Source organism: Nonomuraea sp. NPDC049637, from assembly GCF_040675235.1.
Lineage (GTDB): Bacteria > Actinomycetota > Actinomycetes > Streptosporangiales > Streptosporangiaceae > Nonomuraea.
Window position 1 is genome coordinate 55031 of sequence record NZ_JBFAOM010000020.1, and the last position, 109810, is coordinate 164840.

Annotated in this window: 121 protein-coding genes, 4 tRNA genes, 1 pseudogene and 1 riboswitch (1 of these 127 only partly in view); of the genes and pseudogenes, 57 read left to right on the forward strand and 69 right to left on the reverse strand. The window is 70.2% G+C overall.

Annotated elements, in window-relative coordinates; translation table 11 throughout:
* Positions 1-3 precede the first annotated feature (3 nt).
* Positions 4-76 (forward strand) — tRNA-Arg (locus AB0J71_RS26380).
* Between the two features lie 84 nt (positions 77-160).
* Here AB0J71_RS26380 and AB0J71_RS26385 read toward each other — a convergent pair.
* The gene (locus tag AB0J71_RS26385) at positions 161-286 is read right to left on the reverse strand and encodes a hypothetical protein (RefSeq protein ID WP_352318177.1); all 126 of its coding nucleotides are present in this window, start codon (positions 284-286) and stop codon (positions 161-163) included.
* A 401-nt stretch (positions 287-687) separates the two neighbouring features.
* On the opposite strand from AB0J71_RS26385, the gene AB0J71_RS26390 reads away from it, so the two are divergent.
* The 6 genes from AB0J71_RS26390 (at position 688) to AB0J71_RS26415 (ending at position 5975) form a co-directional block, all read left to right on the forward strand.
* Positions 688-1155 carry an SRPBCC family protein gene (locus AB0J71_RS26390; RefSeq protein ID WP_364416500.1) on the forward strand — a complete coding sequence of 156 codons (468 nt, stop codon included), beginning with the start codon at positions 688-690 and terminating at the stop codon, positions 1153-1155.
* A gap of 631 nt (positions 1156-1786) precedes the next feature.
* Entirely contained in the window at positions 1787-2026 is a 240-nt protein-coding gene (locus tag AB0J71_RS26395; RefSeq protein WP_352318181.1) for a hypothetical protein, read from the forward strand.
* 4 nt (positions 2027-2030) lie between these two features.
* Entirely contained in the window at positions 2031-3182 is a 1152-nt protein-coding gene (locus tag AB0J71_RS26400; RefSeq protein ID WP_364416502.1) for a hypothetical protein, read from the forward strand.
* 2 nt (positions 3183-3184) lie between these two features.
* On the forward strand, positions 3185-3592 hold the full coding sequence (locus tag AB0J71_RS26405; protein ID WP_352318185.1) for a hypothetical protein: 408 nt from the start codon (positions 3185-3187) through the stop codon (positions 3590-3592).
* Between the two features lie 356 nt (positions 3593-3948).
* Entirely contained in the window at positions 3949-4650 is a 702-nt protein-coding gene (locus AB0J71_RS26410) for a DUF6461 domain-containing protein (RefSeq protein WP_352318187.1), read from the forward strand.
* 167 nt (positions 4651-4817) lie between these two features.
* Positions 4818-5975: a hypothetical protein gene (locus AB0J71_RS26415; protein ID WP_364416504.1), complete on the forward strand. Its 1158-nt coding sequence runs from the start codon at positions 4818-4820 to the stop codon at positions 5973-5975.
* Between the two features lie 432 nt (positions 5976-6407).
* Here the strand turns inward: AB0J71_RS26415 and AB0J71_RS26420 are convergent, their stop codons facing one another.
* Positions 6408-7064 carry a DUF6461 domain-containing protein gene (locus AB0J71_RS26420; RefSeq protein WP_364416506.1) on the reverse strand — a complete coding sequence of 219 codons (657 nt, stop codon included), beginning with the start codon at positions 7062-7064 and terminating at the stop codon, positions 6408-6410.
* Positions 7065-7258: 194 nt separating this feature from the next.
* Entirely contained in the window at positions 7259-7714 is a 456-nt protein-coding gene (locus AB0J71_RS26425; RefSeq protein WP_364416508.1) for a hypothetical protein, read from the reverse strand.
* A 257-nt stretch (positions 7715-7971) separates the two neighbouring features.
* On the opposite strand from AB0J71_RS26425, the gene AB0J71_RS26430 reads away from it, so the two are divergent.
* Both AB0J71_RS26430 and AB0J71_RS26435 read left to right on the forward strand, forming a co-directional pair.
* Positions 7972-8376 (forward strand): hypothetical protein, encoded by a 405-nt coding sequence (locus AB0J71_RS26430; RefSeq protein ID WP_352318194.1) that lies wholly within the window; start codon positions 7972-7974, stop codon positions 8374-8376.
* Positions 8377-8800: 424 nt separating this feature from the next.
* On the forward strand, positions 8801-9586 hold the full coding sequence (locus tag AB0J71_RS26435) for a hypothetical protein (protein ID WP_364416510.1): 786 nt from the start codon (positions 8801-8803) through the stop codon (positions 9584-9586).
* Between the two features lie 499 nt (positions 9587-10085).
* On the opposite strand, the gene AB0J71_RS26440 is transcribed toward AB0J71_RS26435, so the two are convergent.
* Positions 10086-10919, reverse strand: coding sequence for a TetR/AcrR family transcriptional regulator (locus AB0J71_RS26440; protein ID WP_364416512.1), 834 nt, complete (start codon positions 10917-10919; stop codon positions 10086-10088).
* Between the two features lie 70 nt (positions 10920-10989).
* Between AB0J71_RS26440 and AB0J71_RS26445 the strand changes: the two genes are divergently transcribed.
* From AB0J71_RS26445 to AB0J71_RS26455, 3 genes are all read left to right on the forward strand, one after another.
* Positions 10990-11700, forward strand: coding sequence for a hypothetical protein (locus AB0J71_RS26445; RefSeq protein WP_364416514.1), 711 nt, complete (start codon positions 10990-10992; stop codon positions 11698-11700).
* Between the two features lie 235 nt (positions 11701-11935).
* The gene (locus AB0J71_RS26450) at positions 11936-12508 is read left to right on the forward strand and encodes an RNA polymerase sigma factor (protein WP_352318202.1); all 573 of its coding nucleotides are present in this window, start codon (positions 11936-11938) and stop codon (positions 12506-12508) included.
* On the forward strand, positions 12505-13539 hold the full coding sequence (locus tag AB0J71_RS26455) for a CU044_5270 family protein (RefSeq protein WP_364416516.1): 1035 nt from the start codon (positions 12505-12507) through the stop codon (positions 13537-13539). The genes AB0J71_RS26450 and AB0J71_RS26455 overlap by 4 nt, the downstream gene beginning before the upstream one ends.
* An 81-nt stretch (positions 13540-13620) precedes the next feature.
* Here the strand turns inward: AB0J71_RS26455 and AB0J71_RS26460 are convergent, their stop codons facing one another.
* Complete coding sequence (locus AB0J71_RS26460; protein WP_364416518.1) at positions 13621-15219, reverse strand: FAD-dependent monooxygenase; 1599 nt, start codon at positions 15217-15219, stop codon at positions 13621-13623.
* Between the two features lie 359 nt (positions 15220-15578).
* Between AB0J71_RS26460 and AB0J71_RS26465 the strand changes: the two are divergent.
* Positions 15579-16817 (forward strand): annotated as a pseudogene (locus tag AB0J71_RS26465) (BTAD domain-containing putative transcriptional regulator); the annotation flags it as partial.
* A gap of 1680 nt (positions 16818-18497) precedes the next feature.
* On the opposite strand, the gene AB0J71_RS26470 reads toward AB0J71_RS26465, so the two are convergent.
* Positions 18498-19334 (reverse strand): ABC transporter permease, encoded by an 837-nt coding sequence (locus AB0J71_RS26470; RefSeq protein WP_364416520.1) that lies wholly within the window; start codon positions 19332-19334, stop codon positions 18498-18500.
* Positions 19331-20356: an ATP-binding cassette domain-containing protein gene (locus tag AB0J71_RS26475; protein ID WP_352318210.1), complete on the reverse strand. Its 1026-nt coding sequence runs from the start codon at positions 20354-20356 to the stop codon at positions 19331-19333. Before AB0J71_RS26475 ends, AB0J71_RS26470 begins: the two co-directional genes overlap by 4 nt.
* A gap of 74 nt (positions 20357-20430) precedes the next feature.
* Here AB0J71_RS26475 and AB0J71_RS26480 point away from each other — a divergent pair, with 74 nt between their 5' ends.
* The 3 genes from AB0J71_RS26480 to AB0J71_RS26490 all read left to right on the forward strand — a co-directional run bounded on the left by AB0J71_RS26480 (position 20431) and on the right by AB0J71_RS26490 (position 22225).
* The gene (locus tag AB0J71_RS26480) at positions 20431-20850 is read left to right on the forward strand and encodes a hypothetical protein (RefSeq protein ID WP_352318212.1); all 420 of its coding nucleotides are present in this window, start codon (positions 20431-20433) and stop codon (positions 20848-20850) included.
* Between the two features lie 225 nt (positions 20851-21075).
* Positions 21076-21783, forward strand: a complete 708-nt coding sequence (locus tag AB0J71_RS26485; RefSeq protein ID WP_352318300.1) for a PAS domain S-box protein — start codon at positions 21076-21078, stop codon at positions 21781-21783.
* Complete coding sequence (locus AB0J71_RS26490; RefSeq protein WP_364416522.1) at positions 21767-22225, forward strand: hypothetical protein; 459 nt, start codon at positions 21767-21769, stop codon at positions 22223-22225. Before AB0J71_RS26485 ends, AB0J71_RS26490 begins: the two co-directional genes overlap by 17 nt.
* On the opposite strand, the gene AB0J71_RS26495 is transcribed toward AB0J71_RS26490, so the two are convergent.
* From AB0J71_RS26495 to AB0J71_RS26505, 3 genes are all read right to left on the reverse strand, one after another.
* Positions 22222-23217, reverse strand: coding sequence for an LLM class flavin-dependent oxidoreductase (locus AB0J71_RS26495; protein WP_352318215.1), 996 nt, complete (start codon positions 23215-23217; stop codon positions 22222-22224). The genes AB0J71_RS26490 and AB0J71_RS26495 overlap by 4 nt on opposite strands.
* A gap of 104 nt (positions 23218-23321) precedes the next feature.
* A complete protein-coding gene (locus AB0J71_RS26500; RefSeq protein ID WP_364416525.1) occupies positions 23322-24668 on the reverse strand; it encodes a glycoside hydrolase family 6 protein in 1347 nt (448 codons plus the stop codon).
* Between the two features lie 144 nt (positions 24669-24812).
* Entirely contained in the window at positions 24813-25373 is a 561-nt protein-coding gene (locus AB0J71_RS26505; protein WP_364416527.1) for a TetR family transcriptional regulator, read from the reverse strand.
* 99 nt (positions 25374-25472) lie between these two features.
* Here AB0J71_RS26505 and AB0J71_RS26510 point away from each other — a divergent pair, with 99 nt between their 5' ends.
* From AB0J71_RS26510 to AB0J71_RS26535, 6 genes are read left to right on the forward strand one after another with little or no spacing between them, the layout of a single operon-like run.
* Positions 25473-27272 carry an MDR family MFS transporter gene (locus tag AB0J71_RS26510; protein ID WP_352318220.1) on the forward strand — a complete coding sequence of 600 codons (1800 nt, stop codon included), beginning with the start codon at positions 25473-25475 and terminating at the stop codon, positions 27270-27272.
* Positions 27269-27688, forward strand: a complete 420-nt coding sequence (locus tag AB0J71_RS26515; protein WP_352318221.1) for a hypothetical protein — start codon at positions 27269-27271, stop codon at positions 27686-27688. The genes AB0J71_RS26510 and AB0J71_RS26515 overlap by 4 nt, the downstream gene beginning before the upstream one ends.
* On the forward strand, positions 27685-27921 hold the full coding sequence (locus tag AB0J71_RS26520; RefSeq protein ID WP_352318223.1) for a hypothetical protein: 237 nt from the start codon (positions 27685-27687) through the stop codon (positions 27919-27921). Before AB0J71_RS26515 ends, AB0J71_RS26520 begins: the two co-directional genes overlap by 4 nt.
* Positions 27922-27934: 13 nt before the next feature.
* Complete coding sequence (locus AB0J71_RS26525; RefSeq protein WP_352318224.1) at positions 27935-28420, forward strand: universal stress protein; 486 nt, start codon at positions 27935-27937, stop codon at positions 28418-28420.
* Positions 28421-28449: 29 nt separating this feature from the next.
* Positions 28450-29187: a M15 family metallopeptidase gene (locus AB0J71_RS26530; RefSeq protein ID WP_364416529.1), complete on the forward strand. Its 738-nt coding sequence runs from the start codon at positions 28450-28452 to the stop codon at positions 29185-29187.
* 11 nt (positions 29188-29198) lie between these two features.
* Complete coding sequence (locus AB0J71_RS26535) at positions 29199-30044, forward strand: NUDIX domain-containing protein (protein WP_352318228.1); 846 nt, start codon at positions 29199-29201, stop codon at positions 30042-30044.
* Positions 30045-30057: 13 nt separating this feature from the next.
* Here AB0J71_RS26535 and AB0J71_RS26540 read toward each other — a convergent pair whose 3' ends face one another.
* Positions 30058-30393: an STAS domain-containing protein gene (locus tag AB0J71_RS26540; protein ID WP_364416531.1), complete on the reverse strand. Its 336-nt coding sequence runs from the start codon at positions 30391-30393 to the stop codon at positions 30058-30060.
* A gap of 36 nt (positions 30394-30429) precedes the next feature.
* Between AB0J71_RS26540 and AB0J71_RS26545 the strand changes: the two genes are divergently transcribed.
* Positions 30430-30516: transfer RNA gene (locus tag AB0J71_RS26545), tRNA-Ser, on the forward strand.
* A gap of 1 nt (position 30517) precedes the next feature.
* Here AB0J71_RS26545 and AB0J71_RS26550 read toward each other — a convergent pair.
* Complete coding sequence (locus AB0J71_RS26550; protein WP_364416533.1) at positions 30518-32704, reverse strand: AAA family ATPase; 2187 nt, start codon at positions 32702-32704, stop codon at positions 30518-30520.
* A 114-nt stretch (positions 32705-32818) separates the two neighbouring features.
* Here AB0J71_RS26550 and AB0J71_RS26555 point away from each other — a divergent pair, with 114 nt between their 5' ends.
* Both AB0J71_RS26555 and AB0J71_RS26560 read left to right on the forward strand, forming a co-directional pair.
* Positions 32819-33775, forward strand: a complete 957-nt coding sequence (locus tag AB0J71_RS26555; protein ID WP_352318234.1) for an NAD(P)H-quinone oxidoreductase — start codon at positions 32819-32821, stop codon at positions 33773-33775.
* 5 nt (positions 33776-33780) lie between these two features.
* The gene (locus AB0J71_RS26560) at positions 33781-34293 is read left to right on the forward strand and encodes a bacterial proteasome activator family protein (RefSeq protein ID WP_364416534.1); all 513 of its coding nucleotides are present in this window, start codon (positions 33781-33783) and stop codon (positions 34291-34293) included.
* On the opposite strand, the gene AB0J71_RS26565 is transcribed toward AB0J71_RS26560, so the two are convergent.
* Entirely contained in the window at positions 34284-35063 is a 780-nt protein-coding gene (locus AB0J71_RS26565) for an HAD family hydrolase (protein WP_364416536.1), read from the reverse strand. The genes AB0J71_RS26560 and AB0J71_RS26565 overlap by 10 nt on opposite strands.
* A gap of 250 nt (positions 35064-35313) precedes the next feature.
* Between AB0J71_RS26565 and AB0J71_RS26570 the strand changes: the two genes are divergently transcribed.
* On the forward strand, positions 35314-35517 hold the full coding sequence (locus tag AB0J71_RS26570) for a cold-shock protein (protein ID WP_080043977.1): 204 nt from the start codon (positions 35314-35316) through the stop codon (positions 35515-35517).
* Positions 35518-35853: 336 nt separating this feature from the next.
* Positions 35854-37221: a hypothetical protein gene (locus AB0J71_RS26575; RefSeq protein WP_364416538.1), complete on the forward strand. Its 1368-nt coding sequence runs from the start codon at positions 35854-35856 to the stop codon at positions 37219-37221.
* On the opposite strand, the gene serS is transcribed toward AB0J71_RS26575, so the two are convergent.
* The 4 genes from serS to AB0J71_RS26595 form a co-directional block, all read right to left on the reverse strand.
* Positions 37185-38447: a serine--tRNA ligase gene (serS, locus tag AB0J71_RS26580; RefSeq protein WP_352318241.1), complete on the reverse strand. Its 1263-nt coding sequence runs from the start codon at positions 38445-38447 to the stop codon at positions 37185-37187. The two genes, AB0J71_RS26575 and serS, sit on opposite strands and share 37 nt — an antisense overlap.
* A 164-nt stretch (positions 38448-38611) precedes the next feature.
* Positions 38612-39532, reverse strand: coding sequence for a prephenate dehydratase (gene pheA, locus AB0J71_RS26585; RefSeq protein ID WP_352318243.1), 921 nt, complete (start codon positions 39530-39532; stop codon positions 38612-38614).
* Between the two features lie 73 nt (positions 39533-39605).
* Positions 39606-40028 (reverse strand): DUF4446 family protein, encoded by a 423-nt coding sequence (locus AB0J71_RS26590; protein ID WP_364416540.1) that lies wholly within the window; start codon positions 40026-40028, stop codon positions 39606-39608.
* Between the two features lie 22 nt (positions 40029-40050).
* Entirely contained in the window at positions 40051-41241 is a 1191-nt protein-coding gene (locus AB0J71_RS26595; protein ID WP_352318247.1) for a glycosyltransferase 87 family protein, read from the reverse strand.
* 366 nt (positions 41242-41607) lie between these two features.
* Here AB0J71_RS26595 and AB0J71_RS26600 point away from each other — a divergent pair, with 366 nt between their 5' ends.
* The gene (locus AB0J71_RS26600; protein ID WP_364416542.1) at positions 41608-43833 is read left to right on the forward strand and encodes a hypothetical protein; all 2226 of its coding nucleotides are present in this window, start codon (positions 41608-41610) and stop codon (positions 43831-43833) included.
* Here AB0J71_RS26600 and mptB read toward each other — a convergent pair.
* The 3 genes from mptB to AB0J71_RS26615 form a co-directional block, all read right to left on the reverse strand.
* On the reverse strand, positions 43718-45334 hold the full coding sequence (gene mptB, locus AB0J71_RS26605; RefSeq protein ID WP_364416605.1) for a polyprenol phosphomannose-dependent alpha 1,6 mannosyltransferase MptB: 1617 nt from the start codon (positions 45332-45334) through the stop codon (positions 43718-43720). The genes AB0J71_RS26600 and mptB overlap by 116 nt on opposite strands.
* Positions 45335-45456: 122 nt before the next feature.
* Positions 45457-46188 carry a glycosyltransferase gene (locus AB0J71_RS26610; RefSeq protein WP_352318252.1) on the reverse strand — a complete coding sequence of 244 codons (732 nt, stop codon included), beginning with the start codon at positions 46186-46188 and terminating at the stop codon, positions 45457-45459.
* Positions 46185-46532: an STAS domain-containing protein gene (locus AB0J71_RS26615; RefSeq protein ID WP_352318253.1), complete on the reverse strand. Its 348-nt coding sequence runs from the start codon at positions 46530-46532 to the stop codon at positions 46185-46187. The genes AB0J71_RS26610 and AB0J71_RS26615 overlap by 4 nt, the downstream gene beginning before the upstream one ends.
* Positions 46533-46692: 160 nt before the next feature.
* Here AB0J71_RS26615 and AB0J71_RS26620 point away from each other — a divergent pair, with 160 nt between their 5' ends.
* Positions 46693-47118, forward strand: coding sequence for a hypothetical protein (locus tag AB0J71_RS26620; RefSeq protein ID WP_352318255.1), 426 nt, complete (start codon positions 46693-46695; stop codon positions 47116-47118).
* Positions 47119-47187: 69 nt separating this feature from the next.
* On the opposite strand, the gene AB0J71_RS26625 is transcribed toward AB0J71_RS26620, so the two are convergent.
* The gene (locus tag AB0J71_RS26625; protein WP_352318257.1) at positions 47188-48339 is read right to left on the reverse strand and encodes a HAMP domain-containing sensor histidine kinase; all 1152 of its coding nucleotides are present in this window, start codon (positions 48337-48339) and stop codon (positions 47188-47190) included.
* Positions 48336-49034: a response regulator transcription factor gene (locus AB0J71_RS26630; RefSeq protein WP_352318259.1), complete on the reverse strand. Its 699-nt coding sequence runs from the start codon at positions 49032-49034 to the stop codon at positions 48336-48338. Before AB0J71_RS26630 ends, AB0J71_RS26625 begins: the two co-directional genes overlap by 4 nt.
* 105 nt (positions 49035-49139) lie before the next feature.
* On the opposite strand from AB0J71_RS26630, the gene AB0J71_RS26635 reads away from it, so the two are divergent.
* From AB0J71_RS26635 to AB0J71_RS26645, 3 genes are read left to right on the forward strand one after another with little or no spacing between them, the layout of a single operon-like run.
* Entirely contained in the window at positions 49140-49313 is a 174-nt protein-coding gene (locus AB0J71_RS26635; protein ID WP_352318261.1) for a hypothetical protein, read from the forward strand.
* On the forward strand, positions 49310-49510 hold the full coding sequence (locus tag AB0J71_RS26640; RefSeq protein ID WP_352318263.1) for a DUF6412 domain-containing protein: 201 nt from the start codon (positions 49310-49312) through the stop codon (positions 49508-49510). Before AB0J71_RS26635 ends, AB0J71_RS26640 begins: the two co-directional genes overlap by 4 nt.
* A gap of 60 nt (positions 49511-49570) precedes the next feature.
* The gene (locus tag AB0J71_RS26645) at positions 49571-50227 is read left to right on the forward strand and encodes a YidC/Oxa1 family membrane protein insertase (protein WP_364416544.1); all 657 of its coding nucleotides are present in this window, start codon (positions 49571-49573) and stop codon (positions 50225-50227) included.
* Here AB0J71_RS26645 and AB0J71_RS26650 read toward each other — a convergent pair.
* Together AB0J71_RS26650 and AB0J71_RS26655 are read right to left on the reverse strand one after the other, a co-directional pair.
* The gene (locus AB0J71_RS26650) at positions 50224-50649 is read right to left on the reverse strand and encodes an ATP-binding protein (protein ID WP_352318266.1); all 426 of its coding nucleotides are present in this window, start codon (positions 50647-50649) and stop codon (positions 50224-50226) included. The genes AB0J71_RS26645 and AB0J71_RS26650 overlap by 4 nt on opposite strands.
* 151 nt (positions 50650-50800) lie before the next feature.
* Positions 50801-52669 (reverse strand): PAS domain-containing sensor histidine kinase, encoded by a 1869-nt coding sequence (locus AB0J71_RS26655; protein WP_352318268.1) that lies wholly within the window; start codon positions 52667-52669, stop codon positions 50801-50803.
* A 95-nt stretch (positions 52670-52764) separates the two neighbouring features.
* On the opposite strand from AB0J71_RS26655, the gene AB0J71_RS26660 reads away from it, so the two are divergent.
* Positions 52765-53337, forward strand: coding sequence for a methylated-DNA--[protein]-cysteine S-methyltransferase (locus tag AB0J71_RS26660; RefSeq protein ID WP_357982973.1), 573 nt, complete (start codon positions 52765-52767; stop codon positions 53335-53337).
* On the opposite strand, the gene AB0J71_RS26665 is transcribed toward AB0J71_RS26660, so the two are convergent.
* From AB0J71_RS26665 to AB0J71_RS26680, 4 genes are all read right to left on the reverse strand, one after another.
* On the reverse strand, positions 53323-54660 hold the full coding sequence (locus AB0J71_RS26665; RefSeq protein ID WP_364416546.1) for a cytosine permease: 1338 nt from the start codon (positions 54658-54660) through the stop codon (positions 53323-53325). The genes AB0J71_RS26660 and AB0J71_RS26665 overlap by 15 nt on opposite strands.
* A riboswitch (TPP riboswitch) is annotated at positions 54651-54764 on the reverse strand. It overlaps the preceding gene by 10 nt.
* 51 nt (positions 54765-54815) lie before the next feature.
* Complete coding sequence (locus tag AB0J71_RS26670; RefSeq protein ID WP_364416548.1) at positions 54816-55139, reverse strand: rhodanese-like domain-containing protein; 324 nt, start codon at positions 55137-55139, stop codon at positions 54816-54818.
* Between the two features lie 26 nt (positions 55140-55165).
* Complete coding sequence (locus tag AB0J71_RS26675; RefSeq protein WP_352318276.1) at positions 55166-56044, reverse strand: DNA-formamidopyrimidine glycosylase family protein; 879 nt, start codon at positions 56042-56044, stop codon at positions 55166-55168.
* A 37-nt stretch (positions 56045-56081) separates the two neighbouring features.
* On the reverse strand, positions 56082-56687 hold the full coding sequence (locus AB0J71_RS26680; RefSeq protein ID WP_364416551.1) for a TenA family protein: 606 nt from the start codon (positions 56685-56687) through the stop codon (positions 56082-56084).
* A gap of 22 nt (positions 56688-56709) precedes the next feature.
* On the opposite strand from AB0J71_RS26680, the gene AB0J71_RS26685 reads away from it, so the two are divergent.
* Entirely contained in the window at positions 56710-57360 is a 651-nt protein-coding gene (locus tag AB0J71_RS26685) for a GPP34 family phosphoprotein (RefSeq protein ID WP_364416553.1), read from the forward strand.
* 48 nt (positions 57361-57408) lie between these two features.
* On the opposite strand, the gene AB0J71_RS26690 is transcribed toward AB0J71_RS26685, so the two are convergent.
* Complete coding sequence (locus AB0J71_RS26690; protein ID WP_352318281.1) at positions 57409-58671, reverse strand: LCP family protein; 1263 nt, start codon at positions 58669-58671, stop codon at positions 57409-57411.
* A gap of 244 nt (positions 58672-58915) precedes the next feature.
* On the opposite strand from AB0J71_RS26690, the gene AB0J71_RS26695 reads away from it, so the two are divergent.
* Both AB0J71_RS26695 and AB0J71_RS26700 read left to right on the forward strand, forming a co-directional pair.
* Entirely contained in the window at positions 58916-60262 is a 1347-nt protein-coding gene (locus AB0J71_RS26695) for a hemolysin family protein (protein WP_352318283.1), read from the forward strand.
* Entirely contained in the window at positions 60259-61305 is a 1047-nt protein-coding gene (locus AB0J71_RS26700; RefSeq protein ID WP_364416555.1) for a hemolysin family protein, read from the forward strand. The genes AB0J71_RS26695 and AB0J71_RS26700 overlap by 4 nt, the downstream gene beginning before the upstream one ends.
* Here the strand turns inward: AB0J71_RS26700 and pdhA are convergent.
* Together pdhA and AB0J71_RS26710 are read right to left on the reverse strand one after the other, a co-directional pair.
* Positions 61275-62342, reverse strand: a complete 1068-nt coding sequence (gene pdhA / locus AB0J71_RS26705) for a pyruvate dehydrogenase (acetyl-transferring) E1 component subunit alpha (RefSeq protein ID WP_352318286.1) — start codon at positions 62340-62342, stop codon at positions 61275-61277. The genes AB0J71_RS26700 and pdhA overlap by 31 nt on opposite strands.
* A 428-nt stretch (positions 62343-62770) precedes the next feature.
* Positions 62771-62853: transfer RNA gene (locus AB0J71_RS26710), tRNA-Leu, on the reverse strand.
* Between the two features lie 198 nt (positions 62854-63051).
* On the opposite strand from AB0J71_RS26710, the gene AB0J71_RS26715 reads away from it, so the two are divergent.
* The 7 genes from AB0J71_RS26715 (at position 63052) to pknB (ending at position 71768) form a co-directional block, all read left to right on the forward strand.
* On the forward strand, positions 63052-63792 hold the full coding sequence (locus AB0J71_RS26715; protein WP_125640997.1) for a DUF3662 and FHA domain-containing protein: 741 nt from the start codon (positions 63052-63054) through the stop codon (positions 63790-63792).
* 17 nt (positions 63793-63809) lie between these two features.
* A complete protein-coding gene (locus AB0J71_RS26720; protein ID WP_357693136.1) occupies positions 63810-64280 on the forward strand; it encodes an FHA domain-containing protein in 471 nt (156 codons plus the stop codon).
* A complete protein-coding gene (locus tag AB0J71_RS26725; RefSeq protein ID WP_352318290.1) occupies positions 64277-65575 on the forward strand; it encodes a Stp1/IreP family PP2C-type Ser/Thr phosphatase in 1299 nt (432 codons plus the stop codon). Before AB0J71_RS26720 ends, AB0J71_RS26725 begins: the two co-directional genes overlap by 4 nt.
* A complete protein-coding gene (locus AB0J71_RS26730) occupies positions 65576-66994 on the forward strand; it encodes an FtsW/RodA/SpoVE family cell cycle protein (protein ID WP_352318292.1) in 1419 nt (472 codons plus the stop codon).
* Entirely contained in the window at positions 66991-68451 is a 1461-nt protein-coding gene (locus AB0J71_RS26735) for a penicillin-binding protein 2 (protein WP_352318294.1), read from the forward strand. Before AB0J71_RS26730 ends, AB0J71_RS26735 begins: the two co-directional genes overlap by 4 nt.
* Positions 68452-68472: 21 nt before the next feature.
* The gene (locus tag AB0J71_RS26740) at positions 68473-69843 is read left to right on the forward strand and encodes a protein kinase (RefSeq protein WP_364416557.1); all 1371 of its coding nucleotides are present in this window, start codon (positions 68473-68475) and stop codon (positions 69841-69843) included.
* Positions 69844-69926: 83 nt separating this feature from the next.
* Complete coding sequence (gene pknB / locus AB0J71_RS26745) at positions 69927-71768, forward strand: Stk1 family PASTA domain-containing Ser/Thr kinase (RefSeq protein WP_352318296.1); 1842 nt, start codon at positions 69927-69929, stop codon at positions 71766-71768.
* Between the two features lie 135 nt (positions 71769-71903).
* Here the strand turns inward: pknB and AB0J71_RS26750 are convergent, their stop codons facing one another.
* Genes AB0J71_RS26750 through AB0J71_RS26760 form a run of 3 tightly spaced genes read right to left on the reverse strand, consistent with a single transcriptional unit; the run spans position 71904 to position 73256 of the window.
* Positions 71904-72476 (reverse strand): gamma-glutamyl-gamma-aminobutyrate hydrolase family protein, encoded by a 573-nt coding sequence (locus AB0J71_RS26750; RefSeq protein ID WP_352330479.1) that lies wholly within the window; start codon positions 72474-72476, stop codon positions 71904-71906.
* Positions 72473-72631 carry a hypothetical protein gene (locus tag AB0J71_RS26755; RefSeq protein WP_352330478.1) on the reverse strand — a complete coding sequence of 53 codons (159 nt, stop codon included), beginning with the start codon at positions 72629-72631 and terminating at the stop codon, positions 72473-72475. The genes AB0J71_RS26750 and AB0J71_RS26755 overlap by 4 nt, the downstream gene beginning before the upstream one ends.
* A 1-nt stretch (position 72632) precedes the next feature.
* Complete coding sequence (locus AB0J71_RS26760) at positions 72633-73256, reverse strand: class E sortase (protein ID WP_352330476.1); 624 nt, start codon at positions 73254-73256, stop codon at positions 72633-72635.
* 144 nt (positions 73257-73400) lie between these two features.
* On the opposite strand from AB0J71_RS26760, the gene AB0J71_RS26765 reads away from it, so the two are divergent.
* The gene (locus AB0J71_RS26765) at positions 73401-73646 is read left to right on the forward strand and encodes a cell division protein CrgA (protein WP_125640971.1); all 246 of its coding nucleotides are present in this window, start codon (positions 73401-73403) and stop codon (positions 73644-73646) included.
* Between the two features lie 34 nt (positions 73647-73680).
* On the opposite strand, the gene AB0J71_RS26770 is transcribed toward AB0J71_RS26765, so the two are convergent.
* A complete protein-coding gene (locus AB0J71_RS26770; RefSeq protein ID WP_352330474.1) occupies positions 73681-74544 on the reverse strand; it encodes a rhomboid family intramembrane serine protease in 864 nt (287 codons plus the stop codon).
* A 112-nt stretch (positions 74545-74656) separates the two neighbouring features.
* Entirely contained in the window at positions 74657-75193 is a 537-nt protein-coding gene (locus AB0J71_RS26775; protein WP_352330472.1) for a peptidylprolyl isomerase, read from the reverse strand.
* A 219-nt stretch (positions 75194-75412) separates the two neighbouring features.
* On the opposite strand from AB0J71_RS26775, the gene AB0J71_RS26780 reads away from it, so the two are divergent.
* Positions 75413-75850: a hypothetical protein gene (locus AB0J71_RS26780; RefSeq protein ID WP_352330470.1), complete on the forward strand. Its 438-nt coding sequence runs from the start codon at positions 75413-75415 to the stop codon at positions 75848-75850.
* Between the two features lie 99 nt (positions 75851-75949).
* Positions 75950-77026: a hypothetical protein gene (locus AB0J71_RS26785; protein ID WP_364416559.1), complete on the forward strand. Its 1077-nt coding sequence runs from the start codon at positions 75950-75952 to the stop codon at positions 77024-77026.
* Between the two features lies 1 nt (position 77027).
* On the opposite strand, the gene AB0J71_RS26790 is transcribed toward AB0J71_RS26785, so the two are convergent.
* Positions 77028-77597, reverse strand: coding sequence for a hypothetical protein (locus AB0J71_RS26790; RefSeq protein WP_364416561.1), 570 nt, complete (start codon positions 77595-77597; stop codon positions 77028-77030).
* Between the two features lie 124 nt (positions 77598-77721).
* Here AB0J71_RS26790 and AB0J71_RS26795 point away from each other — a divergent pair, with 124 nt between their 5' ends.
* On the forward strand, positions 77722-78393 hold the full coding sequence (locus tag AB0J71_RS26795; RefSeq protein ID WP_352329836.1) for a response regulator transcription factor: 672 nt from the start codon (positions 77722-77724) through the stop codon (positions 78391-78393).
* A complete protein-coding gene (locus AB0J71_RS26800) occupies positions 78390-79739 on the forward strand; it encodes an ATP-binding protein (RefSeq protein ID WP_364416563.1) in 1350 nt (449 codons plus the stop codon). The genes AB0J71_RS26795 and AB0J71_RS26800 overlap by 4 nt, the downstream gene beginning before the upstream one ends.
* Here AB0J71_RS26800 and AB0J71_RS26805 read toward each other — a convergent pair.
* From AB0J71_RS26805 to AB0J71_RS26875, 15 genes are all read right to left on the reverse strand, one after another.
* Positions 79726-80691: a GNAT family N-acetyltransferase gene (locus tag AB0J71_RS26805; protein ID WP_352329840.1), complete on the reverse strand. Its 966-nt coding sequence runs from the start codon at positions 80689-80691 to the stop codon at positions 79726-79728. The genes AB0J71_RS26800 and AB0J71_RS26805 overlap by 14 nt on opposite strands.
* 10 nt (positions 80692-80701) lie before the next feature.
* On the reverse strand, positions 80702-81052 hold the full coding sequence (locus AB0J71_RS26810; RefSeq protein ID WP_364416565.1) for a hypothetical protein: 351 nt from the start codon (positions 81050-81052) through the stop codon (positions 80702-80704).
* Positions 81049-81426 (reverse strand): SgcJ/EcaC family oxidoreductase, encoded by a 378-nt coding sequence (locus tag AB0J71_RS26815; RefSeq protein ID WP_364416567.1) that lies wholly within the window; start codon positions 81424-81426, stop codon positions 81049-81051. The genes AB0J71_RS26810 and AB0J71_RS26815 overlap by 4 nt, the downstream gene beginning before the upstream one ends.
* Positions 81427-81540: 114 nt before the next feature.
* The gene (locus AB0J71_RS26820) at positions 81541-82113 is read right to left on the reverse strand and encodes a PadR family transcriptional regulator (RefSeq protein WP_364388691.1); all 573 of its coding nucleotides are present in this window, start codon (positions 82111-82113) and stop codon (positions 81541-81543) included.
* A 35-nt stretch (positions 82114-82148) separates the two neighbouring features.
* Positions 82149-82943: an MBL fold metallo-hydrolase gene (locus AB0J71_RS26825; RefSeq protein ID WP_352323818.1), complete on the reverse strand. Its 795-nt coding sequence runs from the start codon at positions 82941-82943 to the stop codon at positions 82149-82151.
* A 34-nt stretch (positions 82944-82977) separates the two neighbouring features.
* Positions 82978-83619, reverse strand: coding sequence for a response regulator transcription factor (locus AB0J71_RS26830; protein ID WP_352323819.1), 642 nt, complete (start codon positions 83617-83619; stop codon positions 82978-82980).
* Positions 83607-84767: a sensor histidine kinase gene (locus tag AB0J71_RS26835; protein ID WP_364416569.1), complete on the reverse strand. Its 1161-nt coding sequence runs from the start codon at positions 84765-84767 to the stop codon at positions 83607-83609. Before AB0J71_RS26835 ends, AB0J71_RS26830 begins: the two co-directional genes overlap by 13 nt.
* A gap of 61 nt (positions 84768-84828) precedes the next feature.
* The gene (locus AB0J71_RS26840; protein ID WP_352323821.1) at positions 84829-85245 is read right to left on the reverse strand and encodes a thioesterase family protein; all 417 of its coding nucleotides are present in this window, start codon (positions 85243-85245) and stop codon (positions 84829-84831) included.
* A complete protein-coding gene (locus AB0J71_RS26845) occupies positions 85242-85859 on the reverse strand; it encodes a TetR/AcrR family transcriptional regulator (RefSeq protein ID WP_352323822.1) in 618 nt (205 codons plus the stop codon). The genes AB0J71_RS26840 and AB0J71_RS26845 overlap by 4 nt, the downstream gene beginning before the upstream one ends.
* A gap of 43 nt (positions 85860-85902) precedes the next feature.
* On the reverse strand, positions 85903-86292 hold the full coding sequence (locus AB0J71_RS26850; RefSeq protein WP_352323823.1) for a hypothetical protein: 390 nt from the start codon (positions 86290-86292) through the stop codon (positions 85903-85905).
* 11 nt (positions 86293-86303) lie between these two features.
* Positions 86304-87023, reverse strand: coding sequence for a DUF6082 family protein (locus AB0J71_RS26855; RefSeq protein ID WP_364416571.1), 720 nt, complete (start codon positions 87021-87023; stop codon positions 86304-86306).
* A 4-nt stretch (positions 87024-87027) separates the two neighbouring features.
* On the reverse strand, positions 87028-87642 hold the full coding sequence (locus AB0J71_RS26860; protein ID WP_364416573.1) for a DUF6879 family protein: 615 nt from the start codon (positions 87640-87642) through the stop codon (positions 87028-87030).
* Positions 87635-87904, reverse strand: coding sequence for a hypothetical protein (locus AB0J71_RS26865; RefSeq protein WP_352323826.1), 270 nt, complete (start codon positions 87902-87904; stop codon positions 87635-87637). Before AB0J71_RS26865 ends, AB0J71_RS26860 begins: the two co-directional genes overlap by 8 nt.
* 128 nt (positions 87905-88032) lie before the next feature.
* Positions 88033-89832 (reverse strand): NAD(P)/FAD-dependent oxidoreductase, encoded by a 1800-nt coding sequence (locus tag AB0J71_RS26870; protein ID WP_364416575.1) that lies wholly within the window; start codon positions 89830-89832, stop codon positions 88033-88035.
* Positions 89833-89868: 36 nt separating this feature from the next.
* The gene (locus AB0J71_RS26875; RefSeq protein WP_352323828.1) at positions 89869-90294 is read right to left on the reverse strand and encodes a DUF6010 family protein; all 426 of its coding nucleotides are present in this window, start codon (positions 90292-90294) and stop codon (positions 89869-89871) included.
* 130 nt (positions 90295-90424) lie between these two features.
* On the opposite strand from AB0J71_RS26875, the gene AB0J71_RS26880 reads away from it, so the two are divergent.
* Positions 90425-91477 carry a helix-turn-helix domain-containing protein gene (locus AB0J71_RS26880; RefSeq protein ID WP_364416577.1) on the forward strand — a complete coding sequence of 351 codons (1053 nt, stop codon included), beginning with the start codon at positions 90425-90427 and terminating at the stop codon, positions 91475-91477.
* Here AB0J71_RS26880 and AB0J71_RS26885 read toward each other — a convergent pair.
* Together AB0J71_RS26885 and AB0J71_RS26890 are read right to left on the reverse strand one after the other, a co-directional pair.
* Positions 91458-91988 (reverse strand): flavoprotein, encoded by a 531-nt coding sequence (locus AB0J71_RS26885; RefSeq protein ID WP_364416579.1) that lies wholly within the window; start codon positions 91986-91988, stop codon positions 91458-91460. The genes AB0J71_RS26880 and AB0J71_RS26885 overlap by 20 nt on opposite strands.
* Positions 91985-92473: a MarR family transcriptional regulator gene (locus AB0J71_RS26890; RefSeq protein WP_352323831.1), complete on the reverse strand. Its 489-nt coding sequence runs from the start codon at positions 92471-92473 to the stop codon at positions 91985-91987. The genes AB0J71_RS26885 and AB0J71_RS26890 overlap by 4 nt, the downstream gene beginning before the upstream one ends.
* 68 nt (positions 92474-92541) lie before the next feature.
* Between AB0J71_RS26890 and AB0J71_RS26895 the strand changes: the two genes are divergently transcribed.
* The gene (locus AB0J71_RS26895) at positions 92542-93372 is read left to right on the forward strand and encodes an alpha/beta hydrolase (protein WP_364416581.1); all 831 of its coding nucleotides are present in this window, start codon (positions 92542-92544) and stop codon (positions 93370-93372) included.
* 69 nt (positions 93373-93441) lie between these two features.
* Here the strand turns inward: AB0J71_RS26895 and AB0J71_RS26900 are convergent, their stop codons facing one another.
* On the reverse strand, positions 93442-94113 hold the full coding sequence (locus tag AB0J71_RS26900) for an HNH endonuclease family protein (RefSeq protein WP_352323833.1): 672 nt from the start codon (positions 94111-94113) through the stop codon (positions 93442-93444).
* Positions 94114-94198: 85 nt separating this feature from the next.
* Here AB0J71_RS26900 and AB0J71_RS26905 point away from each other — a divergent pair, with 85 nt between their 5' ends.
* Together AB0J71_RS26905 and AB0J71_RS26910 are read left to right on the forward strand one after the other, a co-directional pair.
* Complete coding sequence (locus AB0J71_RS26905) at positions 94199-94786, forward strand: hypothetical protein (RefSeq protein WP_352323834.1); 588 nt, start codon at positions 94199-94201, stop codon at positions 94784-94786.
* Between the two features lie 68 nt (positions 94787-94854).
* Entirely contained in the window at positions 94855-95670 is an 816-nt protein-coding gene (locus tag AB0J71_RS26910; protein ID WP_364416583.1) for an AraC family transcriptional regulator, read from the forward strand.
* On the opposite strand, the gene AB0J71_RS26915 is transcribed toward AB0J71_RS26910, so the two are convergent.
* From AB0J71_RS26915 to AB0J71_RS26925, 3 genes are all read right to left on the reverse strand, one after another.
* A complete protein-coding gene (locus tag AB0J71_RS26915) occupies positions 95638-96291 on the reverse strand; it encodes a methyltransferase domain-containing protein (RefSeq protein ID WP_364416585.1) in 654 nt (217 codons plus the stop codon). The genes AB0J71_RS26910 and AB0J71_RS26915 overlap by 33 nt on opposite strands.
* 72 nt (positions 96292-96363) lie before the next feature.
* Complete coding sequence (locus AB0J71_RS26920) at positions 96364-97257, reverse strand: permease-like cell division protein FtsX (RefSeq protein WP_364416587.1); 894 nt, start codon at positions 97255-97257, stop codon at positions 96364-96366.
* A complete protein-coding gene (locus AB0J71_RS26925) occupies positions 97254-97748 on the reverse strand; it encodes a hypothetical protein (RefSeq protein WP_364416589.1) in 495 nt (164 codons plus the stop codon). Before AB0J71_RS26925 ends, AB0J71_RS26920 begins: the two co-directional genes overlap by 4 nt.
* Positions 97749-98010: 262 nt before the next feature.
* Between AB0J71_RS26925 and trpS the strand changes: the two genes are divergently transcribed.
* Complete coding sequence (trpS, locus tag AB0J71_RS26930) at positions 98011-98991, forward strand: tryptophan--tRNA ligase (protein WP_364416591.1); 981 nt, start codon at positions 98011-98013, stop codon at positions 98989-98991.
* Between the two features lie 60 nt (positions 98992-99051).
* Here the strand turns inward: trpS and AB0J71_RS26935 are convergent, their stop codons facing one another.
* From AB0J71_RS26935 to AB0J71_RS26970, 8 genes are all read right to left on the reverse strand, one after another.
* Positions 99052-99627 (reverse strand): hypothetical protein, encoded by a 576-nt coding sequence (locus AB0J71_RS26935; protein WP_364416593.1) that lies wholly within the window; start codon positions 99625-99627, stop codon positions 99052-99054.
* Between the two features lie 309 nt (positions 99628-99936).
* Positions 99937-100266 carry a hypothetical protein gene (locus AB0J71_RS26940; protein ID WP_352323842.1) on the reverse strand — a complete coding sequence of 110 codons (330 nt, stop codon included), beginning with the start codon at positions 100264-100266 and terminating at the stop codon, positions 99937-99939.
* Positions 100267-100458: 192 nt separating this feature from the next.
* Positions 100459-100581, reverse strand: coding sequence for a hypothetical protein (locus AB0J71_RS26945; protein WP_352323844.1), 123 nt, complete (start codon positions 100579-100581; stop codon positions 100459-100461).
* A gap of 248 nt (positions 100582-100829) precedes the next feature.
* Positions 100830-101390, reverse strand: a complete 561-nt coding sequence (locus AB0J71_RS26950; RefSeq protein ID WP_364416595.1) for a GrpB family protein — start codon at positions 101388-101390, stop codon at positions 100830-100832.
* A gap of 133 nt (positions 101391-101523) precedes the next feature.
* Entirely contained in the window at positions 101524-102324 is an 801-nt protein-coding gene (locus tag AB0J71_RS26955) for a hypothetical protein (RefSeq protein WP_352323846.1), read from the reverse strand.
* Positions 102321-102821: a SigE family RNA polymerase sigma factor gene (locus tag AB0J71_RS26960; protein ID WP_352323847.1), complete on the reverse strand. Its 501-nt coding sequence runs from the start codon at positions 102819-102821 to the stop codon at positions 102321-102323. The genes AB0J71_RS26955 and AB0J71_RS26960 overlap by 4 nt, the downstream gene beginning before the upstream one ends.
* A 491-nt stretch (positions 102822-103312) precedes the next feature.
* On the reverse strand, positions 103313-103726 hold the full coding sequence (locus AB0J71_RS26965; RefSeq protein ID WP_364416597.1) for a hypothetical protein: 414 nt from the start codon (positions 103724-103726) through the stop codon (positions 103313-103315).
* Between the two features lie 71 nt (positions 103727-103797).
* On the reverse strand, positions 103798-104244 hold the full coding sequence (locus AB0J71_RS26970) for an NUDIX domain-containing protein (protein ID WP_352323849.1): 447 nt from the start codon (positions 104242-104244) through the stop codon (positions 103798-103800).
* Between the two features lie 370 nt (positions 104245-104614).
* Between AB0J71_RS26970 and AB0J71_RS26975 the strand changes: the two genes are divergently transcribed.
* Positions 104615-105343 (forward strand): peptidase E, encoded by a 729-nt coding sequence (locus AB0J71_RS26975; RefSeq protein ID WP_364416599.1) that lies wholly within the window; start codon positions 104615-104617, stop codon positions 105341-105343.
* A gap of 302 nt (positions 105344-105645) precedes the next feature.
* On the opposite strand, the gene AB0J71_RS26980 is transcribed toward AB0J71_RS26975, so the two are convergent.
* The 3 genes from AB0J71_RS26980 to AB0J71_RS26990 form a co-directional block, all read right to left on the reverse strand.
* A tRNA-Ala gene (locus tag AB0J71_RS26980) sits at positions 105646-105721 on the reverse strand.
* 15 nt (positions 105722-105736) lie between these two features.
* Positions 105737-106465 (reverse strand): HAD-IA family hydrolase, encoded by a 729-nt coding sequence (locus tag AB0J71_RS26985; protein ID WP_352323851.1) that lies wholly within the window; start codon positions 106463-106465, stop codon positions 105737-105739.
* Between the two features lie 15 nt (positions 106466-106480).
* Positions 106481-106600 (reverse strand): DLW-39 family protein, encoded by a 120-nt coding sequence (locus AB0J71_RS26990; protein ID WP_013130296.1) that lies wholly within the window; start codon positions 106598-106600, stop codon positions 106481-106483.
* Between the two features lie 607 nt (positions 106601-107207).
* On the opposite strand from AB0J71_RS26990, the gene AB0J71_RS26995 reads away from it, so the two are divergent.
* The 3 genes from AB0J71_RS26995 to AB0J71_RS27005 form a co-directional block, all read left to right on the forward strand.
* Entirely contained in the window at positions 107208-107420 is a 213-nt protein-coding gene (locus tag AB0J71_RS26995) for a heavy-metal-associated domain-containing protein (RefSeq protein ID WP_352323852.1), read from the forward strand.
* Positions 107417-108400, forward strand: coding sequence for a hypothetical protein (locus AB0J71_RS27000; protein ID WP_364416601.1), 984 nt, complete (start codon positions 107417-107419; stop codon positions 108398-108400). Before AB0J71_RS26995 ends, AB0J71_RS27000 begins: the two co-directional genes overlap by 4 nt.
* A gap of 52 nt (positions 108401-108452) precedes the next feature.
* The coding region annotated (locus tag AB0J71_RS27005) for a heavy metal translocating P-type ATPase (protein ID WP_364416603.1) crosses the window boundary (this coding region is incomplete at its 3' end): on the forward strand, positions 108453-109810 show 1358 of its 1879 nt. Its footprint extends 521 nt past the window's final position.

Genomic DNA, 109810 nt, shown 5'->3' on the forward strand with positions numbered 1-109810 from the left:
CGAGCGGCCGTAGCTCAATGGATAGAGCATCTGACTACGGATCAGAAGGTTGGGGTTTCGAGTACCTCCGGCCGCACAGCAGGTCAAAGGCCCTCCGGGATCATCCCGGAGGGCCTTTTTCGTAGGCGTACAGCAGCGTTGTACAGCAACGCCGCCGAGCTTAACCGTCTGATTCGGCGGTCAGACGCTCATTCAGCCGGGCGAGCGCCTTGCGGGCCTCGGGACCCGGGATCTGCGTATAGACGTCCATGGTCATCGAGATCTGCGAGTGCCGCAGGATGCGCATCGCCACAGCGGGTGGACGTCGAGGGCGGCCAGGAGCGAGGCGCAGGTGTGCCGGGTGCGTGGACACGGATGCGTGGGACGTCCGCTCGGCGGCAGTGGTTCTCGAAGGCCCGATTGAAGTTGCGCGGCTCTATTGGCGTACCGGTACGGGTCGTGAACGTCAGGTCCGAGGTCTTCCATGCGTCGCCAGCCAATTTCCGCGCCTCCTCCTGGACGCGCTGCCGGTCCCTGAGTGCGGAAACGCACAGGCCACAGACTGGCAGCGAAGCGCGCTTGCTCCCTCAACAGCCGCATCTCGGGCGACACCTAAGGGGGGATCTATCCACGACGCCTTCAAAGGCGATGGTCTGGCTGCCGTTCGACGAGGATGGGCCTGGAGAGCTTCGGTCCTAGACTCGAGTCATGGCCAGGATTGACCGCGCCAGCCGACTGATCGCGGCACCACCGGCGACCGTATACGGCGCTCTCCTCGACCGGGAGTCGCTCGAAACCTGGTTGCCGCCGGACGGCATGCGCGGGCGGATCGAGCGGTGGGATGCCCGGCCTGGTGGGGGGTTCATGATGGTTCTCACGTACCTCGACCCCACCGACAACCCCGGCAAGACGTCAGACGCGACGGACGTCGTCAACGTCGCGTTCGTCGACCTGGTGCCACCAGAGCGCGTGGTGCAGCGGGCAGTGTTCGAAGCTGATGACCCGTCGTACGCGGGCACCATGACGATGACCTGGCACCTCGCTGCCGTCGGCGAAGGGACCGAAGTAACCGTCACCGCCACGGACGTACCGCCCGGCATCGACCAAGCGGTACACGAGGCCGGGATGGCCTCCTCGCTGGCCAACCTGGCGTCGCACGTCGAAGGGGCCGGATGACTCAGGTCGGCCTGCGACCGAGGGGCCAGCGCCATCGGATGAGGGGGTGGGCGGCCGGCCGGGGGGCTGTGTGCAGCAGTGGAATACAGCAACACCGCCTCACGTCATCACACTCCACTGGGCTGCATCTGCCATGTGACCAGGGCGAGGAGCCGTCTACTTTGTGACCGGCTCCCATCTGCAGGTGGGCGCTCACGTACCACTGCAGAGAGACACGATGTCGCCCAGTTGAGGCCGTGACGATCGCTCACTTCCCCCATCGCCGACCGTGGCTGGGGGGGATCGACGCCGAAGCCTCCTCCGTCAGGCACCGGCACCGGCACCGGCACCGAGTGACCATGGCGTAGGTGACAGCATCGCTGACTGCAACGTCCCCACGCATCAGCGCATCCGTGCCACCGTCCGCACGCCCTTGATCATTTTCTTGATCAGGCGAGCAGGGTAATTGCTCCGCTTGAGAAGCCAACAGTCCTCCTCGCAAGGGATCGGCCTCCTCTCCCAGAGCAGCACGTCGCATCGACTGACACTTCAGACCAATCCCGGCGATTCGGTTGCTGCGGTGAATGGAGCGCAGTCCAATGGCCTCACGCCTTGATCTCGAGCTTGGTCGTCGCACCCGAAGGAGTCACGTATGACCCGGGAGCAAGTGGAACAGGCCTTGCGCCGAGCCGAGCAACTCACGGATCAAGCCAAGCCCATTCTGGATCGGGCAATCTCGCTCATGGCACAGAACGTCTGGACCGGCCCAGCAGCTCGGCGCTTCGCCGACGAGCTGACCGCTCAGCGCCAAGCCCTGATCGGCGCGTGCACCGGTGCGGTAGACGAGCTGCGGGCGCTGTTAGCCCGTACGCCGGCAGACACTTCCGGCTAAGCCCATGGGTCAGCTGGAGGGCATGGTCCCCGAGGGAGTTCGCAGCCTGAAGGACACGCTGCACCAAGCTGAATCGTCGCTGGAAGCCATCGGCGAGGAGTTGTGGAACATCCTGCGCGGGTCCTGGCTGTCGACCGCCTCGGCCGACACGATCCGTCAGGTAGGGGCATGGGCCGGCGCACAGGGACCGGAGATCAACAAGCGGTTGGTGCTCCTGGAACGCATGGAGCTGGCCAAGCCCGAGATGTTCGGCGCTGGGAAGCCGGCGATCTCGGTCGACGGTTCGATGTTCGCCCCGGGAGCGGTCCTGCCCACGGCAGGCGGCTTCTGGGACCGTATCGGCCAGCAGATCCAGGACGCCTTCGACCCGAACCTGACCTCCGGCAACCAGATGACGGAAACGGCCAAGGGCACGGTGGAGAGCCTGGCCGGCTTGGGCAAGATGGCGATCGACTACTCTCCCACGCGGGCGGTCGTCGACTTCATGGGCTGGCAACGCAGCGTCAACGACCTGGGCCAAAGCCTGCTCTACGGCATTCAGGACCCGGTCGGGTTCGCCAAGTCCGTGCTGGACTGGGACACCTGGGCCGCCAATCCCGATCGGGCATTGGGCCGCCTCATCCCGGACATCGTGGCGGCCGTCACAACCGCCGGCTCAAGCGGCGCCGTCTCCGGCACCACCCGAGCCGTGGGAGCCCTGGGCAAGGCGGCCAAGAGCGTGATCAAACCCAAGCCAACGGCCACACTCTCACGCTTCGGGGAGCGCTTCGAACTCAAGGGAAAGGACGTGCCACCGCTGTTCCGGGGAGACGGCCGGACACTGGAGCGAATCTTCGAGAAGGGCATGACCGCTCGCGACCCGGACATGAGCGTCGAACAGCATCTCTCCGGTGAGAACGGTCTGATCGCCGCCTCGAAGAGCAAGAACGTGGCCCGAGGGTTCGCCGTCGGGCACAAGGGCTACATCTTTGAGATCGAGGACCGCGGGAACGGCATGGAGGTAAAGTACGGCCCCGGCTTCAGGCACCTCAGAGGCGAGCAGGAGGTCGTGTTCAAGCGGATCGATCCGTCGCAGATCAGAGGAGCCTGGAAGCCGGGCAAGTATGGAAGCGCTGACGACGTCTGGATTCCGAACCCCCACTACGTGCCGAGGTGAGCATGCACGACCTCGAATTGGTCAGCTTGGCGGACGAGTCCCTTCTGCCCTGCCAGGTGACAACGCAGACCGATGGCGAGACGTACGAGCTCCGACTGGATCGCGCAAGCGCTTCGCCGATCAGGGTTCACTCTTCGACCGACTTCGAAGACGCCCTGCGACAGCTGAGAGCAGAGCTGGAACAGCAGAACCTGCTGTTGCTCTGCAACAGGTACCGCCGCGATGCGTTCGTCTCCTCGATGTCACGTCAGATGAGCGAGGGCCTGTCGTGCTACGTAGTCGTCGCTGGGGAACCCGTGTCGCCGGAGTTGCTCGTCGAGAGCCTCGGACCTGCACCCAGAAGCGATGTCGTCACGGCTGAGGAGGCGTCGAAGTTCATCGATGAATGGATCGCCAGCTTCGACGATTGACGAGTCTCTTCGAACAGGCCCTCGGCTCCTGTGGCGCGCGGGCTGTCCAGCAGCACGTACAGCAACGCCATCTTACGCGATCACACCCGACCTTTCGTGTTTGTCAGGACAATCCCAGGCTCTTGCTAACACCTCTGCTAGCGGCGTGGCTCCCGCTGCTGCTTGATGTCCCTACAGAGGAAGCCGATCCGGCCGCCTGGCCCAGCATTCACCACGTGTCGCGAGAGCCGCTGCGCGGCGTCGATCATGGACTGTCGGGGTAGCCGCTTGAGTCGCCTCGGGAGCGAGCGTTGAACGAGCAGAGGGTAGGAATGCGGCGGTCTGAGCGTCTTTGGCATCTCGTCCGGTCCTACGACATGGGCGAGTGGTTCATGTCCGCGTGGGTCGAGGGTCTGGAGGTTTGGGAGGCCGCCCGTCGCCTGGGGGCATCGGTTGCGGAGGTGGATCACTCGACCCAGTGCACCTGGGCGAATGTCCTGCGTGGGCTGCCCGCTGATGATGACGCCGGGGTGGTCTGGGCAGGCCCGGTCACGGCGGATTGGACGCAGATCATTCAGGTGCGGGGGTTCGATTGCGACCAGGCTCTGCGAGATCTCTCCTACGGCGGACGGGCGCTGCAGGTGGGTTGGGACCTGAACGGGCCGCGTGATCTGGAGTACGCGATCAACGGCGAATACGTTACGGGCTTCAGCGTCACCGTCCCCGGAGAGCGCTGGGGTAGCGATCCTCAGGCGCTCGACCACCACGCTCAGGGGTTGCAGTTCGACCTCGACGACTCCAGTTGGCAGAGCGATCCCGACCTGCCGGCGGGCTGGCTGGAGTACTGCGCGTGGGAGGAGGCCCGGCTTGAGACAGGGCAGGACTACGGCGATGAAGACATCCCCGAGGAGTGGCAGGACTTCATTGCCCTGGCTCACAGCGGCTACAGCCCTCCGATGGCGACCTGCCTCACGTCAGCCCTGACGCTTGTTGGCAGAGTGACGGGCAGGGAGATTGACCGGGAGTGGATGAACGGGACTCACACCCGTTACGTGATCCGCGACAAGCACAACGGCTGAGCGCCGGTAACCCAGCTCAGTAGAAGGCCTCTGGACAGATCGCTTGATCAGGATCGGAAGGAGCAGCGGACTTCAGCGTTGGATTTCGCCTGGCTATTCTGCGGGCATCGTGGCGTTGGAAGCGGGGGGTACGTCGGGTGGGACGCTCTTGGGATCAGGCTCTGTTGATGCGTGTGGGGGTGGCGCTGTTATCTGTGATCACCTTGGCCCTGGTGTGGCTTCCTCGACACGCGGAGGAGGAGTCCAAACGGCCCACGCAGCTCCCCGTGTTGCCGCATATCGCACCGGTCAGCGAGGTCTGGCCAGAGGCTGTCAGCGTGGTGCCCGCTGAAAGAAAAGACGGTACGTGGCTATGGCCCATTGGATCACTCGGCCAAGATGAATTGCTCTTGATGAGCGATGAGCGTGCTCCGGAGTTCAGCAGCTTCAATACGCGGACCAAGAGGCAGCATGTCATGGCGCGAGCCCCCGAATGGGCGGAATGCGGTGGCTGCTTTGAGATCCAGAAAACGGCCCTCGGAACTACCCACGTGGCAATGATCATCAAGGGTTACGTGCCGGGCGCCTCTGCCGGTGGGCAACGCCACTACGAGGTATGGGCAATGCCGCGAGCAGGTGGATCCATGCGCATGGTGGCGCGTCTGCCGCTATCCGTGCAGGCTGAGGGCGCCCATATTGACGGCTTCCAAATCATCGGCGAGAACGTCGTGTGGTGGGGATACGACGGTGACATCTGGCGCGTCTCGCTCCATGGCGGGGAGCCTGAGCAGGTGCTTCCAGGTAGACGGCTTCGCGTGAGTTCGTGGCCATGGGCGTATGACAGATACGAGCGGATTGTGATCAATCTCGACACGGGCCAGGAGACCGAAGTAACCGAGGCTGAGGATTTCGAACATCGTCTTGCCTGCGGGCCCGCCTGGTGTGTCGGGGAAGACTGGCAGGAGCTGTGGAAGGTCACGCAGGCGACCGTGTTGCGCGTGGATGGTTCCGATCGCGTCACAGTGCCGGGAGATGCGCTCCTGATGAGGCCTCCGATCCGCGATCGGCTTGCTCTTCTCGGCGTCCCAACGGTCGCTGGGGACGACTCCATCCCTAACACCTGGGGGGCCGCAACCCTTGGGCATGTGATGCAGGTCTACGATCGCTGCACGCGTAAGGCCGCCATCCTCGGGTCCTATACCTTGACGAAGGCTGAGATGCCATGGGGAGAGATAAAGATCGGCGTGTGGCCGCAGGACGGTCCCGTCCTGTATTGGCGAACGACTCAGAATCGGCTGATGGTCGTCGACCTGGCACGCGTCGGTGTGTCTCCTTGCTCCGCATGAGCTGTCGAAGCGGACGACCTGGCTACGCGAGACATCAGGCTGGGGGGCGCGTCCATTGAGGTGGTGTACATCAGCCTCGTACGGCAACACCATCGCCCGCCGCCGGACCGTGTCTGCCACGTGAGCAGGGCATCGCACCACCATACGAGGCTGAGGGATCGGCTGTCGGCGGCCTTCTCCGTCGGGCCTTGCCAGTCGGATGACGCGCAGCTGGGGCAGCAACGTCTCCCTCCGCCGACACAGCTGTGGCAGCACCCACACGCTTCTGACCAAGGTCTTCACCAATCGAGCATGGTGGTTGCTCTGTCTGGGCAGCGGAAGGTCGGTTGGACCCGGCCGTGACCCAGACCTGCGTGGGTGCAACCCCGTGGCACTGCCAGGGTGGTCAGGTAGTACGCCGAGCAGCGAGTGTTGCTGGACGGCGCAGAACGATCATGCTCCGACGATGGGCCCCACAAGCATTGGGTGGTCGAGCATGTCCGGTCTGAACGGCACCCCGGTGACCTTGGCCGCCAGGGCGAAGCCCCTTGGCACGGCGGTGTCGTAGTTGTCCTCCCAAGCGGCGTCCCAGGCGGCCTCGTCCTCGGGCATGTCGAGCCGCATGCTCAGCTCCCGTATGAAGCCGTTGAGCCGGTCAGGGTCGGAGCCGTAACGCTCGTACGGGTGTCGCAGCTGGTAACCGGTGACAAAGGTGCCGTCAATCGCGTACGCGAAGCTGTGGTCGGCGTAGTCGTGCCGGGTGACCGCCACAACCTCACAGCCCTGCGACAGCTCGGTCACCACCGCGTGGGACGTCACCATCCAACCGTGGGGCTCGATGGCCACGCACCACTCGCCGGTTTTGAAGACGCCCACGTAGCCGCCGCCAAGCCCGCCGTCCGTCTCGAGGACGAACTCGTAGGCTTTGTCCTCGAGCCCGCGGAAGTCCGACTCCTGGCCGGAGCTGTCACCGCGGCTGAAGCGGCGCGTCACCTCCGCCGGGTCGAGCCCGCGGAAGAAGGCCACACTGAAGATCACACTCAACGCGCCGCCCGAGCCCTCGGGCAGGTTGAGCCACTGGAACGGGGCCAAGGGGTCGGATGTCGTCACGCGGGTCATGGTGGCAGGCCGTACCGACAATCAGTCGGGACTGGCGGCCATCTCGATGAACGCCCGCATTTGACGGGGTCCTGATCCATGCGGAGGAAGTGCTGTACAGCAACACCGCCTCACAGAGGCATTCTCCACCTGCTCGCATCTGCCTCTGAGGAAGGCCGTTGGCGAGGTGTCTACGGCTCAGGTGGTCAGGTGTCGTACAGGCCGTCCCATGGATCGTAGAAGCCGATGTTGTTCGGGTAGAACTCGGCGTGTTCTTCGCCTTCGAAGGTCTCTATGACGAGGCCGAACAGCACTCCGTCGAACGTGTGCTGGAAGGGCCGGATGGCGATGTCGTCGAAGCGGAGGCCCGTGAGCGTGTCGAGCCAGTGTTTCAGTCGCTCCTCGGCGCGGGCGACGGCCGAACGGTGGACGTCGTCGGCGCCGGTGTGCTCGATGCAGGAGCCGAGGTGGTGGCCGGCGGCGTCGAAGGTGTGCAGGACGGCGTACCAGCGCTTGCGCCTCGGCCAGTCGTCGGAGTGGATGTAGTCCTCCGGGAAGGCGGCTATGACGGAGCCGAAGAACTGGCCGCCGTCCCAATGGCCGATCGTGTCGGTGTGGTAGTTGGGTTCGTGAACGATGGGGATGATCTCGGGGACTGCCATGCGCTGGACAGTAGACGTCGGGACTGACAACACGTCTCTGCGGCTGAGGGCTCTGATGACCACGCGTTCTTGTCGGTGATGGATGGTGGTGGACGTCTTCGTTCCTGGTACGGATCAGACGGCCCTGGGCTTCGTGTACCGCATGCGAAAGACTCGCGGCCACTGGTCGCCATTCTCATTACCTGACGCGTAATCGCGGTACTTACGTGCCTGCTGCCATTGTTCAGGTGTCGAAACGAGCACTTGAAGGAGCCGAGATGACCGCCCTCACCATCACCGCTGACCGGACCAAGTTCCTGCGCTTCGCTCTTGTTGCGGACGCCGTCGTCACCGGCGTCAATGGGCTGGCGTACCTGGCGCTGGCCGGCCCCGCGAGTGACCTGCTCGGGCCCGGTGCGGGGCTGCTGCGCGAGATCGGGGTCTTCCTGCTCGTGTACGGCGCCGCCGTCGGCCTGGTGGCCGCGCGTCCCGCGATCAGCCAGAACGCCGTCAGGGCTGTCATCGCGTTGAACATCGTCTGGACCCTTGGCAGCGTGGCGGCCGTCGTGACCAGCGCCGTCGGGTTCAGCACGCTCGGGGCCGTCTGGGCCGTCGCGCAGGCCGTGGTCGTGGGGCTGTTCGCCGAGCTGCAGATCACCGGGCTGCGCAAAGCCCGTCGCTGAAGCCTGTTCGAAGGCATCGCCGGCGTGCGGGGTCGGCTGCTGATCCCGCCGTCGTTCGATGCCACGTGGTCGGGCCGGTCGCTTGCGATATGGAGATCGGTCCCGAAAGTGGGGCCTCCGGAGCGAGGTTCGTTCGTTTGTGGTCGGTGCGAGCGCCGGCCGGGATTTATTTCAGGCGCGATTCCGCCGTGCGTTCAATAAGGTGTCTCACATGCCAGGCCGGGGCGGGAGAAAGCGAAAGACAGATGTTGTGAGGCTGCGCCGTCACGCGGACTTGGCTTCGCCATCCAGGGGCGCGGAGATGGTGAGTACGGCGGCAGGGCCCGAGGGGGAACTCGTCGTTGTGTGGGCCTCGCAGGAGAACTCCGATGCGCCAACCGCACAGACTACGGCCCCCGGTGGGGCATCATTTCCTCATTCGCGTATGGCAGCGCCCGCCGCATTACAGGTCGCCACGTACCGTCCCCATCTGACGAGGTCGGTTCCCATCGCCCGGCGCTCACAGGTGCACAACCACGTCCAGCCGCTGCCGGACGGGGCCGTGCTGTTGGTGGGGGCGCGGTGCCGGTGGCGGGACGGAGCGGCCGAGTCCAACGCTGCCGTCTACGATGCCGACGGAAAACTCCTGCGAAAGGGCGTCCTGGGAGACGGAATCGCCGACGTGCAGACGACGCTTTCCGGCGACATATGGGTGAGCTATTACGACGAAGGCGTGTTCGGCAGCTCCGGATGGGGAGAGAAAGGCAGTCCTACCCCCATCGGCTCCCCCAGGCTGATCCGCTTCGGGGCTGACCTGGCTCCCGCGTGGCGATATCCGTACGACGGTGAGTTCGGCGCCATCTCCGACTGCTACGCGCTGAACGTGTCGGGAAATGAAGCGTGGGCCTACTACTACATCGACTTTCCCCTTGTGCGGGTACGAGCCGGCGCGGTTGCCGGCTGGTCCACGCAGGTGAGGGGCGCCCATGCGCTCGTTGTCGCCGGCGACCGGGTGGCGCTTGTCGGCGGATATGGAGAACATCGGCGCCGGGTGGTCACCGGGAGCATCAAGGGAGAAGGCTTGTCGGTGGATCGTCCCACCCGGCTGGTGATGCCCGACGGACGGCCGGTTCCCAGGACGGCGGCCGTGCTGGGGCGAGGCAGCGAGCTGCACGTCGTCGTGGGCACTACTTGGCTGAAGGTGGGGTTCGAGGACCTGGCGTCAGCCTGAGTGGTCGAACGGCACATGCGGAGTCTGTGTCAGTCGAGTGGCTGGCCAGTGTGACCCGGTCTGCGCCCGCCCCGTACAGCCGCCAGGCGTAGAGGCCGGTGGCGGCCAGGCTCAGCGGGCCCTCAATGGCGGCGGCGACCACGGGGACAGACTGATCGCAGCATCCTGCGTTCCATTTGTTCGTGGATTCATGCCGACCGAAGTCCTGACGCTGTTGGTACGTGATGGTGCCGCAGTCGGCCGTCGTGGTGGGCGCGCCCTTCGGGGTATGACGGGGCCCGGCGCTATGTGCTGTTTCCGGCAAAAGCGCCCTTGATCACCTGGACGCGGGCCCGCGACGACGCCTCGTCCGGCGCGAGCGGGTCAGCCTCGCCACGGAGGATGTGCCGGCGTTCCGTGGCGAGTTCGGGCTGGAGCTGCGTGCAGCCCGCCCGAGACCCTGCCAGCAAAGGCGCAATCGCCGACGGGAATGTGCGGCGTTCCCACTGTTGCGGTGTTCCTACTGCTGCGGCGTTCCTGCTGCCGCGGCGACGTACGCCTCGATGCCGTCGAGGATTCTGGCGAGGCCGAATTCGAAGCCGTCGAGCGGAGGTTCGTCGGCGAGGAACATGGGGTCCTGGATCGCGTCCGCGACGGCGTTCAGGTTGCGGGAGCGGAGCTGGCCGTCCAGGAACACGCGGACCGCGCGGACCGCGCGTTGCTGGTCGGGGTTGGCGCGGCGCAACGCGGCCGGTGTCGGAGTGTTGCGTCGCAGGTTGGCACCGTACCGGGCGTGGCTGTCGAGGAGGTACGCGCAGTTCAGCATCAGCTGCGCCTCCATGCCGGTCGGCCCGAGCGCGGTGATCAGGGCGTCCAGCCAGGCCGCGTTGTGCGGGGTCAGGGAGACGGTGGTCGGGACGTCCAGCAGCCATGGACGGGAGAGGAAACGCTCGAACAGCCGACGTGACCACAGCGCGGCCGCCTCTCGCCAATCGCCGTCGGGCAACTCGGGCGGGTCGCCCCAGGCGCGATCGGCCAGGAGCACGATGAGCTCGTCCTTGGAGCTGACGTAGCGATACAGCGCGTTGGCGGTCACGCCGATCCGGGCGGCCACCTTCGGCAGGGAGGCGGCGGCGATGCCCTCCTCGTCGGCCAGTTCCGTCGCCACCGCGATGATCTTCTCGACGCTGTGCGCCGGCTTGGGGCCGCGCCGCCCACCGGTGTCGACGACGCCCCAGGCCGCGGCCAGGCCCGGCGGCAGCGCATCGAGGTCGGCGTCGTCGGCGGGGCCGGGATCCGGCGCGGGCTCGCGGTCTCGCGTGAGGTCGCGTCCGGAGCTCTTGCGTGGGGTCATGGCCGGCATCCTCTCGAAGATCTGAAGGAAATAGTAGACGGCTTACACAGTTGTTGCTACTGTGCATGCCATGAACACTTCATTAATTACACAGATTCAGCTCCCGCCCACGGCCCGCCGCTGGATCGGCGTGGCCGGGATCCTCGGCGCCGTCTTCGCGATGGCCGAGCTCCCCCTCTACTTCGTCGTGCCGGCGTGTGACCCTCCGGCCTGCGGTGTCGAGACCGGCGCTCTCATGCCGGACTGGCTGATCCTCACCCGTACGCTCTTCAACTTCTGCGCGCTGACGCTGTTCTTGGTGTTCATGAGCGGCGTCCGGTCACTCATCACGCGGGCTGACGCCCGCTACGAGTGGTTCGGGGCGGTCGCCGGCACCGCCGGCGTGGCGTGGACGATCATCGACATGGTCGCCAAGGGGATCGAAGGCAGCAGCGCCATCAAGGCCGTCGAGGAGATCGACCCGACCCGTACCGTGCCCACCTACCTGCTCTACGGCTCCATGAGCCACCTGATGCTGGTCGTCTTCGGTGTCGCCTTCGGGTACGCGGTGCTGCGCACCGGCGCCCTCTCCCGGTGGGTCGGCTGGTCGTCGTTCGGCATCGCCGCGCTGCACCTGGCCGGGGTGCCGTCGATGTTCTTCGGCTTCAACTCCTCGGAGTTCTACGCCTCGAACGGCTGGGGCGCGGTCGCGATGTTCAACGGCATCGCCGCCATCTGGGTGGCGGCCGTCGGCGTCGCGGCGCTGAGGAAGAGGGTCATGCCGGCGCCGAGGTTGGTCTGACGACGGCGACGCACAGGCACGTACGCGTGGCGAGTTCGGCGGTCGCGTCCCACTGAAGCGGGTCGCATCCCGCTGAAGCAGGCCGGATCCTGCGGAAGCGGGTCGCATCCCCCCGAACTCGCCCGGGTGAACTCGCACGCGCCGAACTCGCACGGGGAACGATGGAACCGAAGGGCCGGTGCGGGTGAGTCAGTGGTGAAGGGTGCGAACGCGCCCTGTGGAAGGACTTCCCCCCATGAGAGGACTCACCCCGGTGGCGGCCGTCACGGACGCCGCCCTCATCGAGGAGTCGCTGGCCGACCCCGATCGGTTCGCGGGCCTCTTCGACAGGTACGCGGATGAGATCCACCGATATGCCACCAGACGCCTCGGCCAGGAGAACTCCTCCGCGGCCGACGACGTGACCGCGGAGACGTTCCTCGCGGCGTTCCGAAAACGGTCCCGCTACGACCTGTCCAGACCGGACGCCGCCCCCTGGTTGTACGGCATCGCCGCCAACCTGATCGCCAAGCACCGCCGTACCGAGGTGCGCAGGCTGCGAGCCCTGGCCAGGATGCCGGGTGACGACGACCACCCCTTCGAGCAGCGCAGCATCGACCGGATCGACGCCCAGCGGCTCGGTCCTCGCCTGGCCGACGCGCTGGCCAGGCTCTCTTCGGCCGAACGCGAGCTGCTCTTCCTGGTCACCTGGGCCGAACTGTCCTACGAGCAGGCGGCTCAGGCGTTCGACATCCCGGTGGGCACCGTCCGTTCCCGTCTGTCCCGGATCCGGGCCAAGATTCGCAACGTCCTGGAGGACCCCCGATGAACGAGTTCGACCTGATCAACGAGGTACGGCCGGAAGTGGCGCCCTACGACCCCGGCACCAAGGCCATGGCCAGGGATCGGCTGCTCAGGGCCGGCCGGCCCCGGTGGTCCTGGCGCAGGCCGTACACCTTCGCCCTCACCGGAGGGCTGGCGCTGGCCGTCGGCCTGGTCGCGGTGCAGGTCCCGTCCGCCTCGAACCCGTCTCACGAGATGAAGCTGCTGTCGGCCGCCGATGTGCTCAACCGCGCGGCGAGGGCCGCGGTCGACGAGATCGAGCCGCGCGACGACCAGTACATCGTGGTGAAGACCCTGCAGACGATGGACTACTCCCTGATGCCCTACGAGGAGTCCAAGGACCACTACTACCGGCGCTACAAGGACACCATCTGGCTGCGAGCGGGCGAGCGGCGGCCAGGGCAGTACGCCGACGGCGTGCGCAAGCAGACGCCCATCGAGCCCCTGGCCTATGCCGGCGAACCGATCCCGAAGTCCGCCTACAAGGACATGGGAACCAAGCTCCAGCCCATCGTCTACTGCAAGGACTCCAAGGGCGACTACCCGACGATCAAGAACCTGCCGACCGAGCCGGACGGCATGCGCGCCCACCTCAGCGCCAGGTGGAAGCCCAAGGCGGAGAAGCTGACGCCGTTCCTCGCCTTCCTCGCCGCACGTGAGCTGCTGTGGCAGACGTACCTGCCGGCCGCGCAGCGCAGCGCGTTGTACCAGGCCCTGAGCACGTTCCCCGGCATCACCCTCGACGAGGGGGTGCAGGACGCCGCGGGCCGCGAGGGCATCGGCGTGGGCTTCACGAGCCCGGACGGGCTGCGCTGGGAGCTGATCTTCGACAGGGACACCTACGCGCTGCTCGGCGACCGTCAGGTGGTGGTCGACGCCAAGGCGGCCAAGCCGCCGACCGGCACCCTGGTGGCCGCCACGGCGCAACTCGACATCTCGGTCGCGGACTCCGCGCCCGAGGTCGAGGTCGAGGTCGAGGAGAGGTTCAAGAGCGGACAGTGGTGCACCGGCAACTAGCCCCGAGGAGAGCGGCGGGGGTGTGGCTACCCGCACCGGTGGGCGCGGTGCTCGGATGACGGCACGGCCCGGCGCCGCTCGTCACGCGGGCGACGCGCGACGGACGGTCCCGGCGTCCTTGCCGGTCAACGTGGCGAGGGCGTCGAGGAGGGTGGAGGCGGCCAGGGGCGGGCCGGGCCAGCGGGCGGCGACGTGCCCGTCGGGACGGACCAGCAGCGCTCCCCGCGCGGTGATCCCGCAGAACGCCGCGTGTTCCGCGGGAAGGGACTCGACGCGCACCGGCCATGGCGTCGCCTGCCGTGCCCAGGCTGCGGGGTCCGGGGTGAGCACGGTGAACCACTCGCCGAACGTGTCCAGGGTCGAGCGGTCGCGGGCGAGCCAGAGGTGCGGCATCCGGCGACCCGGTTCCGCGCTGGGCACGTAGTCCGCGCCCAGCGGCTCCGGCGCGGGTCCTTCGCCCGCGAGGACGGCCCCGGAGCGGTACGTGACGCCCAGCACCAGGCCGAGCTGCGCGAAGTACCGCTCCGACCAGGGCAGCTCGACGTGCTCCGGCGCGGCCCGGCCGGGCTGGAGCTGGGCGCGGCGCCGGTTCTGCACGTCGAGCATGAGCCCGGTGTCGGCCACCGCCTGACGCAGTGTCCGGCAGGCGACGGGCCGCCGCTCCTCCTCGTACGTCTCCAGCAGGCCGGGACCGGCCCACCCCCGCGGGACGCCCGCCAGTTTCCAGCACAGGTTGTGCACGTCGGCGATACCGGTGTTCATGCCCAGCCCGCCGACGATGGGCATCGCGTGCGCGGCGTCGCCGGCCAGCAGGATCCGGCCGTGACGGAAACGCTCGGCGACGAACGCGTCCGTCTCCCAGTGCTGGATCCGTACGACGTCGGCCGGCACGCCGCCGCCGAGGGCGCGGTCGAGGAGGGCGGGCCAGTCGGCGCGCGGGCCGTCGGCCGGGGTGGGGACGAACCAGGCCCAGCCCCCTTCGGGATACAGCGGCGCGAACAGGCCGTGCGCGGTGAAGTAGACCCCGGCGGGCTGGTCGGCGCACCAGCGGCGCAGGTCGGCGTCGAACACGACGGTGGTGAAGCCGCCCATGCTCCCGGGGCCGGTGACGCCGATGCCCAGCAGGCGCCGGATGGTGGAGTTGGCGCCGTCGGCGGCCAGGACGTGACGGGCGCGGAGCCGGGTGCGCTCGCCATCCGGAGAGGCGCCGATCAGGGCGGCCACGACGCCGTCCGCCTCCTCGGTCAGGCCGGCGAGCTCGACGCCGAAACAGGCCGGCGACCTCGCCCCGGCGAGCAGGACGGGTTCCAGCCGGTCCTGCGAGGTGACCACGCCGGTCACGGGGCTCTCGGGCACCGGCGCGTCGATGCCGGTCATCGCCGCCGTGGCGAAGTCTTGGCCGCGCAGGGTGTCGCGGAAGCGGATGCGGCCGTACTCGGGGGCGAACGCGCGGGCGGTGATTTCGGCGGCGAGCCCGAGCCCGCGGAAGATCTCCATCGAACGCACGTTGACCAGCCGGGCCCGCGGGAAGGGCGACGGCTCGCGGTGCCGTTCGACCAGCAGAACCCGCACGCCCCAGCGTTCCAGCAGCGCCCGTGCGGTGAGCCCGACCGGCCCGCCGCCGACGATCAGCACCTCCACCTCGCCGCCCGCCATGGGGACGCTCCGCAGCCGATCCACGTCTCATCGTAAGCAGGGCCTGCCCGGCCGGGTCGTTGCGGCGGCGCGGGCGCGGGAAGCGGCGCGGGCGCGGGAAGCGGCGCGGGCGCGGGAAGCGGCGCGGGCCGGTGAATCGTCCGTAAGCTGAGGATGTGTCTCCCGCACTGGTCCTCCTCGACGGCGTCCGCTGGCACGGCGCGCGCGTCGTGGGCGACCGCGCGCACACCCTGCTGGCCGTGCTCGCCCTGCACGGGCGCGCGGGCGTCGGCGACGAGCGGCTGGTCGAGGAGTTGTGGCCCGACGGCGCGCCGGCCAACCCGACCAAGGCGCTGCAGGTGGTCGTCTCCCGGACCAGGGCCGCGACTGGCCCCGACGTCGTGGTGCGCGTCCCGCGTGGTTACCGGCTCGGGCTGCCCGCCGGCCAGGTCGACGTCCTGCTGCTCGGGACGCTGGTGGAGCAGGCGCGGGCCGCGCTGGGCCAGGACGACGCGGCGCTGGCGCGCCGGCGTGCCGAGGAGGCCCTGGACCTGGTCGTGGCGGGCGGCCCCGACGGCGCCATGGGCGCGCTGGCCGACCTGCGCGCCCTCGCCGCGCGCCAGGCGGCCGAGGCGCGACGGGTGGCGGCGATCGCGGCCGGCCGCGGCGGCGCGCACGAGGCCGCGCTGCCGCTGTTGGAGGAGGCCGCGGCCGAACGGCCGCAGGACGAGGAGCTGCTGGCCTGCCTGCTGCGCAGCGAGGCCGCCGTCCGCGGCGCCGCCGCCGCACTGGAGCGCTACGAACGCCACCGCTCGGGCCTGATCGCCCGGCTCGGCACCGAACCCGGCCCGGAGCTGGCCCGCGTGTACGCCGAACTCCTCGCCGCCGACCGGCCGGTGCGCGCCGGCCTCCAGTTCGACGGCTCCTCGCTGCTCGGCCGCGAGGACGACATCCGCGCCGTGCACGCCCTGTTGCAGACCAACCGGGTGGTCTCCGTCGTGGGCCCCGGCGGCCTGGGCAAGACGCGGCTGGCCCACGTGGCGGGCCGGAACGCCGCGCAGCCCGTCGTGCACTTCATCGAGCTGGTCGGCGTCTCCTCGCCGGAGGGCGTGGTGGGCGAGGTGGGCTCGGCGCTCGGGGTCCGCGACTCGGTCAGCGGGCGCCGGATCCTGACCGCCGGGCAGCGCGCCGACGTGCGCGCCCGCATCGCCCAGCATCTCGACCAGGCTCCGGCGCTGCTCATCCTGGACAACTGCGAGCACGTGATCGAGGCCGTCGCCGACCTGGTGGCGTTCCTCACCGTGACGACCCGCGACCTGCGGGTGCTGACCACCTCGCGGGCCCCGCTGTCGATCCCCGCCGAACGTGTCTACCTGCTCGGCGAGCTGCTCGCCGAGGACGCTGCGGAGCTGTTCCGGCAGCGTGCCACGGCCGCCCGCCCGGGGGTGCGGATCGGCGGGGAGGCGGTCGGGGAGGTCGTCGCCCGCCTCGACGGGCTGCCGCTGGCGATCGAGCTGGCCGCGGCCAAGGTGCGGGTGATGTCGGTCGAGGAGATCGCGCGGCGGCTGGCGGACCGGTTCGCCCTGCTGCGCGGCGGCAACCGGACGGCCCCCGACCGCCACCAGACGCTGCTCGCGGTGATCGACTGGTCGTGGAACCTGCTGGACGAGCCCGAACGGCGGGCCTGGCGCTGGTTGTCGCTGTTCGGCGACGGGTTCACGCTGACCGCCGCCGAACACGTACTGGGCCCGGACGCCCTGGCCGTCGTGGACGCGCTCACCGAGCAGTCCATCCTCGGCGTCCGCGAGACGGCGTACGGCCTGCGCTACCGGATGCTGGAGACCGTCAGGGAGTTCGGGCGGCTGCGGCTGAAGGAGGCCGGCGAGGAGGCGGCGGCCCGCGCGGCGCAGCGGGAGTGGGCGACGGCGTACGCCCTCGCACACGCCTACACGCTGTTCGGCCCGGGGCAGTACGAGTCGGTCGACGCGCTGCGCGCCGAGGAGGGCAACCTCGCCGACCTGCTCCGGCAGGCGCTCAGGGAGCCCGACCCGGCCGCGACGGTCCAGTTGCTGGCCGGCGTGGGCTCACTGTGGTCGATCCGCGGCGACCACACCCGGATCTTCGTCCACCGGGAGGCGATCGGCCAGGCGCTCAAGGGCTGGGTGCCGCCACCGCCGCTCGTCGAGGTGACCAGGGCCGCCCTGCTGATCACGCTGATGAACACCATCGCCGTGACCGACCGCGCCCACGATCCCCTGCGCCTGCTCCTGCAGGAGCTGCCGGAGACCGGCGAGATCGACCCCCGCCTGGGGGCCATGACCACGGTGGCGCTCGCCTGGGACCGGGACGACGCCCACCGCAAGCTCCTGGAGCTGCGCCGGAGCCCCGACCGCGACGTGGCGCTGGCCGCGGCGCAGGCGAGCATCCACGTCCTGGAGAACGTCGGGGAGGTGCACCAGGCGATCGAGGCCGCCGAGCAGGCCCTGTCGCTGCTCCGCGACAGTGAGGGCCCGTGGATCGGCGCGGTCGCGCATGCCGTGCTGGCCCAGCTGTTCATGCAGCTCGGCGACCGCGATCGGGCGGTCGGCCATGCGCGGACCGCGCTGCCGGTGGTGCGCCGACTCGGCGCCGCCGACGACGAGGCCCAGCTCCGCTCGGTCCTGCTGATCTCGGCGCTGGCCGACGGCGATCTCGACGCCGCCGAGGCCGAGCTGGCCGGCATCAACGGGATCAGCGAGGGCGACACCGTGCTCGGCGGCGCGGCGATCGACTCTCTGTGCGCGGCCGAGATCGCCCTCGCCCGCGGGGAGACGGCCGCGGCGCTGCTGCACTACCGCAGGGCGGTCGAGCGGGCGCGCGACCTGCGTCCGCCGGGGGTGCCGTTCGAGGGGGCCACGTCCTGGTCGGTCGTCGCGGAGTCGATCGCGCTGACGGCGTACGCGCACCACGCGGGGCCGCGGGAGGCCCGGTACGGCGCGGAGCTGTTCGCCGCCGCGCAGGGCTACGACCTGCTGATCGTGACGAACCCGGTCCTCGACTTCCCGGTGTGCGGCTCGATGTTGTTCGCGCTCGGGACGTGGGGGCTGCTGCGGCAGGCCATGGAGGCGCGCGACGCGATCAGGCTGCTGGTGCTGGCCGAACGGTTCGCCTACAACAGCACGATGCCGAGCATGCACTTCGAGCGGATCGAGCCGCACGCGGAACGGGCCGCGCCGGGCCTGCTCGCGGCCGTCCGGGCCGGGTACGGCGACCGGCGCGGCCCTGACCTGCTCGACGAGGCCCGGCGGCACGTCGAGCAGGTCTTCGGCCGTGACCGGCGGCGCTCACATGTGCCGCTTGTAGCTGCGCACCGACAGGGGCGCGAAGATCGCCATGACGACCGCGCACGCCAGCAGGGTCCAGGCCACCTCGCCGCTGACGAGGGCGTTGTTGGCGAGGTCCCGGGTGGCCGTGACCAGGTGTGAGACCGGATTGACCCGGACGAACGTGGCCAGCCACCCCGGCAGCGTCTCCACGGGGACGAACGCGTTGGACAGGAACGTCAGCGGGAACAGGATCATCATCGAGATGCCCTGCACGGCCTGGGCGCTGCGGGCGATCGTGCCGACCCAGGTGAAGATCCACGCCAGCGACCAGCCCGTGAAGATCGCGAGCAGGATGGCGGCCAGCACGCCGCCCACGCCGCCGCCCGGCCGGTAGCCCATCAGCACGCCCATGCCGAAGGTCAGCGTGGCCGCGATCGTGTAACGCAGCAGGTCGGCCACCATCGGGCCGGCCAGCGGGGCGATCCGGGCGATCGGCAACGACTTGAACCGGTCGAAGACGCCCTTCTCCATGTCCTCCCGCAGCTGCGTGCCCGTCGCCATGCACGTCGTCAGCACCGTCTGGGCGAGGATGCCGGGGATCATCAGCGGGAGGTAGTTCTGCACGTCGCCGGCGATGGCGCCGCCGAAGATGTAGGCGAACATCGCGGTGAACAGCAGGGGTTGCAGCGCCACGTCGAAGAACTGCTCCGGGTTGCGGCGCATCTTCTTCAACGCCCGCCAGGCCATCGACAGGGTCTGGCCGACGGTCTCCGCCAGGGTCACGCGCCGCCGGGCGGCCTCCACGCGGTCGGCGGCGCGTACCGTCTCGCGGGTGGGGGCGATCATGGTGCTCATCGGTTCTCCTCCGTGCCGGTCGCGGCGTCGTCGTCCGTGCCGTGGCCGGTCAGGACGAGGAACACCTCGTCCAGGCTGGGCTTGGCCACGCTCACCGACGCGATCGACACCCCGGCGGTGCGCAGGGCGATCAGCACCTCGGCGGCCAGGTCCGCCTGGTCGAGCGCGACGTTGAGGCGGCCCTGCTCCGGGCTGAGCACCGGGTCGGAGCCGAGCACGCGCCGCACGACCTCCACGGCGGCGGGCACCTCGCCCGGGTCGGCGAGCAGCAACTGCAGGGTCGAGTTGCCGACCGCGCTCTTCAGCTGGTCGGGCGTGCCCTCGGCGACCTTGCGGCCGTGGTCGATGACGGCGATGCGGTCGGCGAGCTGGTCGGCCTCGTCCAGGTACTGGGTGGTCAGCAGCACGGTGCAGCCGTCGGAGACCAGGTCGCGGATGGCGTCCCACATCTGGCCGCGGGTGCGGGGGTCGAGGCCGGTGGTGGGCTCGTCCAGGAAGATCAGCGGGGGTCTGGTGATCAGGCTCACCGCCAGGTCCAGACGCCTGCGCATGCCGCCGGAGAACTGCGAGATCGGCTTGTCGGCCGCGTCCTCCAGGCCGAACTGGCCCAGCAGCTCGGTGGCGATGCGCCGGGCGCGCGGCTTGGCGATGCCCTGGAGGCGGCTGAACAGCCAGAGGTTCTCGCGGGCGGTCAGGTTCTCGTCGACCGAGGCGTACTGGCCCGTGACGCCGACGAGCTGGCGGATCACGTGCGGGTTGGCGGCCACGTCCACCCCGAAGATCTCGGCCCGGCCTGCGTCGATCTTCAGGAGGGTGGCCAGCATCCGGAGGGTGGTGGTCTTGCCCGCGCCGTTGGGGCCGAGGACGCCGAAGATCTCGCCGGTGCGTACGTCGAGGTCGATCCCGTCCACGGCCCGGTGTGCGCCGAACGTCTTCACCAGCCCTTCGGCGTGTACGGCCGCCTCGGCGGCCGCTCTGGGGGGCGGGCCGACCCCGGCGTGCCCGAGTTCTGTGATGCTCATGTCTCCAGTGTCGGGGACGCCGGTTTCATGGCGCCCTCGACAAGGTTTCACCGGTTACCGAGGAGAATGTACGGATGCGTGCAGCGCCATGGATGATCCTCATCGGCCCCGCCGCAGCGGGCAAGAGCACCTTGGGCGCGGGCATGGCCGCGGCGACGGGCCGGAGCTTCGTCGACCTCGACGCGATCGGCGCCGGCTACAGCCACTACACGCGGCCGGAGCTGTTCGTGCGCGTCCGGGCCGCCCTCGCCGCGGTCGAGCACGTGGTGCTGGTGCTGCCCTGCGCCGACGAGGGCCGCTCCGTCGAAGTCCTGCGGGCGCGCAGCCTCGCCGCGAAGAACACCGACTGGATCAGCGCCGACGGCCACGACTTCCTCGCGGAGTGGGTCCGCGCCCCGGGCAACCGCACCCTGGCCACAACCGTCCTGCACACCGACGGCGAGCTCCCCGCCCAAACCCTCGCCCGCCTCCTGACCACATGCGGAACGAACTAGCGCTCGGAGCCGAAGCGGGTCCGGGAAGGGCATGCGGCCGGTCACGATGTTTCCCGGACGGTCGCCACGCCGGGCATACCAGCACGGTAATCTCATCGGACGATAACTAACTGCATTAATCTGACGACTGTGAGTAATGGACACGTTGTCGGTACGCCCCCGCTTCGCCGTACCCTCACCCGCGTCCTCCGCCGCGTCGGGAGGCGGGGCGCCTCCTTGGCGTTCGTGGGCCTGCTGAGCCTGGCCATCGCCGCCTCGCTGGCGTTCGTGCCGGGCAACCAGCGCGGCACGCCCGGCTACGCGTCGCTGGCCGTCATCGCGCCGCTGCCCGCCTGGGCGGCGGTCTGGTGCGCGCTCGGCATGCTGTGCCTGGCGCAGGCGTTCATGCGGTCCGACCGGGTGGCCTTCGCCGCCGCGACCGCGCTGCTCCTCACGTACGGGCTGATCTATCTGATCTCGACCTTCACCGGCGACAACCCGCGCGGCTGGGTCGGCGGGGCGGTCTGGCTGGCCTTCGGCGGCTGGATCGCGCTGATCGCCACCTGGCCCGAGGCGGTCGTGCTGGGCCGCCTGCCGGGCGGCCGCGCGGCGTCCTCGACGGCCGTCATCGTGGCCGACGCCTCGGGCACGATCCAGTCGTGGAACCCGCAGGCCGAGGCGCTGTTCGGCTGGGACACCGACGAGGCGGTCGGCAGGTCGCTGACGATCCTGATGCCGCCGCGCTTCCGCGACCGGCACACCGACGGGCTGGCCCGGGTGCTCTGCGACGGCCACTCCGACCTGGCCGGCCGGATCATCCCGCTGGTCGGCCTCCACCGCGACGGCGGCGAGTTCCCGATCGCGCTGACGGTCAACGCCTGGCACAGCGACGAAGGCGTCACCTACACAGGGGTGATCCGTCCATTGGGGGGCCGCCATGTCCGCTCTGAGTGACGTCCTGGTCCAGCTCGGCGTCGGCATCGTGCCGCTCGGCGTGGCCTACCTCGCCTTCCGGTCGGCGACGGACGCCAGCAAGAAGTCCCAGCAGAGCGCGTTGCTCCAGGTCGAGCACCAGGCCGAGGTCGAACGCTCGAAGGTCGACGCCGAAGCCTTCATCCGCGCCAAGACGATCTACGAGGACGCCCTGGCGCAGATGGAGAAGCAGATGACCCGGATGCAGGGCCAGGCCAGCCAGCTCGGCGCCGAGCTGGTCAACGAGCAGAGCAGCTCGGTGGTGATGCGCGACCAGATCCGCCGGTTGCAGGCCCAGATCCGGGCGCTGGAACGCACGGTTCTCGCGTTGCGCTCCCAGCTGGTGGACGCGGGCTTGTCACCGGCGCCGCCGTCCGACCTGACCGGGCCGCACCTGCTCCTGCCGCAGCGCTCGGCCGACTAGGAGGCGTCGCGGGCCAGGCCGTGGGCGGCGGCCAGCAGCTCGACCGAGCGCAGCCACGCCTTCCTGTCGGGCGCCGAGGAGACGACGATCAGCTCGTCGGCCTGCGCGTGCGCGGCGAAGCGGGTGAGATAGTCCTCCACCTCGGCGGGCGTGCCGACGGCCGAGTACTGCATCATCCGCAGGATCTGCTGCCCGGCCGGCGATTCGAGCACCATGTCGGCCTCCTCCGGCGTGAACGTGCGCCCGCGTCCGAGGAACCGGCTCACCCGGTACCGCTTGGCCGTCAGCAGCTGCTCCTGCGCCTCCTCGCGTGTGTCGGCGGCGATCACGTTCACCCCGGCGATCACGTACGGCTCGGCGAGCTGCTCGGACGGCTTGAACTCCCGCCGGTAGAGCGCCACGGCCTCCTCCAGCGCGTCGGGCGCGAAGTGCGAGGCGAACGCGTACGGCAGCCCGAGCGCGGCGGCGAGCTGGGCGCCGAACAACGACGAGCCGAGGATGTACAGCGGCACGTTGGTGCCCTTGCCAGGCGTGGCGTCCACACCGGGGATGCGCGACTCGCCGGTGAGGAATCCCTGCAGTTCGAGGACGTCCTGGGGGAAGGTGTCGGCGGCGCCGGGGGTGCGCCTCAGGGCGCGCATGGTCGGCTGGTCGCTGCCGGGGGCGCGGCCGAGGCCGAGGTCGATGCGGCCGGGGTGGAGGGTCTCCAGGGTGCCGAACTGTTCGGCGATGGTCAGCGGGGAGTGGTTGGGCAGCATGATGCCGCCCGCTCCGAGGCGGATCGTCCTGGTGTGAGCGGCTACGTGGGCGATGAGCACGCTGGTGGCCGAGGAGGCGATGCTCGGCATGTTGTGGTGCTCGGCGTACCAGATGCGGTGGTATCCCAGTTCTTCGGCCCGCTGGGCCAGGCCCACGCTGGCGGCCAGACTCTCGCTCGCCGTCTCTCCGTCGCCGATGTGCGCCAGATCAAGGATGGAGAGTGGAACAGTCATGGGGAACGAGCCCTTTCGCCTGGACGGTGGCCATCGGGCAGTGCAACCGTAATGGCTCTCCGCTTATTTCCCGGGCGCCCCCGCGCGGGGGCGCCCGGGAGGCGTCAGGACGCGGTGCAGGTGAGGGCGGGCGGGGTGCTGGTCGCGGCGTCGCCGTTGGCGAGGAAGCCGAACGTGGTGGTCGCGCCGGCGGCCAGGGCGCCGTTCCAGCTCAGGTTCGTCACGGTGGCGTTGCCGGACAGGGTGCCGTTCCAGAGCTGGCTGATCGTCTGGCCGCCGGGGAACGTCCATTGGACCTTCCAGCCGGCGGTCGGCGCCGTGCCGGTGTTCTTCACGGTGACCTCGCCCTGGAAGCCGCCCTGCCACTGGCTGGTCACCTTGTAGGCGGCCGAGCAGCCGGCCGGGCCGCTGGTCGGGGTCACGGTGGGGGTGACCGTCGGGGTCACTGTGGGGGTCACGGTCGGGGTCACGGTCGGGCTCGCCGTGGGTGAGGGCGCGGCCATGGCCAGGTCGTACGCCCGCTGCGGCACGAACTGCCCGGCCCCCGCGATGCAGCCGTCGGCCTCGCCCGGCGGCTTGACCCACAGGTAGGCGTCGATCGCGGCGTCACCCGTGTTCGTGGTGCTCCACAGGCCCGTGGCCCGGCCGGCGGGGTCGCACCACTCGCTGCCCGCCGGGCCGTTGCCGTTGCGGCTGGTGTCGATGACCGCCTTCAACCTGGACACGCCGGTCGCCGCGATGACGCTCTTGGCGTACGACACCAGTCCCGGCGTCGCGCGGTAGTTGGAGGTGTTGAGCGCGATGCCGTCGGCGCTGCCCCCGACGTCGGCGCCGTTGAGCCTGGACGCGGCCTCCGACGCCGGCAACCAGGCGTCGTGACCGATGTCGAAGTACACCTTGACCTGCGACGACGTCGCCTTGAATTTCTTGCCCGCGTACGCCATGGACGCCTTCACCTCGGCCTGCTGCGCGGCGTTCATGCAGTTCGTCATGATGGCGAGCGCGTCCGGTTCGAGGACGACGGTCGCCGCCCGCCCGCCCAGACCGGCCGCGATCTGGTCGATCCACGCCCGGTAGGACGCGTGGTCGGGCGCGCCGCCCGCGCTCGCACCGCCGCAGTCGCGGTTGGGCATGTCGTACACGACGACGATCGGGATCTTGCCCGCCGCAGCGGCGGCCCCCACGTAGGAGTCCACCTGGCTGCGCACGGTCGCGGGGTTGTAGCTGGCGAACCACCGGCCCTGGGGCACGGCGGCGATCCGGTCCCTGATCACCGGCGTGCGGCTGTCGCCCGGGTTGGCGGCGACCCATTTGGCGGCGTTCGTCTGGGGATCGACGTAGAAAGCGGAGTCGGCGGCCTGGGCGGTGGACGAGGCGAGGACGACTGCCCCCGCCGCGGCCACGGCGGTGGCGGCGAGGAGCGCCGCGAGCACGGGTCTTCTGCGAGACATGAGGTTACTCCGTCCGTAGAGTGGGAGTGGGAGCGCTCCCACGGCTCTCTCCGGATCGTAGGGAGCCCGCCCGGCCGCAGAAAGCCGTCCGACCGGTGCGCACCGGCTTTCCCCAGGCCACGGCCGGTCAGGGCGATGAAAGTTTCACTCCGCCAGGCACGCCTCGAACACCGCGGTCAACCGGTCGACGTCGGCCGCCGTGGGCTGCTCAGGCCCCAGCCGGCGGCGCATCGCGCCGATGCCCAGGAAGACCGCCGTCGCCATCCTGGCCCGCGCCTGGACGTCGGGCCCGTCGAGCTGCGCGGCCAGCGGATCGAGGATGGACGTGCGCAGGCGCTCGCGCACGACGTCCTGGATCTCCGGATGACCGGCCGAACGTTCAAGGGTGCGCAGCACCGGGCTCTCGGGGTCGTGGTGCATGCGCTCGGCCGCGTATTCGGCCAGGCGCCGCGGCAGGCTCGCGTGGTCGCCGGCCAGCAGGGCGACGAACGTGGGCTCGCCTTCGAGCACCGCGCCGAAGAGCCCGGCCTTGGAGCCGAAATAGCGGCCGACCAGGGCGATGTTGGCCTCCGCTGCCGCGGCGATCATGCGGACGGTGACCTGCTCGTATCCGTGCTCGCCGAACAGCACGCGGGCCGCGTCAAGGATGCGCTGCCGGGTGGCCTCGCGGCCGCGGGGCCGGGCGTCCGTCGTCGGGGCGTCCATGTCCCGAACTCTACTCAGGAATAAAGTCACTTGCCGCGCGGCTAGTAAACATGCGTATACTCAACATTGGATAAGTGCGTACGAAGGGGATGTGGTGTCTTGGTAGCCCAGGCACAGGCCGCGCCCCCCGCCCGAAGGCAGTACACCCACCGCGAGATCCTCGAAGTCATGTCCGGGCTCATGCTCGCCATGCTGACGTCGATGATCTCCACTTCCGTGGTGGGCACCGCGTTGCCGACGATCGTGGGGGAACTCGGCGGTCAGGACCAGTACTCATGGGTGGCCAGCGCCACCATGCTGACGATGACGGTCTCGACACCGTTGTGGGGCAAGCTGTCCGACCTGTTCGGACGGAAACTGCTCTTCCAGACCGCTCTCGGTCTGTTCGTGGCGGCTTCACTGGTGGCCGGTCTGTCCCAGAACATGGGACAGCTCATCGCGGCGCGTGCCGTGCAGGGCCTGGGCGTGGGTGGTTTGTCGGCACTTGCGCAGGTGATCCTGGGAGACATCGTCTCGCCGCGCGAGCGCGGCCGGTACTCCGGCTACATGGGGGCCGTCTTCGGGATCTCCACCGTCGCCGGGCCGCTGCTCGGCGGGTTCATCGTGGACACCGACTGGCTCGGCTGGCGCTGGTGCTTCTACGTCGTGGTGCCGTTCGCCATCGTCGCGTTCGCGGTGGTGCAGAAGGTGCTGCGGCTGCCCAAGGTCAGGCGGAACACCTCGATCGACATCTGGGGCGCGACCACCATCACGGCCAGTGCGGCCTCGCTGATGCTGCTGCTGACGCTGGGCGGCAACGAGTTCGAGTGGAACTCGTTCTGGACCTACTTCCTGGCCGCGTTCGCCCTGCTCATGCTGGCTCTGGCGGTGCTGGCCGAGCGTACGGCCCGCAACCCGATCCTGCCTCCGCGGCTGTTCAGGAACCGCACGTTCGTGCTCACCAGCGCGGCCTCGCTGTTCGTCGGCATGGCCATGTTCGGCGCGATGATCTACCTGCCGCAGTACCTGCAGATCGTCAAGGGCCTGAGCCCGACGAACTCGGGCCTGATGACGCTGCCCATGGTGGTGGCGCTGTTCCTGGCGGGCGTGATCTCCGGCAAGATCGTCACGAACACCGGCAAGTGGAAGATCTTCCCGGTCGCCGGTCTGGTGATCGTGGCCGTCGGCCTGTTCCTGCTCTCCCGGCTGCACGTCGACTCCAGCGAATGGCTCATCGGCTTCGACGTGGGCGTCCTCGGCATCGGCCTCGGCCTGTCCATGCAGATGCTCATCCTGGCCGCCCAGAACGGCTCCGAGCTGCGTGACATGGCCTCGACCACGGCCGGCGTCTCGTTCTTCCGCTCGCTCGGCGGCGCGATGGGCGTCGCGGGCTTCGGCGCGATCCTGACCAACCGGCAGGCGAGCGAGTTCGCCGACCTCGTGGCCCAGGCCCGTCTCCACCTGCCCAGCACCGGGCAGAAGCTGGGCAGCCCGGCCGCCATCCAGCACCTGCCCGAGCCGATCAAGGGCATCATCCTGGAGTCCTTCACCCGGGCCCTGGAGACGGTGTTCATGGTCGGCGTGCCGATCGCCCTGCTCGGGTTCGTCGCGGCGCTGTTCCTGAAGGAGCTGCCGCTGCGCGGCACCACGATGCCGGCCGGCCCCAAGCCACTCGGCAAGGACGACCTCGTCCTGGCCGGCCTGCTCCTGGAGCTCATCGCCCAGCGCGTCGAGCGGTCGAACGGCCAGCCGTCCGCGCTGCTCTCCGCGGTCGCCAGGATGGCGCCGCCCGACGGCCGCCCCGAGCGCGAACGCGCCTGGGCAGTCGCACAGAACGTGCTTCGGCCCACCTCGCGCGCCCTCATCGCGCAGGCCACGCCGGCGCAGCAAGACCTCGTATCCGGAGGAGTCTCACAATGATTCGCAAGTTCGTGGGCGCCGTAGCGGCGGCCCTGGCGGTCATGGCCGGCCTGTGGCTGATGATCGCCCCCTTCGCCCTCGGCACGCAGCCCGAGAACGCCGACTGGACCGACCCCACCACGACCGAGTTCTTCTCGGGCCTGGGCGTGACCGTCTTCGGTCTCGTGGGCGTCGTCGGCTTCGTCCTGGCCATCTACGAAGAGCTCGTGATCCGCGGGCTGGTGACCGTCAAGCAGCGCGTGGAGCCGGAGCCCGAGCCCGTGCCCGCCGCCCCGCAGGCGTCCTCGGCCGAGCTGGCGAGCCTGCTCGCCCCGCTGGTGGAGGCGCTGCGCGAGGACATGCACAACCCGAGCCGCGGCGGTGAGCACCGTCAGAACGGCAGGACCACCCTGGTGGGTCTGGAGGAGTCCCGATGAAGGCCAAGCTGGGCATTTCCGCCCTCGTGCTGCTGTTCCTGACCGGGCTGTGGCTGGTCGCCGCGCCGTTCGCGGTCGGCTATCAGCCCCGGGGCGCCGGGTACACGGACGCGACCGTCAACGACCTGTGGGTCGGCGGCGGGCTCGCCGCGGTCTCGTTCGCCGCCCTGGTGATCTACGCCGCCGACTCACTGCGCGAGCTGGCCCGCCGCGGCAAGCACGCGGACGTCTGACGCGAGTCGTGCCGTGTTCGGCGGTAACACAGACCCCGGCCGGGAGCCACTGGAAGGCCGGCTCCCGGCGGGGCAGTTCGAGATCGGCAAGGACGGCGCCGGGCTGCTGGTCGTCGGCTTCGACGGGTCGGACCCCAGCCGCAACGCACTCGCGTACGCGGCCGGGCTGGCCCGGCGGGACGCCGCCGCGCTGCTCGTCGCCTTCGTGGAGCCGATCAACAGCACCACGTTGTGGTTCTTCGCCGGCTCCCCGGTCATCCCCGACAGCGCGGCCGACCTCACCGACGACCTCCGGGACGAGCTGAGGGGCGCGGGCGTGCCCTGGCAGTTCGTCAGCGTCCGCGGGGACACCGCCCGCGAGCTGGAGGCGCTGGCCGGCTCCTACCGGGCCGACGCCATCGTGGTCGGCAGGTCGCGCTCCTCCTGGCACGCCCTGGGCGGCTCGGTGGCCGTCGGCCTGGCGAAACGGGCTCGCCGTACCGTGCTGATAGTCCCCTGACCTGGCACGACGTCGCATATGGTGGCCAGATGAAACGTACCGCCGCCATCGCGTTCGTGGTGCTCACGTCCGTTTCGTGCGCAGGGCAGGAGCCCGTCGCCTCCTCCGGCGCCACGCCCACGCCCACGCCCTCCGCGCCCGCGGCCGGGACGGCGTCGCCCACGACCTCGCCCACGAGCGAGCCGAGCCCGACGGCTCCGCCGCCGTTCACCTCGAAGGTCACGAAGGTGTCGCGCGAGCGGCTGCCGTACTCGTGGCGGCCGGGTTGCCCGGTGTCCTACCAGGACCTGCGGCTGGTCACCATGTCGTTCTGGGGTTTCGACGACAAGCCGCACACCGGCGAGCTGGTCGTCCGCAAGACGGTCACCGACGACATCGAGACCGTCTTCCGCAAGCTGTACGACTGGCGCTGGCCGATCCGGCAGATGAAGCTCGTCGACGTCTACAAAGGCGACGACTTCGCCTCCATCGAGGCCGACAACACCTCGGCATTCAACTGCCGTCGCGCGACCGGGTCCAGCAATTGGTCGAACCACGCGTACGGCCAAGCGATTGACATCAATCCGCGCGAGAACCCATATGTCACCGCAAGCGGTGGCACAGCGCACCAAAATGCCAAGAGGTACACCAAGCGCCCAATGAAGGGTAAAGGTGTGGTAAACCCTGGAGACAAGGTCGTAAGGGCCTTCGCCGACGTCGGCTGGGAGTGGGGCGGCTACTGGGCGGGCGCCAAGGACCTGCAACATTTCAGTAAGGGCGGAGGCTGAGACAATCCCTCATGGCGGCTAAGGACGGCGACGGCTGGGCCGAATGCGGGCTCGGACACAGACATTGGGGCATCCACGGAGCGTCGGGCCTGCTGCTCGTCCACCATGACCCGCTCGGCGTGCCCCACGTGCTCATGCAGGAGCGCTCCCTGTGGAGCCACCACGGCGGCACCTGGGGGCTGCTCGGCGGCGCCCGCGACAGCCACGAGGACGCCGTCACCAGCGCGCTGCGCGAGGCCCACGAGGAAGCCGCCCTCGGCGGCGACGGGTTCCGCGTCCAGGGCGTCTACCTCGACGACCACGGCGGCTGGACCTTCGAGACGGTGATCGCCGAGTCCGCCGAGCTGGTGCCGGCCAGGCCCGCCAACAGCGAGAGCACCGACCTGCGCTGGCTGCCGCTGCCCGAGGTGGCCGGCCGCAAGCTGCATCCCGGCTTCGCCGCGACCTGGGACCGCGTCCAGGCCGCCATCCGTCCCGAGACGATCGTGCTCGACGTCGCCAACATCATCGGCGCGCGGGCCGAGCGCGGCTGGTGGAACGACCGGCTGGGCGCGGCCACCCGGCTGCTCACCGACGTGGCGGAGCTCAGGCTGTTCCACCCGGTGTTGTCGCAGTGGTTCCCGCGGGTGGTCGCGGTCGTGGAGGGCGCGGCCAGGAGCACCCCCGAGATCCCCGGGCTGCAGGTCGTCGCGGCCACGGGCAGCGGCGACGACGCGATCGTCGCCGTCGTGGCCCAGGCCAAGCCGTGGGAGCGGGTGCTCGTCGTCACGGCCGACCGCGGGCTCCGGGAACGGGTCGCCGAACTGGGCGCCGAGACCGAGGGCCCCCGCTGGCTCCTGTCACAACTGAGCCGCTGAACGGGCGGCGCCCTCAAACAGGAACCACCTCGTCGAAGACGGCCGTCAGCCCGGTCACCTCGAGCACCCGTCGCAGCACGCCGTGCACGCCCAACAGGCGTAACGAGCCGCCGCGCCCGGCGACCGCGCGCTGGTGCTCCACCAGCGTCCACAGGCCGCTGGAGTCGCAGAAGTCGAGGTGGCGGGCGTCGATCGCGAGGGCGACGAGCCCTTCGGCGGACAGCTCGGCCAGCCGCCGCTTCAGCAGGGGCGCCGTGATCTTGTCGAGGTCTCCGGCAAGGCGCACCGTCGTGTCGCCAAGACCGCGCTCAACCTCGACGCCCAGATCCGCCACCTCCTGAACGTACACCCCTGCCACCACAGCCGCTATCGTGGTGTCCGCACAGGAGGGTTCGCATAGTGGACGAGTGCAGCCGCCTTGAAAGCGGCCAGGTCAGCGATGGCCTCGTGGGTTCGAATCCCACACCCTCCGCTCACTCGCGCACACCCGCGAACCCGTCGCCCACGCTGGCGGCGAGCTGCAGGTAGGCCTCCCTGGTCGCCTCCTGGAGCCGGTCGAGGTCGATCTCCGCGCCCTCCTCCAGGTGCGGGTCGTACGGCACCCTGATCACCGCGCGGCACCTGGCCGCGAAATGGGCCTCCAGCTTTCTGATGTCCACCGCCGACTTCGACCGCGGCCGGACGCTGCACAGCACCACGGTCGCGTTCTTCACCAGGTCGGCGTAGTGGTGGGCCTCCAGCCAGTCGAGGGTGGCCGAGGCGGCCCTGGCGCCGTCCACGGAAGGGCTGCTGACCAGCACGATCTGGTCGGCGAGCCCGAGCACGCCGCCCATGGCGGAGTGCAGCAGGCCGGTGCCGCAGTCGGTGATGCAGATGGAGTAGAAGTTCTCCAGCACCTGGGAGACGGCCTGGTAGTCGGCGCCGCTGAACGCCTCCGACACCGACGGGTCGCGGTCGGAGGCCAGCACCTCCAGCCGCGAGGGCGCCTGCGAGGTGAACGCCCTGATGTCGACGTACCGCTTGACCTGGTCGCGCTCGTTGAGCAGGTCCCGCACGGTGGCCGAGGTCTCCAGCACCAGCTTGTCGGACAGCGTGCCCCGGTCGGGGTTGGCGTCCACGGCGATGACGCGGTCGCCGCGCATCTGCGCGAGCGTCGCGCCGAGCCCGACCGTGGTCGTGGTCTTGCCCACGCCGCCCTTCAGGCTCAGCACCGCCACCCGGTGGTGGCCGGTGGTCACGGGGGTGCGCGCCCTGGTCACCAGCTCGCGGCGGCGGCGCACCTCCGGCGCCTCGCCCGGCTTGATCCAGCCGCCGGACGCCTTGTACACCAGACGCCGCCAGCCCTTCGAGGGCGCGTTGCGCCTGCCGCGCAGCAGCGACTCCGGGTCTAGGCTGTCGGCGGTCGGCCTGCCGGTGAGCGGCGGGCGCTGCGGCGCGGTGAACACCGGGATGGGCGCCGGACGCCGCCGGCGCTCGTGCGGCGGCGGGATCTCCCGCTCGGCCGGCCGCCATTCCTGGCGGTCGCTCCACTGCGGGCGCTCGTCCCGCGCGGTCTCCTGGGGTGCGGGGTCGCCGTGCGCGAGGTCGGGCCGCTGCGGGCGGCCCTCGCGGAAGGAGGCGTCGGACCACTGCGGCCGCTCGTCCCACCGGGGCCGCTCGTCGGCCGGCGCCTCCTCGACCGCCTCCGTCCGTACGGGCTCCGCGCGTACGGACTCCCTGCGTACGGGGTCCTCTGCGCGGCCGGGCTCCTCGAACCCGCGCGGCGGCTCGACCGGGGCAGGCTCGTCAAGCGTCCCGGGGGGCTCGGTACGGGCGGGCACGTCGAACGCCCTGGCCGACTCGGTGCGGGCCGGCACGTCGAAGGCCTTGGGAGGCTCGGTGCGGGACGGCACGTCGAAGGCCCTGGGAGGCTCGGTGCGGGACGGCACGTCGAACGCCTCGGGGAGCTCGGTGATCATCGGCTGCGTCTCGTTCGACTGCTCGGCGGGCCGCGACCAGTCGCCGAGCGACGGCCAGCCCGGCTCCTCGCTCTCGCCCGCCGGCTCCTCGCCCTGCCGCCGCCCCTGCTCCCGGACCGGCTCCTCGCCCTGCTCCCGGTCCTGCTCCCGGTCCTGCTCCCGGCTCGGCTCCGGGCCCTGCTCAGTGCTCTTCCCGCTGCTCTTCTCGGCGCTCTTCTCGGCGCTCTTCTCCCCGCTTCCCGCCCGCTCGGGCGGCGTGAACGTCAAGGAGTAGCTGTCGGTGTCGTCAGGACGCGGCAACGGCCTGAGCGGCGCCAGGAAGGGATCCTCCGACCGGCCGAGGCTCACCGGCGGCGCGGCCGGCTCGCTCTCCTGCGCACCGCCGCTCTCCTGCCCCCTGCCGCTCTCCTGCGTGGCGGCCCGGTCCAGCCACTCCCCGGCCTCGCTCTCGGCCTCGGGCAGATCCTCGGCCGCCGCGTGGCCGTAAACGGAGTCGACGGCGGCGCGGAACAGCGGCGGCGTCGGCGTGTCGTGCGGCGTGGGCACGAGCAGCCACGGGTCCTTGGGGTACGGCGAAGCGACGGGCTCGTCCGCCGACGCGGACGAGGCTCCGACGGAGACGGGCGTCTCCTCCGTCTCCTTGATCGCGTCCAGCCAGGCCAGCTGTTCCTCGAGAGATTCTTCTCGATCGTGTCTTGCCACCGTGTTCCCCCTCGGGTGGGTCTAAAGGGGCAGCAAATACTTTGCAGGTTAACGCCACGCGTTCCCGCGCAGCCCGGCAACCCACAACTTCTTTGCCCGGCTACCGTGGATCGCATGCGAGCCATTGAGATCACGGAGCCGGGCGGACCAGAGGTCCTGGAATGGCACGAGGTGCCCGATCCGCCCGTCGGACGCGGCGACGTGCTCATCGACGTGGTGGCCTCGGCGGTGAACCGCGCCGACGTCCACCAGCGGAGGGGCTTCTACGACCCGCCGCCCGGCGCGCCCCTGTACCCCGGGCTGGAGGTGTCGGGCGTGGTGGCCGCGGTGGGGGCGGACGTCGAGCAGTTCAAGGCCGGCGACGAGGTGTGCGCGCTGCTGGCCGGCGGCGGTTACGCCGAGCGCGTGGCGGTGCCCTGGCAGCAGGTCATGCCGGCGCCGCGGGGCGTGCCGCTGGCGGAGGCGGCGGGGCTGCCCGAGGTGGCGTGCACGGTGTGGTCGAACGTGTTCATGGTCGGCCGGCTGCGGCGCGGCGAGACGCTGCTGGTGCACGGCGGGGCCAGCGGCATCGGCACGTTCGCGGTGCAGCTCGCCAAGGCGCTCGGCTCACGGGTGGCGGCCACGGTCGGGTCCGCGGCGAAGGCCGAGCAGGTCAGGAAGCTGGGCGCGGACGAGGTCGTCAACTACCGCGAGGAGGACTTCGCCGACCGGGTGGAGGCCGACGTCATCCTCGACATCATGGGCGCCGAATACCTGGCGGCCAACGTGCGGGCGCTGCGCACCGGCGGCCGGCTGGTGATCATCGGCCTGCAGGGCGGCGGAAGGGCCGAGCTCGACCTGGGCGCGCTGCTGACCAAGCGGGCCTCCGTCCACGGCACCACGTTGCGCGCCCGTCCGGTGGATGAGAAGGGCGTCATTGTCCGGAGCGTCGTGGACAACGTCTGGCCCCTGGTGGAGGCGGGTGCCGTGCGTCCGGTGGTGCACGCGCGGGTGCCCATGGCGGAGGCGGCCGATGCACACCGAATGTTGGATTCGGGAGAGCACGTCGGCAAGATCCTGCTAGTACGGTGAGTGTTATGAATGCTGAGGACAACAACACCCCTCACATCGTGGTGGTGGGCCCCGACTTCCAAGGTCAGGGCGATAGCGGTGATGAAGAGCGCTCGGTCACCAACCTGGTCGAGCAGCCCGCCAAGGTGATGCGCATCGGCAGCATGATCAGGCAGCTCCTGGAGGAGGTGCGCGCCGCCCCCCTCGACGAGGCCAGCCGCAAGCGCCTGAAGGAGATCCACGAGTCCTCCATCAAGGAGCTTGAGGACGGTTTGGCGCCGGAGCTGGTCGACGAGCTGGAACGGCTGTCGCTCCCGTTCACCGACGACAACGGCACGCCCCCCAGCGAGGCCGAGCTGCGCATCGCGCACGCCCAGCTCGTGGGCTGGTTGGAGGGTTTGTTCCACGGTATCCAGACCACCCTGTTCGCCCAGCAGATGGCGGCCAGGGCCCAGTTGGAGCAGATGCGCAGGGCGCTGCCCGGCGTGCCGGGTGACGAGAGCCACCGGCCGCCGAGCGGGTCGGGCCCCTACCTGTAGAGCCGCTCCAGCACCTGAGCGACGCCGTCCTCGTCGTTGGACGCGGTCACGTGATCGACCGCCGCCAGCACGTCGGGGTGGGCGTTCGCGACGGCGTACGACGTACCTGCCCAGCTCAGCATGGGCAGGTCGTTCGGCATGTCGCCGAAGGCGACCACCTCGGCCGGCTTGATCTCGCGCCGCCCGGCGAGCGTGGCCAGCGCGGTCGCCTTCGTCACGCCCTGGGCGCTCATCTCGACCAGGCCGCCGTGGCTGGAGTGGGTCGCGGTCACCAGGTGGCCCACCAGGTCGTGCACGGTCGCGTGCAGCTCGTCGGCGTCCATCTCGGGATGGAGGGCGAGCAGCTTGGCGCAGGGCCGGGCAGTCAGTGCGTCACGGTCAATCCGGACAACTCCGACACCCTTGCGATCCAGGCCACCGAGCCGGAAATCGGACTCGTGCGCAAAACCGCCTTCATACTCGACCGAAAATACGAGATCGGACACGTTCGCTCGTAGCTGAGCGACGACTTCCCCGAGTACGGGGGCGTCGATGAGGTGAGATTCCACTATCCGTTCGGTATGGAGATCGTAGATCAGTGCACCGTTGGCGCATACGGCCAGGCCACGGTGCCGTACGGCGTCCGCGACCTCCCTCATCCACCGGGGCGGCCGTCCGGTCACGAAGACGAGCGCGGCCCCGGATTCCTCGACTTTCGCGAAGGCCGCAGCCGTCCGGGGAGACACGGTTCCGTCGGCGCGCAGGGCGGTGCCGTCGAGGTCGGTGGCCACTAGGCGCGGCGGTGCAAGGCTCTGCATAACAGGTTCCAGTTTGCCCGGTGATGCCGCCTGACAGAAATCTTCGTAGGGACGGGAACACCAACGCGCCAGAATGGTGTTAGATGTGATGGCGTTGTATTAGCTGTTCCCGTAGTGAAAACCAGCATGACTTTGTCTGAGCCACCCCGGGTGCCTGCTGTACGACACACCGGGATCCACGAGGTGTGGGTCCCATAGATTCACATCCTGAGGGAGAGCTTTTATGGCTCAGGGAACCGTCAAGTGGTTCAACGCTGAGAAGGGCTTCGGCTTCATCGCCCCGGACGGCGGTGCGCCGGACGTGTTCGTGCACTTCTCCGAGATCGTCGGCAACGGCTACCGCAGCCTTGAAGACGGCCAGCGGGTCGAGTTCGAGATCACGCAGGGACAGAAGGGGCCGCAGGCCTCCCAGGTCCGTGCCCTCTGACCTGTAGTTCGTAGTTCGCAACTAAGGCCGGGGTCCGCATTCCAGCGGACTCCGGTCTTTTTGCTTCTCGCCCCGGCACTTCGCCTGCCCCTTCGGCAGGGCCTGAGGACGCCGTTGCGGCCCTGACATGCGCTGGGCGGCCCCTCCCCATGTCCGGACATGTACTCGCGCGTCAGGGGCCGTCTGAAGCGCGACGGGAAGTTCCGTCCACAGGTGGAGGTCGTCCTGTGGACAAAGGGGAGTTTCACAAATCAGTCACGGCCTCGGGCGCGGCCCAACTTCCCGCCGTCTCCCGCCATCCACCCGTATATGAGGTACGCGTGGTTATGTCACCCCGTGACCATCACCGGGGTCATCCTGCTCCTGCTCAACGACCACCTCTTCAAGCCGCTCTGGCCCGGCCTCCTCACCGGCAAGCTCAGTGATGTGGCCGGACTCGTGGTCGCCCCCGCCCTGATGGCACTGCTCCTCGGGCGCCGCGCCGACCTGGCGGCCACCGTCCTGACCGGTCTGCTGTTCACGTTCATGAAGACCACGGAGACGGGCGCCGAGCTCGCCTCCCAGGGCTGGAGCCTCGTGGCCGGGCCCTCGCGCGTCCTGGCCGACCCCACGGACCTGATCGCCCTGCCCGCCCTCGCCCTGGCCTGGTGGGTACGGCTGCGCAGCGCCGACACCGACTCCCCGCGCCGGCGGATCATGGTCACCGTGCCGCTGGCCGTCCTGGCCGTGACCGCCACGGCCGGGCCCGTCCCGGCGTCGGCGGCCATGTCCGTCGACGTGACCGAATCGGGCAAGATCGTCGTCGGGACGACCGGCACGGAACAGAGCTCCCGCCTCTCCGACGACGGCGGCACGACCTGGACCGACGGAACCGTCCGCGCCTCGGCCCGGACGTCGATCAGCGCCCAGTGCGTGCCCGGCCAGGCGACCCGCTGCTACCGCGTCCGCCAGAACCACCTCGGCGTGGACCAGTCGGACGACGGCGGCCGCACCTGGCGGCCCTCCTGGCAACCCTCCCCCGACGCCCGCCTCCGGCTGACCAGGAAGTACGGCGCGGACGAGAACATGCTCATGTCCTACGACCTGGCGGTCCAGGCCAGGCCAGGAGGGCACGTCGTGGTCGTCGCCAACGGCGTGGACGGCATCCTGGTCAGGGACGTCTCAGGCGTCTGGCGGCGCCTCGGCTGGTCCTACACGCTCGACGCCGTACAGGCCGACGAGGTGGACCTCAGCCCCGAGCGGAACGTCGCGCTCTTCCTGGCGGCGTGCATGCTGCTGGGCGGCGTCGGCGCCAGGATGCGCAGGTATCAGGGGGTGTTCGCGGCATCAGGGGCGATCGGGGCGCTGGCCATGTTCGTCGCGCTGGACAGCGGGACGGACGAGACGGTGTTCGTCAACCTCACCGCCGTGTTCAGCTGGGCGGTGGCGCTGGCGGCCGGGCTGGCGTGCCTCGTGCTGGCCTGGGACGGGAAGCCGCATCCGGTGAGCGCGCTGACCGGCGTCGTGGCCGCGCCGCTGGTCTACGCGGCCGTCTACCTGCCCTTCCACGGCTGGGCAGGCGGCACGCCCGAGACCCACGGGGCCGCCGTCACGCTCGCGGCCCTGCTGACCGGCCTGATCGTGATCGCGGGCGTCGCCGTCATCGCGATCGACGCCCGCCGCCACTCCTACTTGGACGGCTCCAGCACGTCGAGCCCCACGTAGGGACGCAGCGCCTTGGGAACCACCACCGAGCCGTCGGCCTGCTGGTGGTTCTCCAGGATCGCCACGATCCACCGGGTGGTGGCCAGCGTGCCGTTGAGCGTGGCCAGATGCTGCGGCTTGCCGTCTTTGTCGCGATAACGGACGGCGAGCCTGCGCGACTGGAACTCGGTGCAGTTGGAGGTCGAGGTCAGCTCGCGGTAGCGGCCCTGGGTCGGGATCCACGCCTCGCAGTCGAACTTGCGCGCCGCCGACATGCCGAGATCGCCCGCCGCCGTGTCGATGATCCGGTAGGGGACCTCGATCTTGGCCAGCATCTCCTTCTCCCAGGCCAGCAGCCGCTGGTGCTCCTCGTGCGCCTCCTCGGGACGGACGTAGGAGAACATCTCCACCTTGTCGAACTGGTGGACCCTGATGATGCCCCGGGTGTCCTTGCCGTACGAGCCGGCCTCGCGGCGGAAGCACGACGACCAGCCCGCGTAGCGCAGCGGCAGCTCGTCGCCGCTCACGATCTCGTTGGCGTGGTAGCCGGCCAGCGCCACCTCGGAGGTGCCGACGAGGTAGAGGTCGTCCTCCGGCAGGCGGTAGATCTCCTTGTCGTGGGCCACGTGGAAGCCGGTGCCCTGCATGGTCTCCGGCTTGACCAGCACCGGAGTGATCATCGGCGTGAACCCGGCCTCGATCGCCTGCTGCATCGCCATGTTGAGCAGGCCGAGCTGCAGGCGCGCGCCGACGCCCTTGAGGAAGAAGAACCGCGAGCCGGACACCTTGGCGCCGCGCTCCATGTCGATCGCGCCCAGCGCCTCGCCGAGCTCCAGGTGGTCCTTCGGCTCGAAGTCGAACTGGCGCGGCTCCCCGAACGTCTCCAGGACGACATAGTCGTCCTCGCCGCCCGGAGGGGCGCCTTCCTCGACGATGTTCGGCACCGTCTGCATGAGCTGTTCGAGCTCGGCGGCCAGCTTCTCCGCCTCGGCCTCGGCGGCCTTGACCTGGCTCGCGAGGTCCTTGGCCCGCTGGAGCAGCGCGGCCTTCTCCTCGCCCTGCGCCTTGGAGACCGACTTGCCCATGCTCTTTTGCTCAGCGCGCATCGACTCGAACGAGGTCAGCGCGGATCGGTGGCGCTCGTCGAGGTCGAGCAGCGTTGCGACGACGGAGTCGTCCTCACCGCGGGCACGCTGCGACGCCCGTAGCCGGTCGGGATCCTCACGAAGGGTACGCAGGTCAATCACAAGGAAAGGCTACCGGCGCGCGCCCCCACCCCGCCCCCGGATTCCCCGGCACACTACTCGGGGCACGCCCGCGGCCCCTCGAAGGCGGCGACGGCCACCCGCAGGCAGCGCGACCTCGTGGGCCTACCCGGGAACGGTCGGGCCCGCGTCAACGCCCTGGGGTGTCAGAGCCGGCCGGATCTGACGCGGGCCAGCCAGTCGGCGGCCTCGGCGAACTGGGTGTCGGCCGTGCCTCTCTTGATCTGCGGCGCGACCCCGTCGGCGCGGGGGTAGCTGCCGAGGAAGCGCACCTCGCCGCAGATGCGGTGGAGCCCGGCGACGGCCTCGCCCACCCGCGCGTCGGCGATGTGCCCCTCGAAGTCGAAGTGGAAGAAATAGCGCCCGATGCCGTCGCCCGTCGGCCGGGACTCGATGCGGGTCAGGTTGACCCCGCGCACGGAGAACTCGGTCAGCATCTCCAGCAGCGCGCCCGGGTGGTCGTCGGCCAGGAAGACGACCAGCGTGGTGCGGTCGGAGCCGGTCGCCTCCGGCAGCGGCCCGGGACGGCTCACCTTGACGAACCTGGTCACCGTGTCGGACCGGTCGCCGATGTCGCCGGCCAGCGCGACCAGCCCGTAGTGCTCGCCGGCGATGCGCGCGGCGATGGCCGCGTCGTACGGCGAGCCGGGCAGCGAGACCTCCTGGGCCGCGGCCGCCGTGGACGGCGCGGCGACCACCACGGCGTCGGGCAGCTCGCGGGCGATGAAGGCGCGGCACTGCGTGATGGCCGCGGGATGGGTGTAGACCCGCTTGATGTGCGCGATCTCGGTGCCGGGCCTGGCCAGCAGCGAGAACTGGACCGGCAGCAGCAGTTCGGCCGTGATCACCAGCGGCTCGCCCCAGGCGAACTCGTCGAGCGTCGTGGTGATCGCGCCCTCGATGGAGTTCTCCAGCGGCACGACGGCGCCGTCGGCGTCACCGGAACGGGCGGCGTTGAGCGCCGCGCTCACCGTGGCGCAGGGCAGGCGCTCGGCGGCGGGGTCAAGGAGCCTCAGGGCCTCTTCGGTGAAGGTCCCTTCCGGTCCGAGATAGGCGAGTCTGGGCATGCATCCAGAGTATCCGCAGGTGGTCGCAGCATGCCGCTCTTTCGCCGACCGCGTACGGCACCCGTACGGGCACTCAGCGTGAACCTTTGAGGACCCGCGGCGGGACCAGCGGCCCCAGCCCGAGCCGGGCCGCCCGCACCGCCTGCTCCTCCTCCGGCGACAGCGGCTGCTGGCCCTTCCCGCCCACCACCGGACGCACGTACGTGCGTGTCTCGCTGGTGCCGTTGATCGAGGTCAGCACGATGCCGTCGCCCAGCCCGTTGATCATGGCCACCGAGAACGAGAGCCTGCCGCTCATCTCGGCGAGCGCGTCGTAGCGGCACACGGCCACGTCCCGGATCGCCTTGAGGTCGCCGGCGCCCTCGCTGGTCTGCCTGGCCACCCTGCGCAGGCAGTCGTCGACGGCGGCCCTGGCCTGCCTGAGGCCCATGTAGCCGATGAACACGCCACTCACCCCGGCCACCAGGCCCACGACTACCCAAGCGGTAACGAGCACGCCACAGAGGGTAATACTTCGGTCAAGCCAATTGCCGCCGTTTGGGCAACCAGGACGCCAGCAGCCAGACCAGAACCAGCGCCCCCAGCCCGAAACCGTCCTGCACGATCTTGCCGAGCACCAGGCTCACCCCCGGGATGCCGGCGGCGATCAGCGAGACCCCCCACCAGGGCACGGGCACCACGTAGAACAGCCAGACCCCCGCGGCCACCCGCAGCCTGACCGGATCGCGCCCGTCGCCGACGATCGCCCCGAGCACCACGACCACCCAGGCCAGATGGTGGATCCAGGCGACCGGCGAGAGCAGCACCGCCATCAGCGACGTCAGCGCCACCGCCGTCAGCTCGTCCTTCGCCTGGTACGCCGCCCGCGCAGCCCGGAACCCGTACCAGGCCACGGCCGCCACGATCACGGCCCAGATCGCGAACGTCAGCGACTCCGGCATGTACAGCCGCAGCAACATGCCCCGGATCGACTGGTTCGTCGTGGCGGTGTTCGCCCCCAGCCGCTCCGGATCGAGCAGCGCCGAGAACCAGAAGGCGGACGCGTCCTGCGGGATCACCACGAACGGCAGCACCGTCAGCACGGCCGCCACGAACGCCGCCATGAAGAACGTCCGCCACTGCCTGGTGACCAGGAAGTAGATCAGGAAGACGCCGGGGGTCAGCTTGACGGCCGTGGCCAGCCCGACCAGGAACCCCCGGGGCAGCCAGGGCCGCCGCGCCAGGCAGTCCACCAGGCACAGGGCCACCAGCAGGATGTCCACCTGCCCGAACCGCACCTGGTCCCGGATCGGCATCAGGTACGTGCAGGCCACCATGAGCAGCCCGAACACCCACGGCACGTAGGCCCGCAGCGCCTGGCGGAAGGCGAACCAGACGGTGACGGCCAGCGCCGCGAAGATGCCGGCCGTCCACACCCATTGGGCGGTGCCCCAGGACATCTCGGCCAGCGTCACGGCCAGCATCGCCGCGATGGGCGGATAGGTGAACGGCAGCAGCTGCGGCGCCGGGGTGAAGAAGTCGTACACCGGACGGCCGTCGAGCAGCATCTGGCCGCCGGTACGGTAGACGTCGAGGTCGACGAGCCGCTGGTCGTCCGGGTTGGTCAGCCACGTGTGCACAAGAGGCGCGGCCGCCGCCGCGACGACGAGCGCCACCACCACCCACGCCCACCACTGCCGCCGGATCACTCGCACCTCGCCTCTTGTCACGATGTGGCACGTTACCGTGGCTGTTGATCGAGGGCGCAGACACTGGGGGTTCCGTACATGCATCACGCCACGCCGGGGGGCGAGCACCAAGCGCGTCGCGCACGCCCCGCGGCCCCGAGCGCCCATGCCAAGCCCCTGCGGCACCTCGCCAAGCTCCTGCGGCACCTCGGTACAGCGGCGCCTCGGGCGCGCCGCCATCTCGTCACGGTCCTCCTCGGCCTCCTGCTCGCCGCCCTCCTCCTCCCCGGCACGGCCGTCGCCGTTTCCCGGAGCGGCAGCACAGCCGCGGGTTACGGCGCCTCGGGTGACGGCGTCTCCGGACAAAGCAGGCAAGGCGGGCAAGGCGGGCCGGCGGGGCGGCGGGTCGTGGTGGTCGGCGTTCCCGGTCTCCAGTGGAGTGACTTCAGCGAGTCGGGCACGCCCACCCTGTGGAAGCTCGCCGCCCAGGGCAGCTCGGCGTCACTGTCCACCCGTGCCGTCCCGCCCAAGGACAGTGGCGTCACCTGCCCCATGGCGGGCTGGCTGACCGTCTCCGCCGGCCAGCGCGCCGGCACCCCGGGGCAGGGCTGCCCCGCCGCGACGCCGCCTCAGCCCGCCGGGGAAGGCGCCACCGTCCCCGGGTGGCGGGAGCTGGTGGCCTTCCAGGCCGACACCGGCTACGCGGCGCAGATCGGCACGCTCGGCCAGTTGGTGACGGACGGCGGGGGCAAGGTGGCGGCGATCGGCCCCGGCGCCGCCCTCGCCGCCGCCGACAAGACCGGAAAAATCACTAAATACGCCCCCACCCTCGACGCCCTGACCGTCCTGACCCCCTACAACCTGATCGTCTTCGAAGCCGCCGACCTCACCACCGCCTGGGCCCGCGGCCCCCTCGGCGATCACGCAATCCCGGTCTCCCTCCCGGCCGCCGACCGTCGAGCCGCCGCGACCAAGGCGGACCAGCAGATCGCCGCCCTGCTCGGCAAGGTGCCCCCGAACACCACCGTCCTGCTCGCCGGCATCTCCGACCTCAGCCCGAACGCCCACCTCCACGCGGCCCTGGCCACGGGACCGTCCCCGAGCGGGCAGCCATACCCGCAGGGGGGCTACCTCACCGCCTCCTCCACCCGCCAGGACGGCCTGGTCACCATCACCGACCTCACCGCCACCGTCGTCCAGCTCCTGGGCCTGACGGCCCCCCGCGACGTGGTCGGCCGCGCCTGGCAGCCCGACGGCAACGCCCCCGCGCCGGCCGCCGCCGCGGTGACCCGCCTCGCCGACGGCGACCTGGCCAGCCAGGTGCTCCGGGAGGTACGCGGGCCGTTCTTCACCGTCCTGGTGAGCGTCCAGCTGCTCTTCTACGCCCTGGCCGCCCTGGCGCTGCGCCGCCGCCGCTCCTCCCGCGTCCGGCAGGCCGCACCCGCGTCCGACGTCGGCTCGTCCGCCGCCGCCGACCGCACGCCTCCGGCGACCGCCGCCGTGACGGGCGCTCCCGAGGCCGACGGCCGCCCCGCCCCGGCTGCGGGCGGCGACCCGGCCGGCGCCTCGAAACTGCTGGCCGCCATCCAGGTGGTGGCGACCGTCAGCGGCGCCATCGCCGTCTCGACGTTCCTGGCCCAGCTCGTGCCGTGGTGGAGCCTGCCGATGCCGATGGTCTCGGTGATCGTGACGATCCTGGCCATCGCCGCCCTGATCACCGGTCTCGCGTTCGCCGGCCCGTGGCGTGCGCACGTGCTGGGACCGCTCACCGTGGTCGCGGCCGTCACCTCGCTCGCCCTCCTCATCGACGTGATGACCGGCTCGGCCCTCCAGGTGAACGCCGTGACCGGCTACGAACCCGTCACCGGCGGACGTTTCTACGGCTTCAGCAACATCGCCTTCGCCGTCTACGCGACCGGCACGGTTCTCGGCCTGGCCGGGGTGGCGCATTGGCTGCTCGGCAGAGGCGTCTCCAGGACGGTGGTCGTGGCGCTGTGCGCCCTGTACGGCGCCTTCGCCGTCTTCGCGGACGGTTCGCCCTCGTGGGGCGCGGACTTCGGCGGTGTGCCGGCGTTCGTCATCGGGGTGGCGGTCTTCCTCATCCTGCTGTCCGGCAGGCGGGTGTCGGTGGTGAAACTCCTGCTCGTGGGGGTGGGCGCGGTCGCGCTGATCGCCGCCATCTCGGTCTTCGACTGGATGCGCCCGGCCGACAGGCGCACGCACCTCGGCGCGTTCGTGCAGCAGATCATCGACGGCCAGGCGTGGACCGTCGTCGGACGCAAGTTCGGGGCCATGATCGGCGTGACCGTGGGCAACTGGCCGCTGACCCTGCTCTCGCTGGTCGCGCTGGCGTTCCTGTTCCTGGTGCTGGCCCGCCCGTCGCACTGGGGCGCCTCGGCGCTGGGTCAGGCGTACACGCTGGCCCCGCCGCTCAGGGCCGGCCTGTTCGGGACGCTCACCTGCGCCTTCATCGGCTTCCTGATGAACGACTCGGGCATCGCCATCCCGGCCATGGCGCTCACGGTGGCGGTGCCGCTGACGCTCGCGGCCTGCGTACGGGCCCTCCAGCTCGCCACGCCCACACCACCAGCAGAACGGTCAACGCCAGCAGCGCCCACCCGATCTGAGGCCTGAGCACGCCGCTGAGCCATTCGACGCCCGGCGGCTGCCCGTCGACCCGGGCGGGCAGGTAGGCCAGGGACAGGACCAGCAGGTGGGCGACCATGAACCCGTCGACGGCCGAGGCGCCCACCAGGGCGAGCATGCCGAACGCCAGCCCGTCGTACCAGGGCAGGATGTACGGCGTGGCGAACAGGTAGGCCACGACGAGCGCCGCCGCCACGACCGGCGCCTCCAGCCCTGCGGAGGCCCCCGGCCCCTGGAGAGCGGCGGACCGCCGGGACGCCAGCCGGAGCAACGACCAGGCGACGAGCGCGAGCACTGCCAGCGCGCCGACCTGGATCTCGCCCCGGTACGCCCGCCCCGGGCCGACCAGGGCCCAGAGCCACCCCTGAACCAGCTTCCAGAACGAGGCGTGCGAGATCGCCTTGCTGGTGGTCGTCACCGGCGTGATCGCCTCGGGCCCGACGACCGCGTAGCCGACGACCACCACGGCCAGCGCGGCGGCCGCCATGACGGCGAGCCGCCCCGGACGGCGGCGCAGCTCCCACGCGGGGCCCAGCGCCACCAGCCCCGCGTTGAGCTTCGTCGCCACCCCGAGCCCGAGCAGCACCCCCGACGCGACCGGACGTGCCCTGGCCAGCAGCGCGGCCACCATGCAGGCGATGGCCAGGGTGTCGGCGTGCATGCCCGCGACCAGGTGGTAGAGCAGCAGCGGATTGACCGCCCACAGCAGGGCGGCGCGCAGCCGCCGGGCCGGGTCGTCCCTGGTGAAGCGGTCGATGAGCAGGGCCGTGACGACGAAGGCGGCGGCGTTGAACACCGCCAGCACGAAGATGGTCAACCGGAGCGAGTCGCCCCCGATCCAGCTCGCCAGCGCCTGGAGAGCGGTGGCGACGGGCCCGTAGACGCTGGGTTCCTCGCGCCACGGCCGCTCGACCGCGTCGGCGATGGGATCGCCCGGCAGGTCGACGGCGCCGTGCGTGTAGGGGTTCAGCCCCAGCGTGACCATCCGGCCGTACACGGCGTAGTTGAGATGGTCGCCGGAGCCCGAGGGAGGCAGGAACGCGAGCACCCCCGCGGCGAGACAGCCGAGCAGCACCAGCGGCCGAGCACGCAGCCCGGGACGCGCCCCGGCGGCCAGCGCCGCCAGCAGCCCGACCCCGCCGATGACCAGAGCCGCGGCGGCCAGGAGGAGCACCGCATAAGGATCAGGACGGGCAGCCAGCCAGTACGGCGGCTGCCACCCCGGCCCGCCCAGCGCGGGAACCATGGGAGAGGGCCCGAGCAACCCGATCGTGATCGTCAGGAGCACCGAGACCGCGATCATCACCAGCCCGGGAACCGCGAGCCGCGCTCGAGCGGCGTCGACGAACCGCCCCTGTCGAGGAGTCGCCGCCCGCCCACCGGCCGCGGAGGCCCGCGCGAACACCGGCCGCCCACCCCACGGGAGAACCCCGCCCGCCGAGAAGCGGCGCCGGTCGGCGGCGGACCACGGAAGCCGCAGCGATACCACCCACAAGGGTGGGGCTTGTGCCTGTTTGCGGCGTCTCTCCGAAGTCACCCGCAAATTCCAGCACACTCCTCACGGCCGCAGCCCCAGATCATCCACGCCTGTGGACAACCCGGAGGCCGACCTCACCGCTTGGGGAGAAGTTTGCCGAGATTTTCGACGACCACCGGCTCCCGGCTCGCCAGAGCCAGAGCGACGTCCCGCAACTGCCGGGCGCGGTGCAACTGGGCCCGCCAGTCGTTGCCGGTGGCCCGGTGGGACATCTCCACCTCGACCTCGACGACCCTGAACCCCTTGCGCAGCAGGTCGATCGTGAGCGCCGTCTCCACGCCGAACCCGTGCGCCAGCGGCCGGGCGGCCTCGAAGGCGGCTCTGGTCAGGCAACGCTGGCCGTTGAGCGGCTGGGCGGCCTCGAAGCCGGTGGCGCGGCGGATGCCGTCCTTGGACACGCGCACGACTAACCCATGGCCGCCGAGCTTCACCCGCGTGCCGAACAGCGCGATCGTCATGTCGGCCTTGCCCTCGCGCACGGGCTCCACCAGCGGCGCCGCGGCGCTGGCCGTGTCACCCAGGTCGGCGTCGAGGAAGAGCAGGTGGCGAGGGGTACGGCCGTCGTCGAGGAGGCGTACGGCCTCCGCGCCCGTCTCCATGGCCGCGGCCTTGCCGCGGTTGCGGCTGTGGCGGACCACCCGCGCGCCCGCCGCCCGCGCCACCTTGCCGGTGCGGTCCGTCGAGCCGTCGTCGACGACCACGACGAGATCGACGCCCGGCAGGCCGGCCGCCGCCGCGACGGTGGCGGCGATGCGGTCGCCCTCGTTCACCGCGGGAATGACGACAGCCGTGTCAGCCTGCGTCATGATCCCTCGGTGATGAGGAACTCCTGCGGCAGCTCGTCATGCACGGTGAACACCGAGACGAGCCCCGTCACCTGCAGGATCTTGCGGACGGCCGGACGCGGCGCGGCCACCTCCAGCACACCTCCCCGCTCTTTCATGCGCTTGAGCGCCGAGAGCAGCACGTTCATCCCCGTGGAGTCGCAGAAATCCACGGCGGACATGTCGATGACCACCCGGCTGGGCTCGTCCTGCAGCAGCCGAGTGAACTCGGCCTGCAGGTGAGGCGCCGTATAGAGGTCGATTTCTCCGGTGATGGCAACGAGTGCGCACCCGGCATGTGATCGAGTCGAGACCTTGAGCTCCACATGGGCAGGCTAGCGGCGCGGAGGCTTCCGGTCACGTTGTCACGCCGAGAGGGGAACGACAGGTTTTTGTCCTCCGTTTGGGCTCCATCAAAACGGAGAGTACGCGAAGCTTGACAGCGTGACACCGGAACCGGCAACGCTTCACGGAGAAGGAGGGGCTGTGGCCCGCCCCATGGGCCTCGTATCGATGAATGCAGAGAAACCTGAAGATCCACAGCGTCAGGGGCTCCGGGAACGTCTGGAGACCATCCTCATCCGCACAGAAAAGGCCACGTCATGGCATGACGAAGCAGCGCGCCTGCGCGGTCTGCTGAACCACGAGGGCTACGTCCCGATCCGCACCAGGCTGGCGAGCGAAGACCTCGACTTCCTGGCCGGCTCCCGCGCCGACCTGCTCAGGTTCGCCGAGCTCGGGCTGCGGCTGCTCGACCTGCACCAGCCGCGCGACGCGGGTGGCATCACGAGCGACACCGCCAACCCGATCCTGCGGTGCCGGAGCTGCATGTGGCGCTGGCCCTGCCCGACGTTCCGGGCGATGTCGGAGTCGTTCGGGCAACGCGACACCGCGCTCCCCGAACCCGCCTGACCCGGGCGACCCACGTTCGAGGAAGCGAGATCACAGCGGAAGATCGAGGCAGGACACCATGCGGGAACGTCAACTTCCGGACACCAGGGGCAACCGGATCTCGAACCGGCACCCCGGTCCTTCGTTGACCACCCCGATCATCCCATCATGCGCCTCGACGATCCCTTGGGCGATCGCCAGCCCGAGCCCGGCGCCGCCGTCGGCGGTGGGCGTACGCGCGGCCTCCCCCCGGAACGCCACCTCGAACACCCGAGGCAGATCCTCCTCGGGAATCCCCCCGCAACCGTCGGCCACCGAGAGGCAGGCCATCCCCTGCTCGTCCACCCCGACCCGCAGCACCACGGCCCGTTCCGACGGCGTGTGCCGGATGGCGTTGACGACCAGGTTCCGCAGGGCCCGGCCCAGCGCCGCCGCGTCGGCCTCCACGGGCACGGCCCCCGCCGCCTCCGCCGTGAGCACCACCCCCTTGGCCCTGGCCAGCGGCTCGACCCCGGCCAGCGTGTCCGCGACGAGGTCGGCGAGCCCGATCCTGGCCCGCGAGAGCCGCAACGCGCCCGCGTGGATGCGCGACAGCTCGAACAGGTCGTCCACCATGGCCGAGAGCCGTTCGACCTCCAGCTTGATCTGGCCGTGGTAGCGCGCGACCGTCTCGTGGTCGGCCACCACCCCGTCCTCCAGGGCCTCGGCCATGGCCCGCAGGCCGGCGAGCGGTGTGCGCAGGTCGTGGCTCACCCAGGCGACCAGTTCCCGGCGCGCGCCTTCGAGCGCGCGTTCCCGCGCGTACGCCTCCTCAAGGGTGCTCGCGATCTCCTGGAGCTCGGCCGGCAACCCCTGCGGCGCCCTGAACGGCACGTCGCGCACGGCCGCCACCAGCCGCCTGCTCTCCCCCACCACCCGCCTGGCCAGCACGAACGCGACCCCGAGCCCCACCAGCCCGCCCACCGCGACCACGCTGAGCACGAAGTCCTTGACCGCCCCCTCGATGATCATTTTCATGGTGATCGCGACCACGCCCGCCAGCGTCGCCGCCACGGCGACCACCACCACGACGGCCAGCATCACCCCGATCGACCTGGTCCGCAGCCGTCCCATGGCCCATACGCCGGCGGCGGCGACCAGCAGCCCCAGCCCCGCCGAGACGGCCACGACCATGGGCAGCTCGCTCACCGACACCATGGCCGGCGGGCACGTCCCGCCCAGGCAGGGCTCGGGAGGCGTCACCCCGCGCTCTCCAGCGGCTCGTACCGGTAGCCGACACCCCAGACCGTGACGATCCGCCGCGGCTCGGTCGGGTCCGCCTCGACCTTCTCCCGCAACCGCCGCACGTGCACGGTCACGGTCGAGGAGTCGCCGAACGACCACCCCCACACCTGGTCGAGCAGCGCCGACCGGCTGAACGCCTGGCGCGGGTTGCGCATGAGGTAGGCCAGCAGGTCGAACTCCCTGGCCGTCAGCAGCACCTGCGCGCCGCCGAGCCGCACCTCGTGGGCGCCGACGTCCACGACGAGGTCGCCGTCGCGCAGCACGCCGGTGCCGGCCGTGACGGACGCCCCCCGCGCCCGGCGCAGCACCGACTGCACGCGCAACGCCAGCTCCCGGGGGCTGAACGGCTTCGTCACGTAGTCGTCGGCCCCGGTCTCCAGGCCCACCACCCGGTCGATCTCCTCGCCGAGCGCGGTCAGCATGATCACCGGGACCGGCCACCGCTCCCTGAGCTTCCTGCACACCTGGAGCCCGTCGATCCTGGGCAGCATCAGGTCGAGCACCATGAGGTCGGGCGGGTCGGCCAGGGCCCTGCGCAGCGCCTCGGCGCCGTCGCCCACGCACTCCACCTCGTGCCCGTCGCGCTCCAGATAGCGCGCCACGACCTCGGACACGGTCGGATCGTCGTCGACCACCAGGATGCGGGTGTTCACCGTCTCACCGTACGGCCGGGCCCACGTGGCGGACATGGTGGCGGACGTGGACGTCACAGGTTCGTAAGCCTCGCGGATCATGCTCGGAGGACGTACGGTGGCCTCATGAGTAGAGTCGTGATGCTCGTTTTAGGGACCCTTCTCGGTCTCTTCGTGCTGTTCAACTTCCTCCTGCCCCTGCTGGCAGGTCTGTTCAAGCTGGTCCTGATCGTCGGGGTCGTCGCCCTGGTGGTCTTCATCGCGGTCACCGTCGTCGGTAAGTCCCGTTCGTCGCAGTGACCTCGCTTCTGTTCGATCCGTGGCTGGTGGGGATCACCATGATGGCGATCCTCCTGCTGGCCACGTGGGCGGCCACATTGCCGCCCGTCCTCGGCGGTGAGTCTCCCGGCTTCCCGCTGACCTACGCGCGCCGCACGGCCTTCCAGCGGCTGCGCGATCCCGACGCGGCTGGACGCCCGCGTCCACGAGCGCCTTAGGCGAGCCCCGCTTCCGTCAAAGCGGGGCTCATCGTCATGTGTGAGCCCTGATCCGTCGTCATGTCTGAAGGGCTCATGATCGATTCACTTGTCACGTTCGTCATCGGCGTGTCCGGGGGCCATGCCGCCCTCGCCATCGTGCTGTTCACGCTCGCCGTACGCCTGCTTCTGCTGCCGCTCAACGTCCGGCAGGCGCGGGCCGGCCAGGTCCGGCAGCGGCTCGCGCCCAAGCTGCAGGAGCTGCGCGAGCGCCACGGGCGCGATCCGGAGCGGTTGTCCAAGGAACTGACCGCTCTGTACGCCCGGGAGGGCACGTCACCGTTCGCGGGGATCTTGCCGATGCTGGCGCAATTGCCGTTCCTGTGGCTGATGTTCAGGGTGGCCACGCATCCGACGGCACTGGCCGGTCACACTCTGTTCGGGGCACCGCTGGGACAGCAGCTCGCGGGTGTGGTGGCCAATTTCGGTCTGATCAGTTGGCCGGTTTCGGTCTTTGTCGTCGTGATCGCGGGGCTCGTGCTGCTGGCATGGCTGTCGGCACGCTCGATCAAGGTGTCGGAGGAGCAGCCGGACTTGCTGCGCAAGGTCATGCCGCTGATGCCGTACGGCTCCGCGCTGGCCGTGCTCGTGCTCCCCCTGGCGGCCGGCCTGTACCTGCTGGTCTCCACGGCGTGGGCCGTCACCGAACGGGCCGTACTGGCGGCCAGGACCGCCTAACCGGCCTCCTTCAGGGCCGCGACCTGCCCGTTCACCGCCGCCCCGTGGGGTGCGGGCAGAATGGCCCACACCGTCGTCGTGTCACCGTCGTGACGAACCCCCCAGCTCTCAGCCACGTATTCGACGATCCCCAGCCCCCGGCCCCCGAGCGAAGACAGGGTCGGGCGGCCCGCCCGCGGCTCTGTCGCCGCACCCCCGTCGCTGACCGCCACCTCTATGTGATCGTCGCTACGCATCCAGGCGACCCTCACCATGCCTGAAGGCAGCGGATGCGCGTGCCGCAGCGCGTTGCTCAGCAACTCGCTCACCACCAGCACCGCATCGTCGATCGCGGCGGTGTAGACCCCACAGTCCTGCAGGTCAGTGCTCAGACGCTGGCGGGCGACGGCGACGCTGGACGGCGCGTACGGCAGCAGCACCACGCTTGACACACCCACCTCCCCGTTCCCTGTGCCCCCCGCGGGAACACTCCCCGGTACGACCGAAATGCCCCGTTAGCCAATCGCAGAAACCGCATCTCGATCACAGCTTGTACACATTGGACGATAGATCAGCTCAACTGTGACCACCTCGTTACCGCATCGGTGTGTCGGATCGGATAGGGGAAGCGCGCCTCAGGATCAACCGCATCCTCGTACCCCCTCCGGGCCTCGGTTGAGCACTCACTTCTCCCCCCTGTGCCCTGGCCAGACTGCGGACGATGTAGAGGCCGAGCCCCACTCCACCAAAGCGCCTCCGGTCCCCGCTGTCCACCTGGACGAAGCGCTCAAAGATCCGTTCGCGGTCAGGCGGTGCGATTCCGACCCCCTCGTCATCCACCACTACGACCACGCCGTCGTCTTCGGGCCAAGCTTCAACACAGATCAATCCACCCATTGGGGAATATTTAAACGCGTTCTCCAGCAATTGCCCCAAAACGATGTCGGTTGCCAGGGCGTCCCCCAGCACCGGTGGCAAGTCGTCCGGGATGCGCACTTCGACGCGGTGGCGGTCGGACAACACGGGGAGGCCGAGCGTGGCCGCGTGGATGCGGGCCGCGAGATCGAACGCCTCGATGCGGACGGCCAGCTCGTCCGCGCCCGCCCTGGCCCCCAGCAGCAGGTGGTCCATGAGCTGGCCCAGCGATCCGGCCCGCTCGGCGATCGTGTGCACGGCCGACCGGCGTTCCGCGTCGCTCATCTTGTCCCAGCGCGCGTCGAGCGTGCCGGCGAACCCGCGCACGATCGTGATCGGCGTGCGCAGCTCGTGGCTGGTCGTGGCCAGGAAGAGGTCCTTGGCCTCCTCCAGTTCCTTGGCCTGGGTGACGTCGCGGAAGTCGATGACGATCTCGCCGGTCTCCTCGATCCGCGCGCTCACCACGTCCAGCCAGCGGCCGTTCTCCATCTGGAAGGTGAGCTTCTCGCCGGGGCTGGGCAGCGGGAACGGCGGCGGGCCGCCGATCACCGCGTCGGCGGGGAAGGCGGTCAGCTCGGCCGCGGCGGGGTTCCAGCGCACGACCCGGCCGGCGCCGTCCAGCACGGCGATGCCGTCGGCGCTGGCGTCGAACACGGCCCGCTCGTGCGCCCGCTGCCGCACCGCCTCCTGGTAGGCCACCGCGTTGCCGACCGCGATGCCGGCGTGCCCGGCCAGCAGTTCGAGCAGCTCCAGCTCCAGGTGGCCGGGGGCGGGCCCGGCGAACAGCGCGTAGAGGGCGCCGTAGGGGCGGCCACCGACCGCGGCCAGGCCGAGCGCGATCGTGTGCAGCCCGTCGAGGCTGGCCCACACCAGGTCGCCGAGCCCCTGGGACTCCAGCATGACGGTCTTGCCCGTGCGTAAGAGTTTGTCCACCAGGCTCGTCCGCAGGCCGGTGGTGGTGCCCCTGAGCGTCTCCGGCAGCCGGTACGTGCTGACCAGCCGCAGCCGCTCCCCCTCGATCAGCACGAACCCGCCCGCGTCCGCGCCCGTGAGCTCGGTGAGGCTGGCCGAGATGCGGTCGAGCACGGCCGGCAGCTCCAGCTCCGAGTTGATGTCGCCGACCACGTCGGTGAGCCGGCGCACCAGCCTCGCCCGGCGTTCCATGCGCAGCCCGGCGACCTCGTCGGCCCGCGCGGGATGGTGGGCCAGCACGTAGCCGACCACGGAGTTGCCCATGCGCAGGGCGTTGATGTCCACGCGCAGATCGAGCGGCCTGCCGTCCTTGTGGACGCGCTTGGTGCGCAGCGACACCTGCCCCCCGGTGCGTACGCGCTCCAGCACCGCGTTGTGCTCGGCGGCCAGCTCGTCGGGGACGATCGGCGCCCGGCGACCCAGTATCTCGGCCGCCGTCCAGCCGAACAGGTGCTCGGCCGCCGCGTTCCAGACCAGCACGCTCTGGTCGCGGTCGAGCGCCACCACGGCGTTGGGGGACCCGGCGAGCACGGCGCGAGCGATCTCCTCGTCACTCCCGACCCATGCGTATCCCACACCTCCATAGTGCACGTGGCGTGGTGGGTCTGACGGGCGATCCGTCCGATACGCTGCGCTCACGAAGATTCCGGTGGCTGAAACGGGTGAGCGGCATGTCGAGCAGCGACCTCGATGCCCTGCTGAGAGTGACCTCCAGCACCTACAAGGGCGAAGGGCCCCCGGACATCGCGTTCGGCACCTACGACGGCGCGGTGGGCAGGCTGGTGCTCGCGGTGACCGGCAAGGGCATCGCGGCCTGCAGTTTCGAGGCCGAGAACACCGTGTTCGAGCGGGTGGCCAAGGAGGTCGGCACGTTCATCGGGCCCGACGCCCGCCGCCTCGACCCGGTGCGCCGGGAGCTCGACGCGTACTTCTCCGGCCGGCTGCGCACCTTCGCCACGCCGGTCGACCTCGCGCTGGCCACGCCGTTCGCCCGTACCGTGCTGCAGAAGACCATGGCCGTGCCCTACGGCACGACCACGACGTACGAGGAGATCGGCGCGAGCATCGGGCGGCCGCGCGCCCTGCGCGCGGTGGGCAACGCGGTCGGCGCCAACCCCGTGTGCGTGATCGTGCCCTGTCATCGGGTGGTCCGTGAGGACGGCGAGCTCGGCGACTACGCCGGAGGCGTGGCCGCCAAGCAGCACCTGCTCAACGTCGAACGCCGGGCCTCAGCGGGCCGCTGAGCGACGCCGGCCGAGCACGCCGATGACCAGCGTCACCACGGCCGCGACCAGCGCGCCGCCGAGCGCGCCGTTCATCCACGGCTCCCGCGTGAAGCCGACGGCGTCGCGGGCCGACGCCCAGAAGCCGTCCCAGCCCGCGACCGTGGGCGTCGAGGTGGTGAACCAGTAGGCGGCGAAGCCCAGCGCCCACGGCAGCAGCATCAGCCAGCGCGAGGGCGCGTCCTCGGCGGTGTTCCAGCGGGCGGCGCCGCCGAGCACGAAGTAGTCGACGGCCAGCACCGCGAACATCGGCACGAACACCGCGCCGATCACCCCGAGGAACGCGCCGTAGGAGGTGACGTCCACGACCAGGGCGATCGCGGTGGTGAGCACGCCGATCGCGGTGGAGACGATCCGGCGGTCGACCTTCGGCATCAGGTTCTGCAGCGAGACGGTGGTGGAGTAGACGTTGGCGAAGGACTGGTCGGTCTCGCGCAGCACCAGGATGCCGAAGAACAGCGCGCCCAGCGGCGCCGCGACGAACGGCTGGAAGACGACCATGCCGTCGGCCGCGACCGCCTGGGCGCCCGCGATGGCCACCGCGTACACGCCGAGGGCCAGGCAGGCCACCTGGGCGACGGTGTAGCCGCCGACGACCCCGGTGAAGGCGGCCCTGCTGGAACGCGAGTGCCTGGCGAAGTCGGCGGCCATCGGCACCCACGACACCGACAGGGCGATGACGTAGTCGACGGCCGGGGCGAAGGCCGTCCACGACCCGCCCGCGTACGTCGGCGCCTCGCCCAGGAACGACACGGTGAACCAGATCAGCGACACGATCACGCCGGCGGTCACGTACCGGCGCAGCAGCCTGATCGATCCGAGCGGCCAGACGGCGAGCGCGGTGGTCAGCACCCCCGCCACCACCACCCACACCTGGTACGGGACGCTCCCGAAGATCGCGTTCGCGGCCTTGGCGATCACCCAGAGCTCGAAGGCCCCCCAGCCGAGCATCTGCACGATGTTCAGCACGGACGGGACGTACGACATCTTCGCCCCGAACAGCCCGCGCAGCAGCACCATCGCCGGCCGCCCGGTCTGCGTGCCGGGGATGGCCGACAGGCCGACCATGGCCGTGCCGATGAGGCTGCCGACCACGGCGGCCGTGAGCGCGGCCACCAGGCTGAGCGGCGCGTTGCCCAGAGGGTCGATCAGGACGAGCGCGCCGGAGAAGCCGAGGAGGCTGACACCGAGGTTGGCCCAGAGCGCGCCCTGGTCGAGGACGCCGAGGGTCTTGGGGGGCGCGCCGTCAAGGGTCAGCGGAACTTCGTCGACGACATGCGTCATCGCACACTCCCTACGCCGGCATTACCCGGACAGGTTCAGGCGGTCGGCAGCGGCTGTGTTGCTGCCCTCTCAGCCCGGCACCCCGAGCTCCCGCGACTATGCAGTTGGCGCCCTCATCATGCCTCAATGGCGGCGGAACCGCCACAGTGGGGCATTCAGGCCACGAAAGGATCCTGCCCGGTCTCGCTGACCATCGGACGGCGCGCGAACTCCCACGACTGCATGCCGCCGCCCACGTTGACGGCGTCGCGCCCGAGCTGGTTGAGCCACGCCGTGACCTGCATCGACCGGCCGCCGACCCGGCACACCACGTAGACCGTGCGGTCGGCGGGCACCTCCTCGACCCGGCCCTGGATCTGCGACATCGGGATGTGCACGGCCTCGGGGGCGTGGCCGGCGAGCCATTCGTCCTGCTCGCGGACGTCGAGCAGGTAGGCGTTGTCGGGAACGGCGGTGACGTCGATCTCTGGAACGGTCATGCCTCCATCATCCCGCGCCTGGGACCCTACTTGAGCAGGCGCGACATCCGCCGGTCGGCCAGCGGCTTGCCGCCCGTCTGGCAGGTCGGGCAGTACTGGAGCGCGGAGTCGGCGAAGGACACCTCGCGGATGGTGTCGCCGCACACGTCGCACGGCTGGCCGGCCCGGTTGTGCACGCGCAGCCCGGACTTCTTCTCCGCCTTGAGGTCTTTGGCGGCCAGCCCGTGCGCCCGTTCGACGGCGTCGCGCAACGTCGTCACGATGGCCTCGTGCAGGTCGGCGATCTGCGCGTCGGTCAGCGTCGCGGCGATCTTGAACGGTGACATCCTCGCCGCGTGCAGCACCTCGTCGGAGTAGGCGTTGCCGATGCCCGCGATCACCTTCTGGTCGCGCAGCAGCCCCTTGATCTGGGTGCGGTTGCCGCCGACGATGCGCTTGAGCGCCTCGACGGTGAAGGCGTCGTCGAGCGGGTCGGGGCCCAGGGCGGCGACGCCGGGCACGTCCTCCGGTTTGTCGGTGACGTAGACGGCCAGCCGTTTCTGCGTGCCGGCCTCGGTCAGCTCGAACCCGGGGGCCAGGCCGTCGTCGTCGGGCGCCAGCCGTACGCGGACGGCCAGCGGCCCCTTGCCCGGCCGCACCGGCCGCGCGCCGGTCAGGTCGTCGCGCCAGCGCAGCCAGCCGGCGCGGGCCAGATGGATGATCAGGTGCAGGCCGTCGCAGTCGAGGTCGATGAACTTGCCGTGCCTCGACACGCCCGTGACGGTGAGCCCGCCGAGCGCGGTGACCGGCGGGTCGAACGTCTTGAGCGCCTGGAAGCCGACGACGTCTACGCCGGCGATCGAGCGGCCGACCGCCCGCTCGCGCAGGAAGTTGGTGAGCGACTCCACCTCGGGAAGTTCCGGCATGCCCCCAGGGTATGGCGCGTACCGGACCGGCACGCGACTACGGCACGTCCCAGAAGGCGAGCTCGTGTGCCATGCCCTCGGCAAACAGCGCCTCCGCCCGTACGGGGTCGGGGTCGGCCTCGTCGATCATCTGCCCGATCCGTACGGTCAGCGCCGCGAACGCCGGGTCGGCGTAGGTGTCCACCCAGGCCCGGTAGCGCGGCTCGGCGGGCGGGTTCTCGGCGAGGATCTTCCCAAGACTCGAATATCCCCACATACACGGATAAAGCGCCGCCAGCCCCTCCCCGTACGACCCCGCCGCCTTCAGCAGGAACGCCGTGTACGCCGCACACGCCGGCCCCTTCACCGCATTGTCCAGATCGGCCCCGAACTCCGCCGACAACGACCGATGCAGACGCAGTTCGTCGTGGTACGTCGAGTACGCCAGATCCACCAGGTCGCCCAGATGCCCGTCCGGCGCCTGCCAGGCCAGCCTGGAGAACACCCGCACGTAGTCGAGCAGGTACAGGTAGTCCTGCTCCAGCCAGGACCGGAAGACCGGCTCGGCCAGGTCGCCGCGCCCGATGCCGGCCACCGTGGGATGGTCGAGCTGCGCCTGGAGCAAGGGCCGGCCGATCGCGTGAAGTCTTTCCGAAATGCTCATGCTGGGAGGTTAGTGTCGGGACATGACCGTGACGATCGCTGAAGAACTCCTCCTCCTCGCCCACGACGAGGCAGAAGGCAAGCAGCTCATCGGGGGCGTGCAGCTCGACCCCGCGCTCGGCGGCGCGATCCTCGCCGAGCTGGCCGCCGCGGGCCGCGTCGAACTGGCCGACGACAAGGTGACGGTGACGGACCCCACCCCGCTGGGGGACGCCGAGCTCGACGCCGCCCTCGCCCGCATGGCCGAGGACGGCAAGACCAGGAAGCCCGCGTGGTGGGTGCAGCGGCTGCAGTCGGACAAGCTGCGCAGGCGCCTGCTCACCAGGCTCGCCGAGGCGGGCGTGCTGGCCGAGGAGCGCGGCCGGGTCCTGGGCGTCTTCCCGACCACGCGGTGGCCGGAGGCGGACCCTCAGGTGGAGGCCGACGTGCGCGAACGCGTCACGGCCGTCCTCGCGGGCGCCGACCCCGACGAGCGCACCGCCACGCTCATCGCGATCATGCACGCGGCGAAGCTCGACCGCAAAGCCTTCCCGGGCGCCGACCGCAAGCGCGTCAAGGAGATCGCCGAGGGCGAGTGGGCCGGCCAGGCGGTCGCCAAGACGATCACCGCCATCACCGCGGCCATCGCCGCCACCGCCTCCACCGCCGCGGTCGTCGCCGCCACCACGACCTGAGCCGGGCCCGGCTGCTCCCGCGAGGCTCGCGCCTACGCGGGAAGCGGGTCAACCGGCGTCGACGATCTCCTTCGGCACCGGCTTGTCGGCCTTCAGCGCGTCGAAGAGGGCCAGCGCCTTGAGCCGGTCCCACTTGACCGCCGCACCGCCGCCGGCGACGATCTCGTTCCCGCCGAACGGCACCACCGTCGTGACCGGGCTGTCGCCCATCGCCAGCCCCAGCGAGAGCATGTCGAACGCGCCCGTGCTGGAGTCGACCTCGACCGCGTCCGTGGCGCTCATGGCCAGCGGGATCGAGGTGAACGGGTTGATCAGTACGCCCGGGCTGGCGGCCTTCTTCACCACCGCGCCGAGGAACTGCCGCTGCCGCTTGGTGCGCTCGAAGTCCGGCAGCGCGCCGCCCTTGCGGGTGCGTACGTAGCCGAGGGCCTGGGCGCCGTTGAGCACCTGCTTGCCCTTCTTGAGCTTGAGCCCGGCCTTGGGGTCGTCGACGTCGGCCCGGACGTTGATCTCGACGCCGCCGATGGCGTCCACGATGTCCACGAAGCCGGCGAAGCCGATCTCCATGTAGTTGTCGACGTGCACGCCGGTGACCGTCTCGACCGTGCGGACCAGCAGCTTCGGCCCGCCGGACGCGTACGCCGCGTTGAGCTTGTCGCGCCCGCGCCCCGGAATGGTCACCGCCGAGTCGCGCGGAAGGCTGACCAGGGTGGGCTTGTCGCCGTTGTCGGAGATGTGCAGCAGCATCATCGAGTCGGTGCGCTGCCCGACCGCGCGCCCGGTGGCCAGCTTCTTGCGCTCGGCCGCGGTCAGGCCCTTGCGGCTGTCGGAGCCGACCAGCAGCCAGTTGGTGCCGGGTGTGTCGGCGGGCCGGCCCTCGTAGTCGTCGAGCACCCCGTCGATGCCGGCCAGCCGGGAGTCGATCCAGAAGAACAGGCCCACGGCCGCCACCAGGAGCAGCGCGACCAGGCCCGCGACGATCTTCAGGACGGTCCGGCCGCGCACCCGCGGCCCCCTGGGCCCGCGCGGCTCCTTCGGCGCGGGCTCGCCCGCCGCCCTGAGCGGTTTGACCGGGCTGCTCCCGGCGCGCTCGCGTCCGTAGACCTTGCCCGACCGGGAAGGCGGCGGAGGCGGCGGCGACTGCTGGTCCTCGGAGTAGGCGGGCAGCTTGGACGTGGCCGCGTTCGGCACGCCCGGCGGGACCCGGTGGGCGGGTGCGCCGCCGGAGCGCGGCCCGTCGCCGGGCCTCGGCGGCAGCGGGCGGCCGTCGCCCGGCGAGCGCATGGCCCGCGTACGGTCGTCCTCAGACACTTCGCCTTCTTCCCTTCGGTATGCCATAGACGCTACGTCCAACCCCCTGGCAGTGAAGACATCTCACCAAGTTTCTTCCACGGACAAGTACACACAACTGGCGGAGAGTCACTGCGGAAACATAGACGCGGACTGCGTCGTTAGCGTTATGGACGACCTCTATCGAAGGGATGATCGTGTCCGCTCCGGACTCGTGGAGTCTTGGCCCGTGCCTCGGCACGGGTTTCTCTGAGGGCTCACTCAGGTGAGCGCCTATCTCGGCCTGCTGGCCCTTTTCCTGCTCACCGCCGCCACCGGGTACTTCGTCGCCCAGGAGTTCGCCTTCGTCGCCGCCGACCGGGGCCTCCTGCGCGAGCAGGCCGCGGCCGGTGACACCCAGGCCGAAAAGGCACTGCAGGTGACCTCCCGGCTCTCGTTCATGCTCTCGGGCGCCCAGCTCGGCATCACCGTCACGGCCCTGCTCGTCGGCTTCCTGGCCGAGCCGGCCATCTCCGTCCTGGTACGGCCCTGGCTCGACGGCACGGGCCTGCCCGACGCGGCGATCACGGGGCTGTCCGTGGCCGCCGGCGTGTTCGTGGCGACCGTGGTCCAGATGGTGCTCGGCGAGCTGGCGCCGAAGAACCTCGGCATCGCCAGGCCCGAGCCGGTGGCCAAGTTCCTGGCCGGCTCCACGCTGGTCTACCTGGCGGTCGTGGGGCCGGTGGTCAAGCTGTTCGACTCGGCCGCCACCGGGCTGCTCCGCCGCGTCGGCATCGAGCCGGTCGAGGAGGTCGAGCACGGGGCCACCCCCGAGGAGCTCTCCCGGATCATCGAGGAGTCGACCCAGGCGGGCGAGCTGCCCCCGAGGTTGTCGGAGCTGCTGGAGCGCGCCCTGGAGTTCGGCGACCACAGCGCCGAGGAGATCATGGTGCCGCGCCCCCGCGTGGTGGCGCTGCGCGACTCCCAGCCCATCTCCGAGCTGCTGGAGGTCATGCGCGAACGCGGCCACTCCCGCTACCCCGTCGTCGGCGACGACGGCGACGTGGTGGGCGTGACGGGCGTGCGCGAGCTGCTGGAGTCCGGCCTGGACGAGGGCCTGGTCGCCAGCATCACCCGCCCCGCGCTGCTGGTGCCCGACTCGCTGCCGCTGCCGGCCGTCCTCGACCGGATGCGGGCGGCCAACGACGACATCGTCTGCGTCATCGACGAGTACGGCGGCCTGGCCGGTGTGCTCACCGTCGAGGACCTGGCCGAGGAGCTGGTCGGCGAGCTCGTCGACGAGAACGACCCCGAGCCCGCGGGCGCCGTGGAGCGGCCCGGCGGCGTCTGGGAGGTGCCCGGCTGGCTCAGGCTGGACGAGGTCGAGCGCGCGACCGGCGTCGCGCTGCCGGAGAGCGACGACTACGACACCCTCGCCGGCCTGGTGCTGGCCCGACTGGGCCGGATGCCCGACCCCGGCGACGTGGTGACCGTCCCGATCGAGGGGGACGCCGACCCGTTCGCCGACGACGCGGCCGAGCACCTGGCCGAGCTGACCGTCATGTCGCTCAACCGCCGGGTGCCCGAATGGGTGCGGCTCGCGCCCGTGCAGCACGCGGAGGCGTCCCGATGACGATGATCCTGGTCAGCCTCGCGCTGCTGTTCTTCAACGCGCTGTTCGTGGCCGCCGAGTTCGCGTTCGTCTCCTCCAGGCGGCACCGTCTGGAGGAGATGGCCTCGGGCGGCAACCGCCTGGTCCGGGTCGCGGCCAAGTCGGCCGTGGGCGGCGGGCGTCAGCTCTCGCTCATGCTGGCCGGCGCGCAGCTCGGCATCACGCTGTGCACGCTGGGCCTCGGCCAGGTCACCGAGCCGGCCATCGAGCACTTCCTGGAGCCGGTCTTCGCCGCCGTCGGCGTGCCGGAGTCGCTGCGCATGCCGATCGCGCTGACGATCGCGCTGACGCTGGTGACGTTCCTGCACATGGTGGTGGGCGAGATGGCCCCCAAGTCGTGGGCGCTGACGCACCCCGAGCGGGCGGCGCTGGTTCTGACGCTGCCGTTCCGCGGGTTCACCCAGCTCATGCGCCCGCTGCTGTCGTCGCTGAACGCGCTGACCAACCTCATCCTGCGCCTGTTCGGCGTCCAGCCGCGCGACGAGCTGGCCACCACCAGGACGCCCCGGCAGCTCGCCATGCTGGTGGGCGAGTCGGGCCGGATGGGCCTGCTCGACCGGGAGGAGCACGACCTGCTCACCCGCGCGCTGCGGCTGCAGGCCGAGGGCATCGAGCGGCTGATGGTGCCGATCGACCGGGCCGTGAAGGTGCCGCCGGCCGCCGGGTCGGCCCAGATCAGGGCCAGGGCGGCGGGCAGCGGCCACCTGCGGCTGCTGGTGGGCGGCCCGGCCGGCATCGAGGGCGTCCTGCACGCCCGTGACGCCCTCCTGCAGCCCACGCGTACGGCCGGTGAGCTCGCCAGGCCGCTGCCGAGGCTGGCGTGCGTCACGCAGGTCCCCGAGGCCGTGACGGCCCTTCAGGAGGCCCGCGCGCACCTGGCGCTGGTCACCGGCCAGGGCGGCGCGGTCATCGGCATGGTGAGCCTCACGGACCTCCTGGGCGAGCTCCTGGACACCAAGGCCGCCTCGCGCGCCTACTCCCCGGCGGCGAACCCGTCGAGGTAGGCGGCGTGCTGCGCCCGCTCGGCCTCGACGAGCGGGTGCGGCTCGGCGTAGACGTGTTCGAAGATCGCCGAAGGGGCGGGGTCGGGCAGTTCGAGGAGCCGCCTGCGCAGCTCGGCCCCGACCTTGGCGGCGTCGGCCTCGACCGCGCGGAAGAAGTCGTCGCCGGTGCCGGCCGCGGTCAGGTACGCCCTGACCCGCTCGATGGGGTCGCGCCGCCGCCACGCCTCGACGTCGTCCTTGGCCCGGTAGCGGGTGGGGTCGTCGGAGGTGGTGTGCGCCCCCATCCGGTACGTGAACGCCTCGACGAGCGTGGGCCCCTGCCCCGACCGGGCGTCGGCCAGCGCCTTGCGCGTGACCGCGAGACAGGCCAGCACGTCGTTCCCGTCGACCCGGACGCCGGGGAACCCGAAGCCCTCGGCCCGGCGGTACAGCGGGATCCGCGACTGGCGTTCCTGGGGCTCGGAGATCGCCCACTGGTTGTTCTGGCAGAAGAACACGATCGGCGCGTGACAGGCGCCGGCGAAGACGAACGCCTCGTTCACGTCGCCCTGGGAGGTGGCGCCGTCGCCGAAGTAGACGATGGTCGCCCCGGCCTTGTCGGTGCCGATGACGCCGTCGCGCTGCATGCCCATCGCGTAACCGGTGGCGTGCAGCGCCTGCGTCCCGATGACGATCGTGTACAGGAAGAAGTTGTGCCGGGACGGGTCCCAGCCGCCGTGGTTGACGCCGCGCCACATGGCGACCACGTCGAGGGGGTCCATCCCGCGGCAGTAGGCGACCCCGTGCTCCCGGTAGGAGGGGAAGACGGCGTCCAGATCGCCGACCGCGCGCCCGGAGCCGACCTGGGCGGCCTCCTGCCCGAGCAGGGACGTCCACAGCCCCAGCTCCCCCTGCCGCGCGAGCGCGACCGCCTCGGAGTCGATCTGCCGGACGGTCACGAGATCCCGATAGAGGTCCCGGATCTCGTCATCCGAGACGACCAGCGGATATTCCGGATGCTCCACGCGCTCACCTGAGGGCGTGAGCAGCTGAACCATCGAGTCATCCATGTGCGGCAACCCCCTGAACAGAAACCCAGCGGCCACAGTTTGCCGTAGCCCTCAGGATCACCCGAACTCGCCCACCACACCAATGTGACCTAAATCACGCAAGCCACCGGAAAGTTCCCTGCAAGCCGCCTGACCTAAAGTCCAAGAGCCACGTCACAAGAAAGAAATCCCAGGACCCTTGCGCAGCAAGACCCGGTACGAAACCGTGGGCCAGACCCAGAAACCAGGGGCCAAGCCCAAAAACCAGGGGCCAGGCCCAGGAGACGAGCAACCCTCATGGACGGGGGTCCGGGGGAGAATCCCCCGAACGCTTGTCCCCCTGGGGGTCCGGGGGTTATCCCCCGGGCAGATATGACGAGGGGACCCGAGGAAGCCGACCTGTAAGGCCGGCGACCAAGGATCCCCTAGTCACCGAGTGGGCGAGGAGGGATTTGAACCCTCACGTCCTTTCGGACACACGGACCTGAACCGTGCGCGTCTGCCGTTCCGCCACCCGCCCGTTTGTGGGTGCGGAGAAACAGTAGCACGGAACAGCCACTGGTACTGAACCCGGATACGATCGCAGAAGACACGGAAGCGGAGGAGCTGGGCGCGACTGGCAACGAGCGTCACGACGCCGCCACGTGGGACGAGCGGAAACCGGGCGCCGGAAGCGTCTGGGGCCGCGATCATATGCAGGGAAGAAGGGAGGTACCCGGTGGGAGTCCTTCAGCGCTTCGAGCGAAGGCTCGAAGGCTTGGTTGAGGGGGCCTTTGCGCGGGCGTTCAAATCTGACCTTCAGCCGGTCGAGGTCGCCAGCGCGGTTCAACGGGAGATGGACGAGCGGGCGGCGATCGTCGCACAGGGCCGGACGCTCGTGCCCAACGACTTCGTGGTGGAGCTGTCCACGACCGACAGCGAACGGCTTGAGGTCTACGCCGACAGCATCAGCCACGAGCTGGCCAACCTCGCCAGGGAGTACGCCAAGGAACAGGGCTACTCCTTCGTGGGACCGGTCCGGGTGCGCTTCGAGACCGCCGGAGACCTGGCTGTGGGCCTGTTCCGCATCCGGTCCGGCGTCATCCGCGGCGCGACGGTCGAGCAGGACGAGATCCGCCAGCCGGCGAGCGACCTGCCCCCGTCCAGGCCCGGGGCCTTCAACGGGCGGCCCAGGCTGCTCGTCTCCACCCAGGACGACCCGCAGGGCGACCGCTCCTACGAGCTCACCACGCCGGTGACCTTGCTGGGCAGGGGCACCGACTGCGATCTTCGTCTTGTCGATCCGGGAGTGTCGCGGCACCATGCGGAGCTGCGCGTCGAGGGGCAGCTCGTGGCCCTCGTCGATCTCGGTTCGACGAACGGTACCTTCGTCAACGGCCAGCCGGTACGCAGAATCGAGCTCCAGAACGGCACGCGAGTGACGCTGGGACGCACGACTCTGGTGTTCCGGCGCGATTAGGGGTAGACAGACGGTCCATGTCCGAGCTCACGCTGCTGCTGATCCGGCTCGCCTTCCTGGCGGTGCTGTGGTTTTTCGTCATTGCCGCAGTCGGCGTGATCCGGACTGACTTGTTCGGTTCACGCACGGCTCCCGCGGGCCCGCGCAAAGCCGTGAAGCCCGCCAAACCGGTGGCCAAGCCCAAGAGCAAGAAGGGCGAGCCACGCCAGCTCATCGTTACCGGTGGCCCATTGCAGGGCACCACCATTAACCTCACGGAGACGCCCATCACCATTGGCCGGGCGAACGACGCCACGCTGGTAGTCAGCGACGACTACGCATCCAGCCGGCATGCCCGGCTCTTCCCTCAGGACGGTCAATGGATCGTGGAAGATCTCGGTTCGACCAACGGCACGTATCTCGACCGCTCGAAAGTCACCCGTCCGACCCCGGTGCCGCTCGGTGTTCCGATCCGCGTCGGCAAGACAGTCATTGAATTGCGCAAATGACCATCGCACTCCGCTACGCCGCCCGCTCGGACGTCGGCCTCCTCCGCGAAGGGAACGAGGACTCGGCGTACGCTAGCGGCCGCCTGCTGGCCGTCGCCGACGGCATGGGCGGGCACGCACACGGCGAGGTGGCGAGCTCTGTCGCCATCGCCGCCATGGCCTCTCTGGAAGAGGCCCAACAGGGGGGTGACCTGCTCAACGCCATCGAGGCAGCGGTGCGCGACGCCAATCGCCGGCTGCACGAGATGGTCGGGCGGGATCCCAGCCTCAAAGGCATGGGCACGACGCTCACCGCCATGCTCTGGAACGGCACCCAGGTAGCCCTGGTGCACGTGGGCGACTCGCGCGCCTACCTCCTGAGACGCGGCGAGCTCTACCAGATCACCCATGACCACACCCTGGTGCAGCAGCTCGTCGACGACGGGCGCATCACGCCCGAAGAGGCGGCCACGCACCCCCAACGATCGATCCTGCTGCGCGCGCTCGACGGCAGCGGCGAGGTCGATCCCGACCTCACCCTGCGCGAGGCGCAGGTGGGCGACCGCTACCTGCTCTGTTCCGACGGCCTGTCGGGCGTGGTGAGCGCCGAGACGCTGCACGCCACGCTGACCAACATCGACGACCCCGAAGAGGTGGTCCGCCAGCTCATCGATCTGGCGAACCGGGGCGGTGGGCCCGACAACATCACGTGCGTGCTCGCCGACGTGCTGGAGATCAGCGACGGCCAGGAAGTCCCCGTGGAGGCGGCGGTCGTCGGCGCCGCGGGGATGACCAGGCTACGAGGAGGCGCCCCGGAGACCCAGCCGGGGCGATTGAGCGCGGTGACCGCACCCCAGCCGGCGATCACCGACGGTGACGACTTCGACGAGCCGGTCGCGCAGGCGACCCGGCGGTCGGGGCGGCGCCGTCGTGTGTGGCCCGTGCTGGTCACCGTGCTCGGGGTGGGCGCCGTCGCCTTGGGCGCCGGCGGTTACCTCGGATGGCAGTGGACCCAGGACCAGTTCTTCGTCGGTGCCAGGGGCGACGAAGTGGTCATCTTCCAGGGGATCAAGCAGGAGGTGGGGCCGATCGAGTTCTTCCACGTGGAGAAGCGCACCGGCCGTCCGCTCTCCAAGCTGTCCCCGGCGGATCAGGCCCTGATCAAGAGCGGCATACCCGTCACCGACGTCAACGAAGGCGTGACGAAGATAAACGGATTGAAGTTCTCCCAGGACGACAAGGGCGACACAGGCGACACGAGCTCCACCACGGCCACGTCCCCGACTCCCTCCGCCACCAAGACGAAATCGCAATAAATGGCAGAAATGCTCGCGACCCCCGTCCCGATGCCGGCCAAACGGCGGGTGGCCCAGCTGGTCCTGCTCGCCATGGCGGTGCTGATCATCATGGGCGCCTACGCCAACGTCGGCCTGGCCGTCGACGGCAAGGTGCCGGCCGGCATGCTGGCCTACGGCCTGGGCCTCGGCGGCCTGATGCTGGCGGCCTACCTGGTGCTGGCCAAGTTCGCGCCATGGGCCGATCCGCTGATCCTGCCGCTGGTGACCCTGATCAACGGCCTCGGGCTGGTGATGATCTACCGGCTGGAGTCGGCCGACATGAAGGGCGCCTCCGCGGCCAACCAGATCATGTGGACCGGCGTCGGCGTCGTGATGTTCTCGATCACGCTGATCGTGCTGCGCGACCACCGTATGCTGCAACGCCTCACGTACACGGCGGGCGCGGTGGGCCTGGTGCTGCTGGCGATCCCGGCGCTGCTGCCCGGCTCGCTCAGCGAGGTCCAGGGCGCCAAGATCTGGATCCGCGTCGGCGGCTTCTCCATCCAGCCGGGCGAGTTCGCCAAGCTGGCGCTGGTGGTCTTCTTCGCCGGTTACCTGGTGGCCAAGCGCGACGTGCTGGCGCTGGCCGGGCGGCGGCTGCTCTTCATCGACCTGCCGCGCGCCCGCGACCTCGGCCCGGTCCTGGTCACCTGGGGCCTCAGCCTGCTGGTGCTGGTCTTCGAGAAGGACCTCGGCACCTCGCTGCTGCTGTTCGGCACGTTCATCGCGATGCTCTACATCGCCACCCAGCGCACCTCGTGGGTGCTCATCGGCATCCTGCTGTTCGTCGGCGGCGCCTTCCTCGCCGGGCAGGTCTTCGACCACGTCGGCGCGCGTTTCGACGCCTGGCTCGACCCGAGCGACCCGGTCAACTTCGGCACCGCCCCCATCTGCCTGGAGGACCCGCCGGGCGACCCGATGTGCAGCAAGAGCTACCAGATCATGCAGGGGCTGTTCGGGTTCGGCGCGGGCGGCATCCTCGGCACCGGGCTCGGCCAGGGCCACCCCGATCTGATCCCGCTGAGCTTCTCCGACTTCATCTTCGCCGCGACCGGCGAGGAGCTCGGGCTGACCGGCCTGATGGCGCTGCTCATGCTCTACGCGCTGCTGGTCGAGCGCGGCCTGCGCACCTCGCTCGTGGCCCGCGACCCGTTCTCGAAGCTGCTGGCCGGCGGCCTGTCGTTCATCCTGGCCTGGCAGGTGTTCATCATCGTCGGCGGCGTGACGAACCTCATCCCGCTGACCGGCCTGGTCACCCCGTTCATGTCGCAGGGCGGCTCGGCGCTGCTGGCTAACTGGATCCTTATCGCGCTGCTGATACGCATGTCAGACGCGGCGCGACGGCCCCCGCCCCAGGCGATCCAGAACGAAGGACTCACCCAGGTGTTCCAGCGATGAACAGCACTCTGAAGCGTGCGGCCGTGGCCTGCCTGGTCATGTTCGCGCTCCTGATGATCAACGTGAACATCCTCCAGGCGGTCCGGGCCGACGACTACCGCTCCAACCCGAGCAACCGCCGCAACTACTACGAGCGCTACGCCGTCGAGCGCGGCCGCATCACCGCCGGCGGCAAGGTGATCGCCCAGTCGGTGGAGACCGACAGCAAGAACTTCAGGTTCGTCAGGAAGTACACCGACGGGAAGCTCTACGCGCACGTCACGGGCTACTTCTCGCCCGAGAGCGCGAGCGCGATCGAGGGGGCCGAGAACAAGCTGCTCGACGGCTCCAGCGCCGACCTGCTGCTGCGGCGCAGCATCGACCTGTTCACGGGCGAGCCGACCAGGGGCGCGAACGTCGACCTCACGATCAACCCCAAGGCGCAGAAGGCGGCCTACGACGCGCTGCGCGCCAGCGGCAAGCGCGGCGCGCTGGTGGCGCTCGACCCGCGGACGGGCGGGATCCTGGCGATGGTGTCGCTGCCCACCTTCGACCCGGCCGAGCTGTCGGGCACCGACAAGGGCACGGTGTTCACCCGGTACAACCAGCTGGACAAGGACAAGAGCCAGCCGCTGCTCAACCGGGCCATCGCCCAGACGTACCCGCCGGGGTCGACGTTCAAGGTGGTGACGGCGGCGGCGTACCTGGAGGACGACTCCTCGCGCGGCGGCGACACCACGGTGGACGCGCCGCAGCGGCTGCCGCTGCCCAACACGAACATCAGCCTGCCCAACTACGGCGGCGCGGCCTGCGGCGCCGGCCAGGTACCGCTCGTGTACGCGCTGGAGAAGTCCTGCAACACGCCGTTCGCCAAGATCGGCATGCAGCTGGGCTACGACAAGCTCAACGAGCAGACCGAGAAGTTCGGCATGGGCAAGCAGATCGGCGTGCCGATGTCGGTGGCCCAGAGCGACTTCGGCAGCAAGTACGACGACGCCGCGCTCGCGATGGCCTCGATCGGTCAGCGCGACAACCGGATGACGCCCCTGCAGATGGCCATGATCGCGGCCGGCATCGCCAACGACGGCAAGGTGATGAAGCCGTACCTGGTGAACAAGATCACCGACTCCAAGAACGACGTCATGGAGGAGGCCAAGCCCGAGGAGCTGACCGAGGCGGTCAGTTCCGAGACGGCGGCCAAGCTGCGCGACATGATGGTCAGCGTGGTCAAGAACGGCACGGCCAACCTCGCGCAGGTGCCGGGCGTCCAGGTGGGTGGCAAGACCGGCACCGCGGAGACCGCCGACGGCGCGCCGCCGCACGCCTGGTTCATCTCCTTCGCGCCCGCCGAGGACCCGAAGGTGGCGCTGGCGGTCATCGTCGAGTCGGGCGCGGCCAACGTCGGCGCGGAGGCCACGGGCGGTCACACCGCCGCCCCGATCGCAAAGGCTGTGCTGGAGGCGGTGCTGAACAAGTGAGTGACGGTAACGTGCTGGGTCATGCGGCTCCGTAACCGCTACCTCCTGCTCTCCCGCATCGCCACGGGCGGTATGGGAGAGGTGTGGCGCGCCCGTGACGAGCTCCTGGGCCGCGAGGTCGCGGTCAAGATCCTGCGCAGTCACATGCACGCCGACCCCACGTTCCGCGAGCGCTTCCGCAACGAGGCGCGGCTCACCGCCGCCCTGGCCGATCCCGGGGTGGCCCAGATCTTCGACTACGGCGAGCAGAGCGACCTGGCCTATCTCGTGATGGAGCTGGTGCACGGCGAGCCGCTGTCGGCGATCCTGGGGCGCAACGGCGCGCTCGGGCCCGAGGTGGCCCTCGACGTGGTGCACCAGACCGCCAAGGCGCTGCACGCGGCCCACTCCTCCGGGATCATCCACAGGGACGTCAAGCCCGGCAACCTGCTGGTCACCCGCGAGGGCACGATCAAGGTGACCGACTTCGGCATCGCCCGCGCCCTGGAGGCGGCGCCCGTCACGCAGACCGGCACCGTCCTCGGCACGGCCCAGTACGTCAGCCCCGAGCAGGCCCAGGGCTTCCCGCTCACGCCCGCGACCGACCTGTACTCGCTGGGCGTGGTGGCCTACGAGTGCCTGGCCGGCCACACGCCGTTCCGGGCCGACAGCCAGGTGGCGATCGCGCTGCTGCACCTCAACGAGCAGCCGCCGCCGCTCGGCGCGGACGTGCCCGTCCCGGTGCGCGACCTGGTCATGACGCTGCTGTCCAAGGAGCCGGGGATGCGTCCGGCCTCGGCGCTGGAGGCGGCCGACCGGGCGTACGTGCTGCGTCAGTCGCTGGTCGAGGGCGTCGAGCAGGGCGCCGACCTGAGCATGTACACCGATCCGGCGGGTTTCCGGGTGCGCGAGCCGGCCACGGAGGACCAGCGGGCGACCGAGAGCCTCGCCCCGGCCACGACGGTCCAGAGCCCGCCCGATCCGCCGGCCCGCGGCCGCCGCGGCGCGCGGACGCTGGCGCTGGTCGCGACGGCCGGCTGCGTGGCCGCGGTGGGGCTGAGCGCGATCACGTTCGCCAACCGCGATACGACGCCGCCGCCCCTGCCGGAGATCGCCGAGCCCAGCCACTCCCCGATGCAGTCGCCCGAGCTGCTCAGGCCCACGCGGGTGAAGAAGCACACGCGCCGACCCCCTGCGCTTCCGGTGAAGTCGACGCGGCCGGTACCCTCGCGGTCGGCTACGGTAAGCAAGTCGGCTACTCCCACGAAGAAGCCGACACCGAAGCCAACCCCGACCACCCGTACCCCGACTCCCACCCCCACCACCCCAACGCCCAGCAGGACACCGACAACTCCGACACCAACCGCTTCGCCGGACCCGGGTGGCACAAACCCGCCGAAGGAGGAGACGTGATGCGCTACGGGGTCGATGATGGACACCGGCGGCCCCCCGAGCAGGCCGGTACCCAAGATGAACGGTAAGGGACAGTGCAGGAAATGACTCAGCCTCGGCTACTCGGAGGTCGTTACGAGCTCGACGGTGTCGTCGGGCGCGGCGGCATGGCCGAGGTGTATCGCGCCCGAGACATCCGGCTGGACCGCATAGTCGCGATCAAGACCCTCCGCTCCGACCTGGCGCGCGATCACACCTTCCAGGCCCGCTTCCGCCGCGAGGCGCAGTCGGCGGCCTCACTGAACCACCCCGCCGTCGTCGCGGTCTACGACACCGGCGAAGACGTCACCGACGGCACCCCGGTGCCCTACATCGTGATGGAGTACGTCGACGGCCGGACGCTGCGCGACCTGCTGCGCCAGGACCGCCGGCTGCTGCCCGAGCGGGCGGCCGAGCTGGTCGACGGCATCCTGCGCGCGCTCGACTACAGCCACCGCGGCGGCATCGTCCACCGTGACATCAAGCCGGCCAACGTGATGATCACGCGCGCCGGCGACGTCAAGGTGATGGACTTCGGCATCGCGCGCGCGATGGCCGACTCGGCCGCCACCATGACCCAGACGGCGCAGGTGATAGGGACCGCCCAGTACCTGTCGCCCGAGCAGGCCCGCGGCGAGCGCGTCGACGCCCGCAGCGACATCTACTCCACCGGCTGCGTGCTGTACGAGCTGCTCACCGGCCAGCCGCCGTTCACCGGCGACTCCCCGGTGGCGATCGCCTACCAGCACGTCCGCGAAGAGCCGATCCCGCCCTCGCAGATCGACCGCGAGATCCCGGCGTGGGCCGACGCGATCGTGCTCAAGGCCATGGCCAAGGACCCGGCCCACCGCTACCAGAACGCCGGTGAGATGCGGGCCGACATCCAGCGAGCCATGTCCGGCATGCCGGTCGACGCCCAGACGATGGCGATGACCGGGAACTTCAACCAGGGCACCCGCATGATGACCGCCACCCAGGCGGCCCAGGGCCCGGCCACGCAGCGCACCGGCGCGGTCCCGCCGTACGAGTACGGCGACGGCGACGGCACCCGTGTGGGGCGGCGCAGGGCCTCCGGCGGCGGCGGCAACGCGGTCAAGACAGCGTTGTGGATCATCATCCCGCTGCTGATCATCGGCGCCTTCGTCACGGTCGGCTACCTGGTGTTCGGCACCAAGACCACGCCCACCGACGCCTCGGTCACCATCCCGGCCCTGGCCACGCAGAAGCTGGATCCCGCGCAGAAGGCGCTCGTCACCCTGGGACTGAAGCCCGAGGTGGTGCAGGAGGCCAGCGACGAGTTCGGCAAGGGCACGGTGATCCGCACCGAGCCGGCGGAGGGCGAGAAGGTCGAGAAGGGCGCCACGGTCAAGCTGGTCGTGTCCAAGGGCAAGGAGAAGGTCGCCGTCCCCGACGGGCTCATCGGCATGAGCACCCAGGACGCGATGAAGGCCCTCGACGACGTCGGCCTGAAGGGCGTGGTCAAGACCAAGCAGTCCGCCAAGCCCCAGGGCAAGGTCTTCGAGACCAAGCCGGCGGCCGGCACCGAGATCGAGAAGGACGCCAGCGTCACCCTCTACGTGCCGTTCGAGCTCACCGAGCTGCCCGACGTGACCGGCTACACCCAGAAGGACGCCATCGCCGCGCTCAAGGGCGCCGGTTTCAAGGTGAAGGTGTCGCCGCAGGCCGACAACCAGGCCGAGGGCACGGTCATCCAGCAGAACCCGGGCGCGGGCCAGAAGCTGCCGCCGAACACGACGATCACGATCGTGGTGTCCACCGGCCCCGAGACGGCTCCGCCGCCCACCAACGAGCAGCCCACCGACGAACCGACCGACGACCAGACGGACTTCCCGTCCGACGAGCCGACCGAGGACAACCCGATCGGCGACGACGGCCTCAACGGCTGACCGAGCACCCAGGGCCGCCCTCCCCACGCGGGAAGGGCGGCCCTTCGGCGTTCCCCAAGCACGAAAGAACGCCCCCGCCGCTCGGGGGCAACGGCGGGGGCGTTCCTTTGGTAGTCGCTCTGTGCGAGCCGGGCGTTACACGATCCCGCGCAGCCAGTTCCCGAGCAGCCGGTGGCCGTGCTCGGACAGCACCGACTCCGGGTGGAACTGGATGCCCTCGATGGGCGCCCGGCGGTGGCGCAGGCCCATGATGACCCCGTCGTCGGTGCGGGCGGTCACGTCGAGGACCTCGGGGACGGTCTCCGGCAGCACGGCGAGCGAGTGGTAGCGGGTCATCGGCACCGGCGACGGCAGGCCCTCGAAGACCCCCTTGCCGTCGTGGTGCACCGCGCTGGTGCGGCCGTGGACCAGCTCGGGCGCGCGGGCCACGGTGGCGCCGAAGGCGACCGCGATGGCCTGGTGGCCGAGACAGACGCCGAGCAGGGGCGTGCCGCGCTCGGCCGCGCGCAGCACCAGGGGCACGCTCACGCCGGCCGCCTCCGGGGTGCCCGGCCCGGGGCTGACGAGCACGCCGTCGAAGGCGTCGCCGTCGCGCACGCCCACGACGTCGCGGGGGCGCACGTCGCAGTCGGCGCCCAGCACGCGCAGGTACTGGACGATCGTGTGGACGAAGCTGTCGTGGTTGTCCACGACCAGCACGCGGGTCATCTTCTTACGGTCACCTCGTCGAGCGTCACCGCCGGCTCCAGGAGCGGAAACACGGCATACCAGAGTACGACCCCCACGACCGCGACCAGCACGGCGGCCACCAGCACCTTGCGACGGGTGTCGCCGGGCAGTCTGCGCCAGATCCAGCCGTACATGTCAGTCCTTTCTGAGCTCGGTCTTCTTGAGCACGCCGTACACGATGAGACGCTGGGCGGCGGAGTACTCGGGATGGCAGGTGGAGAGGGTGATGTAGGCGCGGATGGGACGGATGTCGGGCTTGCCGGGGACGGGGGCGAGCACCTCCACCTCCGTGGGCTCCACGACGTCCTGGGACGTGACGCGGTAGGTGTAGCGGGCCTCGCGGGCGTCCACGATGATCTCGTCGCCGCGTTCGAGCTCGTCGAGCTCCTTGAACGGGGCCGCGTACGTGGTCCGGTGGCCCGAGACCACGAAGTTGCCGACCTGGCCGGGCATGGCGCTGTCGGGGTAGTGTCCCGGGCCCTTCTTCAGGTGCTCGGCGTCCACGCCCTCGACGATGGCGTACCGGTAGTCGCGGCCGAGCCTCGGGATGCTCAGCATGGCGACGGCCTTGCCGAGCTCGATGTTGTCGATGCGGCCGCGGTCGCGCTCCGCCTTCTCGGCGGCCAGCTCGCGCTGGAGCAGCAACTGCTGGCTCTTGGTGTAGGCGCCGGTGCCCCAGAGCAGGTAGGCGCAGAACAACATGAGGACCAGGCCGGCGGTGATGCTCAGCTCCCCCACGGCCCGGAAGATGGACCGCATGTCGTCAGCGTATTCATGACATCTCCCGACGTGGGGGATCGCCATGTCGTGCGCGTGGCGACTATCCTGGGGCACGCTTCAACTACGCTTAACGAAGAGCCTGTGGACGATCCGGAAGCCCAGGCCCTCAGCAGGAGTTACCCAGTGCCCAAGTCCAAGGCTCGCAAGAAGGCGGTTTACACCCCGCCGCAGAAGTCCCAGCAGGTCAAGGTCAGCCCGCGCTGGCTGGCGCCCACCATGGTGGTGTCCTGGATCATCGGCATCCTGTGGATCGCGATCTACTACGTCGCCCCGCAGGCGCCCTTCTTCAGCGACCTCCAGAACTGGAACCTGCTGATCGGGTTTGTCTTCATCATCTTCGGTGTGGTTCTTTCCACCCGCTGGCGTTAGTTCTTTCCACAGTCTTTTCCACAGCCTGGGGAAGTCAGATCGAGCTCAGGATCGCCGAGGTCCGGGCCATCACGAGCACGGCTAGCACGGCCAGCGCTCCCGCGATCGCCAGCACCTGCCACAGGGTCCGGTTGTTCTTGGGGGCGTAGGCCATCGCTCCCGCCAGCACCGAGCCGGTGATCAGGCCGCCGACGTGCCCGGTCCAGCTGATGCCGGGGAACACGAAGGTGATCACCAGGTTGATCACGATGAGCATGGCGATGCCGCGTACGTCCATGTTGAGCTTTCGGCCCACCACGAAGACGGCGCCGAAGAGGCCGAAGATGGCGCCGGACGCGCCCACGGTCGGCTGGCCGAGCGGGTCGAGCCAGAGGCTGAGCACGCTGCCGCCGACGGCGCTGACGAGGTAGAGGGCCGTGTAGCGCACGTGACCGAAGGCGCGCTCCAGATAGGGCCCCACGACGTAGAGCGCCCAGCAGTTGAACAGGATGTGGAAGACGCCGGCGTGCACGAACGCGGCGCTGACCAGCCGGTAGTAGTCGCCGAAGACCGCCACTCCGGCCGGCCACATCTGCAGCGCCCCGGTGACGGCGGGCACGAGGTACTGGGCGCCGAAGACGAGGACGTTGAGGGCCAGGATGGCCCAGGTGACGTACGGCGTGCCGACGACCTGGCCGCCGAAGGTGGAGCGGGCCTGGCGGAAGCCCTGGTTGCCCTGGGCGACGCATTCGGGGCACTGGAAGCCCACGGCGGCGTCGCGCATGCAGTCGGGGCAGATGGGCCGGTCACAGCGCTGGCAGCGGACCCAGGTCTCCCTGCCGGGATGCCGGTAGCACGTGGGGACCGCCTCGGCGGGCTGCTCGGGCTGCGAGGGCGGGCTGGGCGGCTGGCTGGTCATGTCCAGAGCCTATGACGTACCGGACCCAGCTGTGTGCCGTCGATCAGGGCTGTGACATGCCTGCCCGAAGGGGGCGGGACCCGTGGGTGGCCCGCCCCCGTCAGGGACGGGCTCAGCCCTGTACGCGCTCGATGGTGACCGACTCCAGGACGACGTCCTGGACGGGACGGTCGCGCCGGTCGGTGTCGGTCTTGGCGATGGCGTCGACGACGTCCTGGCCCTCGACGACCTCACCGAAGATCGTGTGCTTGCCGTTGAGATGCGGCGTGGGCACGACCGTGATGAAGAACTGCGAGCCGTTGGTGCCCCTGCCGCCCCGGACGCCCGCGTTGGCCATGGCCAGCAGGTAGGGCCGGTTGAAGTAGAGGTCGGGGTGGATCTCGTCGTCGAACTCGTAGCCGGGGCCGCCGATGCCCTGGCCGAGCGGGTCGCCGCCCTGGATCATGAAACCGGAGATGACCCGGTGGAAGACGGTCCCGTCGTACAGCCGGGCCGTGCTCTTCTCGCCCGACTCCGGATGCGTCCACTCGCGGGTGCCCTCGGCGAGCTCCACGAAGTTGCGGACGGTCTTCGGCGCCTGGTTCGGGAAAAGCTCGACCTTGATATCGCCGCGATTGGTCTTCAGTTTTGCGATCAGCTTCTCAGCCACGAGACAGCTGCCCCCCTCTATGTACAGGGTTGTATGTGATGTTCTGCGGAATATGGCCGTTCGGCCTCCTGAGCCATCCTCCCATGGACCGCCATGATTGAGCCGCCTTGTCCAGGGAAGGTCAAGCGCGGGGCCCCAACGACAGGGGAGGTTGTCGTGTCCCTGACACTGAAGAGACGCCGCGTGGTAATAGAGGTACCCGCCACGTGGATGGGCCGCATGAAGGCCCAGGCCGTCAAGACCGGCCATCGCATGGCGCCAATGGCGGACCAGGCCAAGGTGGCCACCGCACAGCGCATCGAAGACGCCCGTTACTGGGCGGCGCCCAGGCTCGACGCCGCGGCGCACGGGTTCGAGGATCAGGTCGCCCCCAAGGTCAGCAGGATGCTGTCGGCGGCGGCCAGGAGAATCGATCCGAAACCGTCCCGGTCACGGCGGTGGCCGACGATGGTGCTGCTGACCGGTCTTGCGGTCGGCGCGATCGGCTACATGGCCTACCGCCGCAACGCCCAGCAGTGGACCGAGCACATGAAGGACTCTGCCTCCGATGCATCACGCTGGGTCGGTGAGAAGGCGGACAGGACCGCGCATTCGGCGGACCGGATGGCGTCCAACGTGCAGAACAAGACGGACCAGGCATCGCACAACATGCCCTGATCCGGACTGGAAGCGCGCCCCCGCTCTCGTGAGAGCGGGGGCGCGCTTTCGCGTTCTGGCCCGTTGACGTTTCACCAAGCGCTTGCTACAAACCCGGGCATGGCGCTGTCACCGCTCGACGATCACCCCGTGCACCAGACCGCCCAGGTCATGCGGCACGTCGCCACCTCCGACCGCAACTTCTACGACCGCTACTACTTCAACTGCCATGCCGGCACCGACGAGCTCATGCTGATCGTCGGCCTCGGCCAGTACCCCAACCTCGGCGTCACCGACGCCTTCGCCTGCGTACGGCACGGCGACCTGCACCGGGTCGTGCGGGCCTCGCGCGAGCTGGGCCCTGACCGGATGGACACCAGGATCGGCCCCTTCCGGGTCGAGGTGATCGAAGGGCTCAAGCGGCTCCGGGTGATCCTGGAGCCGACCGAGCATGGCCTGTCCTTCGAGCTCGACTGGGAGGGGACGATCCCGGCGACCCTCGAACCCCGCCATTTCCTGCGCCGGCAGGAACGGGTGATGTTCGACTCGGTGCGGCTCGCCCAGACCGGCCGCTGGTCCGGCAGCATCACCGTCGGCGACCAGGTGATCCCGGTCACCCCCGACCGCTGGCTCGGCACCAGGGACCGGTCATGGGGTGTGCGGCCGGTGGGCGAGCCCGAGCCGCCCGGCATCCAGGCCAACAGCCCCGGCACGTTCTACTGGCTGTACACGCCGATGAAGTTCGACGACCACGCCATCCTGTGCATCGTCCAGGAGGACCACCGTGGCCGGCGGCTGCTGGAGGAGGCCGTACGCGTCTGGACGGACGGGCGGGAGGAGGAGTACCTCGGCCGGCCGGACTACCGCCCGGTCTACGCCTCGGGCACCCGGGACGTCGTGGACGCCGTGATCGCCTTCTCGCCGCCCGGCGGCAGGCCGTTCGAGGTGCGCTGCACGCCGGTGCTGCCGGTGCACCTCATGGCCGGCACCGGATACGGGCTGGAGCCGGAGTGGCGGCACGGCATGTACCAGGGGCCGGGGACGGTCGTGCAGGGGGTGACGTACCGGCTGCCCGACGACGCCGCCAGGATGTGGGGCCTGGTCGACGCCGTCGGCCGCTTCGAGTACGACGGGCTCGTCGGCCACGGCCTGTTCGAGTACTGGGCGCTCGGCCCGCACCCGTCGTTCCCCGGGTGAACTACTTGACGGACTCGGCGGGGGCGCAGACGATGCGGACGACCTTGCTGGGGTCGTCCAGCTTCACGGCGCCCGGGGGAAGCTCGGTCGCGGGCAGCGCCGGGAGCACCCGCGCCGCCTCGCCTTCAGGAAGGGCGGCGGGCCCGGTCTCGGCATCGGTCAGGGGCGTCGCCGGGACGGCGGGCACGGCCTCGCCCTCGGGAAGGGTGGCGCTCGGCGTGGTGGGCGCGGCCTCGGTGCCGGACTGAGGGGCGGCCGGGGCGGAGGGGGTGGCCGGGGTGGCCTCGGTGCTGGTCCGGGGTGCGAGCTCGATCACGCGGCCCCGCTCGGCCTTGAGCTCCGGCGCGCCGTCCGCCCGCTCCCCCTTCTCGTCGCGCATGACGAACACGCGGGCCGCCGGGCCGTCGGCGAGCTTGACCTCCTTGCCGTCAGGCGTCCGGCAGGACACAGCCATAGTGGTGGTGGTGGTGGCGTCGGGGGCGGGGGTCCCGTCGGCCAGGGCGGAGCCGCCCAGGCCCGCGAGCGCGAGCACCCCCACCGTGCCGAGGACCGCGAGACGTCGCTTGAACATGCAATCTCCTCAGTGGGATCCATCCGAACGCCCCGAGCGTGCTCGCCCGCACCTGAAGCGTCCCTGAACGCGCCCTAAATGATCTTCAGGTTGGCTTTAGGTTCGCTCAGGCACTCTGGACGTCGTGCGAGTGCTGCTGGTGGAGGACGAGGAACGGCTGGCCGGCCTGATCAAGGGCGGGCTGGCGGGCGAGGGCTTCGCCGTGGACGTGGCCCACGACGGGCGCGACGGCCTGTGGATGGCGACCGAGAACTCCTACGACGTGATCGTCCTGGACGTGATGCTGCCCAGGATGAACGGCTACACGGTCTGCTCCCGGCTGCGCGAGGCGGGCGACTGGACCCCGATCATGATGCTCACCGCCAAGGACGGCGTCCACGACGAGGCCGAGTCGCTGGACAACGGCGCCGACGACTACCTGGCCAAGCCGTTCTCGTACGTGGTGCTGCTGGCCCGGCTGCGCGCCCTGGTGCGGCGCGGCGGGACCGAGCGGCCGGTCACGATCACGGTCGGCGACCTGGTGGTGGACCCGGCCGGCCTGCGCTGCCGCAGGGGCGGGGTGGAGGTCGGGCTGACGCCGAAGGAGTTCGCGGTGCTGCACGCGCTCGCCCGCCGCCCCGGCGAGGTGGTCTCCAAGAGCGAGCTGCTGGCCCAGGCGTGGGACTTCTCCTACGACGGCGACCCGAACATCGTCGAGGTCTACATCAGCGCACTGCGCAGGAAGATCGACCTGCCGTTCGGGCGGACGACGCTGGTGACCGTCCGGGGAGCGGGCTACCGGTTGGAGGCGGCATGAGGGCGCTGCTCGAACGGAGGCCGAGCTGGGCGCGGGTGCCGGGCGGGCTGTCGTCGGTGCGGGTGCGGGCCACCGTCGCGGCGACGCTGGTGGTGGCCCTGGCGCTCGGCGTCGCCGCCCTGGTGCTGGTCATGGCGTTGCGCGGCACGCTGGAGGGCAACGCGGGCGAGGAGGCGGCCAGGCGCGCCGCGGCGGCGATGCCGTACGCGGAGACGGTGCCGATCATGCCTGAGGGGGTGACGCCGGCGGCCACGACGACCGCCGCCCAGACGACCACGATCATGGCGGACGACCTGTCCGTGGTGCGGCTCGCCGATCCCGATCTCGTCCTGGCCGGCCGCGCCACCGGCTCGCCCGCCCTGTGGGCGCAGCCGGCCGAATACGCCGTCGCGGGGCTGCAGGTGAGCACGCCGACCGGCCCGGCCACGCTCTGGTCGCGGGTCTCCCTGGACGGCGTGCAGAAGGCCGTCCAGGCCCTGTACGGCGCGTTGTTGCCGGGCGTGCCCGCCCTGCTGCTCGTGGTGGCCGGGATGACCTGGTTCTCCGTGGGCCGCGCGCTGGCCCCCGTGGCCGCGATCAGGGTTAAGGTGGCCGACATCACGGCCCGCGACCTGCACCAGCGCGTCCCGGTGCCGGGTTCCAAGGACGAGATCGCGGCCCTGGCCACCACCGTGAACGGCACCCTCGACCGCCTGGAGACGGCCGTGGGCCGGCACAAGCGGTTCGTCGCCGATGCCGCCCACGAGCTGCGCAGCCCCATCGCCACCCTGCGGGCCCGGCTCGAACTGGCCGAGCAGAGCGAGCTCACCCGCGAGGCGCTGGCCGACGTCGAACGCCTGCAGTCGCTGGCCGCCGACCTGCTCATGCTGGCCAAGCTGGACGCCGGCGAGCCGCTGCGCACCGGCGAGCTGGACCTGGGTCAGGTGGCGGCCGAGGAGTCGCTGCGGGCCAGGCGGCGGCCGGAGATCAGGGTCGAGCTGGACATCGAGCCCGACGTGGTGCTGAACGGCTCCCGCGCGCACCTCGACCGGCTGGTCACCAACCTGGCCGACAACGCCGTCCGGCACGCCGCCTCGGCCGTACGCGTGCGGGTGCGCGCCGAGGAGGGCCAGGCCGTGCTGGAGGTGCACGACGACGGCCCGGGGATCCCGCCGGAGCACCGCGAGGCCGTCTTCGGCCGCTTCACCCGCCTGGACGAGGCGCGTGCGAGGGACGCCGGCGGCGCCGGGCTCGGCCTGCCCATCGCCAGGGACATCGCCCACCTGCACGGCGGCACGCTCACGTACACGGACGCCGGTTTCGTGGCCCGGTTCCCCCTCGCGGAGGGGGCGCTCAGCCCCGTTTGACGACCAGGGCGTAGTTCGTGCTGCGCTGGAAGATCTCGAAACCGGCGCGGGAGTAGACGCTGACGGCTCCCGTGGGGTTGTCGGCGTCGACGCCCAGCCCGGTCGTGTCGAACCCCTGTGCGCGGAAGGCGGCCAGGGCGTGCGCGATCAGCGCACCGGCCACGCCCTTGCCGCGCCACTCCCGGAGCGTGCCGACGATCTGGATCCAGGCCCGGCGCTCGCCGGCCAGCTCGTTGTAGCCCTCGAAGGTGTGGGTGATGAGCGTGCCCACCGCCCGGCCGTCGTGCAGGGCCACGAACGACGATTCCGGCAGGAAGTTCTGGGAGCCGACGATGTAGTCGCGCCAGCTCTCCGGGGTGTGCGGAACGCTGCCCCAGTGGTCGAGGAACGCCTCGTTGCGTACGCGGCGGGCGCCCTCGTCCAGCTCGGGCGACCAGGGGGCGACGGTCACCCCGGCGGGCGGCGCGAAGGCCGGCAGGTCGCCCGACAGCGAGCGTCCCATGTGGGCGAACCAGCGGTTGGCGACGAAACCGGCGCCCTCGGCCAGCGCCTTCAGCCCGACGTTGGTGTCGGGCACGTGGAGGTGGATCTCCGGCTGGACGCCGGGGAAGGCCCGCTCGCTCAACCCAGGCGCCACGGCCAGGCTCCAGTCGACGATCCGCCGGCCGAGCCCGCGCCTGCGGTGGGCGGGGTGCACGCCGCCCGACAGCCGCATGACGTGGCTGTCGGTGACGGACTGCCGGACCGGCAGGTAGCCGTAGGCGACGATCTCGCCGCCCTGCCTGGCCGCGAGCGTCCCCGCGGCCAGGTCGATCAGGCGGTGGCCGAGCTGCTCCCTGACGTCGTCGAGGTCGGGGACCTCGCCCGTGCGATCCTCGGCCTCGATCGCGGCCAGGAGGGCGGCGAGCGCCTCGGCGTCGTCAGGGGTCAGCGGTTCCCACACCAGGCTCATGGCCAGCAGCCTAGGACAGCCTGGCGAAACACCCCAGTTCTTTCCCTATGCGGGCGATGCCTTCGGCGAAGCCCTTCCTCGTCCGCTGCCCGAACCCGATGAAGAACCGGTTGGCCAGGGGCACGGCCCAGCGTCCCCGCTCGGCCACGTCGTAGACGCGGTGCTCCACGCGGGCGCCCTCCGGGTGCGGGAGCACGGCCCATTCGCCCCGGTACCACCAGCCGCCCTGGAAGGCGACGGTGTACCCGTCCTTCTCGACGGTCATCGGGTGTGTGGGCAGTGAGCGCATCAGGGCCTGCCACACCTGCTCGACCGGGGCGCCGACCACCCCGGCCACCTCGGTGATCAGCCGCTTCCTCACGGCTTGCGCACCCGGCTGTTCTGGAAGGAGGCGAACCGCCAGCCTTCCGGCGTGCGCAGCGCGGTCAGCGTGACGACGGACTGCCTGCTCGGGTCGGGCACGCCGGCCACCGACGAGCTGCCGCCGACGATCACCAGCGCGACGTCGTCGGTCAGCGGCCGGACGATCGGCGCGGGGCCGCCCTCGGCCAGCTTGATCGAGGTCTCGAACAGCGCGCGGTGGGTCTCCTCGATCGCCTTCCTGCCCCGCAGGTGCAGGCCGAAGAAGGTGATGTAGTCGGCGTCCTCGGTGAACAGACCGGCGTAGGCGGCGGAGTCGCCGGCGTTCCAGGTCTCCGTCATCCGCTCCACCAGGCGGATGATCTCTTCGGACATGGCACAGCTCCTTTCGTCGCGGCGCCTATCCTGGGAGTTGCGCGTCCGGGCAGGGCAGGCGCCGTGTTCGGATGTCGGCCGCCGGGGTGTTGGCGCACCCCGGCGGCCCTTCTCTCACCCCTCGGTCGTGCTCGTCCAGGCGAGCTCGCCCTGGTCGAGCCGGTCGAGAAGTCTTCTGATCCAGGCGAGCTCGGCGGCGTGCAGCGCCTGCTCGCACTCGACCTCCAGCATGAGGATCTCGGGCAGGCCGCTGTCGTGCATGGCCTTGATGTGCCCTTCCATCCCGGCGAGCGTGCCTTCGAGGGTCGCGGCGCGGGTGCGCAGCGCCCGCTGCGCCTCGGGCAGCGGCAGGCAGCCGATCAGCGAGATGGCCGCGACGAAGGCGCGCCGGTCGGGGTCGGGCTGCTCCAGCAGCCGCCGGAGCCGGGTGATCAGCTCTTCGCGGCCCTCGTCGGTGATCTCGTAGACCGTGCGCTCGGGACGGCGGCCCTCGCGGCCGGTCGCGGCGGGGACGATCAGCTCGTCCCTGGCCAGCCGCTCGACCGCGTGGTAGAGGCTGCGCGGCAGGCCGGTGATGTAGTCCTTGTGCGTGTCGATGATGAAGCGGTGGAGCTCGTAGGGGTGGCTCGGGTGCACCGTGAGCAGGGCGAGCACGGTCAGGTCGACCAGGCCCTTGCGTTGTGCCATGTTGCCTCCCCCTATATTGCAATTTGCAATATAGCTCACCTGTCGAGCTGGAGGAAGGCCCGCTCGATCGCCTGCCGCGACACCTCCTCCGGGTACGGGAACCGCGTGATCGAGTCCCGCAGCCCCTCCACGTGGGCCTTCGCGGCCAGCTCCGCCACCAGCGCCAGCTCGGCCTGCTGCTCCTGGACGAAGGCCCGGCCGACCACCGCGCCGTGCCCCGGCACGAACACCTGCTCGGGCAGCGCGTCGAGCATCGCGGCCGTCGTGTTGGGCCAGTCGAGCGGGTAGGAGTCGCCGAACGCCGGCGGCGCGCCCTCCTCGACCAGGTCGCCGGCGAACACCACGCCGGCGTCCGGCACGTGCACGACGATGTCGTTGCTGCTGTGGCCGAGCCCGAAGTGCCGCAGGTGCACCATGCGTCCGCCGATGTCGAGGCTGGCCGAGACGGTGAAGGTGTGGTCGGGCGGCGTGATGGCGATCTCCTCCATCTCCGCGCGGCGGTCGGGCCGCCGTTCCATGACGTCCGCGCGGTGCCGCTCGCCGTACACCTCGATCTCCTCGGCGCACCGGACGTGGCTCCAGATCTCGGCGGGACGGAAGAGCGCGTTGCCGAAGTAGTGGTCGAAATGCGAATGGCTGTTCACGACCGTCCACGGGTGGCCGGTGATCGTCCTGATCGCGTCGATCAGGTCGGCGGCCTCCCGGTGGGAGCTTCGGGTGTCGAGCACCAGACAGTGCCCGTCGCCCACGATGAGGCCCGTGTTCAGGTCGAAGGACTCATGGCGACGCACGTAGACCCGGTCGCCGACCTCCTGCCACTGCTCGTTCATGGCAACGAACCTTACTTTTCGGACTTCCCGCCGGTCATCCCCGGAGGTAGGCCAGCACGGCCAGGACCCGGCGGTGGCCGTCGGACTCCGGCGGCAGGTCGAGCTTGGTGAAGATGCCGGCGATGTGCTTGGCCACCGCGGCGTCGGTGACGACCAGCTCCCTGGCGATCGAGGCGTTCGCGCGGCCCTCGGCGATCAGGGCGAGCACCTGCTGCTCGCGCGGGGTGAGCCGGGCCAGCGGGTCGCGCCGGCGGCGCAGGAGCTGGCGCACCACCTCCGGGTCCACGACCGTGCCGCCCGCGGCCACCCGGTCGAGCGCGTCGACGAACTCGCGCACGTCGCCGATCCGGTCCTTCAGCAGGTAGCCGACGCCCGCGCCGGCGCCGGACTCCAGCAGCTCGGCCGCGTACGTCTGCTCGACGTACTGGCTGAGCACGAGGACGGCCAGCTCGGGGTGGCGGCGGCGCAGGCCGAGCGCGGCGCGCAGGCCCTCGTCGCTGAAGCCCGGGGGCATGCGCACGTCGGTCACCACGGCGTCGGGGCGGTGTTCGGCGACCGCCGCGACCAGGGCGCCGGCGTCGCCGACCGAGGCCGCCACGGTGTGGCCGAACCGTTCGAGCAGCCCCACCAGCCCCTCGCGGAGCAGCACGGCATCCTCGGCGATCACGACGCGCACGGGATCTCCACTCGTACCAGGGTCGGGCCGCCCGGCGGGCTGGACACCGACAATCGTCCCGCCACCACGGCCAGCCGGTCGGCCAGGCCGGTCAGCCCGGTGCCCCTGGCCGGGTCCGCGCCGCCGACGCCGTCGTCGCGCACCTCGACGGCCAGCGTGCCGGCCACCGTCCGGGCGGTGACCGCGGCCCTCGTGGCTCCGCTGTGCCTGGCCACGTTCGCCAGCGCCTCGGTGACCACGTAGTACGCGGTGACCTCGACGGGCGCGGGCAGCCGTCCGAGCTCGTCGGCGTCCACGTCCACGGGGACGGGCGAGCGTCCGGCCACGTCGCGGATCGCCGCGCCCAGCCCCCGGTCGGTGAGCACCTGCGAGTGCACGCCCCGGATCAGCTCGCGCAGCTCGGCCAGCGCCTGCCTGGCCTCGTCGTGCGCCACGTCGAGCAGCCGGGCCGTCGGCGAGCCGTCGGGCACGTCCAGCCGGGCCAGGCCGAGCGTCATCGACAGGGCGACCAGCCGCTGCTGCGCGCCGTCGTGCAGGTCCCGCTCGATCCGGCGGCGCTCGGTCTCGAACGCGTCCACCAGGCGCGCCCGCGACCGCATGACCTCGCTCAGCTCCGACCCGGCCGGCGCCAGCACCGCCCTGACCATCGCGCCGCGCGCCCCGCCCCACGCCGTGATCGTGTACGCCGCCACCGGCAGCAGCAGCACCCCCGCCACGCCCGCCACGGCGCCGAGCACCGGCCCGGCCTCCGGCTGGACCACGGGGGACAGGATCAGCAGCACCGGCCCCCCGACGGTGAACCCCAGCATGACCAGGTCGATCCACCACATCGCGAACACCGTCATGACCGCGACCCCGGCCGCCCGCCGGCGCCGGTCGGGCACCGACGGCAGCGGCACGGTGTCCACCAGGCGCAGCCGCACCCGTTCGAACCGGGCGGCCGGCGGCACGACCAGCGTGAGCAGCACCGGCACGAGCAGCAGGCCGACCGGCGGTCCGGCGAGCCCGACCGCGATGACCCCGAGCCCGACGGCCGCCCCCGGCAGCACGCTGCCCACCAGGTACGCCACGCACCGCCACGGCCAGGCCGACCGGAGGAAGGCGGCCGGCCGCTGCGTGAGCGCTTCGAGCGCGGTCCTGTTTCCCACCCGGCGACCGTATCCGGGGACGGGAACGGCCCGCAGTAGTGCAGGGTCTACCCTCGGCGGCTCAGCCCGCCATCAGCGGCTCGGCGGCGGTACGCAGCTCGGCGCTGAACGGCGTGGGCCGGAAGGTCTGCGGATCGAGGTTGACGTTGACGCGGTAGCCCTCGGCGTGCACGACCGAGCGGTCCTCGGACAGGACGCGGAAGCCGTACACGCCGCTGGTGCGGCCCATGCGGTCGATCCAGAAGTCGACCTGCACCTGGCCCGCGCCCATGACCGGCGCGTTGTAGGTGATCTTGAACTCGCGGACGGCCAGGTAGAGGTCCTTGAACTTGGAGATCGCCGGGTCGAAGCTCCAGCCCTGCTCGGCCCAGTAGGCGGAGATCGCGCGCTCGACCAGCAGGGCGTAACGCGAGTTGTGCAGCAGGCCCATCGCGTCGAGGTCGTCGAAGTGCACCTGGGCGGGTCGGGTCTGGGTCACGCGAGCTCCTTCAGTCGGTCGTGGACGGCGCGGCGGGCCCGCTCGTAGGCGGCCTCGCCCCTGCCGAGCAGGCGGGTGTGGGTGACCGCGGCCTCGCCGAGGGCGTCGATCTCGTACGCGAGCTGCGCCGGGTCGGTCTCCGGACGCAACTCCCCCAGCTCGACCGCCTCCCGGACCAGCCGCTCGACGAAGTGCAGCCAGTCGGCCATCGACTCGGCCACCCGGTCCCTGACCGGGCCGGGACGGTCGTCGAACTCCACCCGCGCCGTGTAGAAGAAGCACCCGCCGGGCAGGACGCCCCTCTCGTAGAAACGCAGGCGCGCCTCGTGCAGGGCCAGGACGCGGGCCACGCCGGGAGGGGCCTTGAGCGCGGGCTTGACGATCTCGTCGGTCCATTGGCGGACGGCCCACTCGATGGTGTCGAGCTGAAGTTGCTCTTTATCTCGCCAGTGAGCGAAAAATCCGGATTTGCTGACACCGGCGGCTTCGGCCAGCCGGCCCAGGGTCAGCCCGTCCAGACCGTGCACCGAGGCCAGCGACACGGCCTGTCCGAGGATCGCCTCACGGCTGCGCTGCCCGCGCGCCCGGCGACCGTCTTCCTTCACGTCGGCCATGCCGCCAGCATACATTAACGACCGATCGTTCAGATTGGTGGGGTCAGACCCTCCCGTAGCGCACCGCGACCGCGTCGAAGATCCGGACCGCCGCCGCCGCGTCCGCTTCCATGATCGGGCAGTCGAGCTGCGGGTCGTTGCCGTCGAGCCCCGACTCCCGCTCGACGATCCGCGCCACCTGGTACATCAGGTCCACGACCCGGCCCGCGGCCTCACCGTGCCACCAGTACGGCACGCTGATCCCCCAGCCGCCCGCCCAGTGGTCCACGGAGATGCCGGTGCCCTCGTGTTCGAGCTCCCAGTTGGGCGGGTCCTCGAAGACCGTCACGTCGCCGAGGAGCGCGCGGGCCTGGGTGACGACGTTGTTCCACGCCACCAGGTCCGGCGGGCGCGGCTCGTCGCTCTCCGAGCCGAAGTACAGGTCGTAGCTCATGGTGGACGAAACTAGCGCCCACTCCCGACGAAACCCCGCAGAATACGCCGAACGACAACGACCAGCGCGAGCGCCACCCCGACCCTCACCACCACGGAACTTCCCCCGCGGGGCGCCTGCGCGGCCACGGGCGCCGCCTCGCCGGCGGTGACCTCCGAGTAGACGTCGTCGATGATCAGATTGAACCGGCGTTCCCTGCGCGACCCGGCGCTCGTCGTCCGCAACGTCCGCACCTGACGCCAGAAGTCGCGACCGATCGGCCCGGCGAGCACGGTCGCGGCGATCTGCCGCAGGTGCGCCTCGGTGATCGAGCGCAGCTCCCACATCAGCAGCCAGTGGTTGAGGATCATGTTCACGTACAGGTGGGCCCGCTGCCCCTCCTCGTCGCCGGAGGCGAAGAACGCTCCCCAGCAGGCCCGGTAGAGCGGGTCGTCCATCGCCATCTTCATCAGGTCGCCATGCAGCGTGCGCAGCGCCTGCTCCCTGGCGGACTTGGCCTCTCTGGCCTGGAGCACGAGCGAGAACGCCACGCCGATGAGCGCGAGGACGGCCAGGATGGCCGAGGCCGCGCCGTACGTCTGGCCGATGTCGCCGAGCACCGACCAGTCGCCGCGGCTGCGCCCCAGGGCGGCCAGGAAGAAGGGCGAGGCGACGACCAGTCCGGCGGCGGCGACGACCGACAGCAGGAGCAGGATGGTCACCCAGTAGCGCCCGAACGACCGTCTGTTCACCGCGCTAGAACGTGGCGGAGTGGCGCAGGGGCGGGGGGAGGACGTCGCGTTCGGCGGTCATGTACGGGATGAGCTCCACTCCCTGACCGAAAAGCTTTTCCAGCTCGTCTCCGCAGCTCTCGATCAACGGCCGGTCGAGGATCTTGCGCGCTCCGGTCAGTGTGCCGTCCTCGCTGTAGAGCACCTCGTACATGACGGTCGAGTCGAGGACGACCAGCTCGGGCAGCGGCCCGGGGAAGCCGAGCGCGGGCAGGCGGTCGGCTTCGAGCACGCGGATGTGCTCACCGGCCAGCGCCCGCAGGCGGATGTAGTAGAGCTCCCACTGCAGGTAACGGCTGAAGGGCCGCTCGACCAGCCGCACGCGCCGCATCGCGAACTTCCCCGCCTCGCGCAGCGGCCGCTGGATCTCGTGGCGACGCTCGTCGATGAGCCGGATCGCCTCTCCCCAGTCGCCGGCGTCGAGGGCCAGCCAGCTCGGCTCGTCCGGCTCGCGGTAGCTCTGGCGGGTCTCCAGTTTCCAGAAGACACGTTCGAGCTCGCGGAAGTATGGCCAGAAGTCGGAGAAATACTCATCTGGAGTGAGCTGCTGGGACTGCGCCGCAGCGACGTTTCTAAGCATCAGGGATATCCGGCTTGGCGGCTACGAGCATCTTGCGGGGAATGACGACCAGGCGTTCGTCTCGGGCAATACTAACCCCCTCGGGCAGGCGGCCACGATAACTCTCCGTGAGGTCGCGTCCTATCACCGCGATATCGCCGTTGGATAGCTCCCAGATATCGGGACATGAGGGGCTTGCCGTGGTATCGCCCAGCTCAAGGGCCGACCTCCCCAGGCGTCGTCGCAGTTCGGCCGATGCGTCAGCTTCCCATGGACGCGCCACGGCAAAACCCCTTTTCCCTGGTGGCGTTACGCATGAGTGTGACATCGAATGCCATGACCGACAATGTCCCCGTCACGGAAGAGTGAATTCACTGCGGCGGCAGTAATGTTCCGGCGGGGAGCGCCGGATCATTCTCCCGCTGCGTGCTTGCGGAACTCCAGCCCCTCGAACGTCCCGGACGTGCGCCAGCCGTCGATGTAGGCGAAGTACGCCATCGCCCCCTGGGGATGGCCGATGTTCAGCCGGCCTTTCATGCCGGCGTCCTGGCCCTCGTTGTTGTAGTAGCCGGGTGTGCAGTCGGCGGAGGCGCCCAGGATGCTTCCCGGGCCCGACAGCAGCAGCTCGATCCAGGCGTCCTCGGCCTCCCGGGTCGCCTCGACCTCGTCGAAGCCCTGGCCGAGCGCATGGCTGACGATCGTGGCGATGGTCCGGCCAGCCTCGGTGAGGTTGTGCGGGATGTTGGAGATGAGGTTCGCGCCCTGCGTGGGCTGGACGACGAAGGCGTTGGGGAAGCCGTGCACGTGGATGCCGTGCAGGGTGCGCATGCCGTCCGCCCAGCGGTCGGTGAGCCGCAGGCCGTCGCGGCCGGTCAGCTCGTAGCCGGCGCGCCGGGTGTAGTCGGTGGTCACCTCGAAGCCCGAGGCGTAGATGACGCAGTCGACCTCGTACTCGACGCCCCCGGCCACCACCCCGCGCCGGGTGACGCGCTCGACGCCCTTGCCGTCGGTGTCCACCAGGTGGGTGCCCGGCACGTTGAAGGACTGCAGGTACTCGTCGTGGAAGCAGGGACGCTTGCAGAGCTGGCGGTACCAGGCCTTGAGTTTCGCGGCGGTCCGCGGGTCGGCGACGATCGAGTCGACGCGGGCCCGGATCTCCTCCATCTTCTCGAAGTCGGAGTCCTCGTACGCCTGCGCCATCTTCTCCGGGGTCAGGTCCTCGGGCGGCAGGGCCGCGATGCGGGCGCGGACGCGGCGGGCGATGTCGGTCCAGCCGTCCATCACCAGGTCCTCGTCGACCAGGCCGCCGGTCTGGTTGCCGGTGAAGTTCTCCAGCCAGCGCTGCTGCCAGCCCGGGGTGGCGATCCCGGCGAACCAGGCGGGGTCGGTGGGCCGGTTGTCGCGTACGTCCACCGAGGAGGGGGTGCGCTGGAACACGTACAGCTCGGCGCAGGCGCGGGCCAGGTGCGGCACGCACTGCACGGCCGTCGCGCCCGTGCCGATGACGGCGACGCGCTTGTCCGCCAGCCGGTCCATGGGCGCGCCGGTGGGGTCGCCGCCGGTGTAGTCGTAGTCCCAGCGGCTGGTGTGGAACGAATGCCCCCGGAAGTGGTCGATGCCCGGGATGCCGGGGAGTTTGGGCACGTGCAGCGGACCGATGCCCATGACCACGAACCGGGCGGTGAAGGCGTCGCCGCGGTTCGTGCGCACGGTCCAGCGCGACCGGGAGGCGTCCCACTCCAGGTCCTGGACCTCGGTGTGGAAGAGCGCGTCGTCGTACAGGCCGTAGTGCTTGCCGATGCGGCGGCAGTGTTCGAGGATCTCGGGGGCGTGCGCGTACTTCTCCGTCGGCATGTGGCCGGTCTCCTCCAGGAGCGGCATGTACACGAACGACGCGGTGTCGCACTGGGCTCCCGGGTAGCGGTTCCAGTACCAGGTGCCGCCGAAGTCGCCGCCCTTCTCGACGATCCGCACGTCGCCGACCCCCGCCTCCCTGAGCCGGGCGCCGGTGACGAGCCCGGCGAACCCGCCGCCGACGACGGCCACCGTCACGTGGTCGGTCTTCGGTTCGCGCTCGGTCCTCGGCGTGTACGGGTCGTCGAGGTAGTGGGCGAAGCGGCCGGTGAGGCGGACGTACTGGTCGTTGCCGTCCGGGCGGAGCCGCTTGTCGCGCTCTTCGAGGTATTTGCGGCGGAGGGCTTCTTTGTCCATACGTCCTCCGGGGACGAGGTTCCGAATTCCAGAATGTCATTCGCGAATCTCGTTCGACAAGGCCCGCGGCCGGGTGAAGCGGGCCCGCAGCCGGCCGAGGACCGGCGGACCGCCCGCGAAGCACCACAACGCGATCACCGGATCGCAGATGGCGCAGCCGAAGGAGGAGTCCGCGGCGAAGGGCAGCAGCGGGCTGCCCTGGAGGTGGTGCAGCACGTCCCAGGCGGTGTGCAGCAGCCAGCCGATGCCGATGAACGTCCAGCTCTCCAGCCCGCGGTAGGCGACGTAGGTCATCACGACGGGCAGCAGGAACTCCCAGTAGCCGAGCCCGCCGCCGCTGAGGTACGCGGCGCCCGCGCCGGCCACCAGCACGGCGTTGGCGCGGCGGCCGTGCGGCTCGGGGATCAGGGAGACGAGGGAGACGGCGACCAGGCCGATCAGGATCGGCATGAGGATGGACATGGGGCACTTCCTGCTGGATTCGGGGGAACGCAGCCAGGCTAGGCGGGCCGTCCGGACCCTCCCAGAGGGTGGCTCGACAAACTCCGACGAGTTCCCGCCAACCGCCCGCCGCCTGGCCTAGCGTGGCCGCATGCACACTGTGGCGGTCCTGGCCCTCGATCACGTGGTGGCGGCCGACCTGGCGATCCCGGTCGAGGTGTTCGGCCGCGCCCGGCTGGCCGACGGGAGCCGCCCGTACCGGGTCCAGGTGTGCGCGGCGACGCCGCAGGTGGCCGCCGACGCCTTCACGATCGTCGCGCCCCACGGCCTGGAGGCGCTGCGCACGGCCGACACGATCATGGTGCCCGGCTGCTCGGAGCAGGCCGCCCCGCCGGGCCCCGAGGTGCTCGCGGCGCTACGCGACGCGGCCGCCGCCGGCACCCGCATCGCCTCCATCTGCGCGGGGGCCTTCACGCTGGCCGCGGCCGGGCTGCTCGACGGGCTGGGCGCGACCACCCACTGGATGGCCGCCGACCGGCTGGCCGAGCTCTTCCCCGACGTCGACGTGCGGCCCGACGTGCTCTACGTCGACAACGGCCAGATCCTGACCTCGGCCGGCGCCGCCGCCGGGCTCGACCTGTGCCTGCACCTCGTCCGGCGCGACTTCGGCTCGGCGGTCGCCGCGGACTCGGCCCGCCTGTCGGTGACGCCCCTGGAGCGGGAGGGCGGCCAGGCCCAGTTCATGGCGCACACCCGGCCGCCGGTGCCCCAGGGCTCGTTGCTGGAGCCGGTGCTGGCGTGGATCGAGGACAACCTCGACGGCAAGGTGACCCTGGCCGCGATGGCCGCGCAGAGCGGGATGAGCGAGCGCACGTTCGGCCGCCGGTTCCGCGAGCAGACCGGCACCACGCCGCTGCAGTGGCTGCTGCGCGCCCGGGTGCGGCGGGCGCAGCTCCTCCTGGAGACCACCGACCACGGCGTGGAGCGGATCGCCACGCAGGCCGGGTTCGGCTCGGCGGTCGCCCTCCGCGAGCGGTTCAAGCGGGTGGTCGGCGTGCCGCCGCAGTCCTACCGCGCCTCTTTCCGGCCTCTCGTCACGGACGCGGCTCTCGTCACGGACGCGGCTCTCGTCACGGACGCGGCTCTCGTCACAGACGAGGCTCTCGTCACGCACGAGGCTCTCGTCACGGACGCAGCGCCGTGAGGGCGCTCTCCCAGACGTAGGTGTCGTTGCCGTCGCCCGCGCTCGGGGCGTGCGGCTCGAACTGCCCCGGCCCGATCAGGACGCGCACCCCCTCCGACCGCAGCTCCTCGACGCTGCGCCGGAAGGGCGCGCGGGCGGCGAGCGCGCGGTTGACGAACGGCAGGACGACCACGGGGATGCCGAGCCCCGGAGCCTCGGCCAGCAGCCCGAGCGCGTAGGTGTCGGCGACGCCCATGGCGAACTTGTTGATCGTGTTGTACGTGGCCGGGGCGACGATGATCGCGTCGGCCCTCGGCGGCCTGGGCTCGTGCGGACTGCGGTAGCGGCTGCGGACCGGGCGCCCGGTCAGGCGCTCCAGCTCCGGCACGTCGACGAAGCCGAGCGCCGAGGGTGTGGCGACGATCTGGACGTCCCAGCCCTCTTCTTGAGCCGGGACGACGAGCCTGGCCACGTCGCCGGCCGGGCCCGCCGCGCACACGATGACATGGAGACTGCGTGCCGGTGTCTTCACGGTTGAGATCGTAGGACGCCCGCCGCCCCCTCGGCATCGCGTACGCGGGCGGCGACCTCCGGCGTGAGGTGGCGGGCCAGCACCTCCAGGGCGGCGGTGACCTCGCCGACCGCCTCGGGGCCCGGATCGGGCAGGGCGGCGGCGAGGGCGTCGTCGATCGTGGCGGCCCTGACCTCGGCGACCCGGGCGGAGGGCGTCGCCGCGGGACGGATGAGCCGCCGCCGCCGGTCGGCCGGATCGGGCACGCCCTCGATCGACCCCGTGGACTCCAACCGGGCGACGGCCGTGGACACCTGGCTCTGCGGCAGGCCGGTCCGGGCCGCGATCTCGCTGACCGTCGTGCCGGAGTGGGCGACCACGTCGCCGAGGACGACGAGCACCGTGCGGACCGAGCCCCGCGGGCCGTCGCCCTTCGGCTGGGGCATCGCCTGCTCGCCGATCTTCATGAGGGTGCGGCCGAGCAGGAACAGTTCGACTCCGTTCATGAAGTCATGATACATCTAGATCGATGCATCGATTTAGATGCTTTTTTTCCCTAGCGGAGGAGACCCGCATGACCGCCCTTCCCGTCCCCGGCGCCACCCTCCACTTCCAGGTCGAGGGCAGCGGCCCGGTCCTGCTGTTGTCGCAGAGCGGCGAGGGCGACGCCGATCGCACCGCCGACCTCGTGCCGCTCCTGGCGGACACCTTCACCGTCGTCACCTACGACCGGCGCGGCCTGTCGCGCAGCACCCTCGACCCCGCCGCCCCGCCCGTCACCATGGCCGACCACGCCGACGACGTCGCGCGGCTGCTCGCCGAGGTCGCCGACGGGCCCGCCCTGATGGCCGGGTTCAGCATGGGAGGCGCGATCGGCCTGCGGGTCGCGGCCCGCCACCCCGGCGTGCTGCGCACGCTGATCGCGCACGAGCCCGTGCTGCCGAACCTGCTGCCCGCCGCCGGCCGCGCCGAGCACGTGGCCGAGCTGGCGGCCATCCAGCGGGCGTACGCGGACGGCGGGCTGGCCGCGGCCTTCCCCGCGATCACCCGGCACCTCGGCATCGACCCGGCCCACGACGAGACCGAGGACGGGCTCACCCCGCAGCCGCTCACGGCCAGGCGGCAGGCCAACTTCGGGTTCTTCATCGGGACGGAGTTCACGGCCGTCATGGAGGACGACCTCGCCCCGGCCGAGACGGCGGGCACCGGGACCCGGGTGATCCCGGCGATCGGCCTCGCCACCCGGCCGTCGGTGCACACCTACCGCTGCGCGCTCGCGCTGGCCGAGCTGCTCGGCGTCGAGCCGGTCACGCTGCCGGGCGGCCACAACGGCAACACGGCCTTCCCACGCGCGACGGCTCGTGCGCTCAAGAAGCTCCTCGCTCCCCGTCACGTCCAGGCGTGAACGTACGGGCGTGAACGTCCGGGCGGTCAGCGGCCGGGCGGTCAGCGCCGGGCGGTCAGCGCCGGGCGGTCAGCGGCCGCAGGTGCGGAGCATGTTGGACAGCGCCACACGCTCGCTGCGCGTCACGAACAGCCGGTAGTGGTGCTTGACGGTGATCCACGAGGTCGCGTAGCGGCACCAGTACGCACGGCGGCGCGGACGCCAGCTCTGCGGCCCCTGCCCGCCCTTGGCGATGTTGGCGGAATGGCTGACGGTGACCAGCTCGGGACGGGTGAGGTCGTTGGCGAAGGCCCGCCGCCGCGCCGGGCTCCACCTCTTGGCGCCCGAGCGCCAGGCGTAGGCCAGCGGGACGACGTGGTCGACGTCCACCAGGCGCTCGCTCTTCAGCCGCCTGCCGTCGTACGGGCTGTACCAGACGCCCTTCACCGGATGGCAGGCCGCGTTCCTGCGCACCCGCCGCCCGTCCCGGGCCAGGACGGTCTCGCGTACGTCACACCTTCCCTTGTGACGTCCCCACTTGGGCTGGAACCGGCGATGGGTGTAGCCGCGCAGCGATAAGGGCCTGGCGACCCGCAGCTGGGCCAGCATGCGGCGGGCCCGCGCCGCACTGGCCTGCGCGCCCGCATGGGCGCGTGCGCCGGACTGCGCCGCGGCCGGCTGCGGCGCGGCCACGACCTCGGTGATCGGGATGACCAGGAAGGCGAGGACGGCCATCAGTACGGCCCGTCTCAGGAAGATCATGCTTTACCCCATACCCACCCAGGACGGACCTCCTCCAAGTGGATGGCCAGCCCTCCGCAAGTGGGGGTGCGTACCTTCCCTAACCATGCGAAAGCTCCCTCTCCTCCTCGCCGCCCTGACCGCCGCCTCCGCCGTCGTGCTGCCCGCGACCACGTCCCTCGCGTCGGCCTCCGCCGCCGGGAAGACGCTCTCCTTCCGCGGCATGACGCTGCGGATCCCCGCCGACTGGAAGGTGCACCGGTCGGGTGACCACGTCGTGGTGGTGACCGGGTTGTTGTGCAAGAAGCCGGAGCCGTTCGCGCCCGACTGCGAGAGCTTCTGGATCTTCGGGCCGAAGGACTACACGAACGTGCCGGTCGGCGGCGGTTCCATGACGTACACGGGCAAGCAGCAGTTCCATCCGTTCAGCGGGGTGATCCCGTGCCCGTTCAACTCCAACCTGAGCTGGTATCCCGGCGAGAAGGCGTCCTACCGCGGGCTGCGGCCGGTGGGCGCCGGACACCAGGCGAAGTACACCACGTGGCCGAACCGCTGCGTGACGAACGACACCGGCCGCACCACCAGCAAGTGGAACGAGAAGGAGTGGTTCCTGCCGCAGTCCAGGATCCTGGTGGTGGACGCCTGGAACACCTACGGGCTGGCCGGCGTGCTCAAGCGCGCCACCTGGAGCTGATCCCGCACGTCCCGGCTTCCGGGTGGCGGCTGGCACGATGGGCGGTGGTCCGGGGATGGGGGTGAGGGGTGGCGAGCCGGTTCTTCATCGGTGAGGGGTACGCGTCGTACCAGGGGCCGTCGGCGGACAACTCGCTCCATCGTCACGCCGCTTACCAGGTGACGGCCGCCGTGGAGGGCGAGGTGGCGGTCGTCGACGAGCGGGGGACGTGTCATCGCGGGCCTGCGCTGATCATCCCGCCCATGGTCCGGCACCGCATGCCGGGGGCGCCGGACGTCCGCATCTGGTTCGTCGAGCCGCAGTGCTCGTACGCGTCCGTCCTGCGCGACCGCTGCACCCGGATCCCCGACACCTCGCCCATCGGCTCCGGCCTGCCGCCCGACGACGGCTCCCCTACCGGCTCCGGCCTGCCGCCCGACGACGGCTCCCCTACCGGCTCCGGCCTGCCGCCCGGCGGTGGGGTGATCACCGCGGCTGCCGATCTGCATGCCCTCCGTGAGGAGGACTTCCGTCGGGTCGTGGAACCTCGGCCGTCCCGGGCGCTCGATCCGCGCCTGGTGGTGGCGATGGAGGCGTTGACGTCGCGGAACCTCCTGGTCGCCGACGCGGCCGCGCAGGCCGGGCTCTCCCCCCAGCGCCTTCGCACCCTGGCCCGGCTGCAACTCGGCATGCCGCTCGCCCGGTGGCGCATCTGGCGGCGGCTCACCCGCGCGGCCCGCGCCCTGGCCGGCGGCGGTTCGATCGCCGAGGCCGCGCTCGACGGCGGCTTCGCCGACCAGGCCCACTTCCACCGGCAGTTACGCGACATGCTGGGGCTCACGCCGGCGACCGTGCTGCCGCTGCTGCGCCGGTCAGCCGCGAGCGGCCACGTAGACGGAGATTGAGCCGGTCACCGTCCGCACGACCTCCGCCTCGCGGACGTCCGCGAACCCCGCGTCGGTCATCAGCGCCGGCAGCACGCCGTCGGCGTTGGGCTGCGTGTCCCGCACCCCGTCGGCCAGTTGCACCACCCGGAACGCCAGCCGCATCGACGCCGTCCGCTGCCAACCGTAGTCGGCGATCACCAGCTTGCCGCCCGGCCGCAGCACGGCGTGCATGGAGGCGAGGATCGCGCGTTTCATCGCGAGCGGACACTGGTGCAGGACCAGGCTCGACACCGCCGTGTCGGCCGAACCCGGCCCCAGCAGGCCGGTCAGCGCGTCCCCCATGCCGAGCCGCCATTCCGGGGCCGTACCGCTCGCCCTGCTCTTGCGCCGCGCCTGGGCCAGCGTCTCCGGATCGGGGTCGACACCGACGATCCTGGCCCGCGGTTCGAGGCGGTGGAGCAGCATGGCCTGCGAACCGGTGCCGCAGCCGACGTCCACGATCGTCTCGTCCGGCCTGGGGGCGACGTGCATGGCCACCAGGCTGCGCCACAGCCGTTCCCGCGTCAGCGCGACCACCGGGTCGTACAGGCGGGTGAACTTCAGACGTCCGAGCGCGGGGGTGAAGGTCTGTTCAGACATGGACGCAGTCTCAGCCGCCCGCCGCATCCCGGTCTTGAACGAAACGCTCGCACGACGCCTGCGTGACCGCCGCTACTCGCATGCCCGGGTTCGGGCTCCGACCTTCTTCAGCCCGTACTCCGACCTGAGCCGTACCTCTTGCACGAAGCACTCGTAGTCGAACACCTCCATGACCCCCGGCATCCTCGCGAGCCGGCGGCGCCAGGGGCCGCGGTTCACGTCCGACCGAATCGACAGCCGGTACGACTCAGGCATGTCCGACACCCTGGTGGCCGCGATCAGCGCCTCCCTGTCCGCGTACGCTTCGGCGAAGTTGCGATAAGCCGTCCGCTGGTCCTCGTATTCGTACGATTCGAGGCCGGGAATCCGCTCGATGACGGCGACGATCGCCTTCTTCTCCTTGGCGGTGGCCGACTTTCGGTTCGCCGGTCCCCGCCCGTGCCGACATCCGGACATGACGGTACCGCTCGTGCAGAGGAACACGGAGAGTTCCGCCTCCCAACGCGACCGGGTGGCCCTACGGACCTCCAACTGGTCGACGACCCGCGCCACGCCAGGGCGCAAACCCGCCGCCGACGCGATGCGAGCCCGGTCGGCCGTCTGGGAAACCCGTATCCAGAACGACTCCGGCAGGTCCTTGGCCCGTACCTCGGCCAGCATCTTCGTCTCGCCGTCGAACTCCCGGCGGAACTCCCCGTACGCCGCCGCCCGGCTCACGAACCGCACCTCGGTCACCCCGGGCGCGGATGTCAGGAAAGCCTCGACGTCCCGCCGCTGTTTCGCCGTCACGGGCCGTTCGTGGCAGCCGCGGGCGGACGGCGTACAGAGGAACACCGCGATTTCCCCGTCGTCGACGGCGGCGACATCCGCGGGACCGGGCCCTGTTTCGGCCGACGCGGCCTGCCCGGACATTCCCGACAATGCCACGGCAGCCGCGACCACCACCCGCGAGAACCAGCGCTTCACCGAACTCCTTGTTTCCACGAATCAGTCCCCCTGCGGGGGCGTCGCTGACGTACCGGCGCGGTCGCGGACTCGTAGCCGGACCATCGCACCATCAAGATGCACAGGCCGACGACCGTCGTCATCGCACCGGAGAAGAGGCCCAAAAACGCCAGGACGCTTTCGCCGTCCGGATCGCCTATCCCGGACGGGTCAGTCTCGACCCATTCGCCCATGGCCCATGCCTGAGTGGCGACCAGCAGCCCGAAAAGCGTCGTGACCGTTCCCAGCAGATAACCAGGAGTCCGCGCCCATACCCCTTTCACGGCGAGCACGAGCCCCACGACCAGCGCGATCGGCACGGTGACGAACTGCCCTATCTCCAGGGCCATCAGCGTCGAGAGCCGCGCATGCTGAAAATCGTCCGCACGTAGCGGCGGCCACAGGACCAGGCACAGCGCGGCACCGGCAAGAAGACCTGTCGCCAACAACCGGAGCATCGCCACGAGCAGCATGATCCCGGACCAACCCACCCAACCGCCAGACGTTTCCCACAGTCATCAACCGGCGCCCCGCCCGCTGCAAACCGGGTGGTACGGTATGCGTCATGCGGATGATCCACTCATTTCTCGGCTGGTGGCGCCCCTGACCGGGCGGCACTGCTCATCCGCGCAGACCTGACAAAGCGGCCGCCCAGTCCCGGGCGGCCCGTCGGTGTCCTCATTCCTCGGCCGATCCAGGACGACGGGCGGCTCCCGACCTGAGGGAGCTCCACCGATGCCACGACGTCTCACGGGTTTCACGCCGTCCGGCGACCTGCACCTCGGCAACTACTTCGGCGCCATCGCCCCGATCATCGCCGGTCAGACCACCACGGACACCGTCGTCTTCATCTCCGACCTGCACGCGCTCACCCTGGACCACGACCCGACCCAGGTGCGCCGGCGCACCCTGGAATTCGCCACCCTGCTGCTGGCCGCCGGCACCGACCCCGAGTCCTGCCTGTTCCTCGTCCAGTCGCACGTCCCGGAACACACCGAACTGCACTACCTGCTCGAATGCACCACGGGCTACGGCGAGGCCCAGCGGATGATCCAGTTCAAGGAGAAGTCCGGCCGCCAGCAGCAGGTCCGCATGTCGCTGCTGACGTACCCGATCCTCATGGCCGCCGACATCCTGCTGTACGACACCGACGAGGTCCCCGTCGGCGAGGACCAGCGCCAGCACGTCGAGCTGGCCCGAACCGTCGCCCAGCGGTTCAACACCCGGTACGCCCCCGTCTTCACCGTGCCCACGACGGTCAACCCGCCGGTGGCCGCCCGTCTCATGGACCTGACCTCCCCCGCCGACAAGATGAGCAAGTCGGCCGCCACGCCGGGCGGCACCCTGCGCCTGCTCGACGAGCCCGACGTGCTGCGGCGCAAGGTGATGCGCGCGGTCACCGACGCGGACAACACGGTCGCCTACGATCCCGACCGCAAACCCGGCGTCTCGAACCTCCTGGCCATCCTGGCCGCCTGCACCGGCGAGGCCCCCGAGGACCTGGCGTCCCGGTTCGACCGCTACGGCGAGCTCAAGGCGGCGGTGACCGACGCGGTGGTCGCCACTCTGACACCCATCCGCGACCGCTACCTGCACCTGTCGGAAGACCCCGGCCACGTCCAGAAGGCTCTGCGGTCCGGCGCCGAACGAGCCCGCGACCTGGCCGGCGCCAAGATCCGCCAGACCAAGGCAGCCATCGGCCTGCTCCCCGCCTGACTGCGACTCCCCCACCCGCACCACACCCGCCTCCGGCCCCGCACCGGAGGCGGGCCCACGTCACCCGCCGATCAGGACCTGGGCCCCGTCAGAGCCCTCACGCATCCGGCCGAGCACCCGCAGAAATCGGCGACCATGCGGATACAGGACGTTCCGGGGAAGCCAACCGGTGGTGCGGCTGATACCGGCCTCTTGCAGATCCTGACGGACGCGCCGGCCGAGCAGGCCGCTGACCGCCTGCCCATGGCGGGTGCGGGTGATCGTGAACTCGGTGAGCTCGCACGTGTCCGGTGACGGCTGCTGCAACTGGATCTCCACCGTGCCGAGCACTTCTCCGGCCACCGGCTCGCCCGGCGGCCGCTTCTCGTAGGACCAGCGGCGAAGGTCCCACACGCGTGGCTCGTCGTGGGGTTGCGCCTCTCGTACGTGCGTCTGGCCGTCGTCCCCCACTACGGCGACGTACCGGAGCCGGTTGTCGGAGCACGGAGTGAGGTACAGGTGGTCACCGGAGCAGAGCGGATCCCAGTGGTAGGCGAACCAGATCAGCGACGAGGCGAGCTCAGGGTGGGCGCCGGCCCATCGATCGTCGAAGAAGAACCACTGCTCGTACGTCCCATTGCCGCCGTGGACGAACATCTGGGCCACGTGTTCACCCGTCCGGACGACGGTCCCGTCGCGATCGGCCTCAAGAAGCCGTAGCGCCTCGGCATGCGAGTAGGGCAGGACATGCTTTTCGCCAGAAACGGCAGATCGTCCAACTGGCCGCGCATAGGTCGTCCGACAAGGACATCGCCGTCCAGCTTTCCTGAGTCCCCGCACGGTGGATCACCACCTGGCCAAGGCCTACCCGGAGCTGGGCGTCACCTCCTGCGGCGAACTCGCCGCGCTCACCGCTGACCTTGGCTGAGCACCTTCCCCTCCGCCGACTACCCCCTGGTCCAGGCGTCAGAGCAGCGCCAGGCAGACCGCGAACGGCAGCGGGATGAGCACTGCCGTGCCGAGCCGTGCCGCAAGCCCCAGCCCGCGCCGGACCGGGAGAATCACGTCGACCACCACCACCGACGCCAGGATGACGACGCCGGTAACCGCCAGGAGGAACATGACGATGCTCGCGTGATCGAGCGTCGTGTAGTTGCAGTTGACGAGGACGGGTTTGGCGAGGTCTTCCGTGCTCCCGCAGTCCATCGGCAGGTACTCGGTCAGCAGCCAGTGCGCCAGAGCGAGCGGCAGGGTCGCGGGCACGCCGAGCGCGAGGTTGACCAGGGCGGAGCCCAAAAGCCCGCTCGTCGCTCGTCCCTCACGCCGAGAAGGCGGATCCGCCCTGCACACAGCCATCGAAACGCCCTCTGCTCTTTGGTGACCCACCAGGGGCATCATGGCCTACGACGCCCGGCTGACCACGATCGACCGTTATCGGTGACCTGTTCCCCATGCGACGCCTACGGGCAGTTGGAGCGGGCCAGCCCATCAATCGCGCAGGCGAATCGCGGCTTCAATGCGGAGCCCGACACCGATCCCGGCGAAAATGAGCGTCCCGAGGAGAGCATTGGTGGAGAGCTCGTGCTGGAGAATGAGCCCGAAAGCGGTCACGACCGCTGCAAGTATGAAAGCAGCGTTCCCCAGGGACCTCACGGTCAGGGCGTCACTCGCTGCGTCTGTTTGAGGGGTGGCATCATCCGATTCATTCACACGGCAAAGCATCGCAGAAGAGTTCGTAGCAGCACAGGCAGCAAATGCGCTGCGCTAATTCGTGGACGCGTGGTCTGCCGGGGAGCCAGATGAGCGGAGGCGGTCGGCGAATGCCTCGGCAGTGCCCAGGGGAAGCCGTGCATACACGGTCATCTCGGAATCTCGTCGTGGGACGGCACCTGGTTGTCGTTTATCGAGGCTCGTTCAGCGTCAGTCAGGCCGGCCGCCGCGAGGATGGCCTGCACCGTCGCGTTCTTCCCTCGGCCGTAGTCGTCGATGTCGGCGGCGTTGCCGGCAAGGCGCTTCTTCACCATGGCGTACTCGTCGCGAAGTCTCGCGTTGGTTCGCAGGATGTCCCTGACCGCGAGGTGATTGCGGAGGGACAGCGACCCCTCAACAATGACGTAGGCATGGGTCCCGGCGAGTCGTGCGGGTTCCCTGAAGGCCCATCTCTGAGGGATCCCCAGCTCGCCGCGCGGCGAGAATCCCAGGCCGATCAGGACGTCCGTGGCGGCTGCGACATCTTGCTCCGCCACCACGATGTCGCAGTCGATGATCGGCTTGGCTGCCAGCCCGGGGACTGACGTGCTGCCGACATGTTCGATGGAAATCACTGCGACTTCGGCGGCTGCCAATGCCTCGGCGTACTCCCTGCGCAGCGCCTCGAACCTATCCGGCCAGGTGGGGTCGTAGTCGACTACCTCGATCACATCCGGAGCCTAGTGGGCAGGCCAGGATTCGTGAGTGGCGCGCGGGAAGTTCGGCCGCCGTCAGCGCGTACTCACCTCACCGAACGCGGCGATCAGCTGAGCACGGACGCCGACCGGCCGCGCCGGATCCCGCTCACCGTCCGGGACCGGCGGTGGGATCGGACGTCGCGGTGGGGCCTGCGGTCGGGCGATCGTAGACGCCGATCGCCCACTCGCCGGGCTGCTCGCCGACCTCCGCGGAGAGACGTTCGAGCACGTCCGGGCGAGACAGCGCGACGCCGGCCGCCCGCTCGTCGCACGTCGCCCCCTTCGGGAACGGCTCGCAGCGGCCGAGTGCTTGGACGACCTTGACGACGGGGGCGTCCGACGGGAAGACCCATACCTGGATCGCCTGCCGGTTCTTGAGCCATCTGGCCGGTGCCGACAGCCGGTCGTGGTGGCCGCCGACCCCGGCTCCGCACCGCCCGGACGTGCCGCCCGCTTCACCGCTCTTGAGCAGGACGGAGACGACGACCCAGGCCCGGGGATCAGCACAGACCACCTTGTAACCGGTGGAGACGCTCGTGGGCGTGAACGTCACGGCCTGGCGGACCCCTGTCGTGCCGAAGCGCTCGGAGTGGACGAGGGGAAGGGTGAACCTTTCGGCTCCCAGCACCACGGGGAACGTCTCGGGCGGCTGCGGGGGCGTCTGGATCCGCGCCGAGCTGGGCGGCTGGGCGACCGCGGCCTGGTCGCTACGGTCGGGGCTCGTCAGCATCACGGCGGCGGTGGCGGCGACTGCCAGCGCCGCACCGACGTTCAGCGAACGTCGTGCCCACCGCATCCGGCGGCCTCGGCGGACGATCGCGTCAAGGTGCGGGACCGGTTCCCTACCGGTCGCGTCGTGAGCGTACGTGTCCAGGAGCGTGCGCAGGTTGCTCTCCGTGTGCCTCATCGCTGGAGCTCCTCCAGGTTCATGGTGCGGATGTCGGGATCGACGCGCAGACGGGTCAGGGCCCTGCCGAGCTGACTCTTGACCGCGCCCAGCGAGCAGCCGATGATGTCGGCGATCTGGGTGAGCGTGCGTCCCTCGAAATAGTGCAGGACGATCACCGCCCGCTGGCGGGGCGACAGGGCGGCGATGGCCTTCCACAGCGCCGCCTGGTCCCCCACGGCGGTCGCGTGGTCCTGCGGGTCGGCCGTCTCGGGCAGGGTCTCGACCGGCACCTCGCCGCGCCACAGCCGGCGCCACCAGGTGGCGTGGGTGTTGACGATGATGCGATAGACGTACGGATCGGGGTTGCCCTCGATCCGCCGCCAGGCCACCCACGCCTTGGCCAACGCCGTCTGCACCAGGTCCTCGGCGGTGCCCCAGTCCCGGGTGAGGAGGTACGCCATCCGGCACAGCCGCAGATGGCGATGCGCCACGTACTTGGCGAACCCGTCGTCCATCAGTCATCTCCGTCTCGTCGTCTCCGGCGATGACTACAACCCGGAGGGCCCGTACGGATGACAGGCACCGCGCTGAGCGCTCTCGCCGAGGCCCGGCAGGCGGAGATCATCAACAGCCAGTGGCGCCGACGTCCTGCGAAAACCCTGATCGCGTCTCCCCTGTCCCCTGTCCCCTGTCCCCTCTCCCTTCCCGTCCCATCGGGCACGCGACGGTGTTCTCGCCGAAAGGTCTCCGGCATCGCGCCGCGCTTCCCCGCATGGGTACGGCCTGCCGTAGGCGATCGGCACAGCGCCGAGGACGCCGGACAGCACCGGAGACCGTCACCACCCTCAGCGCCGCCAGTGCGACCTGGGACCCTGCGGATCAGCCCGGAAGAGACCCGGCCTGGCCCCTCTGGGAGGCCAGGGACCTGTTCGACGGTAGTGCGTCACCAAGCGACGGTCGCTCATGTACGGATAACGTGGCTCAGGAAGGCACGAGTGGTCGTTGCTCAATCCGCGTAGTACTCCGCGTACCAATGCGACCTGGACTCGGGAGAGAAGCCCTCGAAGTCGCCGGCTCCCTCACACGACAGAAGGTAGTCCAACGCCACCAACGCCTCGGGTGAGTTCATCGCGGCGAGGTGCGCCTTGGTTCCCTCAAGTCCGGCGCCGCAGAGCAACTGAACGTCGATGGAAGCACCGGCATCCCAGCTCGACCGCTTGGCATCCCAGATCGTCAGCACATCGTCCAGATAGCCGGCGTTGAACAGCTGCACACAGCACAGCTTCATCAACTCGGTATCGCCTTCACCCTGCGCGCTTCGCTCCAACACCGCTTGGGTTCTCAACGTCTCTCGAATCTCGTTCAGATCATCGCCAGACGGTCGAATCCCGTAACGTCGCAGACTCTCACCCTCGTCCACTACCCCCTCCCTTCAAGACACGGAAAAGCGATGCTTATTCATCTAGCTAACCGTAGGCGTCCGAAAAGCCGTTACGCAGTCACATCACTGCGGCCATCCGGTGGGGAAAGCCGGAACAGATCAAGACCAACCTCGAGAAGTTCCGTACGGCGTCGCTCCGGCAGCTCTGCCACCGAGACCCACGCCGCCTGGTCAGAGCTGCCACCAATCTCGTTTCGAAGGAACCCTCCTACCACGGCCACTTCGTACAACAGATTCGTCGCGTGGATTTCAGCTTCCGGGCTGCGCCATACGTTGGAGTGAACTCCGAGCAGCCGGACGACTTTCACCCGGTATCCAGTCTCCTCATGCACTTCCCGAACAACCGCATCAGCGGGATGCTCGCCGTGCTCCACGCCACCACCCGGCGGACCCCAGCGACAGTCCGGTTCTGCGAACCGGGACAGAAGTATGGCTTCTTCGTCGATGCATATCGCGTAGGCTCCGACCCGCTGAATCGCATCAAGATTGTCCGCCATCTGGAAATGGTGACACATCGCGCCTCGCTGGCAGCAATCCATTTTCGTCGCTGTGCCCCCGAAACGCATGCGCTCGCATGGTGTCGCTTTGCCTGATTGAAGGTGAGCCACGCCGCTCAGTGATCCAGGGTAGGAAGACTCGCTCAAGCTCGCCATCAGGAGCCGGATGGGGAGATGGCCTTGGTCTGCTCGGCTTGTCCCGGGTCGGCGGTGGGCGGGATGGTCAGGCTTCCACCTCAACCAGCTACGGACATCTGCTCGTGCTCATGCGCTCATCCCGGAACTGAGGCCCCCGCCGGCGGCATGAAACGGGTGAGGGCTACGAAGGGCTCATTGCGTGCAACCCGTCCCAGGTGGAAGATGCGTGTTCATGATCAGAGAGTCGCAGATCCTGGCCTGTTCCGGGGTGCTGTATCCGCCTGACGGGTTTCGGCACGTCGGCGTTCAGATATGGCAGGCGAGGCAGTTAGCTGGTATGCGTAAGCCGCGGATGTGCCTCATCGCGACGGCGGTCGGTGACTCGCGGGAATTCATCGACGGCTGGTGCGCGAGGGCTGCGTCGTTCGGCGACACGGACTTGTCCCATCTCCAGTTGTTCACGCAGCCGAATGTGAGCGACGTGCGGGCGCATCTCCTCGCCCAGGATGTGATCTTCGTGTCCGGCGGGAGCGTGGTGAATCTGCTGGCGGTGTGGCGGGCGCACCACCTTGATGAAATCCTGCGGGAGTGCTGGGAGAAGGGCGTCGTGCTGGCAGGTCAGAGCGCGGGCAGCCTGTGCTGGCACATGGGCGGTGTGACCGACTCCTTTGGCGATGATCTCGATGCTCTCAAAGACGGCTTGGGATTCCTGCCGTTCAGCAATGGCGTCCATGACGACTTGGGCGATCAGCCCCGGCGGGCTCGGTTCCGCGCAGCTGTGGGCAACGGGACGCTGCCAGCGGGATACGCCACGGAAGACGGTGTCGCCCTCCGCTACGTGGGCACCGAGCTGCACGAGGTCGTGAGCGTCCTTCCCGACCGGAACGCATGGTTCGTCGAGCCAGACGGCGATGGCGGGTACAGAGAGAAGGCGCTTCCGGCTCGCTGCTGGGTGCCTTGAAACGTTGTGCTTGAGCTTGCCGCGCGGCGGCTGGACCTGCACTTCCACGATCTTCCCCACACAGGCAACACGCTGGCCGCACAGTCAGGGGCGAGCCTGGCTGACCTCAAAGCGCGGATGGGCCACGACAGCGATCGAGCCGCGCTCATCTACCAGCACGCGACCAAGGACGCCGACCAACGGATCGCCGACGCTCTCAGCGCGCGAGTGGAGGTGGATATGAGGGATCGCCGCCCTAGCGGCTAATGGCCCGTTAATGGCCTGAACACCCCGTCACAAGATCAGTGGCGGGGTGTTTTCCCTGGTGGAGCCTAGGAGATTCGAACTCCTGACATCCTGCTTGCAAAGCAGGCGCTCTGCCAACTGAGCTAAGGCCCCTTCGACGAAGATAGCTTACCGGGCCGGGGAAGCCACCCGCGTCGTCCCGAGGTCGTCGCTCAGCACCAGGTCCGGGAAGTCCGCGAGGGAGTCCAGGATGTGCGTGGCGCCGCCCTTGAGCAACCGTTCCCTGCTGTGCACGCCGGTCATCACCCCCGCCACCACGGAGGCTCCGGCCCGGCGTCCGCAGAGCATGTCGCTCTCCGAGTCGCCGACGACCGCCACGTGCCGTACGTCCGTCACGCCGAGTCGGAGCACGGCGTGCAGGACCATGTCCGGCCAGGGACGGCCGCGGCCGCCCGCGTCCTCCGGGGAGATGGCCAGGTCGATCTTGTCGTGCCAGCCGAGGACGCCGAGCACGCGGCTGAGCGTCGTACGGCTGAACCCGGTGATCAGGGCGAGCTTGACCCCGGTGCCGCGGAGTTTGTCGAGCACCTCCAGGACGCCGGGCACGGGCTCCAGCCCGGCACGTTCCAGCGCACCCTCGTAGGAGCGCTCGAACGTCAGGTTCGCCGCCTGGGCCTGGGCCTCGTTGCCGGGGAAGATGCCACGGAAGACATCGATCTTGGGACAGCCCCGGGACCGGTGCACGTGAACCATGGCACGCGCGTACGCTCCGGTCCCGGGCACTATGCCCTGGGTGGCGATCGCCTCGGCGAAGGCGCGCTCGACCATGGCGATGTCACCGACTGTGGTGCCTGCCAGGTCCAGGCACGCCAGCTCGATGGGGACGACGTCACTCATCGCCTCGCCGGTCGGTTAGTTCTCGCTGCCGGTCGCCTCGGTCCAGAGATCGAGCTCGGCGCGGTCAGCCTGCACCTTACGCCAGATCAGCAATCCCCCAAGGGCGACCAGCGCCAGAACGAGCAGCTTCTTCACGGTGTGACCCCACTTCTTCGACGGTCTCACCTGCCGGGGTGAGACCCAACGGTTGACATGCAGCCTAGCAAGGGATGGCTGCGCTCCTTGTGTTGCGCACGAACCTGATGTGCGGCTTGTGCGTAGAACGAGCCCTCAGCTGGGCCTGGATCACCCCTTCGACCCCGGCCTGTCTCCATCCCGTCCTGGGCACACCTGCCAATCACTTCGGACAACATCCCGATCATGCCAAATATCCGGACGTCCCGCGCGCGCGGTATACCCCCACAGGTATGTTACATGCCCACCGCCGCCCAGTTCATGGCGATCAGGGACGTGTCCGTCATGGACATCGCATTGCCGGCCTGGTCGACGCGCGACCGGCAGGTCTCCGGCGTGCATTCTCGCAAGGCATGGCCAGGTGGCGTCCGGTGGAGGCTGGTCCTCTGACGGTTTTCGGGCCGCCTTCCCGGGCAACGCGGTGGTGGCCGTCAGGGATGCGGCGCGTCGAGGCGCGGGCCGTCCGTACGCGGAACCGTGAGCTGAATCTCACGCCCTCGGGAATACCCTGGGGGGGTACCGTGTTAGAGTATTCGGCAGGAACCGGAACTATGTTGAGGAGACCGTAATGAGCACCGCCACCTACACCGTCAAGGGCATGACCTGCGGCCACTGCGTGAGCTCGGTGAAGGAGGAGGTCGGCGGCGTGGCCGGCGTCACCGGCGTCGAGGTCGACCTGGCCAGCGGCCGGCTCACCGTGACCAGCGAGAGCCAGGTCGAGGAGTCCCAGATCGCCTCCGCGGTCGAGGAAGCCGGCTACGAGCTGGTCGGACAGTCATGAACACTGCCGCCAAACTCGGCGCCTACGCCCTGGGGCTCGCCGTCGTCTTCGGCGGGGCCCTGGGCGTGGGCCGGGCGGTCGGCCCGGTGGCCGGGCCCGCGCCGACACAGAGCCACGCCGCCATGACGAAGGCCCAGCAGGCCCAGGAGGGCCAACAGGGCCAAGAGGGCCCAGAAGGCCACGAGGGCCAGAAGAGCGAGAAGAGCCAGGAGCACGGGACGCCGGAGCAGGCGTCCGGTGACACCCCCGGGGGGCTGCAAATGTCGCAGAACGGATACACCCTCAACCCGCTGACCCCGATCGAGACCGGCAAGGCCACCGACTTCCGCTTCGCGGTGACCGGCCCGGACGGCCGCCCGGTGACCGAATACCAAGTGGAGCACGACAAGAAGCTGCACTTCATCGTGGTCTCCCGCGACCTGGCGACCTTCCTCCACCTGCATCCGGAGATGACGCCCGACGGCATCTGGTCGGTCGGGCTGACGCTGCCGGCAGCGGGGGCGTACCGGGCTTTCGCCGACTTCGCCCCGATCGGCGGCGAGAAGCTGACGCTCGGCGCCGACCTGCAGGCCGCCGGCGACTACCGGCCGAAGCCGCTGCCCGAGGCGAGCCGCTCCTCGAAGGTCGGCGACTACACTGTGAGCCTCGACGGAGACCTGGTCCCCGGGCGGGCGAGCAAGCTCACCCTCTCGGTCAGCAAGAACGGCGAGCCGGTCACCGACCTGCAGCCCTACCTGGGCGCGTACGGCCATCTGGTCGCCCTTCGCGCCGGTGACCTGGCCTACCTGCACGTGCACCCCGAGCAGGGCGAGAAGGCCGGTCCGCAGATCACCTTCTACGCCGAGGTGCCGAGCATTGGCGACTACCGGCTGTTCCTCGACTTCAAGCACGGGGACGAGGTTCGTACCGCGGACTTCACTGTGCGCGCCACGCAGGGCGACGCGACCGCTGCGGAACCGTCGGCCCCCCACGGCCACTGAAAACACACTGAAAACACACTGAAAAGACTCTGAGACCGGGAAAGGAGAGGTGATGTCTTCCCTCACCGAGGAAAAGGCCGTCGAACTCGCGATCGGCGGAATGACGTGCGCGTCCTGCGCCAATCGCATCGAGCGCAAGCTGAACAAGCTTGAGGGCGTGACCGCGACGGTCAACTACGCGACGGAGAAGGCGAAGGTCACCTTTCCCGACGGGCTCGACCCCCAGGCGCTGATCAGCGAGGTGGAGAAGGCCGGGTACACCGCCGCGCTCCCGGCCCCCAAAGAGCAGGAGGAGCAGGCCGAGCCCGCCGACGAGTTGCGTCCGCTGCGCGACCGGCTGATCGCCGCCGTCACGCTGAGCGTGCCGGTGATCGCGATGGCGATGGTCCCGGCGCTGCAGTTCACGAACTGGCAGTGGTTGTCGCTGGTGCTGGCCGCGCCGGTCGTGGTCTACGCGGGCTGGCCGTTCCACAAGGCCGCCTGGACGAACCTGCGCCACGGCGCCGCCACCATGGACACGCTGATCTCCATCGGCACGCTGGCCGCGCTCGGCTGGTCGCTGTGGGCGCTGTTCTTCGGCACGGCGGGCACGCCGGGCATGACGCACCCGTTCGAGCTGACCATCGAGCGCACCGACGGCTCAGGCAACATCTACCTGGAGGCCGCGGCGGGGGTGACCGCGTTCATCCTGGCCGGACGCTACTTCGAGTCGCGTTCCAAGCGGCGGGCGGGGGCCGCGCTGCGGGCCCTGATGGAGCTGGGCGCCAAGGACGTCGAGCTGGCCGACGGGCGGCGGGTGCCGGTCGAGCAGCTCAAGGCGGGCGACACGTTCGTCGTGCGGCCGGGTGAGAAGATCGCCACGGACGGCGTGATCGAGGAGGGCACCTCCGCGGTCGACGCCTCGATGCTGACCGGCGAGTCGGTGCCCGTCGAGGTGCGTCCGGGCGACGCCGTCACCGGGGCGACGGTGAACGCGGGCGGCCGGCTGGTGGTGCGGGCCACCCGGGTCGGGGCCGACACGCAGCTCGCCCAGATGGCCAAGCTGGTCGAGGACGCCCAGACGGGCAAGGCCGAGGTGCAGCGGCTGGCCGACCGCGTGTCGGGCATCTTCGTGCCGATCGTGATCGCGCTGGCCCTGGGCACGCTGGGCTTCTGGCTCGGCACCGGCAATGGCGCGGGGGCGGCGTTCACCGCCGCGGTGGCCGTGCTGATCATCGCCTGCCCGTGCGCGCTCGGCCTGGCCACGCCCACGGCGCTGCTGGTCGGCACCGGCAGGGGCGCGCAGCTCGGCATCCTGATCAAGGGGCCGGAGGTGCTGGAGTCCACCCGCCGCATCGACACCATCGTCCTGGACAAGACCGGCACGGTCACCGAGGGCAGGATGACGCTGGTCGGCGTGCACCTGGCCGA

Bases quoted from the DNA above. Each gene is read 5' to 3' on its own strand.
- AB0J71_RS26820 (WP_364388691.1), bottom strand. From the start codon at position 82,113: ATGGCACAACGCAAGGGCCTGGTCGACCTGACCGTGCTCGCCCTGCTC.
- AB0J71_RS26995 (WP_352323852.1), top strand. From the start codon at position 107,208: ATGAGCACCGCCACCTACACCGTCAAGGGCATGACCTGCGGCCACTGC.
- AB0J71_RS26740 (WP_364416557.1), top strand. From the start codon at position 68,473: ATGCGGCTCCGTAACCGCTACCTCCTGCTCTCCCGCATCGCCACGGGC.
- pdhA (WP_352318286.1), bottom strand. From the start codon at position 62,342: ATGGTTCAGCTGCTCACGCCCTCAGGTGAGCGCGTGGAGCATCCGGAA.
- AB0J71_RS26515 (WP_352318221.1), top strand. From the start codon at position 27,269: ATGATTCGCAAGTTCGTGGGCGCCGTAGCGGCGGCCCTGGCGGTCATG.
- AB0J71_RS26500 (WP_364416525.1), bottom strand. From the start codon at position 24,668: ATGTCTCGCAGAAGACCCGTGCTCGCGGCGCTCCTCGCCGCCACCGCC.
- AB0J71_RS26850 (WP_352323823.1), bottom strand. From the start codon at position 86,292: ATGAGCTACGACCTGTACTTCGGCTCGGAGAGCGACGAGCCGCGCCCG.
- AB0J71_RS26700 (WP_364416555.1), top strand. From the start codon at position 60,259: ATGACGATGATCCTGGTCAGCCTCGCGCTGCTGTTCTTCAACGCGCTG.
- AB0J71_RS26685 (WP_364416553.1), top strand. From the start codon at position 56,710: ATGACCGTGACGATCGCTGAAGAACTCCTCCTCCTCGCCCACGACGAG.
- AB0J71_RS26735 (WP_352318294.1), top strand. From the start codon at position 66,991: ATGAACAGCACTCTGAAGCGTGCGGCCGTGGCCTGCCTGGTCATGTTC.
- AB0J71_RS26880 (WP_364416577.1), top strand. From the start codon at position 90,425: ATGCACACTGTGGCGGTCCTGGCCCTCGATCACGTGGTGGCGGCCGAC.
- AB0J71_RS26970 (WP_352323849.1), bottom strand. From the start codon at position 104,244: ATGGCGGACAATCTTGATGCGATTCAGCGGGTCGGAGCCTACGCGATA.
- AB0J71_RS26900 (WP_352323833.1), bottom strand. From the start codon at position 94,113: ATGATCTTCCTGAGACGGGCCGTACTGATGGCCGTCCTCGCCTTCCTG.
- AB0J71_RS26610 (WP_352318252.1), bottom strand. From the start codon at position 46,188: ATGACGCAGGCTGACACGGCTGTCGTCATTCCCGCGGTGAACGAGGGC.
- AB0J71_RS26975 (WP_364416599.1), top strand. From the start codon at position 104,615: ATGATCAGAGAGTCGCAGATCCTGGCCTGTTCCGGGGTGCTGTATCCG.
- AB0J71_RS26480 (WP_352318212.1), top strand. From the start codon at position 20,431: ATGCGTGCAGCGCCATGGATGATCCTCATCGGCCCCGCCGCAGCGGGC.
- AB0J71_RS26665 (WP_364416546.1), bottom strand. From the start codon at position 54,660: ATGACGCATGTCGTCGACGAAGTTCCGCTGACCCTTGACGGCGCGCCC.
- AB0J71_RS26870 (WP_364416575.1), bottom strand. From the start codon at position 89,832: ATGGACAAAGAAGCCCTCCGCCGCAAATACCTCGAAGAGCGCGACAAG.
- AB0J71_RS26440 (WP_364416512.1), bottom strand. From the start codon at position 10,919: ATGACCCCACGCAAGAGCTCCGGACGCGACCTCACGCGAGACCGCGAG.
- AB0J71_RS26570 (WP_080043977.1), top strand. From the start codon at position 35,314: ATGGCTCAGGGAACCGTCAAGTGGTTCAACGCTGAGAAGGGCTTCGGC.
- AB0J71_RS26780 (WP_352330470.1), top strand. From the start codon at position 75,413: ATGAAGGCCCAGGCCGTCAAGACCGGCCATCGCATGGCGCCAATGGCG.
- AB0J71_RS26435 (WP_364416510.1), top strand. From the start codon at position 8,801: ATGGCAGCGCCCGCCGCATTACAGGTCGCCACGTACCGTCCCCATCTG.
- AB0J71_RS26535 (WP_352318228.1), top strand. From the start codon at position 29,199: ATGGCGGCTAAGGACGGCGACGGCTGGGCCGAATGCGGGCTCGGACAC.
- AB0J71_RS26825 (WP_352323818.1), bottom strand. From the start codon at position 82,943: ATGAACGAGCAGTGGCAGGAGGTCGGCGACCGGGTCTACGTGCGTCGC.
- trpS (WP_364416591.1), top strand. From the start codon at position 98,011: ATGCCACGACGTCTCACGGGTTTCACGCCGTCCGGCGACCTGCACCTC.
- AB0J71_RS26985 (WP_352323851.1), bottom strand. From the start codon at position 106,465: ATGAGTGACGTCGTCCCCATCGAGCTGGCGTGCCTGGACCTGGCAGGC.
- AB0J71_RS26530 (WP_364416529.1), top strand. From the start codon at position 28,450: ATGAAACGTACCGCCGCCATCGCGTTCGTGGTGCTCACGTCCGTTTCG.
- AB0J71_RS26895 (WP_364416581.1), top strand. From the start codon at position 92,542: ATGACCGCCCTTCCCGTCCCCGGCGCCACCCTCCACTTCCAGGTCGAG.
- AB0J71_RS26400 (WP_364416502.1), top strand. From the start codon at position 2,031: ATGGGTCAGCTGGAGGGCATGGTCCCCGAGGGAGTTCGCAGCCTGAAG.
- AB0J71_RS26815 (WP_364416567.1), bottom strand. From the start codon at position 81,426: ATGTCCGAAGAGATCATCCGCCTGGTGGAGCGGATGACGGAGACCTGG.
- AB0J71_RS26755 (WP_352330478.1), bottom strand. From the start codon at position 72,631: ATGTACGGCTGGATCTGGCGCAGACTGCCCGGCGACACCCGTCGCAAG.
- AB0J71_RS26455 (WP_364416516.1), top strand. From the start codon at position 12,505: ATGAACGAGTTCGACCTGATCAACGAGGTACGGCCGGAAGTGGCGCCC.
- AB0J71_RS26955 (WP_352323846.1), bottom strand. From the start codon at position 102,324: ATGAGGCACACGGAGAGCAACCTGCGCACGCTCCTGGACACGTACGCT.
- AB0J71_RS26750 (WP_352330479.1), bottom strand. From the start codon at position 72,476: ATGACCCGCGTGCTGGTCGTGGACAACCACGACAGCTTCGTCCACACG.
- AB0J71_RS26505 (WP_364416527.1), bottom strand. From the start codon at position 25,373: ATGGACGCCCCGACGACGGACGCCCGGCCCCGCGGCCGCGAGGCCACC.
- AB0J71_RS26395 (WP_352318181.1), top strand. From the start codon at position 1,787: ATGACCCGGGAGCAAGTGGAACAGGCCTTGCGCCGAGCCGAGCAACTC.
- AB0J71_RS26725 (WP_352318290.1), top strand. From the start codon at position 64,277: ATGACCATCGCACTCCGCTACGCCGCCCGCTCGGACGTCGGCCTCCTC.
- AB0J71_RS26800 (WP_364416563.1), top strand. From the start codon at position 78,390: ATGAGGGCGCTGCTCGAACGGAGGCCGAGCTGGGCGCGGGTGCCGGGC.
- AB0J71_RS26790 (WP_364416561.1), bottom strand. From the start codon at position 77,597: ATGTTCAAGCGACGTCTCGCGGTCCTCGGCACGGTGGGGGTGCTCGCG.
- AB0J71_RS26405 (WP_352318185.1), top strand. From the start codon at position 3,185: ATGCACGACCTCGAATTGGTCAGCTTGGCGGACGAGTCCCTTCTGCCC.
- AB0J71_RS26495 (WP_352318215.1), bottom strand. From the start codon at position 23,217: ATGACTGTTCCACTCTCCATCCTTGATCTGGCGCACATCGGCGACGGA.
- AB0J71_RS26470 (WP_364416520.1), bottom strand. From the start codon at position 19,334: ATGAGCACCATGATCGCCCCCACCCGCGAGACGGTACGCGCCGCCGAC.
- AB0J71_RS26680 (WP_364416551.1), bottom strand. From the start codon at position 56,687: ATGAGCATTTCGGAAAGACTTCACGCGATCGGCCGGCCCTTGCTCCAG.
- AB0J71_RS26730 (WP_352318292.1), top strand. From the start codon at position 65,576: ATGGCAGAAATGCTCGCGACCCCCGTCCCGATGCCGGCCAAACGGCGG.
- AB0J71_RS26520 (WP_352318223.1), top strand. From the start codon at position 27,685: ATGAAGGCCAAGCTGGGCATTTCCGCCCTCGTGCTGCTGTTCCTGACC.
- AB0J71_RS26785 (WP_364416559.1), top strand. From the start codon at position 75,950: ATGGCGCTGTCACCGCTCGACGATCACCCCGTGCACCAGACCGCCCAG.
- AB0J71_RS26670 (WP_364416548.1), bottom strand. From the start codon at position 55,139: ATGACCGTTCCAGAGATCGACGTCACCGCCGTTCCCGACAACGCCTAC.
- AB0J71_RS26555 (WP_352318234.1), top strand. From the start codon at position 32,819: ATGCGAGCCATTGAGATCACGGAGCCGGGCGGACCAGAGGTCCTGGAA.
- AB0J71_RS26905 (WP_352323834.1), top strand. From the start codon at position 94,199: ATGCGAAAGCTCCCTCTCCTCCTCGCCGCCCTGACCGCCGCCTCCGCC.
- AB0J71_RS26805 (WP_352329840.1), bottom strand. From the start codon at position 80,691: ATGAGCCTGGTGTGGGAACCGCTGACCCCTGACGACGCCGAGGCGCTC.
- AB0J71_RS26675 (WP_352318276.1), bottom strand. From the start codon at position 56,044: ATGCCGGAACTTCCCGAGGTGGAGTCGCTCACCAACTTCCTGCGCGAG.
- AB0J71_RS26860 (WP_364416573.1), bottom strand. From the start codon at position 87,642: ATGCTTAGAAACGTCGCTGCGGCGCAGTCCCAGCAGCTCACTCCAGAT.
- AB0J71_RS26720 (WP_357693136.1), top strand. From the start codon at position 63,810: ATGTCCGAGCTCACGCTGCTGCTGATCCGGCTCGCCTTCCTGGCGGTG.
- AB0J71_RS26410 (WP_352318187.1), top strand. From the start codon at position 3,949: ATGGGCGAGTGGTTCATGTCCGCGTGGGTCGAGGGTCTGGAGGTTTGG.
- AB0J71_RS26890 (WP_352323831.1), bottom strand. From the start codon at position 92,473: ATGAACGGAGTCGAACTGTTCCTGCTCGGCCGCACCCTCATGAAGATC.
- AB0J71_RS26560 (WP_364416534.1), top strand. From the start codon at position 33,781: ATGAATGCTGAGGACAACAACACCCCTCACATCGTGGTGGTGGGCCCC.
- AB0J71_RS26445 (WP_364416514.1), top strand. From the start codon at position 10,990: ATGAACACTTCATTAATTACACAGATTCAGCTCCCGCCCACGGCCCGC.
- AB0J71_RS26385 (WP_352318177.1), bottom strand. From the start codon at position 286: ATGCGCATCCTGCGGCACTCGCAGATCTCGATGACCATGGACGTCTAT.
- AB0J71_RS26450 (WP_352318202.1), top strand. From the start codon at position 11,936: ATGAGAGGACTCACCCCGGTGGCGGCCGTCACGGACGCCGCCCTCATC.
- AB0J71_RS26935 (WP_364416593.1), bottom strand. From the start codon at position 99,627: ATGTTCGTCCACGGCGGCAATGGGACGTACGAGCAGTGGTTCTTCTTC.
- AB0J71_RS26415 (WP_364416504.1), top strand. From the start codon at position 4,818: ATGCGTGTGGGGGTGGCGCTGTTATCTGTGATCACCTTGGCCCTGGTG.
- AB0J71_RS26635 (WP_352318261.1), top strand. From the start codon at position 49,140: ATGAGTAGAGTCGTGATGCTCGTTTTAGGGACCCTTCTCGGTCTCTTC.
- pknB (WP_352318296.1), top strand. From the start codon at position 69,927: ATGACTCAGCCTCGGCTACTCGGAGGTCGTTACGAGCTCGACGGTGTC.
- AB0J71_RS27000 (WP_364416601.1), top strand. From the start codon at position 107,417: ATGAACACTGCCGCCAAACTCGGCGCCTACGCCCTGGGGCTCGCCGTC.
- AB0J71_RS26390 (WP_364416500.1), top strand. From the start codon at position 688: ATGGCCAGGATTGACCGCGCCAGCCGACTGATCGCGGCACCACCGGCG.
- AB0J71_RS26645 (WP_364416544.1), top strand. From the start codon at position 49,571: ATGTCTGAAGGGCTCATGATCGATTCACTTGTCACGTTCGTCATCGGC.
- AB0J71_RS26960 (WP_352323847.1), bottom strand. From the start codon at position 102,821: ATGGACGACGGGTTCGCCAAGTACGTGGCGCATCGCCATCTGCGGCTG.
- AB0J71_RS26490 (WP_364416522.1), top strand. From the start codon at position 21,767: ATGTCCGCTCTGAGTGACGTCCTGGTCCAGCTCGGCGTCGGCATCGTG.
- AB0J71_RS26845 (WP_352323822.1), bottom strand. From the start codon at position 85,859: ATGGCCGACGTGAAGGAAGACGGTCGCCGGGCGCGCGGGCAGCGCAGC.
- AB0J71_RS26770 (WP_352330474.1), bottom strand. From the start codon at position 74,544: ATGACCAGCCAGCCGCCCAGCCCGCCCTCGCAGCCCGAGCAGCCCGCC.
- AB0J71_RS26430 (WP_352318194.1), top strand. From the start codon at position 7,972: ATGACCGCCCTCACCATCACCGCTGACCGGACCAAGTTCCTGCGCTTC.
- AB0J71_RS26425 (WP_364416508.1), bottom strand. From the start codon at position 7,714: ATGGCAGTCCCCGAGATCATCCCCATCGTTCACGAACCCAACTACCAC.
- AB0J71_RS26760 (WP_352330476.1), bottom strand. From the start codon at position 73,256: ATGCGGTCCATCTTCCGGGCCGTGGGGGAGCTGAGCATCACCGCCGGC.
- AB0J71_RS26660 (WP_357982973.1), top strand. From the start codon at position 52,765: ATGTCGAGCAGCGACCTCGATGCCCTGCTGAGAGTGACCTCCAGCACC.
- pheA (WP_352318243.1), bottom strand. From the start codon at position 39,532: ATGCCCAGACTCGCCTATCTCGGACCGGAAGGGACCTTCACCGAAGAG.
- AB0J71_RS26875 (WP_352323828.1), bottom strand. From the start codon at position 90,294: ATGTCCATCCTCATGCCGATCCTGATCGGCCTGGTCGCCGTCTCCCTC.
- AB0J71_RS26475 (WP_352318210.1), bottom strand. From the start codon at position 20,356: ATGAGCATCACAGAACTCGGGCACGCCGGGGTCGGCCCGCCCCCCAGA.
- AB0J71_RS26925 (WP_364416589.1), bottom strand. From the start codon at position 97,748: ATGCTGCTCGTGGCGATGCTCCGGTTGTTGGCGACAGGTCTTCTTGCC.
- AB0J71_RS26915 (WP_364416585.1), bottom strand. From the start codon at position 96,291: ATGTCTGAACAGACCTTCACCCCCGCGCTCGGACGTCTGAAGTTCACC.